Source organism: Shewanella sp. YQ_9, from assembly GCF_043103185.1.
Taxonomy (GTDB): Bacteria; Pseudomonadota; Gammaproteobacteria; order Enterobacterales; family Shewanellaceae; genus Shewanella; species Shewanella algae.
In genome coordinates this window covers 114,189-209,319 of the sequence record NZ_JBICJO010000014.1, presented here as the reverse complement: position 1 = coordinate 209,319, position 95,131 = coordinate 114,189, and the positions used below count along the sequence as shown (strand labels likewise).

Below are 95,131 nucleotides of genomic sequence, written 5' to 3'. Positions count from 1 at the left end.
CGAGTACTTATTCGCACCTTCCCTAATTTGTTGCCAGCGGCAGATGGGCCTTGCTGCCCCAGTCGGCCCAAGAGCCATCGTAGAGTATCAGGGCATCGAGGCGTACCTGATAGGCCGCCAGGATCAAAATACAGGCGGTGATCCCTGAGCCGCAACTGAAGATCAAAGGTTTGCCGCTGCGTCTGGCGTCCATGGCACCCAGATGCAGAAAAATCTGCTCCAGTGCCGGCTGAGGTTTCAGGCTGTCGCCATCCAGCACTTCGGCAAACGGCAGATTCACTGCGCCGGGAATATGGCCGCTGCGCACCCCTTCTCTGGGTTCGGGACTCTGGCCGAGAAAGCGTGAACTTGCCCTGGCATCCAGTATCATGGCCTGCTTGCCTGCCAGGGTATCCAATACCTGGGGGGCGTTACAGACCTTTTCCGCTTGATATTGCCCACAGGCGTTACCGCGCGGAAACTCAGTCGCCGGCTTGTCGGCACAGGGGCGCTTCTCTTTGAGCCATTTGGGCAGACCGCCGTCGAGAACAAACACCTGCTCAAAGCCCATAACCTTGAAACACCACCAGCCCCGGGGCGATGAGTAGATACCCTGGTTGTCATAGATGACGACAGTGCTGTCCTGGTCGATGCCTAGCCGCTGCACCAGCTCGGTAAACTGGGCCTGACTCGGCAGGGCGTGTAACTCACTGGACTGCAGATCTGTGCACTCCCGCTCCAGATCCAGCCGCCGGGCACCGGCAATAAAGCAGGGCTCATCGTAGACTATCGGCTCGCGGCCTATCACCTTGTCCATGCTGGCATCCAAAATGACCAACTTGGGATCAGAAAGATGAGCGGCCAACCACTCGCTGCTTACCAGTGCAGATTGCATCTCGACTCCTTAAGCTCGGTAACGGCACCAAGCAATGAAACTTGGCCCAAATTACTGGAGCGCTACGGATTTCTCAAGCTGTTATTGCCACAGAACCTCTATAGGCGATTATTCTCAATAGTTATTGGCATGCGGTTTGGATTGCAGCCTCGGCAGCACTTTGCAGGCTGGCATCAATAATGGCCTCAAACTGTGGCTGTTGTCCGGCGGGCAACAGCTCCCTTAGCATTTCCCGGCGCTTCTCTTCGCCGAGCAAGCGTTCGGCCAGCCAGGCACACAGATACATGGCCGACAGGCAGCCACCGGCGGTAGCTATGTTGCCTCTTATCACCAAAGGTTCATCAAGTACTTCGGCACCTGTCTTTTGCAATGCCGTTTTGGCATCCGGATGCGTGGTGGCCGCGCGGCAATCCAGTAACCCCAATCTTTGCAGGATAAAGGAACCGGCGCAGATAGAGCCGAGCAGTTGCTTGTTGGGATCCAACTCAAAAGTATTGATAAAGTCCGGGTCTTGCAGCGCCAGCGGGATCCCCTGTTTGCCGCTGATAAACAGCACGGCATCAGCCTGGTTGGCTTCGCGAATATGGCCCTGCATCTCAATCTCAAGACCCAATGCCGATTTGTGACTTTTGCTGCTGCCGAGCAGCTTGACCTGCCAATCATTCTGGATGCGGCCCACTATGTCCCACATCAAAAACAGATCGATATCGGTAAATTCATCGAAAGCCACTATGGCGATAGTGGGTTTCTTGTCCGCCGCGCCATAGCTGGCGCTCGGAGTTTGGGCGTTTGGTGAAGTATAAACAGACATACAGCCTCCTTGTCTGGTATCAGTTTGACAATTGGATTCTTCAGGAATGTTATTCAATGCCAATGCAAGCCGGGATTCAGTCTCTGAACTCTTCGTCATAGGCCAGGCCGCTGACATCGGCCAGCTCTTTACCCAGCTCCTGCATTGCGGCCTTGCCCTTACGTCTCAGCAGGGTCACTCTCTGACCATCCTTGAGCATCAAGATCAAGTCCCAGTATCTGGGCTCGCCGAAGTGGGGGCAGAGGCAAAATCCGCTGATTTCGGCCAGTGGCACCTGGAGTTGCCCTATGGGGTAGATACTGCGAATACTGTGCACCAGCACACAGGTATCTTTGTCTATCAAGATTTTATGGCGACAGAACAACGCGTGCCAGCCGAGTGTTGCCCCCATGGCCCAACCGAGCAGCAATTCAGGGTTAAGCCCGAAATACACCTGTGCCAGAGTCAGCGCCGCCAGCGGCAGGCCGATTAACCAGGTCCAGCGGCCAAACACCAACTCGGCCCTTTGTGAGGAGTACTTGTTCCAGTGCGCCATGGCTCAGCTCCCTAAGCGTGTCAGTAGCAGTCCGAGCAGGGCAAAAAGCGGCAGCGGCAGTGCCAGTTTCCACATCAGGTGTTGCTCCCAAATGGGCCGGTACTGACTGATGGATTGGCCAGTTTGAGTCGCGGCTTTCAGAGGCTTGGTTTCGGTATGGGGGGATTTTGCGGCCTGGCTCTCGGCCTCCGGCGGCGCCAAGTCGCTTGGAGCTGCGTCAAAGGGCACGGCTTTCAACTCGGGCCATGCAGTGACTTTTTCATAGACTTCAAGTTCATAAACTTCAAGTTCATTGACTGCGCGCGGGCCGGCGCAGCCGCGCAAAAAGCCTATCAATGCCAGCGCCTCGGCCATATCTGTCAGGGTGTGGCGCTGTCCGAGCAGCACCAGCTGTACCCCATTGGGCGTTTGTGCCAGTGGGGTAATATGAATAGAGAGTTGACTGTAGGGCAGGGTTTTACGGGGCTTGGCTTTTATACGCCACCAGCCAGTGTATTTTTGAATCTCAGCGCTTTTGGGGTCAAACAGCCAACGCCTTCTCACCCCCAAACAGCCAGTTGCCAGAGTTAACAACAGCAAGGCCGAGACGGCATGAAATACCTGTGATTTTCCTGTCAGCACCACAGCCATTAAACTTGAGGCCGACAGGGGAACCAGCATGATAAAGCCCCAGATTGTAGCCAGGGTTTGCTGTCTGCCAATAAAGTAGGCTCGTCCATCGGCATCCAGCTTTAAGTGCCAACGAGCGCCGCGGGGCAGAGCGCGATATTTTTTGTTTAACTCATCTTCCTTGGACATCAATCAGTTATCCTTTTGAGGTATCAAGCGCCAGATGCAAAATAGGGAAGGGCTTACCCATGGCATCGAGTGCCGAGCGGGAGATCTGTTTAAAGCCTTGATGGCGGTAGAATCCGACCGCCTGTGGGTTTTGCTCATTGACATCGACCAAGTTGGCGCCGAGGTCTTCGATGGCATGCTTGAGCAGGGCACTGCCTACGCCTTGGCCGCGAGCCCGGCTGTGAACAAACAGCATCTCTATCTTGTCGTCTGCTACGCCCAGAAAGCCGACAATGGCTTTGGCTTCATCTCGTATACATCTGAGCGTCACCGCCGGGAAGGCCTTATCGAGGATCAGCGGCTTGAAAAAGGCGATATCGGCTTCGCTGATAAAGTCGTGGGTGGCGCGCACTGAATCTTCCCAGACTTGCAGCAGCTCAGCAAAGTCGGCACTGGATGGGGTTTCAATGTTCATATCTTGTGGTTTTCCAATCCTGGGTCGGGTTGTGGTGCTCTTTGAGAGCCAGGCCGAGCAGGATGCGCTCATCTTTCCCCGGCGAGTTGCATGGTTTATATCCATGGGCTTAATTAGGCTCTGGTTAGCGCTACTCAGCCCCTGAGGTTATTGCCCGGCTTGCACCATTTGCAGAATTTTGCGGGCCTTCTCAAAGTGATCCAGTTTATGGGTCTGGATCCACCAGGTTGCGGCCTCCATGAGCAACTCGGGATCATCATTCTTGTTGGCAAAGAAGGCATAGAAGGAGACGCCAACATTTTCGCCCTTCTGGGCGATTTTTTGCTGGCAGACATGGATAACTTTTTGTCGCAGGCTGGCACGCATCTCGATTGTTCCCTCAATCTGAAAAGTCATTTTTAGGTGTTTTGCTGTTGCAACTGGGCTTGTTGCGCCTTGGTCAGTTTACTGACAACCAGGGCGTAGGATGCCTCAATCAGGTCACGGAGCATATCCTCGCTGACCTCACCATTCAAGGTTAGCGTGAACCAATGCTGCTTATTCATGTAATAGCCGGGCACTATCGCCTCAAAGCTATCGGTCAGTGCCTGCACGTCGGCTGGCTTGGCCTTGAGTGTCACCCTAGGGGGCGTTTCCTGCTCGGCCAGCAGAGCAAACATCTTACCCATGACCTTATAGACTCTGGCCTCAGGACCAAAAGGATAGTCGGCAGTGGCGTTGGGGCATTGCTGTAACAGTTTCTTGAGTTGTGTCAGTGTCATGGCGTTCTCTGTCATTTTGGGGGAGTATAATAATACCGGCTTCAGTCGACGTTTTGTTGATAACCGAACAGGACAAGCGTATCGGTCCCAAATTGGCAAGGGAGCTGACCTAGGGTTTTCAGTTCCGTGCTCAGCTCTGAAAATAAATCTGTCATCTCGTTTGCTCCCCAAGCCGATATTCTGGCTGGACGTTTTACTTTCAACTTGTCTATCTCGTTGTAGCTGACTGAACATCTGACATAAGTAAAGTGTGTCGTACCCAGCTCAGATAGAATCAGATCGGCGCGTTCGACATCCAGTGGAAAGTCTTCATCCTGCAGGCGTTTGAGCTGTAGATAGACGGGGTACTTGGCCAGAACAGTCAATACCTTGCGCCACTTGGTGTTACTCATGAGTCCGTGCATGGAACAAGTCTCTAAATTGAACAAGGCGCAAACACGCTCTCAGGAGAAAAGGCATATTGCAGCCAGGCACCCCCGTTTGATTGCCTCTTGCTCGCACAGAGCCATTAAGCGGCTGCCAAGACCTGAACCTCTATGCGCCTTCGCGACCCAAACCACCTCAATCAGCAACTGGCGATAGATGCTGCGGCCACTCACGCCACCAATGAGTTGCCCCTCGGAATCGCGTGCTATGGCGGCCAGAGGTTGGCTAGTTTCGTTTATATAGCTGTGATTATAGGTTCTGAGCTTGTCGATAAGCTCATTTTGCAGGTCATCATCAACTTGCTGTAAAAGGTCAATCTGCATACCGATTTCCTTGAGTTGTTGTTGGTTGTTTTGGATCCAGTCTTAATCAAATCAGGGGTTAAGGCTGCTGTCGTTTTATGCTCAAGGCCCAAGTTCAAGGCTAATGCTCAAGGTTGAGTGTTGCGTTATCTATCAAGGTCAGATATCCCTGCTCTTCGGTCAGTTTGATCAAAACCGACAAGGTGACTTCCCTTAACGGTTCGCTTGTATCAGCAAGGCCCGCGTCGATGGAAAAGCTGTACTCTGTGGGTGTCTCGGTATTTATCAACGCCTGCACTTGCCTGAAACTGCTTATTGCCGTTTCAGAGAGTGCCAATTGGTAATGGTGTTTCATGGGGCTGGTGCTGAACAGTCCCTCGTTTGGGGGGATAATCTCAGTCGACTCCAGTCTGAGCGGGAAGCGATAGCTGGATATTCCCTTACTGCTATCCAGCTCCAGGGTCAGGTCAGTGGTATCAAGGTCGAGTTTGCCCGGCGCATCGATAAGGATCTGCGATCTGATGACTTGCGGGTTTAATTGAACAAAATCCTGCTCATCGAAGGAGCTTAGACTGAGCATGGTGCCAAGTGGAATATTGGCACAACCGACAATAAAAAAGCTTATCCCAAAAACAGCTAACATCCTTTTTATCATTATTCTTTCCCTGTCCTTTATACAATCAAGTCTGATAGTGAATTTGGATTTGCTGATGAGCATGCTAATCGAGCCATTGCCCGGATTGTTCCAGGATCAACTCGCCATGTTGATTGGTGACGCTAAGCTCGCCAAAGACAGAAACAAAGTAATTGATTGAGCCGTTTTGAAACTCATAGCCCTGGAAGGTGCAGGGGGTAACACCATCATTGCACATAGTGTGTACTGTTCTGCCGGTTAATCTTATTTGATTCACCCGACTTTTTGGACTGGCCTATATAGGAAACATCGTCACATAACATTTCACTTTCACAGTTGATTTCTATCTCTATTTTATAACCATCCGTTTTCAGTGTTTAGGCCATAGCGGCAGTCGAGAATAGAATAATCGGGAGGCAAAACAGTCTTTTCATACTTGAGTTCCGCTTGGTGTAGTTGGTTGTCAGTCGCGGTTTGAGACTGGGCTCCTGAAGCGTATCTGAGTGCTGCGCGGCTCTATCCCAAGCCATTGCCTTAAATACAGCTTTAAAACAATAGCTACCGCACGGCCGAAAGTCCCTTTCGTCCCTGAAGCCGAGATGATTAGCTTGATACAAGGATCTCGGTTTTACATGCTTCTCTTTGCAACCGCATAGAGAATGATTCAAGGGTATCTTGTTACCCTGTGCCAACACAAGTAACAAGCGCAAAGTCATTGTAAGGCAAGCATAAAAAAGCCAGGGAATACCCTGGCTGGAGGATTAAAGAGGGCTGAGATTAGCTGGCGTCCTTCATGGCACGGGTAAAGTCGGCCAGAGTGCTCAGCAGAATATCGTGCTTACCTGACCCTTGAGTTACTTAGTTTTTGTTGGCATGTATGGGCCGTTTGGTAAGTAAGTCGATTGGTCTCTATAGAAAACTTGGTAATTAGCCATTCTCGTCAGAGGCATGTAATCGGGAGCAGCACGGTTAATCGTTGCTGTGATCATTGCGCCTATGAGGTCTGCCAATGGGTTGCCAGTAGAACTATTTTGGGGGGTATACTGCATTCGTTTAGAGGTTTTCCAAATCGAATCCCCAGTTTTGTTCTTGAATTCGTATGTGAACTCTACTTCCGTTGTGCTTGAAATAAGCAGATACGTAGTATCCCAGCGCTCAATTGTTACATACAGAACCACATCAGCGTCAAACATTTGTACGAGAGTATCCACGGGTAACTGATGTATCTCTTGTGGCTCATATAGTCCCTCATATTCAAGGATTGTCTTCACAGTATTTGACGGATAGACATAGTAACCCTTTTCTGCAAGCATTACTGGTAATGAGCTGTACACTGCAAGGGGGGCATCTACATCAACACTGTGATTCACTACAGGGAGGATGAGTATTGAACTTGGCTTGTGTTCTTCAAAACCAGTCTGACGCGGAGCCGTCGTTGTTTGACATGCAGAAAGTAGGGCAAGTAACATAACTGAAAAAGCTAATTTGATAAATTTCATTGCTCATTACCGTTTCGACGTTGAAGGTTTTGCACTATGGTCTTCATTAAGGACGCGCTTTCAGGCCATGTATTCGCTTCTTTTTCGTAAAACGATATTGCTCCTGCTATATCGCCTGATTTGAGCTTGAAAGTTCCGACTTCAGCATATAGACCTGGAGCAGGCCGTTGATTGTTGTCTTCGACTTGTTGCAGGTGACTTTCAAGCGCTATTGGGAACTCCTTTGCTGCGACGGGATCGTGATAGTATTCGTACAGGCCTTCATCATAAACACCCCAGTTATATAAAGTTGTCGATTTACAGCCAGTTAAGCCAAGCACTACCAATACACATAGGGCAAGTTTGATACTTCTCATTTGATCAGCACCTCTTTTGTCACGCCATCGGATACATAGATTTTCTGCGATGAAATAACAGTATCACCATTTAGGATCTCAATAATGTGAGTACCAGGAAGAATACGCAAAGCTTGAGTACCATTAGTGAATGGCGCGACAGGTCCATTGTCTAGTCCGTCAACTATTACACGCATTCCTTCTACATCAGAATTATCGCTTATTTTAAATACAATTTGAGGACGGTTGTCTACAGTTGAGCTGGTAGTGGTTGGCATTTGGACACAACCTACATTGAGGGATAAAACACTCAGTATCAGGGCTAATTTCAACTTCATTATTTCGCCTCCACCACATTAAGTTCTGTGTATTTAAGACCATCAATTGAACCGCTGGAAATACTGGTTATTGCGCCTTCGTTTGTTTCATTGTCGCCAAAAAGCTGTATTACTGAAACAGTAGCGACTTTCTTTCCAGGTAATGTAATATCGAAACCAGTTTGTTTGGACTTTACGACTTTTCCCTGAGTTTCGATATTAAAACTCATTCCTTGTTTTATACCTTGTGACTTACCGCCACTGATGTAAATCATCCCGTCTTCAACAGCTAGAATGTCGGTTTGCCAAGGACGGGTTTGCATTTCGGCGGTCAATTTGCTGATAGCATCGGATATCGCATTAGATATTGCCGCATCGTTAAGTGTTCCATCGTAGGAAGCCTTAGAACCAAAGCCTGCAACGGAAGCTGACTCAGAACTACTTTCCCCAGCTCCTGATAGAGAATGGTAAACCAGCCCAGTTTTGCTATCGACTAAGCGCAAGTCAACTTTAGCAAATGCGATTTGTTTTTTAGTAGATGAAAGGAATCCACTTTTTCCTTCTGTTTTACGGCCAAATTCAGTAAGGGAGCCAATTATCAAAGTATCAACACCTACTAAATTTAGCTCCTGTCCAGTAAGCTTTGCCTCATCTTTAAGGCGTTCGATATCTGGGCGCTCAAACACGAGATATTGGCCTGACTCAGTCAGTGCTTTTGATAACAGGTCGGTTACTTGCTTACCAAGCACATCGCCTTTGTCATCTCGCAAAAGGCTTTTTCCATAGATGGTTTCATTAGTAATTCGGCCAAGAGCTATTTTACGTTTCAAGATGGGATTAGTAACCACTGCCTCCATGGCTGCCTTTTGTGCTTCAATTTGAGCTTGTTGAGAATGAGGACTTTCCTGAGACTCAACCTGTGGGGATTGAGTGGCACATCCACTGAGAGCTAAGGCGAGTGCACTTACAGTGAATAAACTGCATTTCATTTTTGTATTCCTTAATCCTTGAGTTACATTTTGCAACGTAAGTTTATTTAATGTGAATATTTTTTTATGAGCCAACGTTCACATTTATGCTGGTATTTTTTTGTTTTCCCCTCATTAAAGCTCAATGATTAAGCTAAGTTGGGGGTGGCTAATATAATGCAGAGCCTATGACTTAGAGTTCTGGTTTGTGTTCAAATGCTCTAAAGGTTTAAACAAAATGTGTTTTTCATCAGTAGTGTTCACAGATGAATACTTGAAATATATCCTGTTATTTAATGGTAATGCAAATATAAACATTTGTAATTTATTTGTGTTTTGCATAAAAAAGCCAGGGAATACCCTGGCTGGAGGATTAAAGAGGGCTGAGATTAGCTGGCGTCCTTCATGGCACGGGTAAAGTCGGCCAGAGTGCTCAATAGCATATCGGGCGCATTTTGGTGTTGCTCAATGATCCTGACCACAGCAGAGCCCGAAATGGCACCGGCAGCGCCGGCGGCAATTGCGGCGCTGACCTGAGCCGGCTCGGCAATACCGAACCCCAACAGTGGAGGCGGCGCATCGAAGGCTTTGAGCTTGGCCAGTATCTCATCCACCGGCATACCTGCCTTATTGTCGGCGCCTGTTACCCCGGCGCGGGACAGCAGATAGGTGTAGCCTTCAGCGGCTTCACTCACCGCCTTGAGGGTATCATCATCGGCATTGGGTGGCGCAATAAAGATAGGCGCTATGGCATGGGCCTTGGCGGCTTCTATAAAAGGTGCGGCTTCCTCAACCGGCACGTCGGCTATCAGCACTGAATCCACCCCGGCCTCGGCGGCGCGGCGATAGAAGTTGTCGATGCCGTTGGCGTATACCAGATTGGCGTACAACAGCAGGCCGATGGGCAACTCGGGATAACGGCTACGTACCTCGGCGATAAGCTCGAAACACTTGGCTGGAGTAGTGCCGGCAGCCAGCGCCCGTAAGTTGGCGCCCTGGATCACCGGGCCATCGGCCAACGGATCGGAAAAGGGGAAGCCCAGCTCAAGGGCGTCGGCACCATGGGCAATCAGGGTGTCGATAATCTGCAGCGACAGCTCAGGGCCGGGATCGCCCAGTGTCACAAAGGGAACAAAGGCGCCGCGGCCTTCGGCCTGCAGCCGGGCAAAAGTGGTTTGATAACGTGTACTCATGCCTGTGACTCCTGTGGCTTATGTGACGGCTCAGATTTGGATGCAGATGCAGCCTGGCGCTCTGCCAGGATATCGGAAACGGTAAATATGTCTTTATCGCCGCGGCCGGAGAGGTTAACCACCAGTATGGTTTCTTCGCGGCACTCTTTGGCCAGCCTGATGGCATAGGCCAGCGCGTGGGCTGACTCCAGCGCCGGAATAATCCCTTCGCAGCGGGCCAGTAACTGGAAGGCCTCCAGCGCCTCCTCATCGGTGGCCGACTCATAGGTGGCGCGTCCGGTGGCGTTGAGGTGGGCGTGTTGCGGGCCCACAGAGGGGAAATCCAACCCGGCAGAGATGGAGTAAGATTCTTCTATCTGGCCGTTGCTGTCCTGCATCAAGGGCGCCTTCATGCCAAAAAATATGCCAGTCTTGCCGTGCCGCAGCGGCGCGCCGTGCATCGGCGTATCTATGCCTTTTCCGGCCGGCTCAACGCCTATGAGGCGCACCGAGGCTTCATCTATGAAGTCGGCAAACATACCTATGGCGTTGGAGCCGCCGCCAACACAGGCAATGACGGCGTCCGGCAGTCGGCCTTCACGCTCAAGGATCTGCGCCTTGGTTTCGGCGCCTATCATGCGCTGGAACTCCCTGACTATGGTGGGGAAGGGGTGAGGCCCGGCGGCGGTACCCAGCAGGTAGTGCGCCTTGTCATAGCTGCCGGACCAGTCGCGCATCGCCTCGTTGCAGGCATCTTTGAGAGTGGCAGAGCCTGAGGTGACAGGAATGACCTCGGCACCCATCAAACGCATGCGGAACACATTAGGGCTTTGGCGCTCCACATCTTTGGCGCCCATGTAGATTTTACACTTAAGGCCCAGCAGGGCGCAGGCCAGGGCGGTGGCCACCCCGTGTTGACCGGCGCCGGTTTCGGCGATGATCTCTTTTTTACCCATGCGCTTGGCCAGCAGCGCCTGCCCCAGCACCTGGTTGGTCTTGTGGGCGCCGCCATGCAGCAGATCTTCCCGCTTGAGGTAGATTTTCACCTTGTCATTGGGCGACAGGTTACGGGTCAGGGTCAAGGCGGTGGGGCGCCCGGCATAGTTTTTCAAAAGCTCGGTGAACTCGGCCTGAAAGGCGGGATCATTCTGGGCCTCGACAAAGGCGCTTTCCAACTGTTTCAGCGCCGGCATCAAAATCTGCGGCACATACATGCCGCCGTATTCCCCGAAATAAGGGTTGAGTTTTAACTCGCTCATACTGCTTTCCTTAGGATACTTGTTGCGCCTGTCTGACAGGCAAATACTGTTGTTCTTGTCAGGCTTTGAGTTGCTTAAACACCGCCTGCAGTGCTGCTCTGTCTTTGATGCCGGGGGCGCTTTCCACCCCAGAGTTAAAGTCCAGCCCAAAAAAGCCCTGGGTGGCAGCCAAGGCGGCGTTGTCCGGACTCAGGCCACCGGCAAGCATGGCGCGCTCGCGCTGGGCAAGCCCTTGCTGCCAATCGAAATGTTTGCCGGTACCACCAAAGCTGTCGCCGCTTTTACTGTCATAGAGATAACGGTCGGCGCCTTCCGGCAAGGCTGGCAGCTCGCCGCCGTCGACATTGACCGGAACAGCCTTCCAGATCTCGGCCTGGTGCCCATTTTGCTCAAGCAGCTGCTTGAGCTTGGCAATATCTTCGCTTGATTCACTGCCATGAAGCTGCAGCGCGCTCAGTTTCAGCTCATTGGCCAGCTCGGCCATCTGAGTCGGTGATTCATTGACAAATACCCCCACCATCGCCAGTTTACGCGGCTGCTCGGCGTTATAACGGCACAGCTCGGCGGCGTGGGCGCGGCTGACACAACGGGGGGACTTGGCGGCGAAGATCAGGCCGCCATAGACGGCACCGGATTTTGCCGCATCCAGCAGATCCTGCTCCCGGGTCAGGCCACACACCTTGTTGTTGCCATAGATAAGGCGGCGACAGGCCAGATCCAAATCGGCCTCGGCCATCAGCGAGCTGCCTACCAAAAAGCCGTCGACCAGCGGGCTGAGGCGGCGTACATCCTCACGGCTGTAGATCCCGGATTCGCTGATGATCAGTGTCCCCTCGGGGATCTTGGGAGCTAAGTATTCTGTCATCGCCAGATCTGTACTCAGATCCCTGAGGTTGCGGTTGTTGATGCCAATAATCGGCGCGCCCAGAGCCAGCGCCCGCTTGAGTTCTTCCTCGTTGGAGACTTCGGTGAGGGTGTCGAGGGCATATTGCTCGGCTTCGCTCGCCAGCAATCGATATTGTTCATCGCTGAGTACCGACAGCATCAGCAAGATGGCATCGGCGCCCTGATGGGCCGCCAACTTAACCTGATAAGGCGAAACAAAAAAGTCTTTGCACAATACCGGCTGTTTGATTCTGGCACGCACCTTGGGCAAATAGCGAAAGTCACCCTGAAAGAAGGCCTCGTCAGTCAGTACCGACACCGCGGAGGCGTAGCGGCTGTAAACATCGGCAATGGCAACCGGATCGAAGTCTTTGCGGATAAGCCCTTTGGAGGGGCTGGCCTTCTTGCATTCCAGAATAAAGCCGGCGCCTTTTGCACTGAGTGCCTGATACAGGCTGCGATCCGACGTCTTGGGCGTCAGGCTCTCTTCGGGAAAACGCAGCTTGAGGGCTTCAATATGCTGCTGCTTGGTGGCGACGATACGCTCAAGCACGTTACTCATGATATAGCTCCTGCCTTGCTGGGTTGTGGTGAGTTGGCGTCATTGTTTTCAGTCTGGGTTTGGTGGGCTTTGTCCGCCAGGGCGTTGAGTTTGGCGCAGGCGCGGCCATCATCCAGGGTGGCCAGTGCCAGTTGGGTGGCCTGCCTGAGATTGTCAGCCTTGCCGGCGAGATAGAGCATGCAGGCGGCATTGATGGCCACGGCGTGACGCTGGGCGGCGCTGCCTTTACCGGCGAACAGTGCTTGGGTAATAAGGGCGTTTTCTGCCGGGGTGCCGCCTTCCAGCTCGGCCAGCGTCGCTTGGGGCACGCCAAAGTCTGCCGGGCTGAGTCGATATTCCACTATCTCTTCACCCTTGAGTTCGGCCACCTGAGTTTCGCCGTGCAGCGCCACTTCATCCAGGCCGCTGCCGTGAACGACCATGGCGCCTTTGACGCCAAGGGCCCGCAACACCTCGGCGATGGGGCGAACCAAGCTCGGGCTGTAGACCCCAAGCAGCATATAGTCGGGGCGAGCCGGATTAATCAGCGGGCCGAGTACATTGAATAGGGTGCGGGTCTTGAGCGCCTGGCGTACAGGCACAGCGTGCCGCACTCCACCGTGATAATGGGGTGCAAACAGAAAACACAGGCCGTTGTCTGCAAGGTGTTTGGCGGCGCACTCGGGCGACATGGTCAAGTCTATGCCGAACTGTGCCAGCAGATCGGAAGAACCCGACTTACTGGATACTCCGCGGTTGCCATGTTTGGCAACATTGACCCCGGCTGCGGCGGCAACAAAGGCGGCCGTGGTAGAGATATTGATGGTGTTGTGGCCGTCACCGCCGGTGCCGACAATATCCACTACCCTTTGACATTGGTGCGGAAACGGCTTGGCGGCGGCCAGCAGGGCATCGGCGGCGCCGCTGATCTCGTCTATGGTTTCGCCCTTGAGCTTGAGCGCGATCAGCATGGCTGCCATCTGGCTTTCACTGAGCTTACCGTCGATAAGTTCGGCAAACAGGCTGGCGGCCTGGCTACGGCTCAAAGACTCGCCCCGGTACAGGCGGTCGAACAGAGGTTGCAGTTCAGTCATGGCAGGTTTCCTCGCGGCTCATGGTCAGGTATTGCAGTGTTTGCACCAGCAAGGTGCTGCCGAGGGTGGTGAGAATCGATTCGGGGTGGAACTGGAAGCCGACGGCGGCATCACAGCGATGGCTGATGGCCATAGGCATGCCTTCTGTAGTGGCAATCACCTCCAGGCAGTCGGGCATCTTGGTTGCCACCAGCGAATGATAGCGGGCCACGGGCAAGGGGGATGGCAGGTTGGCAAACAGGCCATCGCAGTTGTGCTCGACCGGGCTGGCCTTACCGTGTACCACTTGGGGGGCACGTTCAACCTTGCCGCCGTAATGTTCAACCAGGGCCTGGTGACCAAGGCAGATACCGAGAATAGGCAGTTTGCCGGCCAGCAGCGCAATAAGCTCCATCATGCAACCGGCTTCTCTGGGGGCGCCCGGGCCGGGAGACAAAATAAGCGCTGCCTGACCCGGCTCCGCCAGCATCCGCTCGGCGAGCAACTTGGCACTGACATTATTGCGGTACACCAGCACTTCAAAGCCCAGGCTGCGGAACTGATCCACGAGGTTGTAGGTGAAGGAGTCGAAGTTATCCAATAGATAGAGTTTCACAGGCCACCTCCCATCTTGATTGCACTGATCACTGCCTGCGCCTTTTGCGCGGTTTCGTCGGCCTCGGCCTGGGGATCTGAATCATAGACCACTCCGGCCCCGGCCTGGATGTGCGCCATGCCTTCGCTGACGAAGGCGGAGCGGATCACAATGCAGGTGTCCATATCGCCAAGGGCGTTGAGATAACCTACGGCGCCGCCATAACTGCCGCGGCGCTGCTGCTCGGTTTCACGAATGAGTTGGGCGGCGCGCACCTTGGGGGCGCCCACCAGAGTGCCCATGTTCATGCAGGCCTGATAGGCGTGCAGGGCGTCGAGATCTTCCCTAAGCTGCCCGGTTACTCGGCTGACCAGATGCATCACATGGGAGTATCTGTCTACCTTCAGCAGTTCGGCCACTTTACGACTGCCACTCTGGCTGATGCGGGCGATATCGTTGCGGGCCAAGTCCACCAACATGATGTGCTCCGACAGCTCTTTCTTATCGAGTCTCAGCTCCAGCTCTATGCGGCTGTCGAGATCGAAATCTATCTCGCCATCTGGGGTCTTGCCGCGTTTGCGGGTACCGGCGATGGGGTAAACCTCAACCTGATTGCCCTCGGCTTCATACTTGAGGGCGCTTTCCGGAGAGGCACCAAACAGGGTGAAGTCGGCGCTGCGCAGGTAAAACATATAGGGGCTGGGGTTGGTCAGTCTCAGTGCCCGATAGGCGCCCAGAGTATTGGGGCAGGGCAGGCTGAAACTGCGTGATGGCACAACCTGAAAGATATCACCGGCGCAGATATGCTCCTTGAGGCGGCTCACCTGGCGGCAAAAATCGGCGTCGCTGATATTGACGCTGGCCTCGGCATGTACGCCGCTCAAAGGGGCGACATCTTCCAGCAGCTGGCAGTTGGTTTCTATGGCGTCCAGTCTGGCGCCAAGCTCGGCCTGCACCTCGCTGTTGCCATTAAACTCCATCACCACGGCTTCGGCGCAGCCCTTTTGGTGATCTACCGTTATCAGGGTTTCAGCCAGATAAAACAGATAGTCGGGGCAGTGGTTGGCGCCCTGGCTTACGCTTGGCAGCGGCTCTGTGCTGGCGATAAGGTCGTACCCTAAAACGCCGCCCAGAAATCCGGTTTCAAACTGGCTCTCGTTTTCATCAACCAGACCCTGCTGCAGCAATCTCAGGCCATCGAGCGGCGAGCCTGCCTTGAGTCTGGCATCTTCATCCAGCTCGGCAGTGATCGGGCGCAGTACGACCTTGAGGCTCTGCTGTTCCAGGCTGACCTCTCCACGCGAGTTAAAGAAGTCGTGAATCGCGGGCAGCAGTCCGGCGCCGTTGTCTGTCAAAGCCTCGAAGCTCAAGGTCGACCCGTCACAGCGAATGGCCAGCGCCGCGTGGCTGAGGATAATGCTTTTCAGGTGATCCTTGCTGTCGATTTCGGCCGACTCCAGCAACATGCTATGAGGCTTGTCCCGAGTCAGTTGCTGATACAGTTTCAGGGGATCGTCGTAATAGGGCAGTGACCGCGTCTGGCGGTGTACTCTGGCGATTGGCTCGATTCTGTTCATCTGTCCTTCCTGTTGTTCCGCTGTTTAGCCTGGCTGCGGGATTTTCCTGACCGTTAAGCACAAAAAAGCCCGCAATCTCTTGCGGGCTTTTTGTTGAATTTGGCTGCGTTATTTTCAATCGTGCACAGCGCTTCACACTACCCGCGTTAAGGGAAGTGCCACCACCAGATGATGTTGAGTGAAGCGTTGAAGTGTGTCATTGAAAATTTGTCCTCTCGACGTTTGACCTATAGAAAAACCCAGCTGCCCGCCAATGTCAATTGAATATTTTTAATTTATGCAAATTTCTGCCAATTTGCCGTCGCCCAGCGGAGATAAATCGCATTTTGCCAACAAAACCAAGTACAATAGCGCTATGATAACTGAAAATACTTTGGCCGATCTTCACAGCCATACCACAGCCTCAGATGGCCAACTGACACCGTCTCAGTTGCTCGAACGCGCCCTGGAAAAGGGGGTTGAGCTGCTGGCGATTACCGATCATGACACAGTCGCCGGGCTGGATGAGGCCCATGCCTTCAATGCCGGGCAGAGCGCACCTTTGACCCTGGTAGACGGGGTTGAGATCTCTACCCGTTGGCACGCCTATGATATTCATATCGTGGCGCTGGATATCGACCGCCACGACGAAAACCTGCTTGTCTTTCTCGAGCGTCAACGTGAACTCAGGGAAGAGCGGGCTCGCGAGATAGGCGCAAGGCTTGAAAAGGCCGGTATTCCAGGGGCTTACGAAGGCGCCAGGGCGCTCGCCGGTGATGCGGCGCTGAGCCGTGGCCATTACGCCCGTTTCCTGGCCGAGCAGGGGCACGCGCCGGATAGCGCCAGCGTGTTCAAGAAGTTTCTCGGCCGCGGCAAAACGGGCTATGTGCCCAACAACTGGGGCGAGATGGCGACGGCCATTGAGGTAGTCCACAACGCAGGTGGCGTGGCCGTATTGGCCCACCCCAGTGGCTATCAACTGTCGGCCAAGTGGCTCAAACGCCTGGTGCGCGAGTTCAAGGCCGCCGGTGGCGATGCCATGGAGGTGGTGCTCGGGCAGCAAACTACAGACGACAGAAATAATTTAGGGGCGCTGGCCACTCTCAACGGCCTCTACGCCTCGGTGGGATCCGATTTCCACTTTCCCGGCCGCTGGCTGGAACTGGGCAAGAATCTGTATCGGCCCCAGGGATTGAACTGGGTCTGGCAATGCAAGCAATGGACAATAACTAAATGAGTCAATTTTTCTACGTACATGAGGTGAATCCTCAAACCCGTCTGATAAGCCAGGCGGTGAGCATTCTGAAAAGCGGCGGGGTCATAGTTTACCCCACAGATTCCGGCTATGCGCTGGGTTGTATGATTGGTGATAAAGACGCCATGAGCCGTATCGCCAGAATTCGCCAGATAGACAATGATCATAACTTTTCGCTGATGTGTCGCGACTTATCTGAGCTGTCGACCTATGCCAGAGTCGATAATCAGGCGTTTCGCATTCTGAAGAACAACACGCCGGGTTGTTACACCTTCATCTTTAAGGCCACCAAAGAGGTGCCAAGAAGACTGCAGAACGACAAGAAACGCACCATAGGCATTCGGGTACCGAACAATGTTATCGCCCTGGCGCTGTTGGAAGCTCTGGGTGAACCCTTGATGTCCACCAGTCTTATTCTGCCCGGCAACGACTTTACCGAGTCGGATCCCGAGCATATCCGCGACATTCTCGAACATCAGGTAGATGCCATTCTCCACGGTGGTTACCTGGGCGAAAAGCCCACCACAGTGATAGACATGTCTGAAGGCGAAATGGTCATAGTCCGTGAAGGCAGTGGCGATATCAGCCCATTTCTTTAACCGCTCAATAAAGGTATAATCGCGCGTTTGGTCGGCCTATGCCGCCTTAAGGATGCTGCCAGAGGAGAGAAAACGGCTTGAGTGAAGGCGTTCAACAGAGTCTGCCGCTTGCCGTAGTGCGGGGTGAGGCGCTTAGAGAGCTGCCTGCCGATCTCTTTATTCCTCCCGAGGCGCTTGAGGTATTTCTTGAGGCGTTTGAAGGGCCGCTCGACTTGCTGCTGTACCTGATCCGCAAGCAGAAAATGGATGTGGTAGACCTGCCCATCCACAGGATCACCGCCCAGTATCTTGAGTATATCGAGCTGCTGCAGGGCGCCAGGGTAGAGCTGGCGGCCGACTATCTGGTGATGGCGGCAACATTGGCGGAAATCAAGTCGCGCTTGCTGTTGCCAAGGCAGGAGCTGGAAGCCGAGGAAGAGGAAGACCCCAGAGCCGTGCTGATCCGCCAACTCAAGGCTTATGAAGCCATCAAAGAGGCGGCGGTGCGGCTGGATGAACTGCCAAGGCTCGAGCGGGATGTATTCCAGGCCAAGGCGGGCAAGGCGCCGGATATCAAGCCCTTGCTGGTGCCGCCGGATGTGTCTTTGGCCGAACTGGCCCGGGCCTTTGGCGAAGTACTCAAGCGGGTGGAAGCCGGCACTTCTCACCAGGTGCAGCGCGAGCAGCTTTCTACCCGGGAGCGGATGAGCCAAATTCTGGCCATGCTCTCCAGTGAGCATTACACCCCTTTTGAAGCCCTGTTCAAGGTGGAAGAGGGGCGCGCCGGAGTGGTGGTCAGCTTTCTGGCGTTGATGGAATTGGTAAAGGAACTGCTGGTGGAACTGATCCAGGCCGAACCTTTATCGCGAATTTATCTCAAGGCGTACTGACGGGAGCCGACTTGGCGAAGATTAACGACCTTCAGCTGAAACAACTGATCGAAGCCAGCCTGTTTGTGCTGGCCAAGCCCATGACCTTGAAGGCGCTGAGGGAAACCGTGCTGGCCGATTTCAGTGTCTCCCGCGAGCGTATTCGCGCTGCGGTGGATGAATTGACCCTGGATTATCAGGAACGCGGAGTACAACTGGTCAAGGTTGCCGGCGGTTATCGGTTTCAGACCCGCGATAGCCTCAGCCCCTTGCTGCAACCTCTGTGGCAGGAGCAGGCGCCCAAGTATTCCAGGGCAACATTGGAAACCCTGGCGGTTATCGCCTACCGTCAGCCTGTGACCCGCGGCGAAATTGAGCTGGTCAGAGGGGTGGCTGTCGGCAGCCAGATTATCAAGAATTTAACAGACAGACGCTGGATCCGCGTTGTGGGGCACAAAGAGGTGCCGGGAAGGCCTTCGTTATACGCCACCACTACAGAGTTTCTGGCTTACTTCGGTCTGGACAGCATAGCGGATCTGCCGCCTCTGTCTGACGCCGAATCATTAGAGGCGGTATTTTCGGGGATGAAAACACCGCCGGAACCCTTAGAAGAGTCAACTTGAATGAGCGAAAAATTGCAGAAAGTCTTGGCCCGTGCAGGCCATGGCTCCCGTCGTGAGATGGAGGCATGGATTGCTGCAGGTCGCGTGAGTATTGACGGAGAAATCGCCAAACTGGGTGATCGCATCGAAGCCGACGCCAAGGTACGTATCGATGGCCGTGCGGTATCGTTGAAATCTGCCGATGATGTGATCTGCCGGGTACTGGCCTACCACAAGCCGGAAGGGGAGATCTGCTCGCGCAAAGATCCCGAAGGCCGGCCCACAGTATTCGATCGTCTGCCCCGCACCCGCGACAGTCGCTGGGTTGCAGTGGGACGTTTGGATATCAACACCTCGGGTTTGTTGCTGTTCACCTCAGACGGTGAACTGGCCAACCGCCTGATGCACCCCTCCAATGAAGTGGAGCGTGAGTACGCCGTGCGTACCTTCGGTGAAGTGCCGGAAGCGGCGCTGCAGCGTTTGCGCAGCGGCGTTATGCTGGAGGATGGCCCGGCCCAGTTTGACCACATCAAGGCCGCCGGTGGCGAAGGCATCAACCAATGGTGGCACGTTACCCTGCGCGAAGGGCGCAACCGTGAAGTGCGTCGTCTGTGGGAATCCCAGGAAGTGCAGGTGAGCCGCCTTATTCGGGTGCGTTACGGCATGATAGAACTGCCCAAGAGCCTGCCCCGTGGCGGCTGGGTCGAACTGCCGCTGGAGCAGGTTAACTACCTGCGCCAATTGGCGGGCATGGATCCGGAAACCCGCTCCATGCTGGGTGCCGACAAACACAGCGTGGCCCGTAACAAGGTGCGCAGTGCCAAGGTGCGCCGCGCCGTGCGTAAACACAAAACGGCGGCGGGCAAGCCCAAGCCGACCCGGCAGCGTAGCTGATACTGCCAAGGCTTTATCGGCAGTGTGTTACAGCTTGTCGATAGCCTATCTAATCCCATCTAAAGATGTGATTCCAATGCAATGAAAGGTCGCCGCGGCGGCCTTTTTTGTTGCTGTTTTTCTAAGCTTTTTTCAACAGTTTCTCGTTGCTTTTTTGCATAGTTTTTGTCGTTGTTTTTGCCATAGCTTTTTACCAAAGTTTTTTGCCATCACTTTTTACCATAAAAAAGTCCACTTACCTTGGCGCAGTTAAGTAATGGTATAAGATAAAGGAACAGCAACTCAGGGAGCCAAGGCATGCAGCTGATCTCACACACAAAAATATGGGACCAAGGCGAACACAACGCCTTTTGCGATCTATGCCGCTGGCAGGGGGCGCTCTACTGCGTCTTTCGGGAGGGCCAGGCCCATGTGTCTGATGACGGTGCGCTGAGAGTGCTTAAATCCACCGACGATGGCCAAAGCTGGCAGGCCGAGGCGCTTATTCAAAGCGAGCTTGGCGATCTGCGTGACGGCAAACTGCTCGCCCATGCTGGCCGTTTATGGCTTTTTGGCGCAGCCTCCAAACATGGCAAGGCGCCGCTGCAGTCCTTGATGTGGCACTCGCTGGATGGCATCAACTGGTCGGCCCCCGAAAAAGTCGCCGATACCGGATACTGGCTATGGCGGGTGACCGAGGCCGAAGATGGCCTCTATGGCGTGGGTTATCGCCCAGGCGCCGATGGTGATGTCAGGCTCTATCGCAGTGAGCGCTTGCAAGCATCACAATCCGGCATGCTGCAATTTACGCCCTGGATCGCCCCCTTGCAAAATGACGGCTATGTCAACGAATCATCACTGCTGTTTCGGGGCGGCGAGCAGACTCGCTCTGCTCAAACCTCTTCAGATACAGAAGCGCTTTGCCTGCTAAGGCGCGATCCTGTGTGGGACGCACAAGAAACCGGGCTGCTCGGTAAGGCCAAGGCACCTTTCAAAACCTGGCAATGGCAGCAGCTCAGTTGCCGTATCGGTGGCCCGGTCGCCTTTGTCTATAACGACCGCCTACTGGCCGTGGTGCGCCTCTATGACAATAAGGTGCGCACCTCGCTGGTGGAAATCGATAGCGCCACAGCCAAGGTCACCGAGCTCTTAACCTTGCCATCCGGCGGAGATACCAGCTACGCCGGTATCGAGCTGGACGGTGATGAACTCAAGCTGGTGTACTACTCAAGCCATGAGGGCAAAACCGCCATCTATTTCGCCCGTATCGGGCTCAAAGGCTAAAGTACCAACCAATACCAGTCTGCTCGACACCAGCCAGCGTGACTGAATCAGGTTTAATAACAGGGAAAATCGCTTTAGATTTCAAAGTCAGTCAATTCTGTTGCAAAAATCAGCCAAATCAGGGTTTTGTGGCCTTTGTCAAAAACTTGACCTTTGGCTAATTGTTTTAACATTCAGTACTAGGTATTGTATAACCAATTCAACCGCTTAGCTTTAGCGCTTCCTTAAACTCAGCGGCTCAAAGTCGGCGGCAGTGATATTTTTTCTGTTTTCAGCGGAATTCAGGGAAGAGCAGAGTTTGGACTTGTCCGGTAGGTATGGGTCTTGCTGGGGGCGTATAGCTGCAAGATGCTGGTTGGTAATAGGTTTAGAAACGGTGCATGCGCGTTTACACTCATCCGAGGACCAAAACGTGCGTGCGCACTATACAGCTGTTAAGGGGCTTTAGCTCCAAATCGAAATAGTATCAACTAAAGAGGAAATAATGATGGAACGTTATAAAAACTTGGGTGGTAACTCGAATGTGGTTGCATACGAAATTGGAGCCGGCGAAATCACCGTTCAGTTCGGTGATGGCTCAGTCTATCTATACACGAATCAAAGTGCCGGTGTCGCTAACATCAACGAAATGCATAGACTAGCAAGAGCCGGGCAAGGCTTAAATAGCTATATCGGTAGAGTAGTCAAAAAGGGATATGCCAGGAAAATCCGGTAAATAGCCCTTAACAAAGCACAGCGGCAGTCGCTCCCATTGGCCGCTGGGACCGCCCCAGTGTGCGGCGTTACATGCCAATGGCTAAGCGTCTTTTGGGAAATTAATGTAGGGAGTTACTTTGAGTCTTGTTCAAATTCATTTTGATGGTGATATTGCGATAAACCATCAAGTCAGCATGAGAACTTTGGGTAAAACGCTTACTCATTTGCAAAATTCAATGGATAGAGCCTATTTAGAGCTCCATTATGGGCAGTTATGGAAATTTGCGAAAATGCGACAGGAGTTCTACCCAGATGTTGAGCTACTTGTACAAGAGCCAAAGGAAGGTGGTTATGTTCTTGACTTCCTGTCTTCAAATCCAGTAACAAAAGCTGTCATCAGTCGTGTTTCTAGTGCAGTGAATGGCGCGGTAGAAGCATCAAAGCAAGCTGGACTGGACAAAGCAACCAAAATAGAAGAGTCTCTAAGCAAGAGGATAGCTCAAGTTGAAGGCGGAATACTTGTCCCTAAAGATCTGCAAACAATGATAGATAATCCAGATGCTTCAGTAATAAGGCGCTATGGAGATCGTGCTATTTGTAGAGAAGTCGATCAAATACTCTCGATCATCAGGGCCGGTCATGCCGGAGATAGTACCTTTGAACTTCTTTTAAGTGGTGATAGGTCTGCGAATTTTGACTTTAATAGAGAGTCTGCTGGAAGATTCCATTCGACTGTTTCTCGCAGGGAACTGGGCGAGCCTGTACTCTATAATGCCACCATCTCATCACTAGATAGACATAATAATAATGGAAAAATATATAATTTAATTACAGAGAAAGTTGCCAATATTCACTTCTTTAGCGAAGATTTCCTTGAGATGGCAATGCCATTTTTTCAAGAGAAAAAGGAAATGGTTTTTGTTGGTTCACCATTAATAGAGTACGGCGCATTCGATCCAAATGCTGGTGACATCTATTTCATTAAGCTGGCATAGTTATGGAAGAGTTAGCAAAAGCGGTACAAAAGAAGTATGTTGAAGACATTACAAAAAAGTATCCGCTTCATCGTTTTCTTGTAATGTTTATAGTGCTAATTGCTTCACATATTTATTCTAATGCAAATGAAGTTCGGGCCCTTTCCGAGCTAAAGAATATAAAATTAAACTTTATTTTTGATTTCAATAAGGGATTGCTTGCCTCCGTTAGCTTTGAACAATTGGTTGTTTCTGTTTTAGTAACTGCAGTGGTCGGCTATTTATACTCAAAGATAAGTAGTAAGTCGTTTGAATTATTAACAAATACGTCATCTTTTGATTCTTACATCTCTAGAATTAGAGAGAAGATTGATTCTCAAAAGTCACATCGGGAAGTTTTGAATTATTTTCTTGCTAAAGATTTATCGAAAGAACTTGAAGGTTTGAGGGTGAAGTTAAAGTCGTTTCACACTCGATCTGAATTGTTTCTTATTTTAGCAATAAGTATATGTTGGGGAGGGGCCGCCAACAATTATATAGATTGGATTCTGGTTGCAGTATTTGTAGTAATGATAATTATAAATATTTGGAATGCATTCAAATTCTATATTTCGGATTTCTTGCCTTACTATATAACGGAGCAAACATTATTGGGTGCTAAGGTTGAGTTTGGTGATGAATAGACAAACGCGTGATAGAAATACAGCATAGAAATACAGGACAGCCATATCTTTTTGATGTTTCGCCCTCAAATACAGGACAGCCATATCTTTTTGATGTTTCACACAGCCTTGACTAGGCTTTGAAATACCCATCAAAGCTCAGTCGAGGTTGGTTATGACCACAGCCCGTCGCCAGTTGATAGATGCTGAAAGAAGAATACAGTGAAGAATAGAGAATACAGGACAGCCATATCTTTTTGATGTTTCGCACAGCCTTGACTAGGCTTTGAAATACCCATCAAAGCTCCGTCGAGGTTGGTTATGACCACTGCCCGTCGTCAGTTGATAGATGCTGAAAGTACGCCCTTTTACCACGTGATTAACCGTTGCGTGAGAAGGGCATTTTTGTGTGGTGAAGATGCACTGTCGGGGCGCAGTTACGAACATAGGCGTGGCTGGATAGTGGATAAAATCAGGCAGTTGTCGTCAATATTCTGCATCGACGTTTGCGCTTATGCGGTTATGAGTAATCACTACCATTTGGTGCTCAAAATCGACCTTGCTGCGCAACAATCGTTGTCGCCATTTGAAGTCATTGAACGTTGGACAGGGCTCTTTAGCGGCAATCCTGTGGCGGCAAAGTTCCTCAAGGGCGATAGTCTCTCGGAAGGTGAACAAATACTGCTGGATACGCTGATTAGCGATTGGCAGGAACGCCTTGGTAGTATCAGTTGGTTTATGCGCTGTTTAAACGAAGATATCGCCCGCAAGGCCAATCGTGAAGATGGCTGCAAGGGCGTATTCTGGGAAGGACGTTTTAAGTCGCAGGCGTTGCTCGATGAACAGGCGCTGCTGGCCTGCATGATGTATGTGGATTTAAATCCCATTCGCGCCGGTATTGCAGATTCGCTGCAAGCTTCTGATTACACATCCATTCAGGAGCGCATAGAAGAAGTTGCTGAACCTGCAACTGCCAACGCTTCAGTTAAGCCGCTGCTGCAATTTGATGGTGCAGCAACTACCGCCGAACAAATCGGCATTCCGTTTCACTTTGCCGACTATCTGGAGCTGATTGATTGGACAGGCCGGGCGGTGCGGGAAGACAAGCGTGGCTTTATTGCCTCTTCCAGACCCAAACTACTGCTTGAGCTTGGTATCAGTGACGATGCCTGGATAACTTCCGCCAAGGAGTTTCGCCATCAGTACAGTGGCATGAGTGGCCGATGGGATGCGATGTGTGCCATGAAGGCCAAATATGGCGGTAAATGGTGCCGGGGTAAGCAACAAAGCCAAGCAATACATCCCCATTAACCTTAAATCGTTGGTGATCTTATAGAAACAGGCTTAAGCCTGCCGTTGGCCTGCCTGGCAACGGCAGTTTTTGTATGAAGCACGCAGATTACTCATCTCAGAGAGTCTCATTTCCATAAAACTGTCGTTATTTATCAGATACTGCCCCCTGCAGTGTACTTCCTTGCTGCTCAGAAAGTGTTTAGGGGGTCCTGCATGTTTGGCTGCATGTTTGTTGGAAAGTGTTTAGGATGTCCTGTATATTGCTTTACTCTTCTGTGCGAAAAAGTGCTTACAATACTCCTTTTTATCAGAGCCTAACCCACGAGCAAAGACGAGCATTCTAAGTTTAGGAGTTAGTGATGAAACGTAATCACCCAATAATGAGGACGTGTGTGATTATATGTGTGGTATGTAATCTACCACCGTTGCTTTATCGGATGTATATCGAGTTATCGGATGTATATCGAGTTATCGGATGGGGTCAATAGCTTGCTTGATTATGTGTTTATTATTGGTTTGACCACAATGCTACACATTATTATCGTTGGCATTTTGAGGAAAGGTAATTAACAAAAACAAGTAATAAAAAACTGCCTTCGGTGGTTTTTATTACTTGACTTGACATGGTAAGTGCTTTATGTCAGTTCATTTATTGGAGAATGAATGAGTAAACATTGAGGTCATGTCTGTTGCTCAATTGTTGAATGCTGACTTAATTTGCGCCAGCAGAACCGAGTGAGCAAGAATTTCACCTGTGTAGAATATGGAATCACCCGAGATTTCGTATCCTCAATTATACTCAGAATCTATTTATGGGAAAAGAAGTGATAAAACAAAAACATGTGGGCTCGTTGACAGCCATACTTGGATTATGGTTACTGGTGGTAGGGCAAGTATTGGCGTTGTCTCCCGAAGAGAAAGCGGCAGCGATTATCCAAGCTTCGCCTGTAGCACAAAATATTCAGAGAAGTTTTAAGTCTGAATATGGCGCGCTATATTTTTTTGTTGAAGGACTTACAGGAGAATTCGGCCCGCTACCTTCGGAGCAGCATGAAAGACATAATGACGCTTTTACTCCTGCAATAATAGGAAGTAATGAATTTTTTGGCGGGACTGGCTCGCTGTCCCGTATCGCTGTGCTTCTTGATCAACAAGGAAAAGCTATAAATGTTGTCGTTGAGAGTAACACCAAATTACCAATTGAATTTATAAAGGCTGTTGCCAACACTCGGTATATGCTTCTGTGGGGAGTGCAATTTTTAGACGGTACACTTGATTTAAGTCAGTTTGGTAATCTAGAGAGACTTGCAATCTTAGGTGTAGGCACGACAAAACATATAGTTCTACCAGAAGCTGGAAATTTAGCTAAGTTAAGGATTGAACAAGCTAATCTGGAGAGTATTTTGAATGTTGAAAAGCAAACTCATCTTAACGTGTTAATTAGCTCCGTAGTAAATTTTAATGGATTCGATATTGTTGATGGAAGTCAGTCGCTAAAGTACTTGTCAATAGATTTATCAGGATCTGACCTTGATATCGGTTCCTTAATGAATTTGGAGCGAGCTGTGTTAACTATGCCGGAATATAAGAATATCTCCACTATTAATAAGTTGGAACATTTGCGTGAACTAAGTATACATGGAATGGATAGTCCGAAAGTTAAAGACGTGATTTTCCCTAAAAACTTAGAAAAGATTTGGATGTTTAACATAAAAAAAGGTAGTTTGCCTAAAATTAGTAATCTGCCTAAGTTAAAACGTATTGCTTTTCGTTCTGTCGAAGATAATGTACTGGAAAATGTGACTGATTTACCAAACTTAAAAGAGATATTTGGTGCAGCTAGTAATCTACCCACATTAGATGGTGTTGATAAATTACCCAGTCTTGTAAAAGTAGATTTTAGAAATAATGGGACCGTTGATATTTCGTCAGTAGCATCACTGCCTAATTTGGAAGGTTTATTTGTTCGTGAAAACGACTTGGATGATATCAGTGTGATTACTGAGATGCCCTGGCTAAAGTCAGTCGATGTTTCATTCAATCGTTTAATGACTTTGCCAAAATTGAAGCCTGGGAATGACCTTAGGAGAATTGATTTTTCTGATAATCCTATTGAAGCTATTTCTCCAGAAGTATTAGCGTCTTACTCTTCTGTACGAAAAAGTGCTTACAATACTCCTTTTTATCAGAGCCTAACCCACGAGCAAAGACGGGCATTCTAAGTTTAGGAGTTAGTGATGAAACGCAATCACCCAATAATGAGGACGTGTGTGATTATATGTGTGGTATGTAATCTACCACCGTTGCTTTATCGGATGTATATCGAGTTGTCGGATGGGGTCAATAGCTTGCTTGATTATGTGTTTATTATTGGTTTGACCACAATGCTACACATTATTATCGTTGGCCTTTTGAGGAAAGGTAATTAACAAAAATAAGTAGTAAAAAACTGCCTTCGGCGGTTTTTTACTACTTGACTTGACTTGACTTGACTTAACTTGACATGACATGGTAGGTGCTTTATCTCAGTTCATTTATTGGAGAATGAATGAGTAAACATTGAGGTCATGTCTGTTGCTCAATTGTTGAATGCTGATTTAATTTTCGCCAGCAGAACCCAGCGAGCAAGAATTTCACCTGTGTAGAATATGGAATCACCCGAGATTTCGTATCCTCAATTATACTCAGAATCTATTTATGGGAAAAGAAGTGATAAAACAAAAACATGTGGGCTCGTTGACAGCCATACTTGGATTATGGTTACTGGTGGTAGGGCAAGTATTGGCGTTGTCTCCCGAAGAGAAAGCGGCAGCGATTATCCAAGCTTCGCCCGTAGTGCAAAAGATAAAGCAAAATTTTAAACCTGAATATGGAAAACTAAGCTTCTTTGTCAATGGCCTAACAGGAGAGCTTGGGGATATTCCATCAGAGCGCCGTGAAAGGCAAAATGATCATCTGGTTCCTTCAATCGAAGGAAGAAATGAACATTTTGGAGGCTCGGGTTCGCTATCTCGCATTGCCGTGCTTTTAGACCAACATGGCAAAGCAGTAAACGTTGTATCTGAGAAAAACACAACAATACCTCCAGAGTTTTTATCAGCTATTGTGGATGCTCGTTATGTTCATTTAAGACGGTCAATGTTTATTAATGATAAAATGGATTTAAGCCAGTTTTATCAATTGGAACGACTCAGCATTTCAGCAGTAGATAATGTTAGACATATTATTCTACCTCAATCTGGTCGCCTTCATAAATTATTGATTAGTGGTGAGGAGATACACCTTGTTGGTAACTTAGAAAAACAAGTAAATCTCGATGTATTGATTAGTTATGTGGTTAACTCGAGTAGTTTTAACGGTATCAATAAAATAAAGTCGCTAAAGTTCTTATCCATAGATTTGTCATCTTTAAACATTGATGTAGGTTCTTTGAAAAATTTGGAGAAGCTTAGGTTAAAAAATCCAGGTTACAAGAATATTGCCACTGTACACAATTTAGATAAGTTGCGTGAATTGAGTATTGATGGAATGAAGGACTCAATATTTAAAGGCTTAGCCCTTCCTAAAAATTTAGAAAAGATTTCGATCTATGACGTAAAAAAAGGTAGCCTACCGAAAATTAGTAATCTGCCTAAGTTAACAGACCTTTCTTTTCTCCATATCGAAGATAATATACTGAAAAATATGGCTAACTTACCAAATCTGAAAGAATTATTTGGCTCAGACGTTGATCTACCTACATTAGATGGTATTGATGAATTACCCAGTCTTGTAAAAGTAAACTTAACGAATAATGGGACTGTTGATATTTCGTCAGTAGCATCACTGCCTAATTTAGAAGGCTTATTTGTACGTGAAAACGACTTGGATAATATCAGTGTGATTGCTGAGATGCCCTGGCTAAAAGCAGTCGATGTTTCATTCAATCGTTTAATGTCTTTGCCAAAATTGAAGCCTGGGAATAACCTTAGGAGAATTGATTTTTCTTATAACCCTATTGAAGCTATTTCTCCAGAAGTATTAGCGTCTTATTCTTCTGTGCGAAAAAGAGCTTACAATACTCCTTTTTATCAGAGCCTAACCCACGAGCAAAGACGAGCATTCTAAGTTTAGGAGTTAGTGATGAAACGCAATCACCCAATAATGAGGGCGTGTGTGATTATATGTGTGGTATGTAATCTACAGCCACTGCTTTAGTAGGGAACAGGAACAATATAACCAGGAACAATGGAGACACCCGATATAAGCCGGGTAAAGGCGTTAGTTGTCAATGTTACAGAAAGGCAGAGGTTTCCACTTGAGGAAGATCCTCTTTCAACTCCAGTGAAGGTTTCTCGGCTATTGAAGTGGGTACAAAGTCGAGTTCCCAAGCACAATGAAGATCGAATAGGGTTCGATGGGTGAGGGAGAGCATGGAGCCTTGGGAATTCAGCTAAATAGCTTCTGGCAATGGGTAGACCCTTGCCTTCATCGATGTTGGAGGTGGTTGTAACTCTGGTTTTATAGAGCATTGTCATAGCTGCAAGGGGACCAAGAAGCCCTGATATAGGTGAAGTAGCAACCCATTGTCGGTGGGAATTAAACGGTTCAAAAGGACAGGTCGTCCTGCTGGCTGCCGTGTGGCCACCTTGTTATTGCGGATGATGCGCCCGCTATCATCAATCAGTTGCGAAGAGTCCTTGATACCTAAGAAACCATTGAAACCTAGGCAAGGAGTCAACAATTTGTCGAAAACTATGGGTCTGGATTTTGTTTATTGTCTTGGTTTTGTTTTTGGGTTTTGTTACTGTCCCGGCTCATTGTTGAGCCACTAGAATCCGTGGACTACTGAAATTGCATTCGCCAGATATTTAAGGGAATAGAAATGAGCGTTTCGATGTATCGCAATATGATTTGGTTGGTCGTAGAAAGCCGCGACCTAGATGGAATAGTTGAACACCTGAAGGGGGAAGCGGATATCAAGTCCATCAGTGATTTGGGGTCTGCCGACGATCTGAAGTTTATCTGGAAAACTTCACACCTGGTTGTCGCGGATCTTGATGGGCTTATCTACCTTGGCGGTTGGGGCTTGCCGTTCCGGCAGTATGGCCGCAGGGACAGTATGGAGATGCTGGATGAATGCCTACGCAACCTTTCAGAATTCGCCGCTAGGTTAAGCCAGAAATTTGGGAAAACCTATGGCTTTGGCGACCATCAGGGCGGTATATACAATTTTTGGTTTATGGCAGAAGACGGTCAAGTAACAAGAAAATACGCCGTGTATCATGATGGGCTGCATGAATATGACCAAAGCCACATTTCGGCGGGTGAACCTACAGAGGCTGAGGTTCAAGCGGCCAAGCGTTGCCATATTAACGGTTTGTCTACAGGGGGAGGTTATCCGGATGAGGTGAGCGTTCGGGAAATTGCTACCAACTGGGTTCTTGATCCCCAGCAGTTTTCGCAACGCCTGATCAGAGCCAAGCTGATTGAGTGGAGCCTGAGAAAACCCGGGACATAAGAACGGGAAATACAGCTGAAAGGGGGCAGAGCGATTTACTTTTGCCGGTTAAGTGTCCAGAACTACTATAATTTGGTTGTCAACGCTATTGGAACATGAATGCCGGCAATGAGAGATTATTTTTTATTTCGTTCATAGTAATGATTTTAAAGAAAAACTGAAAAGACCACTTGTGTAAATTCCAAAGAGAAGGCAGATGAACCCATACAACGAGCAGTATTATATTCTTTCCCTGAACCACGATGAGGAAACCCTATACCTTAGCCCAGAAATGCGTTCTGCCATGAGACATTATGAGTTCACGAAACTAACGGCCGGTGATCCTATGTTTTTTAAAAATGGCTATCGGGATGAGGACCTTGCAAAAGGGGTTAAGCGACCAATTAAAAAAGCGCATATGGCAATTAACTACCCTATTATTGATGACGAGATCAAACGGGAGCTTGGTGAGGTAGACAATGAGTTTTTTCAGTTATACCCCGCTGTGATTGTCGACGACGAGCAAAATTATCATGAAGGCTTTTGGGTATTCAATATTTTTGAGTATATGGATGTTTTGAACCTTGAAGAGTGCTTGATTAACAACTACAAGCCAGGTGAAGACGAGTATGTAATAAAACGATACTCTCTCTGCAAGCAAAAGATGCAAACTATACCCGAAAATGAACGTTTGGTATTTATGCCTGAATACTCTGACTTTCCTCATGTCATGGTTCACGAGAAGATTGTTAAGGTTTTTAAAGAACTCAAGGTCGATACACTTAATTTTGTCAAAGTTTCCGACTGTGTAAACCTCCCCTAAAATAATTTGTCTCCGTTATATGCACTATAACCTACACCGGCCCCAGTATCAGAAGAGTGAAAGTTGAAAGACTGACTTACTTCTTGATTTTGCCGGGGCTTGTTGTTTGCTGACTCGCGATGAGCGGCATCACTCCTGCTTTGACTGGGGGCTGTTTTGCGGCTGCCTGGCACTATTCCACTCCTGCCATGCCGCCTTGGGGCCCATCATAAGCGCAATAAGCACTAGTCCACCGGGTATCAGGACGGCTTTCAGTATCGCCCCCAAGATATACGAATAGAAGCAGATAAAGGGGATGTATAAGACATAGCCTACTGCGAGTGTTAGAATCTTAACGACTGATTTCATGTGATTTACCTTGGTATAAATAAAAATGAGCGCGCTCATTATATTTATTGAGCACGCTCAATTACAAGTAAAAGGTTCACTTTTGACTGCAGATATGACCCCTAAAAAACGCCAAACCCGCGAGCGCATCTGCCAATGCGCATGGGAGCTGTTTATCGAGCAAGGTTTTGAAGCGACATCGACCCGCGATATTGCCAAAGCAGCTGGGATTGCCAATGGCACCTTGTTTAGCCACTTCAGCAATAAAGAAGAGTTGTTGAAGGCGTTGATGTTGGAGCTTATCGCCGGGGTTATCAGCGAGGCGCAGAGCAGCGATGACTTTGAGCAGCCTAAGTTGAAGATGCAGCATTATGCCAGGCATTTATACGGATTCTATTTGCAGCATGTGGAGTTCAGTAAAACCTTGCTGCAAGGCTTAATTTGGCAAGGAGCTTTCTTTGATGAACAGATCCGCCAGTTCAAAGAGCTGCTGTTTACCGGTGCGCCTCATTATGATGCAGTGAGGGCAACCATTATGATGGATTGCTATTTTATGACCTTGGTTGAAGGGTTGAATGCGCCGAATCCCGATGCAGATACCATGGTGAAGCGTCTTAGTGCCAAACTGGCGTTGTTGTGAGGTCGCATCGCCAAAAGGCGAGGAAAATAAGTTGATTAAGACCCGGCACTGGGGCGCAAAGCTTAGTGCCGGATCTAGTTATTTGAGCCTCAAGACTTAAGTTTCAAGGCTCCAGCTTCAATCCTGGAAACTTAATTCCGGGTTAGCTTTAGGGAAGGTACGAACAAGTCCCATGTGTGCTCTGCGTCGGCTTACGGGCCTGGATGCAAGGCGTGGTTCGCAGCAAATGGCCCTAGTCCTTTGCAAGAAGCCCAACACAGCAGGCAGGCCTGTAAGCCACGCCCTTCGGGGCTTTCACAGCAACCGGCTCTCAGCGTTATCCGACTTCGACAGGCCCCGGCATGCCTTCAGTCAGATGCCTTGAACGCCAATTGCTGTGCAAGCCAGAGTGCCACGAGGACTTATTCGCACCTTCCTTAGATAATCCAGCGCGCCACAAACCGCGGCGACCTGGGCGGCATTGCACTGTTCATCGCTTGCCTGCGGGCTGTCCGGGTAGACTTCTGTGGTGCAGGTGTATGGGGCATTGGTAACCGAGGCACATAGACCAAGCTGCTTGAGCGGATAACGGATAACGCCGTGGTCGACCACAGGAGAGCCGATGATATTGCCGTCTTTGTCGGCCGGAGCGATATGGGTCACTTTGGCGACCGCTTCGATAATGGCTCGTTGGAATTCAGGTTGCGGCATGGCTTCATCATCTACCACATAAAAACCGTCCGGGATCTCGCCGGGAGCTATGATTTTGCCATCGCGGGCCGCCAGCGCCGGACGAAACTCGGTTTCATCCGTGTCTGTGGTTTCATGCAGATCGATATGAGCCAGGAAAGGGGCGCCGTGGCTAGCAACCAGAGCCATCAATGCGGCAGACTCTTCTGCCGGGCTGGGTTCAAAGAAGGAACGGTTGGGATCGATAGCCAAAGGATTCCAACGGTTGATGACTTCGTATCCCCAAGGGCTGACACAGGGGACGACCAGGAGATTGAAATCTGCTTGATAACGTTCGGCTTCCTGCTCAAGAAACTGCAGCGCACCTTGAACGCCACTGGTTTCATAACCGTGGATCCCGCCAGTGACCAATACCCAGGGCTTATCTGCCTGTGGCGATTTACTCTGCAGGGCGAGCAGGGGATAACGTTCCGGGTCATAACTTAAGGCGCCGTACCGGCGGCATTCAAAAGCTGTCTTGAGGGAATCGATTTTGTCGAGCACCTGTTCACGGTAGCTGCGTTTGATGTTTTGGGTGGCGCGCCAGGCGGATTTTTCGGCATCCCCCCAGGGAGTACCTGGAGTGCCTATAGGGTATTCTTGACTCATGGATTGCCTCCTTATTTCTTTTATAAAACGTGTATGAATGGCGTATGAATAGCAAAACGCAGCCCATTGGACTGCGTTTATTCTTGAGGAAAATGTTACTGGGCGTTAAAGGCCTGACCGTTTTCCTGCAGGCTGTCGTCGCCCATCAGATATAGATAAACGGGCATTATCTGCTCTGGCGTCTTGAGATCCAGAGGGTTCTCTGCCGGATAAGCCTTGGCGCGCATGCCGGTGCGGGTTGCTCCCGGATTGATACTGTTGGCGCGCACCTGGGTGCCTTCACATTCATGAGCCAGCACCTGCATCATGCCTTCGGTAGCAAACTTGGAGAAGGCATATGGACCCCAGTAAGCGCGGCCCTTACGGCCAACACTGCTGGAAGTAAAAATAATTGAGGCGTGCTCGGCCTTGCGCATCACAGGCAACAGTGCCTTGGTCATCATGACTTCCGCCACCACATTGACCTTGAGCAGATCTTCCAGTGACTGAATATCAATATGTTCAAATGGCCCCAAAGCGCCCAACAGGCTGGCATTATGCAGCAGGCCATCGAGCTTGCCGAATTGCTGCTCTATGGTTTCGGCCATGTCGCGGTAGTTTTGTTCGCTGGCGCCCTTGAGATCCAGAGGCACAATCGCTGGAGTCGGGCCACCGGCGGCTTCAATTTCATCGTAAACGGCTTCCAGCTTCTTGACCGTTTTGCCCAGCAGGATCACTGTGGCGCCATGGGCGGCATAGGTCTTGGCTGCGGTTTTGCCAATGCCGTCGCCGGCACCGGTTACCAGAATAGTTTTGCCCTTGAGAAGATCTTTTGCTGCTTGATATTCCAACATGGGGAGTTGTTTCCTCTTCGCGCTAAAGCCCGCCAATACTCGACTCACTACAGCGGTATACATCTGTTTAAAACAAATGACTGTTCATTGTTACTTTTCGTTGCGTGCAACTGTGACAAAAATGTAGCTAACTCAATATTTTTACGTTAACTTGAGACGAGCTGAGGACTGATTTCAGCTCCTCTGGTCACAGTGTCTGGGGTATTGTGACCAATTTCTTGGGGAAAACAAAATTATTACAACAAGATTTGGGGAAAAAAGATGAAAAGACTCATTTTGGGTGTTGCAATCGCATCTGCACTTGGACTGACAGCATGTGGTGAAGACAGCTATAACGAACTTAAGGATAAGACAGAGCCGCTCATCCCTGAGTCCCATTTGGTGTTTGATCCTGCCAAAGCTGAAGTTCCCTTGCCAAACGACCTACTGCTCAACGGCACCACAGACGGTACCTTGAATATTCCCGGAGAAGCCTCCGGTGACTATACCAATCCGCAGCTGGCGCTGGGCGCGCTGGATGGCTGGTCAACCACGCAACCGATAACCATAGATATTGAACCTTCCAAAGATAACAGCGGCAATACCCTGAGCCTGCTGGCATCTTCCGTGGCCCAGCCTGGAGCGGTGAGAATGTTTGAAGCCGTCAGCGGCGGCCCGCTTTCTTCCAAAGCCGAGTGCCAGGCCAAGCCTTCGGTTTCTGCCTGTGAAGTGGGTGAAGAGCTGGTTTGGGGGGAAGACTTTATCACTCAAGCGTCCGGCAACAAGATTGTCATTGTTCCACTGAAGCCACTTAAGCCCGCTCAGTCTTATATCTATGCCACCACTAAACTCATCATGGATTCGGCCGAGCGCCCGATAGCGCCTTCCTATACCTATGGCCTGTTGAAACTGGATATCGACACAGCGCCGCTGGAAACCGCCGACCAATTGATGCTGCAAACTCTGGTAAACAGTTATGAGAAGGGCATGGCGGCGGCTCATGGCGTCGACAAGGAAAGCATTACCTATTCAGGCCTGTTTACCACCCAGTCGGTGGCCGATGTTTATGAAACCACCAAGCTACTGATGCTGCAACCTGGCTCACCCTATGCGCCCAAGTGGTTGCAAACTCCGACTCCAGCCGGCTATACAGTGGCGATGGCAGCTGGGCTTACCCCTGCTGACGGCATAGCCTATGTATTGGCGGATTTGGCCGATGTCTACACTGCGGCCATTGAAGTACCGGTTTACGGCACTTGTTCATCGGCAAGCTGTGACGGCATTAACGGCTACTGGCAGGCCCAGGGCGACAGCCCGGTATCTGTGATGCTGGCGCTGCAGGCCGGTACTCTGAGCCAGGAGAACTTTGCCGCCCAGGCGATGGCTTACAACATAGATCCCGCCGCTGCACTGGCCAATCCTTCCTTGTTGGCCGGCAAAGCGTGGAAACTGGATGATGACAGTGCGGTCGATGCCACCAAGCACCTGACCCGTTTTAATCCCATTCCGGCGATTCGCAACTACGAAACTGTGCCTGTGCTGATCTCCATGCCCAACGCCACTAAGCTGGCGGCATTTTATGCCAGCCAGGGCTTGCCTTTCACGCCACCAACCAGTGGCTGGCCTGCCACGATAGCGCTGCATGGTCTGGGTGGCGGCAAAGAGATGTCGCTGGCCTATGCCGGTAGTTATGCCGCTGCCGGTGTGGCTACAGTGGCCATAGATATGCCGCTGCACGGTGCCCGTTCATTCGATGCAAATGGTGACGGCATCTATGAAGTGTCGGCCTCAGGTGCTGCCTATGGCAATGTTGTCGGCAAGCCGGATGCCTTCCAAAACGGCAATCCGCTGGTATTTGTCAACATAGAAAGCACGCTGTCTGTACGGGATAACTTCCGTCAGGCGACCATGGATCATCTGGCGCTTAGAGCCGCGATAACAGGTATGTCGGCGCAACTGGCCGAAATGGGCGCGCCTCAGGTGTTTGACAATAACCAGATAACCGCTCAGGGGCTTAGCCTTGGCGCCATTGTCGGCACCAACTTCGCGACCTATGCCAGCACAGGTTTGAAAGACCCTGCATCCGGCACAGCCTTGCCCAACTACTATGGCATCAAGGGCGCATCTTTGGTGGCGCCTAGCGGCGGCCTGGCGGGGTCTTTCGCCGGTTCAGCCACCTTTGCACCTCTGTTGTTTGCCAATGTGACGGCTTCCGATACCTTCAAGTCCTTGGTGGACGCGGCCAATAAACAAGGATATCAGCCGGGTTCGGCCGAATATGAGGCACTGGTTCAGGAGGTATACGCCGAATTTATCCCTACCTTCGCCTTTGCGGTGCAGACCGGGATAGAGTCAGCCGATCCTATCAACCAGACTGCCATGCTCAAGGCCACGGGTTTGCCGGTTCATCTGGTGGAAATCGTCGGTGATGGCGCTGGTAACAAGGGCGATCAGGTTCTGCCTGGTACTGTCGCGGGCTTCCCGCTGTCAGGCACTGAGCCTTTGATTGCGACTCTGGGGCTTAACTGCGTCGATCAGACCAGTGCCGGTGGCGGCGCTGTGCGCTTTGCCAAGGGGCATCACAGCTCACTCATCGACCCATCCGAAGTACCGGGCGTGACCGATGGCATGGCGGCTCAGGCGACAGCAGAAATGCAGTCTCAGGTGTCTATTTTTGCCTCTTCTGCCGGTAAAGATGGTGCCAGCATTTTGGTGACCGACTCGTCCGTTCTGCAAAGCTGCGGTGGCTAAGCGGTTACTCATATGTTTTTTGTAACAAACCCGGCGAAATGCCGGGTTTTTTTATCTATGCAAGGGCTGCTAGAATAGCGCGATTTTGTGTGCTTTCTCGCGGTGAAAGGAACCCTGTAGTGGAATTTTTATACGAGTACGGATTATTTCTGGCCAAGGCGATCACTTTGGTGGTGGCAGTGGGTGCCATAGTGGTAATTGTTGTGGCATCGGCGGTAAAACAAAAGAGTGACAGGGGCGAGCTGAAACTGACGCATCTCAGCGATGAGCTTAAATCGCTCAAGCATCACCTCAAGGCAGAGCTTTTGGGCAAAAAGGCGTTCAAGGCCTATGAGAAACAGCTCAAGGCCGAGCAAAAGGCTCACGACAAGGCACTTGATGCCGGGGAAGCCAAAGATCCCAAGGTGTATGTCGTCGAGTTCAAAGGTGGCATAGAAGCGGCCGAAGTGGCGTCACTGCGGGAAGAGATCAGTGCCATTCTGGCAATCGCCGAGGAAGGTGATGAGGTAGTCGCCAGCGTTGAGAGTGGTGGCGGCATGGTTCATGGTTATGGCCTGGCGGCCAGCCAACTGGACAGGATCCGCAATGCCGGGCTGCCGCTGACCATATGTGTCGATAAGGTGGCTGCCAGTGGCGGTTATATGATGGCCTGTGTTGCCGACCGCATTATTGCCGCGCCGTTCGCTATCATAGGCTCCATAGGTGTTGTTGCCCAATTGCCGAACTTTAACAAGTTGCTGAAGAAGCATGACATTGATTATGAGCAGCATACCGCCGGTGATTTCAAGCGCACCCTGACGCTGTTCGGTGAGAACACAGATGAGGGTAGAGCCAAGTTCCAACAGGAACTGGAAGAAACCCATCAGCTGTTCAAAGACTTTGTCGGGCGTTATCGGCCGCAACTGGAGCTGGACAAGGTGGCAACCGGTGAACATTGGTATGGTCAGCAGGCCATAGAGCTGGGGCTCATAGATGAAGTCGGCACCAGTGATGATCTCTTGCTGAAGTTGGCCGCGGATCGCACTGTGATCAAGGTAAAATATCAGCTGCGCAAGAAACTGGCCGACAAGTTGGCCCACAGCGCTTCTTTGATGCTCAACGCCTGCTACAACAAGTTGGCCGAGAAGAATCGGCCAATGTAACTCCTGCTGTTTAATCCATTCGCTAATCTAACCCCGGCACGCCGGGGCTTTTTATGCCACTATTTCTTCCGGCAAAGCCGTGCCGGCGTTATCGTCACTCAAGTCGCTACCAAAACCATTCAGCCACAGGATTACCTCGGCCGAACGCATTCCTAATGTGCTTAAGACCTTGGCTGCTTCTGTCTCCGGATGAGTTTGAGAAAACGACCGCAAGCGCAGACCAATTCGAGCGGCTAATTGACGCTATTTTGCATAAAACACCGACATTAATGCTTTTAAAATTCATAAACAGAGGCATTTAGGCCTTTTTATGCAGTACGCCTTTAATTCTCTGGCTGGATACGTTAAAACAGCCTTGGGGAATTAACAAAAAGATAACAATAACTATGCAGATCAAATACCGAGCCAACATGATGGTTGGGGATCAGGCGTACCCGGCTTTTGAACTGGCCAACCTTATTCGTTTTATTCAGTCACAATTGGGAGCCGAGGCTGCCGAAGAGATATGCCGGCACATAGGCACGGGTATCAATGAACTCAAGGAGTGCCAATTGGTGCGGGTCTGGCAGCTCAGCGCCACCATAGCGTTTCTCATGCAGCGTAGTCGACGTGAGGATATCAGCCTGCTGGCTGGTCTCAATACCCAGGTAACCGACTTGGGCTTTCTGTTGCCTTTGCTTGGGGATTGCCGGGATCTCGGTGAATGCCTGGATTTTGTGCTCAACCATCCCAAGTGGGTGGGCAGTTTTGCCGATCTGTTGCTGCTGGAAGATGAGCGGGAAATCCGCCTGCGCTGGCTCAATACCGGCCGGGCCGAGTCGTTAATCTATCGCGGCGAATTTCTTCACAGCATAGGTGCGCTGCTGAGTTTGGCGCGGGAGTTAACCGGTCAAGAGGTCAGCTTTAACTGTATCTGTGTTACCGGCACCTTGATGCCGTCTGAGGGATTGGCAAAACTGACCAAACAGCTGGAGTTTCAGAGTGACTTCAATGAATGGCGCCTCGATAAATCCTACCTGGCGCTGGCTGTGGATCTGAGTCATTTTTCCGATCACAGCCAAAACTGTCAGCAGCAGAGTTCGCTGATTGAAAAGATTATTGCCGAGCTGGATGGCGACTTTCCCGCTGTGCCGCCATTGGAAACCATGGCACTCAGGTTACACATGAGCAGTCGCAGCCTGAGGCGCAAGCTGGCGGCCCTCGGCAGCAGCTATCAACGCCTGGTGGATCAGCAAAGGTGTCAAAGAGCGGTGAGCTGGATCCTTGAGGGCCGGCTATCGGTGAGTGAGATTGCCGAGCGTTTGGGATACAGCGACAGTTGTCATTTTCGCCAGAGCTTCAAGCATTGGCTCGGTTATCCACCAGGCTATTTCAGCCGCTTGGGGCAGGAAGACTAAAAAGGCCCGGGTCTTCAAACCCGGGCCTTTTGCTTATTGCGGTAAGCGTTTTTCAGTCTGCTTGGCTCCAGCTTCAGTTGGAGCAGCTGGCTGCCGGTAAACGTTTAATCCATTCGCTTATCAGCGCGACTCCTTCATCGTGGCTGAGGCTACGGCCAATTTCGGGCATTCTGTCGCCCGGCTCATTGCTCTGCATCCGGAAATGCATGATGGACTCGGCCGGATTACCCGGTACCACATCGTAGCCCAGGGTGCCGCCGCCATAGGCGACAGGCGATTTACAGGTGCCGTGGCTGAAGCCGTTGTCTTCATCATAGCTGCGCTGGTACTCCAGTTTCAGCCCGGTATTGGAGGCATTGCCTTCGGGTCTGTGGCAGTGGGCGCAGTTGATATCCAGGTAACCCTTGGCAGTTTGCATCAGCTCGCTGTCACTGAGCTGAGTCAAAGTGGCTTCATCACCATCCACATAGGCTGGTACCTTGTCGACGCTGGTAAGGGTTGGCTGGCCGCTGAGAATACCCGCGCTTTGCCAATGAAGCAGTTGGTTGGCGCTGCCATCCTGGTAGGGGTAGTCACGGTTCAGATGGCGGGCCTTGGGACCAATCGGCATAAACACCGCCTGGCTGGCGCTGTCGGCCTTGAACTGATGACACTGCTTGCACTGATTCATTGACGGGACAACGTAGTCAAAGTTCAGGGTTTGCCCCTTGTGCACCACGCTCTTGCCTTGAATGGCACCGGCCTTGGCCAAAGTGGCATCTGTTTGCTCGGCATTCCAGACATAGGGCAGGGCGGTCCAGCCCGACTCTCTGTGGATCAACAACCGGGTTTCAATCAGAGTTTCATTGTCCACGCCTCTGGTTGCGGTATCGGCAGGCAGTGCAAATGTTTTCACCAGTACTGTGCCTACCGGGAAGTCAAAGGCCTCATTGCTGCTGTAGTTGGCTTGTTTCCCTTCCGGCACAAACACATAGCGATACTTACTGGCATAGTCGGTAAACAGCGGCGTGTTGAGATCGTAAGGGATCCCGCCACTGTTTGGCATGGCCGCCGGCATAGAGGCGTCGGCAAACAGGCGGTATTGTGCCAGGCTGCTGCAATTGGCACCCGTCAGAGCATCCCAGTTCACACCAGAGCCTTGAGCGCTGCACAGCGACAGGTCGCCATCGCCTTCAAGGCCGCCTTCACCTTCTCCTATAGTACCGCCACCGCCGACCAGCACGCCACCGTCACAACCTTCGGTATCATCATCCACGCCGCAGCCGAAGATCTGTTCGCCGAAAGTGACGGTATGCACAGGTAGGCTGACCAAAGAGCATTGCAACAGTTGCTGCTGCTTGGCTTCATACATGACATCGGGAATGCTGACATCGGTATTGCTGTTGCCGTAGAGCTGGCCAATACTGACATCTCCATTGTTGCTGGCACAGACATTTTCACTGCCGTCAGGGTTGAAGGGGAGTTCACCAAAGCCGAGATAGGCGCCGGTACCATTGTTGGCGAGCAGTTCACCCAGGCCATCGTAGAGGATCCCCGGGAAGCGGCCATGGCTGTAGATGTAAGCCTTGATGATATCCTCGATAAGATAACCGTTGGGCTTGGTGGCAAAACCGCTTATCTGGTTGTCATGGATATAGATGTTGCGTGGTGTGGCGCGCCAGCCATCTTCAATGGCCTGACCCGGCTGGGCATAGCTGGCGGCAAAGGCGGAGACATCCGGCTCGGCGATAAAGAAGCTGGAGACTGTGACCGCTAGGGTATCGTGGTTGCTGATCTGGTTGTTGAACACTTCCACATCGTTGGTGGAGAGTATGATCACCCCGGTGCCGGGAGGAACAATATGCACTCCGGCCGGGTTGGCAGAGGCGTTGGCGAAGTTGTGGGTATTGTTGTCATAAACCTTGTTGTTGAATACCCGTACGCTGGAGCCGTACTTGTGGTTGCCAATGGGAAGGTCGAACACCAGAATACCACCGGTATTGCCCATGGCCTCATTGTCATAGACATCGGCAAAGCGCGAGTTTTCCACTTCGATACCGGCGACGTTTTCCTTGGCGATATTGCGCCTGACGACTATGTACTCAGACTGGCCCACATAGATACCGGCATCGGCGCTGCCGCGGACATAACTGTCTTCAATCAAAATATTCTCGCATTCCACCGGGTAAAGGCCGTAGGCGCCATTGCCTTGATCCAGCTCACCTTCCCACACTGCGGAGACATTGCGCAGTATGATGCCATTGGTGTTTTTCAGCTTGATGCCGTTGTTTTTGGCTTCATAGACCGAAAGATCCTTGATGGTGATATTGAGGGCGTTTTGCACAAAGATACCGTCACCGGCGTTGGCATTGGCAAAGTCGAGAATGGTTTCATCGCGGCCATGGCCCATGACAGTGACATTGCTGGCATAGCTGCCGTCACCGTCGACATCGCCGTCAAACAACAAGGTGGCATCTATCTCAAATCGGCCCTTTGGCAACACGATTACAGCGCCACTCTGGGCGTTGATCAGAGCTTCCTGAATTCGGGTTGTCAGATTGTCTCCGGCTTCAACTATGATGGCGCCTTCGGGGAAGGGGCTGGTTACCGGCGGTGGCGTCACGACCGGCGGTTCAGTGGTTTGAGACGTATTGTCGTCATCCGAGCAGGCAATGAGTCCCACGGTTAACCCGGCTGCCAGCAACGCCAAAGTCAGGGGGTTTTTCTTGTTGAACATAATCTCTCCTGATTATTGTTATTATTCCGTTAACAAGATCCCGATTCATTTCCCGACTGACAATGTGAAATCCGGCCAAATTAGCGCCAAATAATGCAAGTAGCGGCAAATAACAGATTGAGATGTTATCGCCATATGTAAACACTATTTTAACAACAGTTTGTTTTTCATCATTTATTCTGGATTTAGTTCGCCGGCAGTGATAAAACCTCATGCGTCAGAATCAAAAGGAGTTGGCATGAGTAAGGATGAACAAGAATACAGCCTTTCCGGTGATCCCATTTTCAGATACACGGATGGTGAAAAGGAATGGCAGTCGCCTATGGGTGAAGAGTGTATCGTCCAGATAAGCGAACATATTGAGTGCCATATTGGTGAAGTCACCTGGGTCTTTCATGAAGTTATCTCGGATACTGTGCATATTGATGTGCATTATGTGGCACCGACAGACGAGCGACCTTTCCATACTCTGGTGACTTCCGGCATGAGTGACTTGCCTATGAGTACCCCCGAAGAGGCGGATATCCCCAGGTTTATGGAGCTGATGATCACCTTGCCGGCGCATTGGCAGATAAGTCAGGAAGCCTTCAGCGATGAACAGTGGTACTGGCCTGTAAGGCAGCTTAAGTTTTTGGCGCGCTTTCCGCATAAATACGACAGCTGGCTGGGCTGGGGACACACAATACCCAATGGTGATCCTGCCGAAGCCTTTGCCGAAAATACCCGTCAAAACGGCATGATAGTTCTGCCGTCACTGCTGGTTGATGAGGGTTTCCACACCCTGGAGATTGACCAGGACAAGTGCATCAATTTTTATAGCCTGGTGCCGCTTTATGAAGAAGAGATGATGTTGAAACTGGAGCAGGGCAGCGATGCCTTGTTGGATCTGTTCGACAAATATCAGGTGAGCGATCTGGTGGATGTTGCCAGAATCAATGTGGTCACAGGGCGGAAATAACCGAGCCCAGGGGACTCACTCATAGCACACTCATAATAACAAGGTAAAAAGCCGGACTGAGCTGCATTGTGCAGGCTAGCCCGGCTTTTTTGAGTCTTAACGCTTGTAACTGATGTGCTGATGGAATCTCAACACCAGTTCACGGCGCTCCGGATCCAAACCTATGGCTTCGGCAAAGTCTTTCAAAGCCGCTTCCACCTGGTTCATGTAGCGGCCATAACCTGGCTCTGTGTAGTCCTCTTTACCGGCAACCAGCAAAAAGTGCACCGATTCTACCAGGTTGCGCCCATCCCAATGGCTGACAAACTGAGTGTCGGTTGCCGCAGGATCAAAGCCTATCATCTGGGCTTCGGCAGTACTTTCCACCTTCTCGAACTTACTGTTGCGAACCAAAGGCATCAGGCCGTTGGCCACCATGGCGATGCGGTGCAATTGCTTGCCGGCCGCCGCGCTGCGGAACTTGTCCTCAAGAAACTGGTACAGCGGGCTGAAGTCTTCGGTATGCTCTTCTTCCAGCACGCTCTGCTTCAGGCGGCGGCTCAGCGGCAGGCTGACGGTGACATAGGCCAATGAGCTGTGATCTTCCGGCAGTTTGCACTTGCGCGACTTGTAGCGCTGATAAATATCCCTGAGCTTGTAGCCATAGGTCTTTTTCTCCCCCTTGGCACGGGCGAAGAGATCGTAGGCCATGTGCTGGTGATCGCGGACTTTGACCCTTAATTCCTGCTCCGGCAGGTTGTCCAACACTCCATTCAATACGGCATTGACCCGGCTGTGGAAATTGGCGGCGTTGGCGCGAATTTCCTTACCTGTGGCCAAAAACAGCAGTCTTAACTTGCGGGCCTTGTAGTCCGGCTGGAAGAAAAGGTTCTGGGCTTCATGGTAGGCCGGGTTGTAAAAGAACAGGATCTGTTCGGCGGTTTGGAAGCAGTAGGCCTCGGTGTGAAAACGCACCACAGGCAGTTTGTCATTGGCGATCACATGAATGTTGTGCAGATCTTCCTTTTCTGCCAACTGGAATACCAACTTGCTGATCTCGCGGTAGCAGTTTTCGTAACTGGCATAGTGGCTGAGCAGCGCATCTGTCATCAGTATTTCAGCCATGATGTACTGGCTGGTACGGGTGGCCAGGGGAATATAGACTTTTTGCTGGGACATACGCTTTCCTTGTTTTATGTTATCAGGCCGGTATGGGCATACTAGCCGGGTTGCACTGCAATCTTATTGCGACAAAACAACTTTCAATCCGATCGGGTATGGACTTATCGCGCCCGCCCTAGTGTAATCTATGGTTATGATTTATTAAACATTAATAAACTTTAGCCAACCTTAAGGCAACAAACTGAATAACAAGGAGTCGTTAATCTTGATTACCGAAAGCCCCAGATTAATTTTGAGACAGTTCCGTGATGGTGATCAGCAGGCTTTATTTGCCATGAACAGTACTCCCGAAGTGCTGAGGTATATCCCCGGCGAGCCATTGAAGGATATTGAAGAGGCCGGACAGGTGCTTGAAAAGGTCATTTTGGCCGACTACCGCAAGTATGGCTATGGTCGTTGGGCAGTTGAGCATAAGGCCGATGGCAAGGTGATAGGTTTTTGCGGCCCCAAGTTCCTGCCGGAGTTCGGCAAGGTTGAGTTGGGATACCGATATCTGCCTGAATACTGGGGCCAGGGACTGGGTTATGAAGCCGCCAGCCATGCATTGCCCAAAATAAAAGCGATTTGCGCCGTGAATGAGTTGATAGCCCTGATCATGGATGGCAACCTGGGCTCGGAAGCGATAGCCCTCAAGTTGGGAATGCTGCCGCAGGAAGAAAGTGAACTGATGGGGCACAAGGTGAGGGTATTCAGCCGCAACCTTTAGTCGTTTTTAGCTATGTCGTCCTGCGGCTATTATGTCCGGCTGCAATTATGTCCGGTGATTGCCTTATCCGCCTGTTGCCGGCGCAGATGCGTCTGTGGCAGGGGCTTTGATGGCTTCGATTGCCGATTCAACCCAGGGCAGCACAAAGGCGGTGATCTTGGGCTGGGCCTTTTCGTTCGGGTGCAGCCCATCGGCCTGCATCAACTCGGGGAAGGGCGCTATCTCTGTCATAAAGAAGGGCATCAGGGTGACGTTGGGCTGTTTGGCCAGGTCACTGTAAACGGCGCTGAAGGCGTTAGCATATCTGGGGCCGTAGTTTGGCGGCACCATGACTTCGGAAAGCAGCACCTTGGCGCCGGATTGACGGGCCAGCGCAATGATTTTTGTAAGATTGTTTTTCAGCTCCGTTGGCGGAAAGCCTCTCAGACCATCATTGCCGCCAAGCTCCACCAATAGCAGCGAGGGTTTTACCGACTCCAGCAACTGAGGCAATCTTCTGAGGCCACCGGCCGTGGTTTCGCCGCTGACAGAGGCATTAACAATGTTATGCTCGGGTAAGGCTTGTCTCAGCCCTTCGACCCAACCCTGTTTCTCGGCCATGCCGTAACTGGCTCCCAGGCTGTCCCCCAGGATCAGTACATCAGCGGCCTTGACGGGCAGCGCAGAGAACAAGAATATGACTGGTATCAATGTCAGCGGACGCAAGCATAAGGAAGCAATTTTGAAGAACAGTGCCATTAAGGTTTCCCATCTCGTAAAAACTGTCACTACCCAGGAAGGTGACCTGACTATCCTGAGTGGCATCAATTTGGATGTCAAGCCGGGCCAGAGTGTGGCCATTCTTGGGCCCTCAGGCTCAGGTAAATCAACTCTGCTGGGCCTGCTGGCGGCATTGGATACCCCCTCGTCCGGTGAGATTTGGCTCGATGGCAGTGCCCTGGCCGGGCTGAATGAAGAGCAGAAGGCTGCGCTGCGTAAGCAGAAGGTCAGCTTCATTTTTCAGTCTTTTATGTTGGTTGATACCCTCAACGCCCTGGAAAATGTCATGCTGCCGGCTGAACTTGCGGGTATCAAGGATGCCAGAGAGCGAGCCAAAACCATGCTGGAGCGAGTTGGCCTCGGGCACAGGCTCAATCATTACCCGAAACAGCTTTCCGGCGGTGAGCAGCAGCGGGTGGCTATCGCCAGAGCTTTTATCAGCGAACCCAAGGTGCTGTTTGCCGATGAACCCACGGGCAACCTGGACAAACACAACGCCGACAAGGTTGCCGACATGCTGTTTGAGCTCAATCGCGAGAGTTCGACCACCTTGATTTTGGTGACCCATGATATGCAATTGGCCAGTCGCTGTGAGCGCCAGTTGGAGATGCACGAAGGGCGATTGTATGAACAGGGGCAGCAAACCCTGCCGGAAGAGGCCGGTTTGCATGAGGCCAAGACAGAGAGCCAGGTGCCGGCGGCATCGGTAACGGCAGAGGAGGGGCGCTGATGGAATGGACGCTGGCATGGCGCCTGTTTCGCCGCGAACTCAAGCAAGGGCAGTTGGTATTGATTGTGCTGGCCTTGACCCTGGCGGTGTTGTCTGTCACCGGTCTGGCCCGGGTCAGTGACAGATTGCAGCTCGCCATCAATGGCCAGGCGGCCAAGTTTATTGCCGCCGACCGAATCATTAATTCACCCGTCCCCATAGATGCAGGCATACTGCAGCAGGCCAACGCGTTGGGGCTGAAGCAGTCTCAGAGTTTGCAGTTCAACTCTATGGTTTACAGCGGTGATGCCTTTCAGTTGGTCACTGTCAGGGCAGTTGATAATGCCTATCCGCTCAAGGGCAAAATTGTCTTGCGTCAAGGAGAAACCAGTGCCTTGCCGCAGCCAGGTGAACTGTGGTTTGAAATGCGTCTTGGGGGCTTGCTGGGGTATCCCAAGAGTGTTGAGCTGGGTAACGCCCAGATGGCGCTGGCCAAGGAGATAGACAGGCTGCCCGATGCCGGTTTCAATCCATTTGCTTCTTCCCCCTTGGTGTTGATGCGCCTTGATGATGTGGCGGCAACCGGGGTCATTCAACCCGGCAGCCGGGTGACATATCTTTATCAGTTTGTCGGGGACAACCAGGCGCTGAGCCGTTTTGAGGAATACGCCAAGCCACTGCTGACCAGTAGCCAACGTTGGGTTGATGTACAATCCGGCGATTCGCCGATTGCCGGGGCGGTGCAGCGGGCGGAGCGATTCTTGCTGCTGGCGAGCTTGCTGGGGATAGCCCTTGCCTGCGCCGCCATCGGCATTGCCGCCCAGCGTTATTGCCAGCGTCACTATGATGTGGTTGCCATGTTGAAAACCTTTGGCGCCAGTGCAAGACAAATCCGTTTATTGTTTGGTCTGCACCTGCTGCTGGTGACCTTTCTTGGAGTGAGCTTGGGGATCTTCGGTGGCTTGATGCTGGATTATCTCATCAGCCGAGCCTTGCCTGCGGAAATTGCCGCCTATTCTCCGCCTATGCTCAGACCGCTTCTCTTGGGGTTGGCTACAGGGTTTATCAGCGCCTTTATGTTCAGTGCCTATCCGCTGATGCGGCTGCTGGCTATTCCGCCGCTCAGGGTGTTGCAACGCCAGCTCGAAGGAATACGTCTGGGCATGTGGTTGCATCTGCTGCTGAGTTTGGCGGCCATGGGATTACTCGGCTGGCTCTACTCGCGCTCTTTGCCTTTGACCCTGACCGTGGTGGCCAGCGTGGTGTTGCTCGGGGTGCTGCTCAGCCTGATGGGGTTTTTGTTAATCCGCCTGGGGCAGAGTGTTGGCATGCGTACGACCAACCCCTTGTCGCTGGCACTGGCGGGCCTTCGGCGCCGTGCCAGACAAAACGCTGTACAACTGGTGGGCTTTTCCAGCGCCTTGGTGTTATTGCTGACCATAATGGCGTTGCGTCAGGACTTGCTCAGCGAATGGCAGAAGCAGTTACCTGAGGATGCACCGAACTATTTCCTGGTTAACATAGCCCCGGACGAAGTAGAGCCGCTGGCGGACTTTATGGCTCAGCGCCAGATTGCTGCCACAGATATCTATCCTGTCATCCGCGGTCGGCTCAGCGCTATCAATGGTGAGGAGGTGATCACTGCCGAAGAGCAGGAACAGGGGCAGAGAGGGCGCCTTGGGATTTCAAGGGAACTGAATCTCACCTGGCGAAATACCTTGCCGCCCAACAATGAGATCCTTGAGGGCCATTTTAATCGACAAACCGATGACGTGTCAGTGGAGTCCGGGGTGGCCGAGCGCTTGGGAATTACTGTCGGAGACAGCCTGAGTTTTGTTATCGATAACCAAACGCTGACTGTCAAGGTGGCCAGTATTCGTTCTGTGCAGTGGGAAACTCTGCAACCCAACTTCTTTATGATTTTCAGTCAGGAAGCCTTAGCCCCCTTTGCTTATACCTCCATGGCCAGTTTTCATCTGGATGATGGCCAAAAGGCCGTTGTGCTTGAGCTTATCCGTAATTTCCCCACAGTCTCCATCATAGATGTGGGGGCCATGGTGGCTCAGCTCAAAGAGATAGTAGCCCAGGTATCTTTGGCGCTGACGCTGGTGTTGGTGCTGGTGGTATTGGCCAGTGCCCTGGTGATGATAGCGCAGACCGAAGCCGGCATGGCCAGTCGCCAACGAGAACTGGCGGTTCTACGCACCTTTGGTGCGCCGGGAAGCTTGCTTAAGCTTGCCACGGCGTTGGAGTTTGCACTGCTAGGTGCCGTGGCGGGCATTCTGGCGGTCACAGTGGCGGAGTTTGCGCTCTGGCTTTTGAAAACTCAGGTGTTTGAACTTAGAGTCAGCCCTCACTGGCAATGGTGGCTGTTGGCTCCCCTCAGTGGCGCCTTGTTGGTGGCACTGCTTGGCCTGTGGCGTTGTCGCAGTCTGCTGCAAAAGTCCTGTGGTGAGCTGTTAAGGCTTGAGTAATGCCAGGGGATTGGTTGTCAGGCTATTTTGTCGAACCATTTTTTGCCAGGCTTGAGTGGCGAATTACTGACCTTTTGCTGTTATTTTGAGCGCTGCTGGGGTAGTATTCCGGCTTTCTTTTGGACAGTGAAGGGATGCGCTGCAACAAGTGAGGTGAGGCAAGTTGACACTGATACTGGCAGGCGCTTTGGCTTTGGCGGGGACTCTGGGCGTCTCCGCTTACACTCTGGGACATTCAGCCTTCAAGGCGGGGATGGGGGTTAAACGTTGGGTGGCTGCCGGGTTGTTGCTGGGACCCGCTGCCATGTTGTTATTTAATGCACATAGGCAATTAGCGTACCGCAAAACCACTCGGCCCGGCGATAGCAAGCATTCCTTCTAGAATCGTCTATTGATTCCAAATCACAGCAAAAGGGAGCATAAATGCTCCCTTGTTTTTTCGCTGTTTCATCAGTTCCACCAACCTCTGGCAGGAACCACTTCCAGGTGGCACAGACCCTCCGGCAGTTTCACCCGTTTACGCTCTGGTTTGGTCAGACCCAATAACTTCTTGATTGATATGATCATATTGGAACCCCTTACGCAATGCTCTCAACAGAGTTAACGACTTTAATATGTGGCACTGCTGCGACTTGAGTCTCCAGCACCTTGATGTGTGGCACAGCAGCAATTTGAGTATCCAGCACCTTGATGTGTGGCACAGCAGCAATCTGAGTATCCAGCACCTTGATGTGCGGTACTGCGGCAACTTGAGTATTCAGCACCTTGATGTGCGGTACTGCGGCAACTTGAGTATTCAGCACCTTGATGTGTGGTACAGCGGCAATTTGAGTATTCAGCACCTTGATGTGTGGTACTGCGGCAATTTGAGAATCCAGCACCTTGATATGTGGTACAGCAGCAATTTGAGTCTCCAACACTTTGATGTGTGGCACAGCAGCAATCTGAGTATCCAGCACCTTGATGTGCGGTACTGCGGCGACCTGAGTATCTAGCACCTTGATATGTGGCACTGCAGCGACTTGGGTGTCCAGTACTTTAATGTGAGGGACGGCGGCAAAAGCCAGTGAACTGGTAACAACGGCGGCGGTAACTAGTATTGATTTAATCATTATTTTATCTCTCTCAGGGTAGTGGTAACAGTCAGCGGTTAACTTCTTGACGCTGAGAGAGATAAAGCAGGAGTTATGCCAAAGTGTTATTTCAGTTTTAAATTGGTTTTATTTTGGCTTTTTATCGGTTCATATGCGGTTTAAATTTGGTTTTTAAATTGTATTTTTCTTTCCTGTAAATGCGGGCAGATTTTGTTTCAGATACTCGGAAAACTCAGCTTCCGGTACGGCTTTGCTGTAAATAAACCCTTGTATTTCTTCACAGTTTAACGCTTTTAAAATACTGAGTTGTGATGAGTCTTCCACGCCTTCTCCCACAACGGAAAGCCCCATATTGTGGGCTATGGTGATGATGGAATCGACCATCTTTAGGTCTCTGTCAGACTTATCGATATCGTCGACAAAGGCTTTATCTATTTTCAAGCTGTGAATGGGGAATCGTTTCAGATAGGACAGAGATGAATAGCCGGTACCAAAGTCATCGAGTGCCAGACAGACTCCCATTTTAGCCAGTTGTTGCATGACTTTAATGGCTTTTTCCGGATGCTTGATAACAGTCCCTTCGGTGATTTCCAGTTCCAGATTAGCCGGTGGCAGGCGGGTCAGACGTAAAATTGACGCGATTCTTTGCTGCAGATCGGGAAGCGCGAATTGTCGCGACGACAAATTGACAGCCACACGGCCATCAAACAATCCCTGCTCACGCCACTGTTGGGCAGCAAAGCAGGCTTTTCGCATAACAAGGTCACCTATTTCAACAATCAGGCCGTTTTCCTCTGCCAGCGGAATAAAGTCATTGGGTGGGATCAATCCGTGTTGAGGATGATTCAAGCGAACCAAGGCTTCCATACCCGACACCAAACCGCTACGCAGGTTGATTTTTGGCTGGTAATAGACTTCAAACAGATCGTCTTTTAGGCCCTCTCGGATGAGATTTTCTACCTCCAACTGCCGGATTGCATTGCGGTTCAATGATTCTGAGTAGAACTGATAGCGGTTACCACCGGCAGACTTGGCATGGTACATGGCAATATCGGCCTTTCTCAGCAGCGCTTGCTCATTTTGCTCGTCTTCGGGATAAAGCACTATGCCTATGCTGACGCCGACAACCAGCTGTTCGCCTACCAGTTCAAAGGCTTGACCGAATGCGTCTATGACGCGGCTGGCTATCACTGCACTGGAACCTATATCGGGATTCTTGTCTACCAAAATGGCAAACTCATCACCACCGAGGCGATAAAGGTTGGTGTGTCCGGGTATAGATTGCTGCAGCCTTTCTGCGACCAGGATCAAAAGCTCGTCACCTATTTGGTGACCAAGAGAGTCATTGATCTTTTTGAAATTATCCAGGTCAAGGACCATCAGAGTGTGGTGATGATCTTTTTTCACCAGGTTGCCTAGGGTGACTTGCAGGTTGGAGCGGTTGGGAAGACCGGTCAGGAGATCATTATTGGTGAGTTTGCGCAGCTCTTCTTCCTGCTGTTTACGACGGGAGATATCGGAAAACACCCCAACATAATGGGTCAGGATCCCTTGCTCATCGTAAATCGCATCTATGGTGAGTTCCATCAAGAACTCTGAACCGTCGCCCTTAATGGCTTCTATATCGTTGCTCCAGCGACCGTACTGCTGCAATAACTGTTTTATTTGTTGATTGTAATTGTCAGGATAACGGCTGAACTGCAGCGTTGTGCCGAGCAACTGGTTGCGGCTGTGTTGGGTTAGTTCACAGCAGGCTTCGTTAACCTCAACATAATGGAAATCGGCATCCAGAATAAACATGCCTTCCGAGATATTCTCTATCGCCCGCTCGAACAGGCGCAGCTGCTCTTCTGCTGTCTTGAAACTGTTGATGTTTTTGATGGTTCCCGTCATACGAAGGGCATTGTCATGCTCATCCCGCTCAACAATTTTGGCCCTGTCGAGGATCCACAGCCACTCACCACTCTTGCTTTTGACTCTGTAGGTTGCTTCGAAATGATCTGTTTCACCGTAAAAATGTTTATTGAGTGCTTCTCTTACCCGCTCTCTATCTTGAGGGTGTATATTGCTCTCTTCACCATGGTGGCCGGAGCGCTGGCCGTCGCGGGGAAATTCGAGAGAACCCCAGATATTGGAGCGGTATATCTGCCCCGTTTCTATATCCCAGTCCCACATCTCATCACCGCTACCCCAGAGGGAGAGCTTTAGACGCTCCTCACTCAAGGCTATTTGACGCTGGATCTCTCTCTTGCGCAGCACGGCTTTGGTGATAGCCGTCAGTATCAGTAGTATCGCCAATACATAGAGAGTTTTGGCAAGCGTGGAAAGCCACCAAGGAGGGGTTATTTCAATTTGCAGTGTTCTGGTGATGCCTTGTTGCTGAGTCAAAGGATTAATCGCATAAACATGAAAGTTATAGGTACCAGGAGATAAGTTGGTGTAGGTTGCTGAGTTCGTTCCTTTCGATGAAATCCAGTCATCAGAAAGTCCCTCCATGCTATACATGAATTCGATATTATCTATATCGCTGCTAGGCGCACTGAATTTTAGAGTGAAAGGGTAGTCTGAATGCTTTAATACGACTTTTTCTGTATGTTGAATAGACTTATCCAGTACACCGTCACCAACACTCTCTTCTATGTTGAATATGAGTAGGGAGTCAATGGTTGGAATGATTCTTTCTTGAGAGTTTATATAATCAGATAGCTCGCTTATATCTAGTATGCTTACGCCAGAATTACCCCCAAATAGTAATTTGTTGTTAATTATAACGCCACTTTGAGAGTTGTATTCCAACTGAGCGCCATAACTCGAATTGATTACAAACTCTTGGTTGTCTTTAAACACTACAACTTCTTTTATTGATGATGCGGCAATTAATTCATCTGTTGCGACAATTGAGAATATGGATTTATTGTTGGAGTAAAATAATGAAGTGTTTTTTCCATCATATCTGAGTATGTTTTTAGGCGTGCCAAAATAAACGCTATTCTTGTTTGCTGACAAGCAGAAAACCATATCATGAGAATAAATATTATTGATACCACTACTGTCTTTTTTATACAAGCCACCTTGTGTTGCAATGTATAACTCATTGTTATGGCTGATCATATCAAAAACTGGGAATTGAGTGTCTACAGTAAAACTTTCTATCTCGGTTAGATTTTCTGCATCTAAAGATATTATCTGACCATCAACAGTGCCAATTAAAAACTGATCTTTTATTCTTTTCACAACGGATACAGGAGTAGCCATAATCTTTCTAATAGACATAGTATCTTTAGACAGTTGGAATAACCCGTCACTATTTCCAATCAAGAATCTATTATTGTCACTCAGTACTGACTTTGGACCAGTAAATTTACTATCAAAACTTTCACCTTTAACAAGGTCACTGTTTAATATTCGTATTTTATCACTTTGATCTGCAATAACGACATGATCGCTACTGTCTAGGCTTAATGACCAAGTCGGTTTGTTGGTTATGTCAAGCTTTTTTAACAGGTTTTTACTACTCTTCAAATAAACGAACCCTTCATTTATATTTGAAAGTAAGATTCCATTTTTAACTTTTTTTATATATGGACTTTTAAGAGAGTACTTTTTTGATGATACTCTTCCGATATAAGAGCTTGAATTATCTTTGTTCAGCTTAAAAATACTGTTGCCATAGGTATAGTAAAGGTGCTCACTGTCACCACCTAAAGAGTCGTATGTACCAGGAATGGAATTTACTCTATTCCCATCAATAAACTCAATGATTTCATCTTTTTTTGCTGCATACAGGGAATCAGAAATTTTCTCAATGTTTTCAATATTTAGGCTGATAGTTTTATTGTTGTGTAATAACTCACCCGAGTAAGTGAGAATATATTCACTATTTTTTATTAAGATACCGGATTTAATATTTTTTACAGATGTTGAGCTCTTGTGGATAGGGCTTTTTTCTATTTCATTGAAAATATAGGTATTTTTTGGTGTTGTGATAAAGAGTTTGTCATCACTTTCATCTATGCTTAGTACCGATTCTGAAAAGTTCACACCAATAAATCTTTCCGTTTCCGGATCGTATTTTGATAGTCCAGAATCTGTTCCAACAATGAGTGCTTGGTACTTTCTTGAATAGATTAAAGAACGGATGAATGAGCTTTTCAATCCAGAACCATCGTTGGAAAAAAACTGTTTGAAGGACCTTCCATCAAACCTGTTTAACCCATTTACTGTACCAACCCAGATGTAGCCATCCGGATCTTCAGCAATTGATGTAACAGTGCTTTGTGATAGCCCTTCGGGAACGCTGTAAACATCGGCTTTAAGTTGGATTGGGATGGCTGAGGCAGGAAGTGATGATACCAAAGTGAATAAAACAGCAAGCACCAGCGAAAAGGAGAGTGTGAGACCGTGCAGTGATTTAGGCATAAATTTAGTAAATTTTATAATGAGTGATGCCAGTACCGTTGAATGATAACTCTTTCAGAAAGTAGCCTGATTGTCAAAATTAAACCTTTCTATCACATACGTTTATCTCATTTCTGCCCCAGATATGTGGTGATAAATCGAGCTGTGCCATCCACTTAAAAGCATGCTGTGCTGTTATTGAATATAATACCTTTTGATTATAACTGCTGCAGCCCTTTGTCTTGGAACAATCTTCGATACCAATTGGAATGGAGAAAAATTCCTCGTTTGAGCAAGGGCAGTCCAGGGATTAAAGGTTAAACTGCTCAGCCTGTTGCTTGAAGGCGCGTAAATCTGTGATCAAGGAACCGGCTTGCAGACGTTCCAGATGTCTGTGTTGTTCTCCTGTGCTGAACAGCACCAGACGATCGCTGTGTTTGGTGCGCATTTTATCCATCATAAACTTGATCAGGCCGGCCCGGGTTTGGCGCTTGATTTCTGCTACCACCAGCTCACGCTGATTAAAGTGATAATCCTTATTGCCTATGCTGACCCAATAACGTTGGCCGCGGGTCTTGAGGTTGGCGTCATGTTCCATGACTTGGTTGATCAGTCCCTGCTTGGTGCTTTCCCACTGCTCATTGGTTATCTGCATCACGGCGTAGTTAAAGTCGGCGATAAACTCATCTATGGCTTCCAGTAATTGCAGTGGCCCGGCGGTCGGTGACTGTACATAGAAGATCATCCCCGGGTGGCGGTTCAGCGGCAGATAGCCTGTGCCCACCATATAACCGAGTTGTCTTTGGGTTCGCAGCTCGTGGAAGAAAGTTGACGACATGGTGTGATTCAGCAGGCTGAACAACGCCATTTTCTCAGGAGTGGCAAACACGGATTGGTAATAGACTATGATGGCGCTGTCCGGGTGAGCTATGTTCAGCTCCCTGAGTACGGTTCCTTTCCCCTGAAGGTTGACCAACTCCCTGGCCGATTCACGGCTGGGCTTGGAAACCAGCGACAGAATGTGGCTGAGTCGTTTTCCCAGAGACTGGGCTTCCTGTTCCAGCCAGTCACCATAGACCAGGCCTTCCAGATAGATTTTTTCATAGAAGGCGCTCACATGGTCATGCAGATCGTCTAGGGTGATATCTTCCAACAGCTCTGCCATCCGCAGTGGTTCATAACTGCGTTTTTGCAAGGTTACCGTCAAGCTGGTGAACAGCTGGGAGATGGGTTTGGCCTGGGCATGGTTATACCAACTGCGTAGTAACTGGCGTTTGATAAGGTTGAACCTCTCCTGGGTAAAACTGCGCTCCCGGGCTTTGTCTATCAGCAGCGCCAACAGGGTTTCCTGGTTGCCGGTAAAACCGGTTAAATGCAGGGTCAGCCCGCCCTGATGGGGGTAGATGTTGTAGCTGAGGCCGGCCACTTCCGCCTGATAGGTATGTTCGGTCAGATGATCGAGCAGCATCTCCACATACAGCCGGGTCAAGGCGGCATGTCTCGGCGTGGGGCTGGCCTGATCCGAATCGAGTGAGAGATACAGATGGCCCTTGGGGACATTGAACTCATCATCTTTCTTGTGCCAGATACGGTAACCGGCACCTTCGGCGACAATCACCGGCTCAGGATGCCGGCTGGGTTCACCTCGGGCTATGGCGTCTTCAACGATGAAAGGGTTAGGCCTTGGCAGCTCCATCCCGGTTTCAGCCTCTGCGCAGCGCCACAGTGCCAGCCTGGCGTCTTCTATGGGCTTAATTTGATAGGGGGTGTGATACCAGGCCGCTTGTTGCTCGGTATCCAGATCCTGGGCCACCAGTTGCAGGCGCATATTATCCGGGGTCATCAGGCTCATCAGTGCTCTGGCTTCAGCGACATCCAGGCCATCCATGCGATAGTCGCCATAGACGGTATCTTCAACCTGATAATGCTGCATATTGATGCTGAGATGACTGGCCAGATCCAAGGCTTTTATCTGCTCCTGGTAGCGAAATGCCAGTTTGAGCAGATTGGCCCTTTCCTGATAGCGCCAGTCTTCCAGCCCAGTATCGGCAATGAGTTTGATATAACCGAAGCAAGCAGCAACCACCTTGTCGGTTTGGTTCAAACCTCTGTCGGTCAGCTGAATGCTGATGCTGTATTCCTTGAAGTTGTAGCCGTTGATGCCGCCACCGGCGGAAAGCCCGTTGATAAGACCGGCTTCCTTGAGTTTGGAAAACAGGCTGCCGTGGCTCTCACTCCCAAGTAGGTGACTGATGAAGGTCAGTGGCTTACTGCGATAGAAGCGATCGATAGCGGGCAGGGCAAAGCTCAGGGTCAGGCGTTTTTGCTCTTTAAGCGGCACTATATGGATCTGCTTTTGCAGTTGCTCACTGGAGAACAGTGGCAGTTCGGGATAAGTTTTTTGCAGATCATGATTTTCTATTGCCGAAAAATAGCGTCTGGCATACTGCTCGAGCTCATCGATTGCCATGGGAGCCACCAGACACAGGGTCATCAGATTGGCGCTGTAATGGCTCTTGTAGAAGGCAAGCAGTTCTTCCCTGAGCTGTTGCTCGTCTCCGCCCAGGGTTTGCAGGTTACCGACGGAAAACTTGCTGAAAGGGTGCGCCGGGTTGACCGTCTCTTTCAATACTTGATAGATACGGCGGATATCATCTTTCTGCTTGAGACTGAACTCAGATTCTATGGCGTGTCTTTCTCTGTCCACCAACTCCTGATTGAACAAAGGTGCAATAAAGAACTGGCTGAATCTGTCCAGTGCCTCGGCAAATACCAGGGGATCTATGGCAAAGAAGAAGTTGGTGTGCTCTGTGCCCGTCCAGGCATTATTGCTGCCGCCATGTTGGTTGATAAAGCTGTGATAACCTCCTGCCTCGGGAAATTTGGCTGTACCCAGGAACAACATGTGTTCGAGAAAATGTGCCATCCCGGGGCGGGATTGAGGATCATCGAAGTGGCCGACATTGACCGCCATGGATGCGGCGGCCTGGGCAGAATGCATATCTTGCACCAGCAACACCCGCAGGCCGTTGGTCAGAGTCAGATGACGATAGCTGCGGTGGTCATTGGGGCTGGAAATGACAGACTGGCAAGTGCTCAAGGGATAACTCCCGTATAGACAGATTGTTATATATTGATAGCCTTATGCTTTTTTGGCAAATATCTCTTGGATTTTTCGACTAAAGATTGAGAGCTGTGCGGTTTGTTGCCGCGCTATAAACGGCTACAATTGACATAGAACCATAAGAACTTTTTCTGTAGTGAGTGATGTATGCAGCTTTTTCTAATGCGCCATGGTGAGGCCAGTTTCGAAGCACCCTCGGATCGGGAGCGAATGCTGACTGATGCCGGACGCCTCCATACGACACAGATGAGCAACTGGCTGAATGATTCAGTCTCTGCCTTTGATCTGGTGTTGGTAAGCCCCTACCTCAGAGCGCAGCAGACCTGGCAAGAACTGGGAAAGCACTTTCCTGAACCGCGTAAATGGATGGTATTGGATGAATTGGTACCATCTGCTGACCCTGAAATGGCTGCCAGCCTGGTGAAGGCATACGCGGAACAGTTCAAGGCTGACAAGGTGTTGGTGATAGCCCACATGCCACTATTGGGTTATATGGTCAGTGAATTGGTGGCCGGCATTGAGCCGCCGTTATTTGCGACCTCGTCAGTGGCACTTATTGATGTACATGGTCAGCAGGCAAGCGTGATGTGGCAGCAAGGGCCGCACAATATCGCCTAGTGCTTTCCCCAGGTTTAAAGCCGCCTTTAGTGCTGCAACTAACCTGAAATCATGCGCCTTATGTGATTAAAAGATGAATCTTAAAGCGCCAGCTAAACAAGGAACCCGGCCATGGCCGGGTTCCTTGCATTTATCGCGCTAAGTCTTTAAAAGGGGGCAGCTCTACTGTGGCTAGCGTCTGTGGGGATGTTCACCGATATCTATCAGTACCAACAGCGCCGCATCGCCGCCCCATTCTTTGGGAGCTTGGTGAAAGGCTTTGACCTTGGGGTGCTGCGCCAGCCACATGGGTAACTGCTGTTTGAGAATGCCGGTGCCGTAGCCGTGCATGACACTACAGCAAGGGCTGTGTTCACGGATACAGGCCTGGATCAAGGCTGCCAGTTCCAGCTTGGCTTCGGTTTGGCGGTAACCATGCAGATCCAAAAGAAAGTCAGGCACATAATCGCCTCTACGCAGACGTTTGACTTCCATGGCGTCCACATCGTTCCGACACCAACGCATAGGGCCGTTAACTGGCAATAATGGCTGGTAAACGTCTGAAAAATAACTGTCCGCCTGGATCTGAACTTCTTTTTCAGCCAGTTGCTTCTTGGTTTTGCTCGGCGGGCGGAAATGGCGTTTATCCTGGTCGAGCGGGGTGATCCCGGATACCAGTGCCTGAAATTCCGCCAGGCCTTCTTTGTCGTTTTCTTCGTTCATTAGGCTATTTTATTGAATCCTGTTTCTTCTGAACAGACTTCAGTTACAATGGGGGCGGAATAAGAATAAAGCCGGAGTCGGATTTTGGATAAGATCTTTGTGGATGAAGCCGTCACTGAATTGCGGACGGTAGGCGACATGTTGCGCTGGGCCGTCAGCCGTTTCAATGACGCCAATGTTTATTATGGTCATGGTACAGATAACGCGTGGGACGAAGCGGTTTCTCTGGTATTTCACGCCCTGCATCTGCCCGATGACATTGGTCAGCAGGTGATCCACGCCAATCTCACCAGCAGCGAAAAACACAAGATAGTTGAGCTTATCATCCGCCGGGTACGCGAGCGCTTGCCCGTGCCTTATCTGACCAACACCGCCCGTTTTGCCGGGCTGGACTTCTATGTGGACGAAAGGGTGCTGGTACCGCGTTCACCCATTGCTGAGATGATCCAAAACGGATTCGGTCCCTGGCTCTACAACAAGCCGGTAAGACGGATCCTCGATCTCTGCACCGGCAGCGGTTGCATCGCTATCGCCTGTGCCTATCAGTTTGAAGAGGCTGAGGTCGATGCGCTGGATATCAGCGAGGATGCACTGGAAGTGGCGCAGATAAACGTTGAGTCGCTCGGCGTGATGGACAGGGTGTTTCCCATGCAGTCCAATCTTTTCAGCGCAGTGCCACGAGCGCCGCAGTACGATCTGATTGTATCCAACCCCCCTTATGTCGATGCCGAAGATATTGCCGATATGCCGGATGAGTATCGCCATGAGCCGGAAATTGGTTTGGCGTCCGGTCGAGACGGCCTGGATATCACCAAACGCATTCTGGCCAATGCCGCCGATTACCTCACAGATGACGGTATTCTGGTGGTTGAAGTGGGTAACTCCATGGTGCACCTGATTGAGCAGTTCCCCGATGTACCTTTCACCTGGGTCAGCTTTGAAAATGGTGGTGATGGGGTGTTTGTGCTGACAAAAGATCAGCTAGTTGAAAATCAATCACTGTTCGCCATCTTTAAAGACAGTGAATAATAAAGCGGCCCATTAGCCAATGGGCCAGTAAAGGCGAGGTTCGGATGGCCGAACCTCAGCGCTCGGTCATTTTATCTCCAGGGGGAAATTAAGCGGATGTCGGGAAACAGCATAGGTCAGAACTTTGTCGTCACCACTTTTGGTGAAAGCCATGGGCTTGCACTCGGCTGCATTATCGATGGCTGCCCGCCAGGGCTTGAGCTGACCGAAGCCGATATGCAGCAGGATCTCGACCGTCGCCGTCCGGGTACTTCCCGCTATACCACAGCCAGGCGCGAGCCGGATCAGGTGCGTATTCTCTCCGGCGTGTTTGAGGGCAAGACCACAGGCACCTCCATCGGCCTGTTGATTGAAAATACCGATCAGCGCAGCCAGGACTACTCCAATATCAAAGATCTGTTCCGTCCCGGACATGCCGACTATACCTATCAGCAAAAATATGGCCTGCGCGATTATCGCGGCGGTGGCCGCTCCTCGGCGCGGGAAACTGCCATGCGGGTGGCGGCAGGGGCCGTGGCGAAGAAATACCTCAAGGCGGTACACGGCATTGAGATCCAGGGTTATCTCTCCCAGCTTGGGCCTATTTGCGCCGACACTCTGGATATGGCACAGGTGGAACTGAACCCCTTTTTCTTCCCCGATGCCTCCAAGCTGGAAGCGCTGGATGACTATATGCGCGAGCTGAAAAAATCCGGTGATTCCATCGGTGCCAAGGTCAGTGTGGTGGCCACCAATGTGCCGGTCGGCCTTGGCGAGCCGGTATTTGACCGTCTCGATGCCGATATTGCCCATGCGCTGATGGGAATTAATGCGGTCAAGGGCGTTGAAATCGGCGATGGCTTTGCCGTCGTCAACCAAAAGGGCTCAGAGCACAGAGATCTGATGTCGCCTGCCGGGTTTGACAGCAACCATGCCGGCGGTGTGCTCGGGGGTATCTCTTCCGGGCAACCCATAGTGGCGCATATGGCGCTGAAACCCACTTCCAGTATCAGCGTGCCAGGCAAGAGCATGACAGTGCAGGGCACTGAGGCTGAAGTGGTGACCAAGGGGCGGCACGACCCCTGTGTCGGGATCCGCGCCGTGCCCATTGCCGAAGCCATGTTGGCGATAGTCTTGATGGATCACTTGCTGCGTCATCGGGCCCAAAACCAGGATGTCAGCAGCTTTACACCTGTACTTGGAATGCGATAAATGCACGGACTGTTTCCCGCAGGGGGACAGCTCGCCTGGCTTTCTGCCTGCTATTTCTTCTTCTTTGGCATACTCGGTGTCATGGTGCCCTATCTGGGGGTATTTTTTGACAACCGCGGTTTCGACGCCGCCGAAATAGGCTTTCTGCTGGCCATACTCATGGCAACCCGCATAGTCGCGCCCAATGTCTGGGCGCTGGTGGCGGATCGCACCGGCATGCGCTCTGAGCTTATCAAGCTCGGCGCCTTTGCCGCCGCCTTGACCTATCTGAGTTTCTTTTATCATGGTGGCTTTCTCTATCTGGCGCTGAGTCTGGCCCTCTATACCTTCTTCTGGAATGCGATTCTGGCGCAGCTTGAGGTAATCACCCTGGAAACCCTGGGGGCTGAAGCCAACAAGTATGGCCTCATTCGCAGTTTCGGCAGTGTCGGCTATATCGTGCTGGTGGTGGGCACAGGCTGGGCCATCAAGGAATTTGGCCCCGAAGTGCTGCTTTATGTGGGGCTGAGTCTGTTTCTTGGGTTACTGGGCAGTGCCTTACCCTTGCCTTCGAATCGGGCTTCGGCGGGGGCCGGGCAGGATAAGCCGGCACTCAAACTCGGGCGGCCGCTGCTGTGGTTTTTACTGTCTGCCATGTTGCTTCAAGCCAGCGCAGGGCCTTTCTACGGCTTTTTCGTGCTTTATCTCAAACAGGTGGGTTACACAGAGGCCAGCGCCGGTATTTTTGTGGCTCTCGGGGCAATGGCGGAAATCTTCATGTTTATGATAGCGCCCAGGTTACTCGGTCGCTATGGGGTCAAGACGCTGCTGCTGGTGAGTATAGGCATGACGGCGCTGCGTTGGCTGCTGGTGGCTTTTGGCGCCGAAAGCATGTTGCTTTTGGGGCTCAGCCAACTGCTGCATGCCTTTACCTTCGGTTTGACCCATGCGGCATCCATCCAGTTTGTTCACCGTAATTTTGATATCAGTCACCGCAGCAAGGGCCAGGCACTTTACGCCAGTTTGAGCTTTGGCGTCGGCGGCGCTTTGGGCACCTGGATCTGCGGCCTGATTTGGGGCGATGGCAGCGGCGCCTTCTGGTGTTGGGTATTTGCCGCCGCGTGCGCCTTGCTGTCCATGTTGGCCGTGCTGGCTATTCCGGGTAGCGACTCCAGGCGTCAATCACAGAGTGACCCCATTGACGCCTGATGATTTCTTACAAGAGCAGAGCATCATTTGCCGGAGAGAGTTATGAGTAAAATGTTTCGACTGGGCCTTATCATTAATCCGCTGGCCGGGCTTGGGGGTAGTGTCGCCCTCAAGGGCAGCGACGGTGTGGCAAAAGAGGCGCTGAGCCTTGGCGCCACCCCCAAGGCCGGGCTGCGAATGGAGCAGGCCTTGGCTGTGATAACGCCTTTTGCCGAGCGCCTGCAAATTTATACCGCCTCGGGTAACATGGGCGCCGACCTGGCGCAAAAGCTGGGTTTTCGCACAAAGGTGTGTTACCAGGCGGCAATGGATACCAGTCGCAGTGATACCCAGGCTGCCGCTAAGGCCTTGATGGCGCAGGACCTGGACTTGCTGCTGTTTGCCGGCGGCGATGGCACGGCAAGGGATATCTATGGCGTTGTCGGTGAGCACTTCCCTGTACTCGGTGTACCGGCCGGGGTCAAAATTCATTCGGGTGTTTACGGCATTACTCCCCATGCATCCGGGCTGGTATTGAAGCAACTGCTGGAAGGCGCCCTGGTGAGTCTGATGAGCGCCGATGTGATGGACATAGACGAAGAGGCCTTCCGCCAAGGCACTGTCAGGGCGCGGCGTTATGGTGAAATGACAGTGCCTGCCGAGCCGCGATATATCCAGGCGGTGAAGATGGGCGGCCGCGAGGTGGATGAACTGGTGCTGGCGGATATTGCCGCCGAGGTGGTCGGCGATATGGAAGATGAGCTCTATATCATGGGCTCCGGCAGTACAGTGGCGGCCGTGATGGAGGAGCTGGGGCTCGATAACACCCTGCTCGGGGTGGATCTGGTGCAGAACAAGACCCTGCTGGCCTCGGATCTTAATGCGGCGCAGTTATTGAGTGCCACTGAAAATCAAAAGGTTAAGTTGGTCATTACCCTGATAGGCGGCCAAGGGCACATTCTTGGCCGTGGCAATCAGCAGTTGTCGCCCGAGCTTATCAGGCGCATTGGCAAGGAAAATATCATCATTCTTGCCACCAAAAGCAAACTAAAAGCACTTGAAGGCAGGCCGCTTATCGTGGATAGTGGCGACCAGAAATTGGATAGCGAACTTAGTGGCTATTATCGAATTGTGACAGGTTACCGGGATTACGTGATTTATCAGGTGGCCAACCCAGACTTAGCGGAGTAGAGCATGTTAGAGAAGTACGAACAGGCATTGGAGCAGTGGATTGGCGAGATAGTGGCCGGCGGTGACGATGATGCCCTGTTTGCCAGTGGTTACCTGCAGGGGCATTTTGCCGTGGTGCTGGCCGAGCTGGAAAACGAGTCAGAGCAAGGGCCGGATGCCTTGAATGAGCGGATGCAGCAATGCCTGAAACTGGCAGCCAAAGAGCTTGAAGATGCCGATTACCGTCTGGTGGATAACGCCTGGTCAGAACTGAAACAGCGGATCGCCGCCTGAGTCTGGTTTGAGCAAGAAAAAGCCCCGTTCGGGGCTTTTTTTGTGTCTGACTTTTTGTGTCTGAAATGATAGCGAATGCAGAGAGTTTACAGCGCCTTGCCTCTGATGAGCTTGCGCATCCACATCCGGTTGGGGTTGAGGCGCTGCAGCAGTGTACTTCCCACAGGCAAAGGCTGATGGCAAAGCTCTGATGCCAGAATTTCCGCCGCCAACGGGCCGGTACTGAGGCCGCGGGAGCCCAAACCACCAAGAACATATAGACCCGGATGCACAGGCGCCTGCGTCTGTTGCCAGTAGCGGGCACTCTCGGGAGTGTGCTGATGTTGCTGATAGCCCTGCATTAGTGCCCCGACATCCGGCGCTTGTCCCAACATGGGGAAGTGATCCCGGGTGACCATACGCACGCCCACTCTGGCACCTTGCCCCATCACCAGCCCCTGGTGCCAGTCGGCATCCGGATAACTCATGGCGATTTTTTGCAGGTTTTCTCTCTGCTCGGCTGCGCTGTAGGCCAGCTGCTCGGGATCTTTAACATAACTGGCTCCCAGGCAATGAATACCCTCCCAGGCCGGGGTGAGATAGCCCTTGGCGCAGAGTACAGTCTTAAGCGCTCCCAAACCGCCTTGGGTTGCCACTTCGCTGACCTGGCCGCGAAAGGGGGAGGCGGGCAGGGCCGAGGTTTGTGGCAGTGCCGTCAGCGAAGCGCCGCTTGCCAGCACCAATTTCTTGAATGGTCCAAAGCGGCGACCATCGGCGGCACTCAGCCACCAGTGGCTACCTTCTCTTGAAATATCGCTGATATGGGTTCGGGGTTGAAAGTCACAGTAAGTCGAGTCAACGGCATATTGGATCGCGGCGCGGCACAGGGCTCTGGGGCAGACCCAGCCCCCCAGAGGGTAAAAAAGACCATCTTCTTTTATATCCAATCCCGCAAGCTCTGTCGCCTCAGTGCTGTCGACACGGCGCAGAATATCCGAGTGCCAGTTTTGGCCCTCGGCAATCTTATTCAGACGGGCGCGACTTCGCTTATCAAAACCTGTATGCAACACACCGCAAAAGTCATGGGCGATATCGAAACCGGCGGCAGCCAGCGCGGTTATCCGCCGCCGACTAAAGAGAAAACCTTGTTGGAACAGGGTGTTGAGCTCGGATGTTTCCGGAGTCAACAGCGGGTAGAGCGCGCCCTGACGGTTGCCGCTGGCACTTTCACCCGCGTTTTCCTCGCTGCAAAATACCTGGCTGGCTTGTTTACGCTCGGCCAGCGACAACGCCAACTGACTGCCGGCCACACCGGCGCCGATAATGGCAACACTGTCATCGGCTGCAAGCGCCGGCTCCCGATAGAGTGGCCAGGGCGCCAGCCGGGCACTGCTTTGGTGCCGCAAGGCAAGGCGCTCAGCCTTGGCGATAGGCTCGAGCTCAGTTTGGTGAGTCAAAAGCAGCGATGCCGGGCTGCTAAAATCCGCAGCATTGAGGCCGCTATTGACCATTAAGGGCGCAAATCTTTCTTTTCTTTCCGGTAAGCACAGCAGGGCGGCGCTGTCTTTGGCCAGGCGAGCCATCTGCCAGGCCGCTGCCTGAGAGGGCAAGGACTCGGCAAGCCACAGCCAGTTGTCTATCCAACCTTGATGCCTTAAACCTGGCAGCTCTTTGAGCAGCGCTGCGTCGAATTCAAGATAGAGATCCAGTCTCAGCCTGCCGCCATCGAGCACAAAGCGCTGGCAGCCAGGGAGCGCCATGGGTTTGCCTGCCTGCAGCTCGGCGAGCAAACTCATTACTGCAGTCGTTTGACTCTCGGCGGATGTCGTATTTTCAGCCTTCTGCCATAATTGCAGTTTGTTTTTCAGAAGCTCGAGCGACTCGGCCTGAGAGTTTTTATCGGCGGCGAACAGCAAAAGTTGTAACACAAGCTTGGGATAATCCTGCCTTAGTTGGCTCCAGAGCTGTATCAGCGGCAACAGGGTTTCGCCGCCTACCGCCGCCAGACATATTTGCCGTCCAAGGGGCTTGTCATCGAGCCGGGTTTGTTGGTAGGGCGCAAGAGTTGTCGCCGGGGCTTGTGTTGTTTCTGCAGATGTGGGATTTTGGCTGCAAGTTTGCGTATTTTCACTGCCGGATGGCCGAAGTTGTTCCTGTTTCACGGGCAATCTTTTACTCTGGAGGCCTTGTTCGGCATTATTTTACCCAAGTTTATGGAAAGCTGACCACTTAAATGCTGTAAAACGGCTAACATGGCGTCAGCAAAAGTAGGTACTGAATTGTACGGAATGGATAGTAAAACATGAAAAGAGTCGTGATCACCGGAATTGGCGTTGTTTCAAGTATCGGTAATAACAAACAAGAAGTGACTGAATCTCTCAAGGCTGGCCGCAGTGGTATCACCCACTCGGATCAGTTTGAGGAGATGCAGCTGCGCAGTCATGTCTGGGGCGACATCAAACTCAATCCCGCAGAGCTTATTGATCGCAAGGCGTTGCGTTTTATGGGTGATGCCGCAGCCTACGCCTATTTGGCTATGCAGCAAGCTATTGAAGACAGCAGTCTGACCGAAGAGCAGTATTCAGATCCTCGTGTGGGTCTTATCGTGGGTACCGGCGGCGCTTCGTCTTCCAACCAGGTTCAGGCGGCAGACACCTTGCGTGCCAAAGGCGTCAAGCGCGTAGGTCCTTATATTGTGCCGCGGATTATGTCTTCTACTGCCAGTGCCTGTCTGGCGACGCCCTTCAAAATTAAAGGGATGAACTATTCCATCAGCTCGGCCTGTGCCACCAGTGCGCACTGTATCGGTCACGCGGTGGAACTTATCCAGATGGGTAAACAGGATATGGTCTTTGCCGGCGGCGCCGAAGAGATCGACTGGACCCTGACCATGGGTTTTGATGCTATGGGCGCCTTGTCGACCAAGTATAACGACACACCGGAAAAAGCTTCCCGCACCTATGATGCCGACCGTGATGGCTTTGTTATCTCAGGTGGCGGCGGCATAGTGATTGTCGAAGAGCTGGAGCACGCGCTGGCCCGTGGCGCCAAGATTTATGCCGAAGTCATCGGCTACGGCGCTTCATCAGACGGTTATGACATGGTTGCCCCAAGCGGTGAAGGTGCGGTGCGCTGCATGAAGATGGCGCTGGAGTCAGTAGATACACCTATCGATTATGTTAACACTCACGGTACTTCTACCCCTGTCGGTGATGTGCGTGAACTGGAAGCCTTGCGTGAAGTTTTCGACGGCCAGATACCGGCGATTGCCTCAACCAAGTCGCTGACAGGCCATGCCCTGGGCGCAGCCGGTGTTCATGAGGCTATATACAGCCTGTTGATGCTTGAAGGAGGGTTTATCGCGCCTTCCATCAATATCGACAATCTGGACGCGGCCGCAGAAGGTATGCCAATTGTGCGTGAATACCGCGACGCCGAGCTCAACACTGTTATGAGCAATAGCTTCGGTTTCGGCGGCACCAACGCCACACTGGTGATGCGCAAGTACAAGTAAGCGCCTTGATTCAGTGAAACAAGAAGGAAGCCGAATGGCTTCCTTCTTTGCTTATGAGCTGACACAGAACTTGTTAGTAGCTTCCTTAAATGTGCGCCGGACTCAGACAAGTCTGCAGGCCGCTGATAGAATAGCGGCTTAATCCACAACAGAGCAGGAAAGTCGATGAAGTTGGTGGTTGATGAAAATATGCCCTATGTGCAGCCCTTGTTTGCCGAGCTGGGGGAGATAGTGGCTGTTGATGGTCGTCATCTGGATGCGGCAACGGTAGCCGATGCCGATGTCTTGCTGGTGCGTTCGGTCACCAAGGTCAATGAGGCGCTGCTGGCAGGCGCACATAAACTTAAGTTTGTCGGCAGTGCCACCATAGGGACAGATCATGTGGACAAGGATTATCTGGCGTCCCGTAATATCCCCTTTTCCAATGCCCCAGGTTGCAATGCCACCGCAGTTGGCGAGTATGCTTTTATCGCCATGTTGGAGTTGGCCAACAGGTTTGATACTCAGCTCAAGGGTAAAACCGTTGGCATAGTTGGCGCCGGCAATACCGGCTCGGCGCTGGCGCGCTGCCTTGAAGCCTACGGAATCAAAACCTTGCTCTGTGACCCCTTACTGGCCAAGGCTGGAGACAGCCGCCGTTTTGTCAGCCTGGATGAACTGATTGCCGGCGCCGATATTGTTAGTCTGCACGTACCTCTGACCAGGGATGGCGAACATCCTACTTGGTATCTGTTTGACGAGCAGCGACTGGAGACATTGAAACCCGGCTGCTGGTTGCTTAACTGCTGCCGCGGTGAAGTGATAGACAATCGCGCGCTGATCCGGGTCAAGGCCAAACGGCCTGACCTCAAGTTGGTACTGGATGTTTGGCAAGGGGAGCCCAACCCCATGATGGAACTGGTGCCTCTGGTGGAGTTTGCTACCCCGCATATTGCCGGTTACAGCCTGGAAGGCAAGGCCCGGGGCACTTTCATGTTATATCAGGCCTTGATGGCGATACTCAATCGCCCGGCGGACAAGTCGCTTGCCACTCTATTGCCCGAGCGCTGGAATTCCCGGCTCGATATCAGCAGTATGCCCGATGAAAAGGCATTATTGTCTCTATGCCGATTTATTTATGATCTACGTGATGACGATGAAAAATTCCGGAAAATGCTGAAAAACCCCGCAGGTTTTGATGACATGAGAAAAAATCACCGCCATAGGCGAGAATTCAGTGCTTTGACTCTTTCAAACGCCGGGGGTTCTGGGGTAGATTGGTTGTCTCATTTAGGTTTTTCAGGAGTCGGTCTGTAAATGTCGCAGGAATTTAACGTTGTCGTATTGGGTGCCTCAGGGGCTGTGGGTCAAACCATGATAGAAATCCTCGAGGAGCGTAACTTCCCGGTGGCGAATCTGTTTCCACTGGCCAGCAGTCGCAGCGCCGGTGAAACTGTGAGTTTTCACGGTAAACAGGTAGAGATCCTCGATGTGGAGAGCTTCGACTGGACTCAGGCGCAGATAGGCTTCTTCTCTGCCGGTGGCGATGTTTCGGCCAAGTGGGCGCCGATAGCGGCCGATGCCGGTTGTGTGGTGATAGATAACACCTCCCACTACCGTTACGACCTGGATATTCCATTGGTTATTCCAGAGGTCAATCCACAGGCGATTGCCGACTTCCGTAACCGTAATATTATCGCCAATCCCAACTGCTCAACCATTCAGATGTTGGTGGCGCTCAAGCCTATCTATGATGCCTTTGGGATCAGCCGTATCAATGTGGCCACGTATCAGTCGGTTTCCGGTACAGGCAAAAAGGCGATTGAAGAGTTGGCGGGTCAATCTGCCAAGCTGCTGCAGGGCTTGCCTTCAGAGCCCAAGGTTTATGATAAGCAGATAGCTTTCAACGTGTTGCCGCATATAGATAAGTTTATGGAAAATGGCTACACCAAAGAAGAGATGAAGATGGTTTGGGAAACCCAGAAGATCCTCGGCGACAGCGAGGTTTTGGTGAACCCTACCGCGGTACGGGTACCTGTGTTCTATGGCCATTCGGAAGCGATTCATATCGAGACGCTGCAGCCGGTTGATGCCGCGGAAGTCAAGGCGGTATTGCGGGATGCCGAAGGCGTGGTGCTGTTTGAAGATGATGATGATTATCCGACAGCTGTCACCGAAGGTGCCGGTAGTGACCCTGTGTATGTCGGCCGGGTGCGCAAGGATATTTCCCACGATCTGGGTATAGATCTTTGGGTGGTCTCTGACAATATCCGCAAGGGCGCTGCGCTCAACAGTGTACAGATAGGCGAAATCCTAATCCGCGATTATCTCTAGAACTCTTTGTTTCTGTTGAAAAAGCCTGCAAGCAGCAGGCTTTTTTTGTTTTGCAAATGTGAACAGTAGCAGGGCGGACATTTCTGGTTTATAGTAATCTCAATAAATACAAATGCCTAAAGCCAGTCGTCAGTTGGCGAAACCAGCGCTTGAAAGGGAAGAATGGATGAACTTTCGCACTTCATATCTTGTTGGCCTGATGGCCGCTTTTTTTGCCCTGAACCAAGGTACTCTCATTGAACCCGCCCATGCAGAAGGCCTGAAAATTACCGGCCCTGATGGTCAGGTGCGCCAACAGGTACGCCAGTATGGTCCGACTACGCCATCAGACACCTTTTGGAGCATTGCCCAGAAAGTCAGACCGGATTCCAGTGTCAGCATCTATCAGGTCATGGCCGCTATATTTGAGGCCAACCCGCACGCCTTCACCTCCAATAATTACAACAGCCTGGAACGGGGCATGATACTGCTGATCCCTTCTAAAGAGGTGATGCAGGCTATTCCCCAGAGTATGGCCAGAGCCCGTGCCGAGCAGGACGACAAGAGCTGGTCTTCCGGTAAGCCGCTAAAAGCAGATGATGGCAAAATTGAAACTGCCAAAGCCCCCGAGCGTGAAAGCCAAGCCGCAAAAGAGCCAACGTCGGCCACCCAAACTCCAACGGCGGCGCAGCCATCCAAGGTAGCTACAAGTGCCAAGGAAAACAGCGCGCAGCCGAAAGTCAGTGAGCCATCGACTGAGCCAACTCAAGTGGCTGCAGACAAATCGCCAGCCACCACAACCGAAAACGCAGCCACGGAAGCAACTCCGGAAACGGCCGACGACAACAGCATTGAAGCGCTGCAGAGCCGCAATCTGAGCCTGACCGATGAACTGGGACGCGCGCAGGACATGCTCACAGTGGCTAATACCGATAACCAAGGGCTGCAAGCGCAAATCGATGAACTGAATCAGCGTCTGTCTGTGTTGGAAGAATCGCTGCAGGCCAGCAAAAAGCAGGAGCAGCAACTCAAAGCCGAAAATGCTGAACTCAAGCAGCAACTTCAAGCTGCCAGCACTACGGCTAATGAGCCGGACGACCTCTGGCGCAGCCTGATGGACAACCCGTTGTTACTGGCCCTGGCCGCGGCCATACCCGCGGTACTGCTGTTGTTATTGCTATGGAGCATGCTGCGCCGCAGACGTAAACAGAGTGATGCCCAAGCACCACAGACCGAAGCGGCTCCAATGGCTGCCGCGGCTGTCGCCGGCGCGGCCACAGCCGAGATGGCCAATGCCGACGATGAATTGGCGGTGCATCTGGATGATGATCCGGACGATTCCATTGATTCACTGCTGGATGTCGACAGCTCAGCGCTGCAGCCTGAGCCGGAAGTTGAGAGTGACAACGAGCAGATGGACATGGCGCAGGAGATGTTCATCGACTCGGGAGAGGGGGATGACGCCCAAGAGGCCGAAGATGAAGGCCAGTCCCTCGATGATCTCTGGGCCGAAGCCATGGGCGAGCAGGAGTCGGGTGAGCAGGAAGAACCCGCTGAAGAAGACTTGGACTCACTGCTGGCCGGATTGGACGATACCGATAAACAGGAAACCATTCCTGAAGAGTTGCAGGCCGAAAGTGTTCCAGCATCAGAGCCTGAGCTCAGTGAAACCTTACCCGAAGATGTGACGGCTGCTTTCGACCAGAGCTTTGAAGCCGAGCTTGAACAGAATCTCAATCTCGAACCCGAAGAGCAGAGTTCCGAGCCTGAATTGGATACAGAGCTGCAGAGTTTGGATCTGGAGAGCCAGCCCGATGACAGCGCTGTAGTCATTGATGAGGATGAAGATCTCAGTGCCGCCATCGCTGCCGAATTGGCCGAAGATGAGCAGGCTGAAGAAACTCTGGATGAGACACAGGAAGCCGATCTCGATGCGCTGCTGGCCGGGTTTGACGTCAAAGAAGACACAGAACCTCAAATTGAAGACGGTACTCAAGTTGAAGACGATAGTAAGACTGAAGCTGAGGAAGATCTCAGCGCTGCCATTGCTGCCGAGCTGGATGAGGATGACTCAGCTGATACTGAGCTGGGCGAAGAAGCTGACATTGATGCCTTGTTGGCTGGATTCGACTCGCCGGCAGAAGAGAGCACTGAAACGGAAGACTTAAGTGACGCAATCGCCGCAGAGCTTGAAGATGACAATGTTGCCATAGACTCCAGCGATACAGAGGCAGACATAGATGCCTTGCTGGCAGGCTTCGATGACTTGGGCGATGCTGTCGAGACTCAGGAAGCTGAAGCAGAGCCGGTTCAAGCTGAGGAAGAGAGTGAAGATCTGGACGCCTTGTTGGCAGGGCTTGCGGATGACGTAATTGCGATAGATAACGCTGATGAGGCGATAGCTGAGACTGGCGAGGAAGATAGCTCAGAGGTTGAGTCTGATGATGCCACTGAGCGCAGCGATGCCGAATTGGATGCCATGCTGGCAGGCTTGTCGCAGGCTGAGGACTTGGATGAGCCTAAGAAGTCCGATGAAACCGATACTTTAGCCGATGAGAGCAGGGATACCGACAGCGCGCCACAAAGCGCTCAACGCAGCGACAAGGATTCCGGCTTCTTCGACGATCTCAAGGCCGGCAGCAAGAGCCATGATCCCCATATTCTTGAGTGGGAGCCCTCCGCACCCAAAGAGCCTTTGGTTGAGGAAGAGCCCTCAGCGCCAAAAGAGCCTTCAGCGCAAGAAAAGCATTCTGCTGAGCAAGAGCCTTCAGCCATAGAAGAGCTCTTGGCTCAAGAGGAACTCTCTAACCAGGAACAGGCTGCTGATGTTGAAGACAGCCTAACAGATACCGAGCAGGCTCTGGATATTGATCTGGCCCAGAATACTGATGACAGTGACAAGAGCCTGAGCGACGATGACCTGTTGGCCGCTTTTTCTGAAAACGTTGCCAAGGAAGCCGAGGCGGATGAGGAATTCAGTCTCGAACTGGATGATGATGACTCGCTGGATCTCGAAGACCATAAACTGACAGTGGATGAAGCACTGGCGGCTCTCGATGCCAAAGAAAAAGGCAAGGTGGCTTCCAGCATGGTGCCTGAGCACGATCTCAGCGCCTTCCAGAAAGAAAACGGTTTTATCGATATTGAGCGCCTGCTCAGTGAAGCCGATGAAGGCAACAGTGATACCGACCCCTACAAGGAGCTGGATGTGGATATGGGGGAGCTCGACTCCCTCGTTGGCGCCGCCGCTATGGTCGATGTTGATGATGAGGAAAACTCTGTCAATGCCAAGCTGGACTTGGCGCGGGCCTATATCGAAATCGATGACAAAGACAGCGCCAAGGCATTGCTTAAAGAGGTGGAGCTGGACGGCAACGCCCGCCAGCAAGAGGAAGCTGCAGCCCTGATAAAAACCTTGGGCTAGAGCTCAATCAATACTCAAACGGCGCCTGGAGCGCCGTTTTTTATGCAGTCCGTTTATTGTCCGGGCTTTTTCTTGGAGGCGAATGCCCGCTCTGTGGTAGAATTCGCCGCCTTGAGATCAGGGGAGAAACAGATGCGTATCGCGTTGGGTATCGAATATGACGGCAGCGGCTATTATGGTTGGCAGCGCCAGGCCGAAGTGGATTCAGTTCAGGGGCAGTTGGAGCGGGCCTTATCCCTGGTTGCCAATGAGCCGATAGCACTGCAATGCGCCGGTCGCACCGATGCCGGGGTACACGCCACCGGGCAAGTGGTGCATTTTGATACTTCTGCCGTGCGTAAAGAAGGCGCCTGGACCCTGGGCGTCAATGCCAATCTGCCGGACAATATCGCGGTGCGCTGGGCCAAAGAGGTAGACGACAGTTTTCATGCCCGCTTTTCGGCAACCGCTCGCCGCTACCGCTATATCATCTACAACCACAATTTCCGTCCCGGCATTTTGCGTGGTGGCGTCAGCCATTATCACGGCGACCTAGACGAGCAGAAGATGCATCAGGCGGCCCAGTATCTGCTGGGCGAGCGCGACTTCACCAGTTTCAGGGCGATCCAATGCCAGTCGCGCACCCCGTTTCGCAATGTGCACAGGGTCAGTGTGACCCGCCAGGGCATGTATGTGATAGTGGATATCGAAGCCAATGCCTTTTTGCATCACATGGTGCGCAATATTGTCGGCTCGCTGCTGGAAGTGGGGCTTGGCAATCAGCCGCTGGATTGGCTGGGACAGTTGCTGGAGCTCAAAGACAGAACCAAGGCTGCCCCAACGGCCAAACCCAATGGCCTCTATCTGGTGCATGTCAGCTATCCTGAGCAATATCAACTGCCCAAGTTGGCCATGGGCCCACTGTTTATGCCAGACTGAAACCGTTAGCATGCTGTTGCCGCTACGCTTTTGCTTGCGGCAACATCAAGATTTAAGGGAAGAATCAAATGTTGCAATCATCCGCTCATCCGCATCAGCTACCGGGAGCCAACGCTCCTTTGTCTGTTTGGCTGGACTACCTGCTGGCCATTCATCCGACCGAAATCGATATGGGGCTCGAGCGGGTCACCCAAGTTGCGGCTAGGCTCGGGGTGCTGTCACTGGGCAGCACCAAGGTGATCACAGTTGCCGGTACCAATGGCAAGGGCAGCACCTGCCGTATGCTGGAGCAGATCATGCGCGCGGCGGGTTATCGGGTCGGGGTTTACAGCTCGCCCCATATCATCAATTACAATGAGCGGGTGCGAATAGACGACGTCGATGCACCGGACAGCGACTTTATCTCGGCCTTTGAAACCATAGAGGCGGCCAGGGGCGACACCTCGCTGACCTTCTTTGAATATGCCACCCTGGCCGGATTACTGCTGTTCAAGCAGGCCAAGCTGGATCTGGTTATTCTGGAAGTGGGGCTCGGAGGCAGGCTGGATGCCACCAATATCATAGATGCCGATGTCAGTGTGGTAACCGCCATAGATCTTGATCATCAGGCGTATCTTGGTGACACCCGGGAGTTGGTTGGCCGTGAGAAAGCCGGCATCTTCCGTAAGAACCGCCCGGCGATAGTGGGCGATGCCGAGATGCCTGCCAGCGTAGTTGAGGTTGCCAATGAAAAGGGCGCCTTACTCAAGGCGGTAGGGCAGGCATTTTCCTACAAGCAAACCCGCACAGGCTGGGATTTTTGCGGTGAGCACTGGCAGTTTGCAGACTTACCCAAGCCGCAATTACCTCTGCCCAATGCCGCCACTAGCTTGGCGGCGCTGGAACAACTCTGGCCTGAACTTTCCGAAGCGGCGATTCGCTCAGGGCTCGCCAGCGCCAGGCTCAGCGGCAGAATGGAGCATATCAGTGAGGCGCCGCTGATTATTTTGGATGTGGCGCACAATCCCCACGCGGCCCGCTATCTGGCGCAAAGGCTGGATGAACTGCAGGCCAAGGGGCGAGTCTATGGCGTTTGCGGTATGCTCAAGGATAAGGATATCGAAGGCGTGATGCAGGCGCTGGCGCCTAGCATAGACAGCTGGTTGTTGGTGACGCTGCATAATGAGCGTGGTGCCGATGCCGGCCGTTTGCGAAAAGCCCTGCCGGATGGCTGTGACGCCCGGGAATTTGAACAGATGCCGGATTGCTGGCAATACCTCAAACCCAAACTCGGCGCCGAAGATGTGGTAATTGTCTTTGGCTCCTTTTACACTGTTTCGGGCTTTAAAGCGCTTATCTAATTGACTGGAAGGAAGATATTTTGTCGACTCAGTTTCATAACCGTCTGGTAGGTACCGTAGTTTTGGTCGCCTTGGGGGTGATCTTTTTACCTGACATTCTCGATGGCAAGAAAGAGCGCCAGCAAGAGCAGTTCACTGAAATTCCGCTGCGGCCGGATACCGAATCGCAATTGGCGGAGCCGGGAGAGTTTGAAACCCTGGATGTCGCCGAGACTCTGGACTTGGCACAGGAAACAGACGAGCCTCAGGTTGAAGTCGAACCCGCTCCCGAGGTGAAAGCTACCGAAAACAGTGTTTCCAACACCGCCCAATCCAAGCCACAGGAGGTCAAAAAGACTCCTGAACCCAAGGCCAAACCCAGTGATGCAGCCTGGACTTTACAGCTCGGCGCCTTCAGTAACGCGGCCAATGTCAAAGCCCTGGTAGCCAAATTGCGCAAGGCCGGATTCAGCGCCTATACCTTGCCGGACAAGCCTGTGGACGGAAAGTTGACCCGGGTGTTTGTCGGTCCGGATGTCTCCAGTGATCGCATCAAACAGCAACAGAAGAAGGTTGAAGAGTTGACCAAACTCAAGGGTAAAGTGGTTCGCTATAACCCACAGGAAAGATGACAGTTTGCCCCGAGTCGGCAAGCAATTATTTACGCCCCGGGGGTGAGAATGCTTGCCTTCTCTGGTAGAATCCCGCCGACTTAAATCTTCACCGGATACTTCTACCCATGGTTTGGATAGATTACGCCATCATCATAGTTATCGGATTATCGACCCTTATCAGTCTGATCCGTGGTTTTGCCAAAGAAGCCATGTCGCTGGTGGTTTGGTTCGCCGCCTTTTTCATCGCCAGCCAGTTTTATCAGGACCTTGCCGTTCATATCACTCAAATCAATGATGAGGTGCTGCGAAACGGGGTCGCCATCGCCATCTTGTTTATTGTCACCCTGATAGTGGGGGCCTTGGTGAACTATTTGATAGGCCAGTTGGTCTCCAAGACAGGACTCTCGGGAACGGACAGAATTCTTGGCCTGTGTTTCGGTGCGCTGCGCGGCGCATTGATAGTCAGTGCCATACTCTTTTTTATGGATGCCTTTACCGGCGCGCCCAAAACCGATTGGTGGCAGGGTTCGCAACTGGTGCCCGAATTCGGGGTGGTTATCCAGTGGTTTTTTGACTACCTGGAAAATACCTCAAGCTTTGTACCCAAAATATAAAAAATACAATTATCAGAACATCTTACAATGAGGAAGCTTACCCATGTGTGGTATCGTCGGAATCGTTGGCCGCTCGGCGGTCAATCAGACCATCTATGATGCACTGACAGTGCTTCAACACCGTGGCCAGGATGCTGCAGGCATAGTGACTATCGATCAGAATGCCTTTCGCCTGCGTAAGGCCAATGGTCTGGTCAAGGACGTATTTGAACCCAAGCATATGCAGCGGCTGCAGGGCAACGCCGGCTTAGGCCATGTGCGTTATCCCACGGCTGGCAGCTCCAGTGCCTCTGAAGCCCAACCGTTTTATGTGAACTCTCCTTTCGGGATCTCTCTGGCGCACAACGGCAACCTGACCAATACAGTGCAACTGGCCGAAGGGCTGCGCAACAAGCGCCGCCATGTGAACACCACTTCCGACTCTGAAGTGCTGCTCAACCTGTTGGCCGATGAGCTGGACAAAACCGACAGCCTGACCTTGAGCCCGGATGAAGTGTTCGATGCGGTTTCCCGGGTGCACGCCGACACCCGCGGTGCCTACGCCGTGGTGGCCATGATTATCGGTCAGGGCCTGGTGGCATTTCGCGATCCTTTCGGTATTCGCCCTCTGGTGCTCGGCAAGCACGAGACTGCCTCTGGTACCGAGTATATGGTGGCCTCAGAGAGCGTGGCACTGGATGCCGTTGGTTTCGAAGTGATGCGCGATGTGGCTCCCGGCGAAGCCGTGTATATCACCACGGAAGGTGAGCTGTTTACCCGTCAGTGTGCCGAAGCGCCAAGCTATGCCCCCTGTATCTTCGAATTCGTTTACTTTGCCCGTCCGGACTCCACCATAGACAAGGTGTCAGTCTATGCCAGCCGGGTCAACATGGGCGCCAAGCTGGGTGAGAAGATCCGCAAGGAATGGTATGACCATGATATCGATGTGGTGATCCCTATTCCGGAAACCTCCTGTGATATCGCCCTGGAAATTGCCCGTGGCATGGATCTGCCTTACCGTCAGGGATTCGTGAAGAACCGCTATATCGGCCGTACCTTTATCATGCCGGGGCAGCAGGAGCGCAAGAAGTCGGTCAGACGCAAGCTCAATGCCATCAACGCCGAGTTCAAGGACAAGAATGTGCTGCTGGTGGACGACTCCATAGTGCGTGGTACCACTTCAGAGCAGATCATCGAGATGGCTCGTGAAGCCGGCGCCAAGAAGGTGTATTTCGCCTCGGCCGCGCCCGAGATCCGCTTCCCCAACGTCTACGGCATAGACATGCCAACCTCCAATGAGCTGATTGCCCATGGCCGTGATGCCGATGAAATCGCCCGTCTCATTGGCGCAGATGGCATCATCTTCCAGGACCTGAGCGATCTGGTGGAAGCGGTGCGAATGGAAAATCCGGATATCAAGCGTTTCGAAACCTCAGTGTTTGACGGCCACTACATCACCAAGGATGTGGATCAGGCCTATCTGGATCATCTTACCCAGCTGCGTAACGACGATGCCAAGGCCAACCGCAACAAGGATATAGGTACCAACCTGGAGCTGCATAACGTCTGCCATCCTTGATAAGTCCTCTCTGATAAAGCCAACCCTTGAGGTTGGCTTTTTTCTGTGCCAGTCAGTATGCTGAGCCTCGACTGTTGATGGTGCAGGGAGAGAAGCACAATGGATAAGTACCGGGAAACCGTGGCCACCTTTGACAAAATGGCGCTTCCCTATCGGGATAAGTTTGCCGGCAACGATTGTTATGACTCGGCCCATAACCGATTTGCCTCCTTGCTGAAGCAGTATCAGGCCAGTGCCGGACGGCGCCTGCGGTTACTGGATATCGGTTGTGGCCCAGGGCATGTCAGCGGCATGTTGGCAAAAAGGGTGCCTGAGCTCGAGATAGTGGGTATAGATGCGGCGCCGGCTATGGTGGCACTTGCCAGTGAATTGTTACCCGAGGGACGTTTTTATCGGCTGGATAGCCGCGAGCTTGGTTGTCTTTCGTCGCTGCTTGAAGCTGATGCCGTGCAGGCTATCGCAACCTTAGATGTGCCTGAAAGTGCAGCTACGCCCCTAAGCCTTGGGGTTTCTGATGGCTCTAATACCCTTGATGACTTTAATGCCCTTAATGGCTTAGACACGCTAGAGGGTTTTGATGCAATAGTTCTGCTCTTCGTCACGCCTTATCTTGAACGTCAGGATGTGATTGCCTTACTGCAAGACTGCCGTGCGCTACTGAATGACGGCGGGCTCCTGTATCTGGCCTCCATGGAGGATGACTATCAAGAGTCCGGCTATCAAAGCTCCAGCGCAGGAGACAGGGTATTTATCCACTATTATCCCGAAGTGTTTTTCGTCAGTGAGTTGGCCGCGGCCGGGTTTGAGCTCATCGACAGCCTGCGTAAACCCTATCTGGAGCAGGGCGAGGTCAAGGCCACAGATCTGTTTCTCTACGCCAAAGCCGTGTAAAAACAAAGGCGCTTCAGAGGCTGATAGCGCCTGAGCTTTTCAGGTAAAACGCTTATTTTGCCCGCTACTTTTTGTTCACTGCTTTTTATCACGACTGTTGGCTCGTGAATTTGTCTCACGATTTTTTCTCGTGGCCTTTTCGCGTAACTTTGTCTCGTGATTTTTTTCTCAGTTAGCGAGCCGTTTTGCGAATAAACTCCAGCAGGCGGTTATTGGCGGGCATGGCATGGTCCTGACAAAGCTCAAGTCCCTGGGCTGCAGCCAGCATCAGGATCCACTCTTGATCGCGAATGCCGCTTTGCGGATCGCGCTGCCTTAACATGGCATCGAACACCCGGTTGGAGTCGCTGCTGTAATCGCCTCGGTAGTTGAAGGGGCCATAGAGGCAGAAACGGCCGCCGCTTTGCAATACTTTGCCTATGCCGGTAAACATCGCCTCCACCATGGGCTGGCTCATGATATGCGCAGTATTGGCGCTATAGATGGCATCCGGCGCCGGCTCAGTTGCCGCCTGCGGCCAGGGTGAACATACCTCCAGAGTGATCACCTCGGCCAGGTTACTCGCCGGGAGTTTGGCATGCCAAGCGCGGATCCCATCCAGATACTGGGGCTGATCGCTGCATTGCCACACCAGATGCGGCAACTGCGGGGCAAAGTAGACAGAGTGCTGACCTGTTCCACTGCCTATCTCCAATACCCTGCGGCAGCCTGAAAATGCCTGTTTGAGTATTTTGAGTATCGGCTCGCGGTTGTTTTCACAGGCTTGGGAGAAGGGCGCGGGTATCGAAGACATAAAAGATTTCCTGCAATCTTGCCGTCGTGACGGCTGAGTGAGTCTGGTGTTTTATCGTACTGACTTTATAACATCGCCAGAGGTTTAAATCATGGCAAGACTAATCTTGCGAAGAACATAAAAAAGCGCCCCTGAGGGCGCTTGGGTCGTTTTCAGTCTCAATCGACAGTCTTATTGGGCAGGCTTGAGATCTATGCGGTAGACGGCAAAGCCCAGCTCATCGGTACTCAGCTTGGTCATAGTCCTTTGCTGGTTGGCCTGGATGAAGTTGGCGGCCTTGTCACTGTCCTGGGTCGCAAAGCGGATATCCAGGGCAACAGCCGTATCTATACTCTTGAAGTCCCAGTTATAGTCGGCCGTGGGGTTGACCATGGCGTCATACTTGTCGGTTTCAGGATTGTACTTGGACTGCTCTGTGATGTAAGCCGCCAGAGCTTCACGGTTGGTGTCCGGCAGTTCCAGTACCACGTGCTCGCTGCCGGTGCCGGCAAACTTTCCGCCAAAGGCGCGGTAGTTGTTGGAGGCGACGATAAATTCCTTGGCCGCCAGGTTTTCACCTGTATAGACAGTGCCTTCGCTGTCGGTGAAGGCCAGATCCACAATTCGTGAGGCATCGGCATTGACCAGAGCACAATCCCGGTCGTATTTGCTCGGCTGTGTCACGTCTATCTTGTAGGACACGCCATCGATAACATCAAAGTTATAGGTGGGGTGGTTATAGTTCACTAGCTCCTGCGGCTCAGTGCTGGCAGGATCTATCTGGTTGAACTGGTTGGCTGAACACTCGAGCCAGTCTTTCAGCTCGGCGCCGTTGACCTTAACCGCTACCATAGTGTTGGGGTAGAGGTAGAGATCGGCGGCGTTCTTGAAGGTCAGCGGCCCCTTATCCACCATTACATACTGATCGGCATCACTGGTGGTGCTGTGGCGACCACCGGCCTTGAACGGCGCGGCTGCAGAGAGCACCGGCAATGACTTGAGCGCTTCCGGCAGTTTGGCCTTGACGTTGGCTATCTGGGCGTCGGAGACAATCTGCACAGTCGGGTCGTCCTGCACCAGCGTCAGGAAGCTGAACATGTCGGCGGCAGCTACCCCGATTGGCTGCTCGACAAAGGCGATGGTGCCCTGGTGTTCCAGCTCAACCGCATCGTGAATGTCCTTATCGGCTTCCACCAGAGGTGTCTTGTTGGCACCGTCATAGATAGGGCGGGCCTCAGTGCGGGCCGAGAGTACAGTCCATTTGCCGTCTTTACGTTGCAGTTTGAAGTCGACCAGGCCCATGTTGTCGCCCCAGCGACCCGGCATCACGGCGGGGACACCGTTAAGCAGGCCTTTTTCCACATCTGTGTTGGGCAAGTCGGCATAGCGGGCATCGGGGAAGATGGAGTGGCTGTGGCCAAACATGATGGCATCAATGCCGTCGACATAGGTGAGAGCATAGGTGGCATTTTCGGCAGCAGGATCGCCTGGGTTTTCGGTGGAGCCAATGCCTGAGTGCGGAATGGCGATAATGATATCGGCGCCTTCAGCCTTCATTTGCGGCACAAATTTCTTGGCGCTCTCCACTATGCTCTCGGCGCGTACCTTGCCGGTGAGGTTCTGCTTGTCCCACAGCATAATTTGCGGAGGCACAAATCCTATATAGCCAATCTTGAGCTTGTGACTGTTGCCGTCAGTGTCCTTAACCTCGGTTTCCTTGATGAGGTAAGGGGTAAACAGGTTGTCACCTTTCTTGAGTCCCTTCCAGCAATCATCGGCATCACAATAGACGTTGGCGTTGACATAGGGGAACTGGGCGCCGGCGAGGGATTTCTCCAGGAAATCCAGGCCGTAGTTGAATTCGTGGTTGCCTATGTTACCCACGGCATAATCGAGCAGGTTCATCGCCTTGTAGGCGGGGTGCACTTCGCCATCGGTGATACCGACCTTGGCCATATAGTCGCCCATGGGGCTGCCCTGCAACAGATCGCCGTTATCGACCAATACTGTGTTGGTGACTTCTTTGCGGGCGGCATGGATCAGGCTGGCGGTACGGGCCAGACCTATAGTAGGGTCTTCCTTGCCGCTGTAATAGTTGTAATCCATGATGTTGGTGTGCAGATCTGTGGTTTCCAAAACCCGCAGATCCACGCTCACCGTTGGCTCATCCTTGTTGTCACTGCCACAGGCACTGAGACCCATTGCGGCGGCAACCGCCAGTGTTACTAATGTTTTAGTTTGCATTGTTTACTACTCTTGGTTTTTATTATCGACCCCGGGAGATTATCCCGTCCATCATCCGGTTAACTCACTGTTAATCATGTGATTAATCTGGTTAACCAAGGCGCAGTATACCCAAAGGCGGCGACACTTATGTGACATCGGCCGTTAAAAACGGGTGACAATTTGTGACAAGTGGCAAATAAATGTCCGCTGACTGTCCCGGTTGTTCAAAACTTGTTCCAGTGACCGCAAGAGGCCCGACTTTGGCGCTGGATTTCTGCTCAGTCATGTCGGCCCCTCGGGGGAGGGCAGAATTTCTTACAGTTAAGTCATTGTCCAAATAGCGGAAGAGTTGTTAAGGTAATGGCGGGAATCAACAGGGCTGTTGCCCCGCCGAGACAGGTGTCCCGGGTATTCAATCATAACTAAGCAATAGCCTGCCGTTAATGGAGTCAAGATGCGTAAGACATTAATCGCCACCGCCATAGGCGCTGCACTGGTGCTGAGTGCCTGTGCCGAACAGCAAACCAATGAAACCGTCAGCAATGCCCCGGCCAAAGAAGCGAGCCAAAGTATGCCAGAGGCAAAAAGTACCGAACAAACAGCAAGCAATGTGCTGCTCAGCCCAAGTCCGCTGCAGTATCATGCCCCGCAGTTCGACAAGATAAAAATCGCAGACTATCTGCCGGCCTTTGAAGCCGGGATCAAGGAACACAACCAGCAAATTGCCGGCATAATCAACAACAGCGAAGCCGCTTCGTTTGATAACACCATAGTGGCGATGGAAAAGACCGGCGCCATTCTCAATCGTACTTCCAGGGTCTTCTTCAATCTGGCCGGGTTGATCTCCAACGATGAGTTTCAGGCCATTCAAGGGGAAATCGTTCCCAAGCTTACCGAACACAGCGACAATATTTTCCTCAATCCCAAGTTGTTTGCCCGGGTTGAAGCTGTCTACAACCACAAAGATAGCCTGAGCGCGCAAGATCAGCGCCTGGTGGACTTCTATTACAATCAGTTCGTCCGTGCCGGCGCCAAATTGAGCGAAGCCGACAAGACCCAAATGCGTGAGCTCAACGGTGAGCTGGCCACATTGTCGACCGAGTTTTCGCAAAACATTCTCAAGTCGTTCAAGGATGATGTGATCCTGGTGACCGATAAGGCGCAGCTCAAAGGCTTGAGTGAGGATGAGATAGGCGCCCTGGCCAACGCCGCCAAGGAAGCGGGTAAAGAGGGTTACCTGATAAGCCTGGTGAATACCACCCGCCAGCCACTGCTGTCGAGCCTGGAAGACAGAGGCCTGAGAGAGAAAATTTGGCAGACTTCGGCCAATCGCGCCATGGCCAGCAATGGTCCTATCGTACTCAAGCAGGCACAGTTGCGCGCCGAAAAGGCCAAACTGCTGGGTTATGAAACCTGGGCTGACTATGTACTGGCCGATCAGATGGCCGGTAATCCGGATGCGGTATTTGCCATTTTGGATGACCTGGCACCCAAGGCCGTTACCAAGGCTAAGGCTGAAGGCAAGGATATCCAGGCGCAAATCAAGGCTTCCGGTGCCGACTTTGAGCTGCAGCCATGGGACTGGGCCTTCTATGCCGAGCAGGTTCGCAAGGCCAAATACGATCTGGATGAGAGCCAGATCAAGCCCTACTTCGAATTCAATACCGTGCTGAATGACGGCATGTTCTACGCCATGCAGAAGTTCTACGGCATCACAATGAAAGAGCGCAAGGATCTGCCGGTATGGCAGGAAGATGTCCGCGCCTGGGAAGTATTCAACGAAGACGGCAGCTCCATCGGGCTCTTTTATCTGGACCCTTACGCCAGAGTAGGCAAGAACGGCGGCGCCTGGATGGATGAGTACGTGACCCAAAGCTTCCTTTTGGATAACAAGCCTGTGGTGTACAACGCGCTCAATATTCCCAAGCCGGCCGAAGGTCAGCCTACGCTGATGACCTTTGATGAAGTGACGACCATGTTCCATGAGTTTGGCCACGGCATTCACGGTTTGTTCTCGCAGGTGAAATACCCAAGCCTTGCTGGTACCGCTACTCCAAGGGACTTTGTTGAGTTCCCATCCCAGGCCAACGAGGATTGGGCCACAGATCCGGACGTTTTGGCTCACTATGCCAAACATTACAAAACCGGCGAGCCAATTCCGCAAGCCTTGCTGGAAAAAGTGCGAGCAGCGGCTACCTTCAACCAGGGCTATGACACGGTAGAGTATCTGGCCGCAGCGCTGCTTGATATGGAGTGGCACTCCCTCAAGGCCGGTGAACAAGTGGCGGACGTTAAATCCTTCGAAGCCAAGGCCCGTGCCAAACATGGCCTGGATTACGCGCCTGTGTTGCCACGTTACCAGTCGACTTATTTCAGCCATGTATTCGGTGGCGGTTACTCGGCCGGATATTATGCTTACCTGTGGACCGAAGTGTTCGCTGCCGACGCCTTTGCCCATACCATGGCTGAAGGTGGCCTCAAACGAGCCAATGGTGACAAGTATCGTCAGGCAATTCTCTCCAAGGGGAACAGTGAGGATCTGATGCAGGACTACATCCAGTTCCGCGGCCAGAAACCCACAGTGGATGCGCTGCTCAAGCGCCGAGGCTTGGTAGACTGAAACCCTTGATAACACCCGCCAAATGGCGGGTGTTTTTTATACCTCAGATAAGATGATAAAAGCTATGGAAGCTATTCGTTATCCCATCAAGGGCAGTTGCCAGTGCGGCGCTGTCAGTTATCGCTTGTTGGCGCCACCGCAGATGGTGGTGGCCTGCCACTGCAAGGAATGCCAGAAGCTGTCCACCAGTGCCTTCAGCATCACGGCGATTGTCAGAGCCGAAGATATAGAATTCATTGGCGAACTGAGCCATTGGCAGCGTGGTTCGGCCAGCGGCAATATCAGCGCCGCCAAGTTTTGTGGTCGCTGCGGCAATCGTATCTATCACTACAACCCGGCTGAGCCGCAGAGTATCAAGCTCAAGCCCAGTAACCTGGAAGATACCCGTATCATTCAGCCGAGTGCCCATGCCTGGGTCAGTGAAAAGCAGGACTGGTTTGTTATCCCGCCCGGAGTCAAGCAATACAACGGTCAGCCTTGAGAAAGCCCAGCCCTGATAAAGAACTAAAAAAGCCGTTCACTGAGTGAACGGCTTTTTGATTGCGCTGCTGGACATTGCTAATCCGGCAAGCGTTTATTCCGCGAGCAGGCCGCGACTGCGCAGCAGTGGCTCAATGGCGGCTTCCTGACCACGGAACGCCTTGTAAAGCGCCATAGGATCTTCACTGCCACCGCGCTCAAGGATGTTACTGCGGAACGCCTTGGCGGTAGCCGGGTCAAAAATACCGTTTTCCTTGAAGGCCTCAAAGGCATCGGCGCCGAGAATATCAGACCAGATATAGGAGTAATAACCGGCCGAATATCCTCCGGAGAAGATGTGGCTGAAGTAGGTGGAGCGATAGCGCGGCGCTATCTCAGGGATCAGCCCCATCTTGCTCAGCGATTGCTGCTCGAAGGCGGCCGCATCCTGAGGTTCGGTGACGCTGCTGCTGTGCCAGTCCAGATCCAGCTTGGTGGCTGCCATGTATTCCACCGTGGCGAAACCCTGGTTGAACTTGCTGGCGGCGCGGATCTTGTCTACCAAACTCTGGGGGATCACCTCACCAGTTTGATAGTGCTTGGCAAAATGCGCCAGCACATCCGGTTGAGTCATCCAGTTTTCCATCACCTGTGACGGGAACTCCACATAGTCGCGGGGCACGGAAGTGCCGGACTGTGAACGATACTCCACCTTGGACAGCAAGGCGTGCAGCGCATGGCCGAATTCATGGAACAGGGTACCTGCTTCATCGAAAGTCAGCAGCGTCGGTTCATCGCCACTGGGGCGAGGGTAATTGAGTACGTTGACTATGATGGGCTGCTCGTTGACGCCATCGACCACCGCCTGGCGGCGATAGGCATTGGACCAGGCGCCTCCGCGTTTGCTGTCACGTACATAGTAATCGCCAAAGAAGATACCGATAACGCTGCCGTCTTTGTCTTTCACCTCGAAGGTGCGTACATCCGGGTGATACTTGGGCAGATCGTCACGCTCGGTGACACTGATGCCATAGAGGCGGTTGGCGGTGTAGAACACGCCCTTGAGGGTGTTTTCCAGCGAGAAGTATGGCTTGGTCTGCTGTTCGTTGAAGCTGTACTTGGCGACACGTATCTTGTCGGCATAGTACCACCAGTCCCAGGCGGCCAGTTTGAAGTCTTTGCCTTCGCTGTCGATAAGCTTTTGCATCTCGGCCTTTTCGGCTTCGGCCTGGGCCAGGGCGGCGGGCCAAATTTTATCCAGCAGGGCGTAGACATTTTCCGGAGTCTTGGCGGTACGCTCTTCCAGCACATAGTGGGCGTGGCTCGGATAGCCCAGAAGCTGGGCTCGTTTGGCTCTAAGAGCCGCCAGCTCTGCCAGCACCTTCTTGTTGTCGTGGGCGTTGTCGTTGTTACCGCGCTCGATATAACCCTTGTAGAGTTTTTCTCTCAGCTCACGATTATCGGCATAGGTCAAAAACGGGGTGACGGAGGGGCGTTGGGTGGTAAATACCCACTTGCCGGGATGGCCGCGCTTGATGGCCGCCTGGGCGGCAACGTCAATCACATCCTGCGGCAGACCGGCCAGATCGGCCTGTTTGTCTATCACAAGTTCAAAGTCGTTGGTTTCTGCCAGCACATTATCGCCGAACTCCAAGCTCAACTTGCCAATCGCTTCATTGAGCTTTCTAAGCTCCGCCTTGCCGGCGTCATCCAGGTTGGCACCGCCGCGGCTGAAGCGTTTGTAGGTGTCTTCGAGCAGTTTCTGCTGCGCCGGGTTCAGTACCAGCTGATCTTTTTGCTGATAGACAGCCTTGACCCGCTGAAACAGGGCGTTGTTCAGGTAAATATCATCGCGGCTGGAAGATAACAGCGGGGATACTTCCTTGGAGATCTTCTGCAGCTCGGCGGAGGTGTCGGCGCTGGTGAGGTTATAAAACACCCCTGACACCTTGGTCAGCAAGGCGCCACTGCGCTCCATGGCTTCTATGGTGTTGGCAAAGTCAGCGGCGGCCGGATTATCTATGATGGCTTGAATCTCTGCCTTGCGCTCGGCAATCCCTTGTTTGAAGGCCGGCAGGTAATGCTCGGACTTGATGCGATCAAAGGCGGGGATTTCAAGGTAAGTATTCCAGGGCTGGAAGAAAGGGTTGTCCCGGGTTTGTTCGGCCTTGGCAGCGGCTGGGTTTGTGCCTGTACCATTCTGGAGAGCAGGCGCTTGGGTTTGGGCAGATGTGTCGCTCTGGGATACAGGCTGGTTGTCGCAGGCGCTCAGTGTCAGCGCCAATCCCAGGGCCAGAGCCACTGGAGAGAGGGTCATTCCCTTCATTGTTATTCCTCTATGCTGGTGTTTATCTCCCGTATGGCGCGGCGGGCCGCGCCGAAGCCGTCCTTAGTAACATGCCGTATTGAAAAAGGCCAATTTTGTCCTGTTTAGTTTGTAACAAAATTTAGCGAATGCAGTATCGAAACTGTATCTGTGGCACACTCTCAGGCCTTTGATAATAAAAGATAACAAAAGCCACCCTGCCATGATGATTAGAACACTTTCCCGTTTATCCCTGTCCCTGTGCTTGTTCGCTCCTTTTGTAAGCGCAGAGAGCGGCCTTACGGCTCAGCCCTCGAGCCAGGTTTCAAGCCAGACTTCAAGCGTAAGTGCTGCCCAAGGTACAGAGTCTGCAACGAGTAAAGTCTCGCCACTGTCGAAAACCTTGGCCCAGTACAGCCTTGACCGCTACGGCAGCGAGATGGAACAGAGCCTCGCCGAGTTGGTGCACTTTAATACCGAGGCTATCCCAGGGTTGACGCCCGACACCAATCCGGAATTCATTGGCTTCAAGCAGGCGCTCAAGGCCCAAGCGGAGCAGTTGGGGCTGGATTATGCCGATCACGGTTATGTGCTCTTGATAGGTCTTGGCGAAGACAGGGGCGGCGGCGCTAACAAGCTTGGCATTATTACCCACGGGGATGTGCAGCCGGCCAATTCAACGCTTTGGCACCAGAGTCCCTATCAACTGGATACTCAATCGCAACCGGGCAAGTTGATAGGCCGCGGCACCGAAGATGACAAGGGGCCGATAGTCACCGCCATGTACGCCATGAAGGCGCTCAAGGACAAGTCGGTAAAACTGAATCGCCGCATTGAGCTCATGGTATATCTGGCCGAGGAGTCGGACTGGGAGCCGCTGAAAGTGTTTCTCAAGGACTATCAGGCGGGGGATATGAATATCACCATAGACGCCGAATATCCTGTAGTCACCGCCGAGAAGGGCTGGAGCCAGATAAAACTCACGATACCTGAACCCAAAGTCAAGGCGCCTAATTTCGATAAACCGCAACTGCAGCATTTCAGCGGTGGCTCCTTTGCCAGTCAGATCCCCCAGCAGGCCTTGGCCCTGATCCGCGGAGCCGACAGCGCCATGGTCAGCCGTTTGCAACGCGCCGCAGAGTCCCAGCAGGGGATGCGCTATGATTTTACCCTGGATTTCGACAGCCTGGAGATCGCCGCCAACGGTAAATCGGCCCATTCCTCAACCCCTGAAGATGGTGTCAATGCCGTGACTCATCTGGCTGCGCTGTTGGAGTCTGAGACATTCGCACCGAGCCAGTCGGCATTAACCCTGGTATTTATCAATGAAATGATAGGCTTGGACCTCTATGCCGAGCGCTTTGGCGAGCTGGGCTATAGCGATGATTTTATGGGGCCTATGTCGCTGGCGCCGACTGTCGTGGAGTGGGGACAGGGGGGTACCAGCATTACGCTTAACCTCAGGCGCCCCATAGGCAAGAGCCCGGAAACCTTGGATAAACAGCTGTCCGCGGCGCTGGCCGGTTGGCAGCAATCCCACGGCGTGACTCTGGTCGATGTCAGCAGCTATTGGGGCGAGCCCAAGGTGATGGATAAGGCGCCGCATCTGCAAACCCTGCTCAATGTGTTTGCCGAGTTTACCGGTATTGCCGACCCTAAACCTGTTGCTATTGGCGGCTCCACCAACAGTAAACTGTTTCCCAATGCCCTCAGTTTTGGTCCGGCCATGCCGGGTGTCGAGTATACAGGCCACAGTGAACACGAGTTTATCACCCGCGAGCAGTTGCAGCTGAACCTTAAGATGTACACCGCTGCCATGGTGGAGTTGGCGGTAAACCCGGGGTCATAAGTCTAGGGAAGGTGCGAATAAGTCCCATGTGTGCTCTGCGTCGGCTTACAGGCCTGGATGCAAGGCGTGGTTCGCAGCAAATAAGAAGCACAACACAACAGGCAGGCCTGTAAGCCACGCCCTTCGGGGCTTTCACAGCAACTGGCTCTCTGCGTTATCCGACTTCGACAGGCCCCGGCATGCCTTCAGTCAGATGCCTTGAACGCCAATTGCTGTGTAAGCCAGAGTGCCACGAGGACTTATTCGCACCTTCCCTAAAGGGATGAAGACTCGGTCTTTTGATGTTGATCTTAAGTCTCATGTGTGGGCTACTGAAAAATGTATTTGAAGTTAAGGCAGGTATGATTTTTGTGAACTCATCACAATTGTGAAAATATTGTTATCGATACGATGCGCATGAGTTACGCTTAAAGGACGATTCCTCTAATTGTCAAGAGAGCATGAATGAAAACGCAATCCATGATGAGCCTTGTTTTTGGTGCTATATGTGCGAGCGCCTTGTTAACCTTCATCTTCACTATGAATGAATCGGCTAAAATTGTTCAGTTAGGTGATGCGGCGAATATTCGATATAAGTCTTATCAGGTGGCTGATGAACTGAGACAAAGTTCAGACGATCTTACACGGCTTGCCCGTACCTATGCTATTACCGGCGAAGAGAAATACGAGAAGATGTATCAGGATATTCTTGATATTCGCAATGGAGAGAAACCTCGGCCGCAGCACTACCACCAAATATATTGGGATTTAGTATTGAATTATGGTGACAAACCCAAAGCGGATGGCGAACGTGCTGCAATTAAAGACACGATGAAGTCTTTGGGCTTTAGTGCAAAGGAGTTCGACTTCCTGGATCAGGCCCAAGCGAATTCTGATGCCTTAGTGGCGTTGGAAGTTAAGGCAATGAATGCGGTTAAAGGCATATTTTTGGATCCGACCAGTGGCAAATATAGTGTTCGGGGAGAACCAGATCTGGCGCTGGCAAGAGAACTGCTTCACAGTCCTGCTTACCATAGGGAAAAAGCCAAAATTATGGCACCAATTGACCAGTTTTTTTCGGCTCTGGATCAGCGTACTGGTGCAGACTTTATCCAGCGAATGGAGGATCTCAGAAGCGCTCTTTTCTGGTCGCAGCTACTGCTGGCTATAGTGATCTTAGTCAGTATTGTTGGTTTCGTGATGGTTAAATATAAAATTGCCAATCCAATTGTACTCGTATACGAACAATTGATGGACATTCAGAAAACGAAAGACCTAAGTAAACGGATTCAGGTTACAGCCAGTGGTGAAATTGCCCAAATAAGGGAGCAGATTAACGCTTTTATAAGTTCATTGGCAACCTCCTTGGCTGTAACAGACAGCGTTTCTAAAGAGGTTGCAAAGTTGTCGGAGGAAGCCAAGTCAGCAGTAAATGAGTCAAGAGCCAGCTCTCAAAAAGTGGCCTCTGAGTTGGATTCAAGTGCTAGTGCTATGGAAGAGATGACGACGACATTGATGCATGTCAGCGAAAATACCCAAGAGGCTGAAGCTAGAGCCGCGGAGAATGAATCCAATGTATCCTTAGGTCAGAGGACTGTACGACAGGCACAGTCTGCAATGAGCGTGTTAGCACAGGAGTTTGCAAAAACAAAAGTAGCTATGCAACATTTGGTCACTGAAAGTGATCAGGTAAGCAATGTCCTGGAAGTTATCAAGGCTATTGCTGAGCAAACCAATTTACTGGCTTTGAATGCAGCAATCGAAGCGGCTCGCGCTGGAGAGCAGGGGCGAGGTTTTGCGGTTGTTGCCGATGAAGTACGTTCGTTGGCACAGCGTACTCAGGACTCTACAAAAGAGATTGACGACATAGTCGCTAGTTTACAACAACGGACAACCGAAGTTGGCGGTTCTGTGACTCAAGCTGCTGAATTGATGAATAAGGCCGATGAAGAGTTTGGCGGGATTATTTCAGTTTTTGAGAACATTCTTGTGAGCACTGAGGCTATTCATAATATCAATACGCAGGTGGCCTCTTCTACAGAGGAGCAGTCTCTGGTATCACGTGATTTAGCAAGCAGCATGACAGTGATTAGAGATAATTCCCGTAATACGGCAGATGTGATAGAAAGACTGCTCAATACTGCAGAATATCTGGAGAATAAGGCGGCAGAGCTCAGAATGCACGCTAAAGAATATAGCTATTAGCTGAATTGGAGATAGTATCGGGTCTTTTCAAAGCGTAAATCTCCTACTCGATAATGGTTACACCAGAGCGTAATTGTAAGTTGATAGTGCCAATGGGAGAGTCATCAGTAAATCATATCTGAATGAGTAAAGCTAAATATCTGGTTTATCAGCGCATTGCGGCACAGTTTCCAATTCACTATCCCAAGCGGCGCGCGTCTGACAAAAAATGTGCGCCTGGGGAGTCAGACCCGGCTCATCGTCCAGGCTGCCTGCGGGTATTTGCAGCAGGTGGCCACCTTCGACCGTTTTGGGCAGCGCCGAGCCGCAAACGGCGCAAAAGTGGCGGCTGTGGCGGGTACCTGGCAGGGTAAACGCAGTAATGGCGTCCTGGCCACTGAGCCAGGTTAACTCGGCGCTGTCTGAAAACAGATTGGCACTGTGGGCCGAACCTGAATCCTTGCGGCAACGACTGCAGTGACACAAAAAGAACTGCTGCAGCTCAGCGCTGATTTCAAAACGAACCTTGCCGCAAAGGCAACTGCCTCGATAGTGCTTCATGTTCCCTCCTTGGTGTTGATAGGTTATTCCCTTTCGAGCCCGTCCCAAAATCTTGGCAGCCCCTCCTGGCTCCCTGGCTCAAGGAATAAGCAAACGAGGTTATTCTAATGGGATGGGCCGGGAAACAGCAAATCCTGTTGGCACCATAACCAGCGCGATTTTGCACCCAAAGAAGCGGCTTTGGCCTTCGGGAAATCTTCTTGTAATCTGTGACTTGCTTGGGTATGGTCGCCATAACTATCAATGAGATACAGTACAAGCTCCTGTGGTATTCAAGGATGTTTCAGGGACGAAAAGGATTGTCGGTTCCGCGGTAGCTATCGCCGATTGAACTCAAGGTTTGGCGCGCTCTCTTGTTTACTCATTACCGGATGTTGATTCTCTAGCACATCAAACTCGTGCGCCTGGGTTATGGTGATGATTTGAGCTTATCGCTTATCCATATTTGCCGGGTTTGCAGCCCTATATCAATGACAATGATTGGCAGATTTGAATGGATTAAGGGTTTTTGACAGTTTTATCAGTTCAGGAATAAAAATGGATAATTATTTTGTGTATTTCGGTGTTGCCATGGCCACCATTCTCTTGCCTGGACCGGCGGTGATGCTGACAGTCAATAACTCGATTCAACGCGGCTTGCTCAAGACCTTTGCCGGTATCTTTGGGGTCGCACTGGCTATTTTGTTTGTTGCCTTGATCTCGGCCACCAGTTTGGGGGTTGTGTTGGCCAGTTCAATACTGGCCTTTACTGTAATTAAGTTTATTGGCGCCGCTTATCTTATCTATCTTGGCCTGAAAATGTTCCGAGCCAAGGGTGGTGGCACCAGCAGCGCTCATTTACAGCAAGGCAGCGCTCGCAAGTGTTTCGCCGAAGGATTTTTAGTCTCCATCTCCAACCCCAAGGCGATCGTGTTTTTTATGTCGATATTCCCGCAGTTTATCGACCTGCAGCGGGAATACGCTCCTCAGTTTGCCTTACTCGCCGCAACCTTTAGTGGCTTGGTGATCCTTATTCACACTCTGTATGCCCTGTTTGCTTCCATTGCCAAGACCAAGCTGGCTTCCGGCAAGGGAAGCTCAGTGCTGAATAAGCTAAGCGGCGGCGTCTTTGTCTGCTTCGGCATTGGCCTCGCCGCATCAAGCCGCTAGTGTCGCAGGGTTTATGGCATGAGCTTTTAAATAGGATGATCTCAAGCGGGTTGTTGGTATCTTCAACAAGCTTGCAGAATAAAAGGGATTTATGAAGAAAATCATAGTGGTATCAATTGCGCTGTTGCTGTCAGGCTGCGCAACTCAAGTCGATAAGTTTTCCTATCTGAAGCAATGGAATGACAGCTGGCAAGCATGTGATCGTCAGGGCAAGACATCGACACTCACATTCCCCGCCAGCCCTTGGTTCAACGCTCTGGCACGTGAAGACAAGATAGCAGTGTTGATTTACCTGAATGAGTTAAAAGACTATCAGTGTACTGAGGATGAAGCACTGAGACTCAAAGCGGTACTCGCCGATGCCGATATCACCACACTCAACGACTTGCTCAAAGGTTTTATCTATTTTGAGGCGCCGGACAAAGAGGCGATACAACACCTGGATCAGAGTCAGGTTGAGGCGCTGGCAAAGGCTATCGACGGGCCTTTTAACCCGCTGAAAGTGGCTGAAGATTTAGGCATGCTACAGCCCTGAGTGTTCAGGCATCACAGGCGTGGCATTTAGATATAAGAGGCAAAACCACCAAGAGCCAAGCTACAACAGGGAGGTTTTATGGCGCTTATTTATGAGGTTCAGGTTCGGGGAGCGGCCAAGGTGCTGGTACATGAAGTCAGCTCCCGCGCGGCCGCCGATCTATTGGTTTATCGAGTCGACAGCCGCGGCGCTACACACAATCAGGATAGTCTCTGGTGTCAGGTGGCGAGCCGCTCAATGGCTACGTCACTCATTCATTGGGTCAGCCATCGTGGCGCGGCCGATCTGCTGGTGTATTTTGTCAGCAGCCGCGGAGCCAGTGGTTGGCAAACTCAGCACCCGCTCAAAGGCCGTTTGTAACCCGGCTGCTTTTAAATCCAGGTAAAGAGGACGCCGGAAAGGTGAAAGGATGGATATTGGAAAACAGCTTTGGCTGCTCTGTGCGTTTTCATGAACCCGAGCTGGACACCAGTGGCTGGCTTAAACACTATTGCGTGACCATCTCGGGAGAAGGCATGCAGGCAAGTGTGAGGGTGGATAATCTTCCCTACGGACGGAACCCGGCGGATTTCTTTGAGGAGCTTGCCCGGCAGTGGCAGGGTTGGCAAGGCGAGCAAAGCTGGGCTGCCATAGAAGGTGAGTACAGTCTTGTGGCAACGACAGATGCCTGTGGCCATCTGCTATTGACCGTCAGCCTTTTAGCCAAAGGTGGTTTTCCTGCCTGGAGCGCCGAGGTGAGCCTGGCGATAGAAGCCGGGCAGTTGCAGGCATTGGCTATGAACGGCAAAGATTTCTTTTATCCCGCGCCGGCCGGCCTTTGAATGCCCTTTAAAGACGTTTTACTGACAAGGATTTCCATGAGATTCGTATTTTTGCTTTGTGCCTTGCTGTCGTTGACTGTATTGGCCGAAGAGCAGCGTTTTACACTTGCGGCCGGGCTTATCGATGAAGCTGTGACAGTTCAGGTTGCTTTGCCCGAGAGTTATCGACATTCAGACAGTTTTCATTACCCCTTGCTGTTGGTACTTGATGGTTCGACTCAGTTTCATCATGTGGCATCCAGCGTCGGCTTTCTGAGCACATACGCCATAGTACCGGAAATGATAGTGGTGGGCATAAGCACCCGCGACAGACTCAAGTACTTTACTCCCACAGAGCCGGAAGATTTCGCCGCAAGGGCGGGAAAGGCCGATGTTTATAACCGTTTTATCGCAGAGGAACTGCTGCCTACATTGAGTGAACGTTACCGTCTGGCGCCTTACCGGATGATATTTGGCCACTCTTTGGCCGGGCTTTACAGCAGTTATCAGGTGCTCGGTCCGGCATCGTCCTTCAATGCCGCGATAGCCATTAGTCCCAGCCTCTGGTGGGACGATGGTGCCTTGATTACAGATTACGACAAATACCAGACTCGCGAGCGCAAAGCGCCCATGCGCTGGTTTCTCAGTATGGCGAGTGAGCCAGGCGAGATGGCGCAGGCCTTTGATGCCATGCTGCAAAAACTGGAAACCAAGAAGCCGTCAAAGCTAC

Annotated in this window: 83 protein-coding genes and 1 other annotated feature (1 of these 84 running past the window's edge); of the genes, 48 read left to right on the top strand and 35 right to left on the bottom strand. The window is 51.6% G+C overall.

Annotation, left to right across the window (positions count from 1 at the left end; translation table 11 throughout):
* Positions 1 to 22: 22 nt before the first annotated feature.
* From ACF8D4_RS04515 to ACF8D4_RS04415, 21 genes are all read right to left on the bottom strand, one after another.
* Complete coding sequence (locus ACF8D4_RS04515) at positions 23 to 874, bottom strand: sulfurtransferase (RefSeq protein ID WP_208251169.1); 852 nt, start codon at positions 872 to 874, stop codon at positions 23 to 25.
* Between the two features lie 121 nt (positions 875 to 995).
* Positions 996 to 1,685 (bottom strand): DJ-1/PfpI family protein, encoded by a 690-nt coding sequence (locus tag ACF8D4_RS04510; RefSeq protein ID WP_081737132.1) that lies wholly within the window; start codon positions 1,683 to 1,685, stop codon positions 996 to 998.
* 76 nt (positions 1,686 to 1,761) lie between these two features.
* On the bottom strand, positions 1,762 to 2,220 hold the full coding sequence (locus ACF8D4_RS04505; RefSeq protein WP_301561381.1) for a hypothetical protein: 459 nt from the start codon (positions 2,218 to 2,220) through the stop codon (positions 1,762 to 1,764).
* A 3-nt stretch (positions 2,221 to 2,223) separates the two neighbouring features.
* Positions 2,224 to 3,018: a hypothetical protein gene (locus ACF8D4_RS04500; RefSeq protein ID WP_144166347.1), complete on the bottom strand. Its 795-nt coding sequence runs from the start codon at positions 3,016 to 3,018 to the stop codon at positions 2,224 to 2,226.
* A 7-nt stretch (positions 3,019 to 3,025) separates the two neighbouring features.
* Positions 3,026 to 3,472: a GNAT family N-acetyltransferase gene (locus ACF8D4_RS04495; RefSeq protein ID WP_025010677.1), complete on the bottom strand. Its 447-nt coding sequence runs from the start codon at positions 3,470 to 3,472 to the stop codon at positions 3,026 to 3,028.
* A 147-nt stretch (positions 3,473 to 3,619) separates the two neighbouring features.
* On the bottom strand, positions 3,620 to 3,838 hold the full coding sequence (locus ACF8D4_RS04490; protein WP_028780256.1) for a DUF6500 family protein: 219 nt from the start codon (positions 3,836 to 3,838) through the stop codon (positions 3,620 to 3,622).
* A gap of 32 nt (positions 3,839 to 3,870) precedes the next feature.
* Positions 3,871 to 4,233 carry an MmcQ/YjbR family DNA-binding protein gene (locus ACF8D4_RS04485; RefSeq protein ID WP_208160824.1) on the bottom strand — a complete coding sequence of 121 codons (363 nt, stop codon included), beginning with the start codon at positions 4,231 to 4,233 and terminating at the stop codon, positions 3,871 to 3,873.
* A gap of 41 nt (positions 4,234 to 4,274) precedes the next feature.
* Positions 4,275 to 4,637 (bottom strand): hypothetical protein, encoded by a 363-nt coding sequence (locus tag ACF8D4_RS04480; RefSeq protein WP_144166346.1) that lies wholly within the window; start codon positions 4,635 to 4,637, stop codon positions 4,275 to 4,277.
* A gap of 39 nt (positions 4,638 to 4,676) precedes the next feature.
* Positions 4,677 to 4,982, bottom strand: coding sequence for a GNAT family N-acetyltransferase (locus tag ACF8D4_RS04475; protein ID WP_392468440.1), 306 nt, complete (start codon positions 4,980 to 4,982; stop codon positions 4,677 to 4,679).
* 100 nt (positions 4,983 to 5,082) lie between these two features.
* Positions 5,083 to 5,604 (bottom strand): hypothetical protein, encoded by a 522-nt coding sequence (locus tag ACF8D4_RS04470; RefSeq protein WP_144132126.1) that lies wholly within the window; start codon positions 5,602 to 5,604, stop codon positions 5,083 to 5,085.
* 76 nt (positions 5,605 to 5,680) lie between these two features.
* Positions 5,681 to 5,833 carry a hypothetical protein gene (locus tag ACF8D4_RS04465; protein ID WP_206191456.1) on the bottom strand — a complete coding sequence of 51 codons (153 nt, stop codon included), beginning with the start codon at positions 5,831 to 5,833 and terminating at the stop codon, positions 5,681 to 5,683.
* A 616-nt stretch (positions 5,834 to 6,449) separates the two neighbouring features.
* Positions 6,450 to 7,094 (bottom strand): GNA1162 family protein, encoded by a 645-nt coding sequence (locus tag ACF8D4_RS04460; protein WP_096141276.1) that lies wholly within the window; start codon positions 7,092 to 7,094, stop codon positions 6,450 to 6,452.
* Positions 7,091 to 7,450 carry a DUF4810 domain-containing protein gene (locus tag ACF8D4_RS04455; protein ID WP_096141275.1) on the bottom strand — a complete coding sequence of 120 codons (360 nt, stop codon included), beginning with the start codon at positions 7,448 to 7,450 and terminating at the stop codon, positions 7,091 to 7,093. Before ACF8D4_RS04455 ends, ACF8D4_RS04460 begins: the two co-directional genes overlap by 4 nt.
* Positions 7,447 to 7,767 (bottom strand): hypothetical protein, encoded by a 321-nt coding sequence (locus ACF8D4_RS04450; protein WP_096141274.1) that lies wholly within the window; start codon positions 7,765 to 7,767, stop codon positions 7,447 to 7,449. The genes ACF8D4_RS04455 and ACF8D4_RS04450 overlap by 4 nt, the downstream gene beginning before the upstream one ends.
* The gene (locus tag ACF8D4_RS04445; protein ID WP_101059167.1) at positions 7,767 to 8,735 is read right to left on the bottom strand and encodes a CsgG/HfaB family protein; all 969 of its coding nucleotides are present in this window, start codon (positions 8,733 to 8,735) and stop codon (positions 7,767 to 7,769) included. Before ACF8D4_RS04445 ends, ACF8D4_RS04450 begins: the two co-directional genes overlap by 1 nt.
* Before the next feature lie 368 nt (positions 8,736 to 9,103).
* Positions 9,104 to 9,907, bottom strand: a complete 804-nt coding sequence (gene trpA, locus ACF8D4_RS04440) for a tryptophan synthase subunit alpha (RefSeq protein WP_144132124.1) — start codon at positions 9,905 to 9,907, stop codon at positions 9,104 to 9,106.
* Positions 9,904 to 11,145 (bottom strand): tryptophan synthase subunit beta, encoded by a 1,242-nt coding sequence (trpB, locus tag ACF8D4_RS04435; protein ID WP_144132122.1) that lies wholly within the window; start codon positions 11,143 to 11,145, stop codon positions 9,904 to 9,906. The genes trpA and trpB overlap by 4 nt, the downstream gene beginning before the upstream one ends.
* Before the next feature lie 58 nt (positions 11,146 to 11,203).
* Positions 11,204 to 12,592: a bifunctional indole-3-glycerol-phosphate synthase TrpC/phosphoribosylanthranilate isomerase TrpF gene (trpCF, locus tag ACF8D4_RS04430; protein WP_144160498.1), complete on the bottom strand. Its 1,389-nt coding sequence runs from the start codon at positions 12,590 to 12,592 to the stop codon at positions 11,204 to 11,206.
* Positions 12,589 to 13,665: an anthranilate phosphoribosyltransferase gene (gene trpD, locus ACF8D4_RS04425; protein ID WP_345860054.1), complete on the bottom strand. Its 1,077-nt coding sequence runs from the start codon at positions 13,663 to 13,665 to the stop codon at positions 12,589 to 12,591. The genes trpCF and trpD overlap by 4 nt, the downstream gene beginning before the upstream one ends.
* Complete coding sequence (locus ACF8D4_RS04420) at positions 13,658 to 14,260, bottom strand: aminodeoxychorismate/anthranilate synthase component II (RefSeq protein WP_107111323.1); 603 nt, start codon at positions 14,258 to 14,260, stop codon at positions 13,658 to 13,660. Before ACF8D4_RS04420 ends, trpD begins: the two co-directional genes overlap by 8 nt.
* Entirely contained in the window at positions 14,257 to 15,816 is a 1,560-nt protein-coding gene (locus tag ACF8D4_RS04415; protein WP_028780248.1) for an anthranilate synthase component 1, read from the bottom strand. Before ACF8D4_RS04415 ends, ACF8D4_RS04420 begins: the two co-directional genes overlap by 4 nt.
* 59 nt (positions 15,817 to 15,875) lie before the next feature.
* Positions 15,876 to 15,989 (bottom strand) — a sequence feature (Trp leader region).
* Positions 15,990 to 16,171: 182 nt separating this feature from the next.
* On the opposite strand from ACF8D4_RS04415, the gene ACF8D4_RS04410 reads away from it, so the two are divergent.
* From ACF8D4_RS04410 to ACF8D4_RS04340, 15 genes are all read left to right on the top strand, one after another.
* Positions 16,172 to 17,032 carry a PHP domain-containing protein gene (locus ACF8D4_RS04410; RefSeq protein ID WP_144225707.1) on the top strand — a complete coding sequence of 287 codons (861 nt, stop codon included), beginning with the start codon at positions 16,172 to 16,174 and terminating at the stop codon, positions 17,030 to 17,032.
* Positions 17,029 to 17,649, top strand: coding sequence for an L-threonylcarbamoyladenylate synthase (locus ACF8D4_RS04405; protein ID WP_144132112.1), 621 nt, complete (start codon positions 17,029 to 17,031; stop codon positions 17,647 to 17,649). Before ACF8D4_RS04410 ends, ACF8D4_RS04405 begins: the two co-directional genes overlap by 4 nt.
* Positions 17,650 to 17,726: 77 nt before the next feature.
* Positions 17,727 to 18,518, top strand: coding sequence for a ScpA family protein (locus ACF8D4_RS04400; RefSeq protein ID WP_345860056.1), 792 nt, complete (start codon positions 17,727 to 17,729; stop codon positions 18,516 to 18,518).
* 11 nt (positions 18,519 to 18,529) lie between these two features.
* Positions 18,530 to 19,120 carry an SMC-Scp complex subunit ScpB gene (scpB, locus tag ACF8D4_RS04395; protein WP_025010666.1) on the top strand — a complete coding sequence of 197 codons (591 nt, stop codon included), beginning with the start codon at positions 18,530 to 18,532 and terminating at the stop codon, positions 19,118 to 19,120.
* The gene (gene rluB / locus ACF8D4_RS04390) at positions 19,121 to 19,993 is read left to right on the top strand and encodes a 23S rRNA pseudouridine(2605) synthase RluB (protein WP_025010665.1); all 873 of its coding nucleotides are present in this window, start codon (positions 19,121 to 19,123) and stop codon (positions 19,991 to 19,993) included. It begins immediately after the preceding gene.
* Positions 19,994 to 20,290: 297 nt separating this feature from the next.
* A complete protein-coding gene (locus ACF8D4_RS04385; RefSeq protein WP_144225706.1) occupies positions 20,291 to 21,256 on the top strand; it encodes a sialidase family protein in 966 nt (321 codons plus the stop codon).
* 484 nt (positions 21,257 to 21,740) lie between these two features.
* The gene (locus ACF8D4_RS04380; protein WP_222104317.1) at positions 21,741 to 21,971 is read left to right on the top strand and encodes a hypothetical protein; all 231 of its coding nucleotides are present in this window, start codon (positions 21,741 to 21,743) and stop codon (positions 21,969 to 21,971) included.
* A 118-nt stretch (positions 21,972 to 22,089) separates the two neighbouring features.
* Positions 22,090 to 22,947, top strand: a complete 858-nt coding sequence (locus ACF8D4_RS04375) for a hypothetical protein (RefSeq protein ID WP_144225705.1) — start codon at positions 22,090 to 22,092, stop codon at positions 22,945 to 22,947.
* A gap of 2 nt (positions 22,948 to 22,949) precedes the next feature.
* Positions 22,950 to 23,609, top strand: coding sequence for a hypothetical protein (locus ACF8D4_RS04370; RefSeq protein ID WP_144225704.1), 660 nt, complete (start codon positions 22,950 to 22,952; stop codon positions 23,607 to 23,609).
* Between the two features lie 300 nt (positions 23,610 to 23,909).
* The gene (locus ACF8D4_RS04365) at positions 23,910 to 24,899 is read left to right on the top strand and encodes a transposase (RefSeq protein WP_392468431.1); all 990 of its coding nucleotides are present in this window, start codon (positions 23,910 to 23,912) and stop codon (positions 24,897 to 24,899) included.
* A 794-nt stretch (positions 24,900 to 25,693) separates the two neighbouring features.
* Positions 25,694 to 27,103 carry a hypothetical protein gene (locus ACF8D4_RS04360; RefSeq protein WP_345880009.1) on the top strand — a complete coding sequence of 470 codons (1,410 nt, stop codon included), beginning with the start codon at positions 25,694 to 25,696 and terminating at the stop codon, positions 27,101 to 27,103.
* Between the two features lie 475 nt (positions 27,104 to 27,578).
* On the top strand, positions 27,579 to 28,988 hold the full coding sequence (locus ACF8D4_RS04355) for a leucine-rich repeat domain-containing protein (protein ID WP_345860061.1): 1,410 nt from the start codon (positions 27,579 to 27,581) through the stop codon (positions 28,986 to 28,988).
* Between the two features lie 757 nt (positions 28,989 to 29,745).
* Positions 29,746 to 30,381: a hypothetical protein gene (locus tag ACF8D4_RS04350; RefSeq protein WP_028781312.1), complete on the top strand. Its 636-nt coding sequence runs from the start codon at positions 29,746 to 29,748 to the stop codon at positions 30,379 to 30,381.
* A gap of 196 nt (positions 30,382 to 30,577) precedes the next feature.
* Positions 30,578 to 31,183 carry a hypothetical protein gene (locus ACF8D4_RS04345; RefSeq protein ID WP_345860063.1) on the top strand — a complete coding sequence of 202 codons (606 nt, stop codon included), beginning with the start codon at positions 30,578 to 30,580 and terminating at the stop codon, positions 31,181 to 31,183.
* A 430-nt stretch (positions 31,184 to 31,613) separates the two neighbouring features.
* On the top strand, positions 31,614 to 32,150 hold the full coding sequence (locus ACF8D4_RS04340) for a TetR/AcrR family transcriptional regulator (RefSeq protein WP_244908425.1): 537 nt from the start codon (positions 31,614 to 31,616) through the stop codon (positions 32,148 to 32,150).
* Between the two features lie 351 nt (positions 32,151 to 32,501).
* Here ACF8D4_RS04340 and ACF8D4_RS04335 read toward each other — a convergent pair whose 3' ends face one another.
* Complete coding sequence (locus ACF8D4_RS04335; RefSeq protein WP_144168478.1) at positions 32,502 to 33,467, bottom strand: M14 family metallocarboxypeptidase; 966 nt, start codon at positions 33,465 to 33,467, stop codon at positions 32,502 to 32,504.
* Positions 33,468 to 33,562: 95 nt separating this feature from the next.
* Positions 33,563 to 34,300 carry a YciK family oxidoreductase gene (locus tag ACF8D4_RS04330; RefSeq protein WP_039033424.1) on the bottom strand — a complete coding sequence of 246 codons (738 nt, stop codon included), beginning with the start codon at positions 34,298 to 34,300 and terminating at the stop codon, positions 33,563 to 33,565.
* Positions 34,301 to 34,561: 261 nt separating this feature from the next.
* On the opposite strand from ACF8D4_RS04330, the gene ACF8D4_RS04325 reads away from it, so the two are divergent.
* The 3 genes from ACF8D4_RS04325 to ACF8D4_RS04315 all read left to right on the top strand — a co-directional run bounded on the left by ACF8D4_RS04325 (position 34,562) and on the right by ACF8D4_RS04315 (position 39,569).
* Positions 34,562 to 37,030 carry a VolA/Pla-1 family phospholipase gene (locus ACF8D4_RS04325; protein WP_144128572.1) on the top strand — a complete coding sequence of 823 codons (2,469 nt, stop codon included), beginning with the start codon at positions 34,562 to 34,564 and terminating at the stop codon, positions 37,028 to 37,030.
* 119 nt (positions 37,031 to 37,149) lie between these two features.
* Positions 37,150 to 38,172 carry a protease SohB gene (gene sohB / locus ACF8D4_RS04320; RefSeq protein WP_045283372.1) on the top strand — a complete coding sequence of 341 codons (1,023 nt, stop codon included), beginning with the start codon at positions 37,150 to 37,152 and terminating at the stop codon, positions 38,170 to 38,172.
* A gap of 386 nt (positions 38,173 to 38,558) precedes the next feature.
* A complete protein-coding gene (locus ACF8D4_RS04315; protein WP_234518400.1) occupies positions 38,559 to 39,569 on the top strand; it encodes an AraC family transcriptional regulator in 1,011 nt (336 codons plus the stop codon).
* A gap of 73 nt (positions 39,570 to 39,642) precedes the next feature.
* On the opposite strand, the gene ACF8D4_RS04310 is transcribed toward ACF8D4_RS04315, so the two are convergent.
* A complete protein-coding gene (locus ACF8D4_RS04310) occupies positions 39,643 to 42,285 on the bottom strand; it encodes an SO2930 family diheme c-type cytochrome (protein WP_335900855.1) in 2,643 nt (880 codons plus the stop codon).
* 238 nt (positions 42,286 to 42,523) lie between these two features.
* Between ACF8D4_RS04310 and ACF8D4_RS04305 the strand changes: the two genes are divergently transcribed.
* Positions 42,524 to 43,243 (top strand): suppressor of fused domain protein, encoded by a 720-nt coding sequence (locus ACF8D4_RS04305; protein ID WP_335900856.1) that lies wholly within the window; start codon positions 42,524 to 42,526, stop codon positions 43,241 to 43,243.
* 96 nt (positions 43,244 to 43,339) lie between these two features.
* Here ACF8D4_RS04305 and ACF8D4_RS04300 read toward each other — a convergent pair whose 3' ends face one another.
* On the bottom strand, positions 43,340 to 44,401 hold the full coding sequence (locus ACF8D4_RS04300) for a DUF3083 family protein (protein WP_025010450.1): 1,062 nt from the start codon (positions 44,399 to 44,401) through the stop codon (positions 43,340 to 43,342).
* A 208-nt stretch (positions 44,402 to 44,609) separates the two neighbouring features.
* On the opposite strand from ACF8D4_RS04300, the gene ACF8D4_RS04295 reads away from it, so the two are divergent.
* Positions 44,610 to 45,110, top strand: coding sequence for a GNAT family N-acetyltransferase (locus tag ACF8D4_RS04295; protein ID WP_392468421.1), 501 nt, complete (start codon positions 44,610 to 44,612; stop codon positions 45,108 to 45,110).
* 63 nt (positions 45,111 to 45,173) lie between these two features.
* Here the strand turns inward: ACF8D4_RS04295 and ACF8D4_RS04290 are convergent, their stop codons facing one another.
* The gene (locus ACF8D4_RS04290) at positions 45,174 to 45,848 is read right to left on the bottom strand and encodes an arylesterase (protein WP_335900857.1); all 675 of its coding nucleotides are present in this window, start codon (positions 45,846 to 45,848) and stop codon (positions 45,174 to 45,176) included.
* Between ACF8D4_RS04290 and ACF8D4_RS04285 the strand changes: the two genes are divergently transcribed.
* The 3 genes from ACF8D4_RS04285 to ACF8D4_RS04275 all read left to right on the top strand — a co-directional run bounded on the left by ACF8D4_RS04285 (position 45,787) and on the right by ACF8D4_RS04275 (position 49,434).
* Entirely contained in the window at positions 45,787 to 46,599 is an 813-nt protein-coding gene (locus ACF8D4_RS04285; protein WP_107004646.1) for an ABC transporter ATP-binding protein, read from the top strand. The genes ACF8D4_RS04290 and ACF8D4_RS04285 overlap by 62 nt on opposite strands.
* Positions 46,599 to 49,052, top strand: coding sequence for an ABC transporter permease (locus tag ACF8D4_RS04280; protein ID WP_144191574.1), 2,454 nt, complete (start codon positions 46,599 to 46,601; stop codon positions 49,050 to 49,052). The genes ACF8D4_RS04285 and ACF8D4_RS04280 overlap by 1 nt, the downstream gene beginning before the upstream one ends.
* 163 nt (positions 49,053 to 49,215) lie before the next feature.
* The gene (locus ACF8D4_RS04275; RefSeq protein WP_231473623.1) at positions 49,216 to 49,434 is read left to right on the top strand and encodes a hypothetical protein; all 219 of its coding nucleotides are present in this window, start codon (positions 49,216 to 49,218) and stop codon (positions 49,432 to 49,434) included.
* 196 nt (positions 49,435 to 49,630) lie between these two features.
* Here the strand turns inward: ACF8D4_RS04275 and ACF8D4_RS04270 are convergent, their stop codons facing one another.
* The 3 genes from ACF8D4_RS04270 to ACF8D4_RS04260 form a co-directional block, all read right to left on the bottom strand.
* Complete coding sequence (locus ACF8D4_RS04270; RefSeq protein ID WP_144191575.1) at positions 49,631 to 50,164, bottom strand: hypothetical protein; 534 nt, start codon at positions 50,162 to 50,164, stop codon at positions 49,631 to 49,633.
* 153 nt (positions 50,165 to 50,317) lie between these two features.
* Positions 50,318 to 54,565, bottom strand: coding sequence for an EAL domain-containing protein (locus ACF8D4_RS04265; RefSeq protein WP_144191576.1), 4,248 nt, complete (start codon positions 54,563 to 54,565; stop codon positions 50,318 to 50,320).
* 289 nt (positions 54,566 to 54,854) lie between these two features.
* Entirely contained in the window at positions 54,855 to 57,644 is a 2,790-nt protein-coding gene (locus ACF8D4_RS04260; RefSeq protein WP_144159345.1) for an insulinase family protein, read from the bottom strand.
* Positions 57,645 to 57,815: 171 nt separating this feature from the next.
* Between ACF8D4_RS04260 and sixA the strand changes: the two genes are divergently transcribed.
* Entirely contained in the window at positions 57,816 to 58,286 is a 471-nt protein-coding gene (gene sixA / locus ACF8D4_RS04255; RefSeq protein WP_025010454.1) for a phosphohistidine phosphatase SixA, read from the top strand.
* 171 nt (positions 58,287 to 58,457) lie between these two features.
* On the opposite strand, the gene smrB is transcribed toward sixA, so the two are convergent.
* Positions 58,458 to 58,988 (bottom strand): endonuclease SmrB, encoded by a 531-nt coding sequence (gene smrB, locus ACF8D4_RS04250; RefSeq protein WP_107004651.1) that lies wholly within the window; start codon positions 58,986 to 58,988, stop codon positions 58,458 to 58,460.
* 84 nt (positions 58,989 to 59,072) lie between these two features.
* Between smrB and prmB the strand changes: the two genes are divergently transcribed.
* The 5 genes from prmB to ACF8D4_RS04225 all read left to right on the top strand — a co-directional run bounded on the left by prmB (position 59,073) and on the right by ACF8D4_RS04225 (position 63,839).
* A complete protein-coding gene (gene prmB, locus ACF8D4_RS04245) occupies positions 59,073 to 60,017 on the top strand; it encodes a 50S ribosomal protein L3 N(5)-glutamine methyltransferase (protein WP_208183422.1) in 945 nt (314 codons plus the stop codon).
* A gap of 96 nt (positions 60,018 to 60,113) precedes the next feature.
* Positions 60,114 to 61,208 (top strand): chorismate synthase, encoded by a 1,095-nt coding sequence (aroC, locus tag ACF8D4_RS04240; protein WP_044734287.1) that lies wholly within the window; start codon positions 60,114 to 60,116, stop codon positions 61,206 to 61,208.
* Positions 61,209 to 62,396 carry an MFS transporter gene (locus tag ACF8D4_RS04235; RefSeq protein ID WP_392468415.1) on the top strand — a complete coding sequence of 396 codons (1,188 nt, stop codon included), beginning with the start codon at positions 61,209 to 61,211 and terminating at the stop codon, positions 62,394 to 62,396.
* 42 nt (positions 62,397 to 62,438) lie between these two features.
* On the top strand, positions 62,439 to 63,566 hold the full coding sequence (locus ACF8D4_RS04230) for an ATP-NAD kinase family protein (protein ID WP_392468412.1): 1,128 nt from the start codon (positions 62,439 to 62,441) through the stop codon (positions 63,564 to 63,566).
* A 3-nt stretch (positions 63,567 to 63,569) separates the two neighbouring features.
* Positions 63,570 to 63,839, top strand: a complete 270-nt coding sequence (locus tag ACF8D4_RS04225; RefSeq protein ID WP_025010460.1) for a YfcL family protein — start codon at positions 63,570 to 63,572, stop codon at positions 63,837 to 63,839.
* Between the two features lie 86 nt (positions 63,840 to 63,925).
* Here the strand turns inward: ACF8D4_RS04225 and mnmC are convergent, their stop codons facing one another.
* On the bottom strand, positions 63,926 to 65,980 hold the full coding sequence (gene mnmC, locus ACF8D4_RS04220) for an FAD-dependent 5-carboxymethylaminomethyl-2-thiouridine(34) oxidoreductase MnmC (RefSeq protein WP_392468409.1): 2,055 nt from the start codon (positions 65,978 to 65,980) through the stop codon (positions 63,926 to 63,928).
* A gap of 140 nt (positions 65,981 to 66,120) precedes the next feature.
* Between mnmC and fabB the strand changes: the two genes are divergently transcribed.
* The 10 genes from fabB (at position 66,121) to ACF8D4_RS04170 (ending at position 78,962) form a co-directional block, all read left to right on the top strand.
* Positions 66,121 to 67,332: a beta-ketoacyl-ACP synthase I gene (fabB, locus tag ACF8D4_RS04215; protein WP_123116167.1), complete on the top strand. Its 1,212-nt coding sequence runs from the start codon at positions 66,121 to 66,123 to the stop codon at positions 67,330 to 67,332.
* 165 nt (positions 67,333 to 67,497) lie between these two features.
* Entirely contained in the window at positions 67,498 to 68,628 is a 1,131-nt protein-coding gene (locus ACF8D4_RS04210; protein WP_392468406.1) for a 4-phosphoerythronate dehydrogenase, read from the top strand.
* The gene (locus tag ACF8D4_RS04205) at positions 68,629 to 69,645 is read left to right on the top strand and encodes an aspartate-semialdehyde dehydrogenase (protein WP_025010462.1); all 1,017 of its coding nucleotides are present in this window, start codon (positions 68,629 to 68,631) and stop codon (positions 69,643 to 69,645) included.
* A gap of 166 nt (positions 69,646 to 69,811) precedes the next feature.
* A complete protein-coding gene (locus ACF8D4_RS04200) occupies positions 69,812 to 73,048 on the top strand; it encodes a FimV/HubP family polar landmark protein (RefSeq protein ID WP_392468403.1) in 3,237 nt (1,078 codons plus the stop codon).
* Between the two features lie 132 nt (positions 73,049 to 73,180).
* A complete protein-coding gene (truA, locus tag ACF8D4_RS04195) occupies positions 73,181 to 73,966 on the top strand; it encodes a tRNA pseudouridine(38-40) synthase TruA (protein WP_144191580.1) in 786 nt (261 codons plus the stop codon).
* 68 nt (positions 73,967 to 74,034) lie between these two features.
* Entirely contained in the window at positions 74,035 to 75,306 is a 1,272-nt protein-coding gene (folC, locus tag ACF8D4_RS04190) for a bifunctional tetrahydrofolate synthase/dihydrofolate synthase (RefSeq protein WP_144191581.1), read from the top strand.
* Between the two features lie 20 nt (positions 75,307 to 75,326).
* Complete coding sequence (locus tag ACF8D4_RS04185) at positions 75,327 to 75,917, top strand: SPOR domain-containing protein (protein ID WP_044734295.1); 591 nt, start codon at positions 75,327 to 75,329, stop codon at positions 75,915 to 75,917.
* A gap of 107 nt (positions 75,918 to 76,024) precedes the next feature.
* A complete protein-coding gene (locus ACF8D4_RS04180) occupies positions 76,025 to 76,513 on the top strand; it encodes a CvpA family protein (RefSeq protein WP_025889046.1) in 489 nt (162 codons plus the stop codon).
* 43 nt (positions 76,514 to 76,556) lie between these two features.
* Entirely contained in the window at positions 76,557 to 78,071 is a 1,515-nt protein-coding gene (gene purF / locus ACF8D4_RS04175) for an amidophosphoribosyltransferase (RefSeq protein WP_025889048.1), read from the top strand.
* A gap of 99 nt (positions 78,072 to 78,170) precedes the next feature.
* The gene (locus ACF8D4_RS04170; protein ID WP_107004659.1) at positions 78,171 to 78,962 is read left to right on the top strand and encodes a trans-aconitate 2-methyltransferase; all 792 of its coding nucleotides are present in this window, start codon (positions 78,171 to 78,173) and stop codon (positions 78,960 to 78,962) included.
* A 172-nt stretch (positions 78,963 to 79,134) separates the two neighbouring features.
* Here ACF8D4_RS04170 and ACF8D4_RS04165 read toward each other — a convergent pair whose 3' ends face one another.
* Positions 79,135 to 79,755 (bottom strand): DUF938 domain-containing protein, encoded by a 621-nt coding sequence (locus ACF8D4_RS04165; RefSeq protein WP_045283381.1) that lies wholly within the window; start codon positions 79,753 to 79,755, stop codon positions 79,135 to 79,137.
* 171 nt (positions 79,756 to 79,926) lie between these two features.
* On the bottom strand, positions 79,927 to 81,978 hold the full coding sequence (locus ACF8D4_RS04160) for a bifunctional 2',3'-cyclic-nucleotide 2'-phosphodiesterase/3'-nucleotidase (protein ID WP_107004661.1): 2,052 nt from the start codon (positions 81,976 to 81,978) through the stop codon (positions 79,927 to 79,929).
* Between the two features lie 436 nt (positions 81,979 to 82,414).
* On the opposite strand from ACF8D4_RS04160, the gene ACF8D4_RS04155 reads away from it, so the two are divergent.
* Both ACF8D4_RS04155 and ACF8D4_RS04150 read left to right on the top strand, forming a co-directional pair.
* The gene (locus ACF8D4_RS04155; RefSeq protein WP_025889053.1) at positions 82,415 to 84,580 is read left to right on the top strand and encodes a M3 family metallopeptidase; all 2,166 of its coding nucleotides are present in this window, start codon (positions 82,415 to 82,417) and stop codon (positions 84,578 to 84,580) included.
* A gap of 64 nt (positions 84,581 to 84,644) precedes the next feature.
* A complete protein-coding gene (locus tag ACF8D4_RS04150) occupies positions 84,645 to 85,061 on the top strand; it encodes a GFA family protein (RefSeq protein ID WP_186298176.1) in 417 nt (138 codons plus the stop codon).
* A 93-nt stretch (positions 85,062 to 85,154) separates the two neighbouring features.
* Here the strand turns inward: ACF8D4_RS04150 and ACF8D4_RS04145 are convergent, their stop codons facing one another.
* Entirely contained in the window at positions 85,155 to 87,365 is a 2,211-nt protein-coding gene (locus tag ACF8D4_RS04145) for a M3 family metallopeptidase (protein ID WP_144191582.1), read from the bottom strand.
* A gap of 202 nt (positions 87,366 to 87,567) precedes the next feature.
* On the opposite strand from ACF8D4_RS04145, the gene ACF8D4_RS04140 reads away from it, so the two are divergent.
* Both ACF8D4_RS04140 and ACF8D4_RS04135 read left to right on the top strand, forming a co-directional pair.
* The gene (locus ACF8D4_RS04140) at positions 87,568 to 89,193 is read left to right on the top strand and encodes a dipeptidase (protein WP_391564066.1); all 1,626 of its coding nucleotides are present in this window, start codon (positions 87,568 to 87,570) and stop codon (positions 89,191 to 89,193) included.
* Between the two features lie 444 nt (positions 89,194 to 89,637).
* The gene (locus ACF8D4_RS04135; RefSeq protein ID WP_096141235.1) at positions 89,638 to 91,377 is read left to right on the top strand and encodes a methyl-accepting chemotaxis protein; all 1,740 of its coding nucleotides are present in this window, start codon (positions 89,638 to 89,640) and stop codon (positions 91,375 to 91,377) included.
* A 132-nt stretch (positions 91,378 to 91,509) separates the two neighbouring features.
* On the opposite strand, the gene ACF8D4_RS04130 is transcribed toward ACF8D4_RS04135, so the two are convergent.
* Positions 91,510 to 91,917, bottom strand: coding sequence for a GFA family protein (locus ACF8D4_RS04130; RefSeq protein WP_107004663.1), 408 nt, complete (start codon positions 91,915 to 91,917; stop codon positions 91,510 to 91,512).
* Between the two features lie 537 nt (positions 91,918 to 92,454).
* Here ACF8D4_RS04130 and ACF8D4_RS04125 point away from each other — a divergent pair.
* The 5 genes from ACF8D4_RS04125 to ACF8D4_RS04105 form a co-directional block, all read left to right on the top strand.
* The gene (locus ACF8D4_RS04125) at positions 92,455 to 93,066 is read left to right on the top strand and encodes a LysE family translocator (RefSeq protein ID WP_028781056.1); all 612 of its coding nucleotides are present in this window, start codon (positions 92,455 to 92,457) and stop codon (positions 93,064 to 93,066) included.
* A 91-nt stretch (positions 93,067 to 93,157) separates the two neighbouring features.
* Positions 93,158 to 93,601 carry a hypothetical protein gene (locus tag ACF8D4_RS04120; RefSeq protein ID WP_025010473.1) on the top strand — a complete coding sequence of 148 codons (444 nt, stop codon included), beginning with the start codon at positions 93,158 to 93,160 and terminating at the stop codon, positions 93,599 to 93,601.
* A 78-nt stretch (positions 93,602 to 93,679) separates the two neighbouring features.
* Positions 93,680 to 93,961: a DUF6150 family protein gene (locus ACF8D4_RS04115; RefSeq protein WP_025010474.1), complete on the top strand. Its 282-nt coding sequence runs from the start codon at positions 93,680 to 93,682 to the stop codon at positions 93,959 to 93,961.
* Positions 93,962 to 94,002: 41 nt separating this feature from the next.
* Positions 94,003 to 94,422: a DUF6228 family protein gene (locus ACF8D4_RS04110; protein ID WP_141250883.1), complete on the top strand. Its 420-nt coding sequence runs from the start codon at positions 94,003 to 94,005 to the stop codon at positions 94,420 to 94,422.
* 36 nt (positions 94,423 to 94,458) lie between these two features.
* Positions 94,459 to 95,131: the 5' portion of an alpha/beta hydrolase gene (locus tag ACF8D4_RS04105; protein ID WP_071238399.1), read on the top strand. 461 nt of this gene lie beyond the right edge of the window; 673 of the gene's 1,134 nt are visible here — the first part of the coding sequence; it begins with the start codon at positions 94,459 to 94,461; its stop codon lies off the right edge, out of view.

Excerpts from the sequence above, each read along its gene's own strand:
- ACF8D4_RS04135 (WP_096141235.1), top strand. The coding sequence starts at position 89,638 with ATGAAAACGCAATCCATGATGAGCCTTGTTTTTGGTGCTATATGTGCG.
- ACF8D4_RS04160 (WP_107004661.1), bottom strand. The coding sequence starts at position 81,978 with ATGCAAACTAAAACATTAGTAACACTGGCGGTTGCCGCCGCAATGGGT.
- trpA (WP_144132124.1), bottom strand. The coding sequence starts at position 9,907 with ATGAGTACACGTTATCAAACCACTTTTGCCCGGCTGCAGGCCGAAGGC.
- ACF8D4_RS04235 (WP_392468415.1), top strand. The coding sequence starts at position 61,209 with ATGCACGGACTGTTTCCCGCAGGGGGACAGCTCGCCTGGCTTTCTGCC.
- smrB (WP_107004651.1), bottom strand. The coding sequence starts at position 58,988 with ATGAACGAAGAAAACGACAAAGAAGGCCTGGCGGAATTTCAGGCACTG.
- ACF8D4_RS04465 (WP_206191456.1), bottom strand. The coding sequence starts at position 5,833 with ATGTGCAATGATGGTGTTACCCCCTGCACCTTCCAGGGCTATGAGTTT.
- ACF8D4_RS04150 (WP_186298176.1), top strand. The coding sequence starts at position 84,645 with ATGGAAGCTATTCGTTATCCCATCAAGGGCAGTTGCCAGTGCGGCGCT.
- ACF8D4_RS04345 (WP_345860063.1), top strand. The coding sequence starts at position 30,578 with ATGAACCCATACAACGAGCAGTATTATATTCTTTCCCTGAACCACGAT.
- ACF8D4_RS04270 (WP_144191575.1), bottom strand. The coding sequence starts at position 50,164 with ATGATTAAATCAATACTAGTTACCGCCGCCGTTGTTACCAGTTCACTG.
- sixA (WP_025010454.1), top strand. The coding sequence starts at position 57,816 with ATGCAGCTTTTTCTAATGCGCCATGGTGAGGCCAGTTTCGAAGCACCC.
- ACF8D4_RS04210 (WP_392468406.1), top strand. The coding sequence starts at position 67,498 with ATGAAGTTGGTGGTTGATGAAAATATGCCCTATGTGCAGCCCTTGTTT.
- ACF8D4_RS04510 (WP_081737132.1), bottom strand. The coding sequence starts at position 1,685 with ATGTCTGTTTATACTTCACCAAACGCCCAAACTCCGAGCGCCAGCTAT.
- ACF8D4_RS04470 (WP_144132126.1), bottom strand. The coding sequence starts at position 5,604 with ATGTTAGCTGTTTTTGGGATAAGCTTTTTTATTGTCGGTTGTGCCAAT.
- ACF8D4_RS04285 (WP_107004646.1), top strand. The coding sequence starts at position 45,787 with ATGACTGGTATCAATGTCAGCGGACGCAAGCATAAGGAAGCAATTTTG.
- ACF8D4_RS04505 (WP_301561381.1), bottom strand. The coding sequence starts at position 2,220 with ATGGCGCACTGGAACAAGTACTCCTCACAAAGGGCCGAGTTGGTGTTT.
- ACF8D4_RS04115 (WP_025010474.1), top strand. The coding sequence starts at position 93,680 with ATGGCGCTTATTTATGAGGTTCAGGTTCGGGGAGCGGCCAAGGTGCTG.
- ACF8D4_RS04475 (WP_392468440.1), bottom strand. The coding sequence starts at position 4,982 with ATGCAGATTGACCTTTTACAGCAAGTTGATGATGACCTGCAAAATGAG.
- ACF8D4_RS04355 (WP_345860061.1), top strand. The coding sequence starts at position 27,579 with ATGGGAAAAGAAGTGATAAAACAAAAACATGTGGGCTCGTTGACAGCC.
- ACF8D4_RS04500 (WP_144166347.1), bottom strand. The coding sequence starts at position 3,018 with ATGTCCAAGGAAGATGAGTTAAACAAAAAATATCGCGCTCTGCCCCGC.
- ACF8D4_RS04370 (WP_144225704.1), top strand. The coding sequence starts at position 22,950 with ATGGAAGAGTTAGCAAAAGCGGTACAAAAGAAGTATGTTGAAGACATT.
- ACF8D4_RS04125 (WP_028781056.1), top strand. The coding sequence starts at position 92,455 with ATGGATAATTATTTTGTGTATTTCGGTGTTGCCATGGCCACCATTCTC.
- fabB (WP_123116167.1), top strand. The coding sequence starts at position 66,121 with ATGAAAAGAGTCGTGATCACCGGAATTGGCGTTGTTTCAAGTATCGGT.
- ACF8D4_RS04305 (WP_335900856.1), top strand. The coding sequence starts at position 42,524 with ATGAGTAAGGATGAACAAGAATACAGCCTTTCCGGTGATCCCATTTTC.
- ACF8D4_RS04315 (WP_234518400.1), top strand. The coding sequence starts at position 38,559 with ATGCAGATCAAATACCGAGCCAACATGATGGTTGGGGATCAGGCGTAC.
- ACF8D4_RS04155 (WP_025889053.1), top strand. The coding sequence starts at position 82,415 with ATGCGTAAGACATTAATCGCCACCGCCATAGGCGCTGCACTGGTGCTG.
- ACF8D4_RS04380 (WP_222104317.1), top strand. The coding sequence starts at position 21,741 with ATGATGGAACGTTATAAAAACTTGGGTGGTAACTCGAATGTGGTTGCA.
- aroC (WP_044734287.1), top strand. The coding sequence starts at position 60,114 with ATGTCGGGAAACAGCATAGGTCAGAACTTTGTCGTCACCACTTTTGGT.
- ACF8D4_RS04455 (WP_096141275.1), bottom strand. The coding sequence starts at position 7,450 with ATGAGAAGTATCAAACTTGCCCTATGTGTATTGGTAGTGCTTGGCTTA.
- ACF8D4_RS04180 (WP_025889046.1), top strand. The coding sequence starts at position 76,025 with ATGGTTTGGATAGATTACGCCATCATCATAGTTATCGGATTATCGACC.
- ACF8D4_RS04480 (WP_144166346.1), bottom strand. The coding sequence starts at position 4,637 with ATGCACGGACTCATGAGTAACACCAAGTGGCGCAAGGTATTGACTGTT.
- ACF8D4_RS04170 (WP_107004659.1), top strand. The coding sequence starts at position 78,171 with ATGGATAAGTACCGGGAAACCGTGGCCACCTTTGACAAAATGGCGCTT.
- ACF8D4_RS04165 (WP_045283381.1), bottom strand. The coding sequence starts at position 79,755 with ATGTCTTCGATACCCGCGCCCTTCTCCCAAGCCTGTGAAAACAACCGC.
- ACF8D4_RS04205 (WP_025010462.1), top strand. The coding sequence starts at position 68,629 with ATGTCGCAGGAATTTAACGTTGTCGTATTGGGTGCCTCAGGGGCTGTG.
- ACF8D4_RS04120 (WP_025010473.1), top strand. The coding sequence starts at position 93,158 with ATGAAGAAAATCATAGTGGTATCAATTGCGCTGTTGCTGTCAGGCTGC.
- ACF8D4_RS04490 (WP_028780256.1), bottom strand. The coding sequence starts at position 3,838 with ATGCGTGCCAGCCTGCGACAAAAAGTTATCCATGTCTGCCAGCAAAAA.
- ACF8D4_RS04450 (WP_096141274.1), bottom strand. The coding sequence starts at position 7,767 with ATGAAGTTGAAATTAGCCCTGATACTGAGTGTTTTATCCCTCAATGTA.
- ACF8D4_RS04145 (WP_144191582.1), bottom strand. The coding sequence starts at position 87,365 with ATGAAGGGAATGACCCTCTCTCCAGTGGCTCTGGCCCTGGGATTGGCG.
- ACF8D4_RS04230 (WP_392468412.1), top strand. The coding sequence starts at position 62,439 with ATGAGTAAAATGTTTCGACTGGGCCTTATCATTAATCCGCTGGCCGGG.
- ACF8D4_RS04265 (WP_144191576.1), bottom strand. The coding sequence starts at position 54,565 with ATGCCTAAATCACTGCACGGTCTCACACTCTCCTTTTCGCTGGTGCTT.
- purF (WP_025889048.1), top strand. The coding sequence starts at position 76,557 with ATGTGTGGTATCGTCGGAATCGTTGGCCGCTCGGCGGTCAATCAGACC.
- trpB (WP_144132122.1), bottom strand. The coding sequence starts at position 11,145 with ATGAGCGAGTTAAAACTCAACCCTTATTTCGGGGAATACGGCGGCATG.
- rluB (WP_025010665.1), top strand. The coding sequence starts at position 19,121 with ATGAGCGAAAAATTGCAGAAAGTCTTGGCCCGTGCAGGCCATGGCTCC.
- ACF8D4_RS04445 (WP_101059167.1), bottom strand. The coding sequence starts at position 8,735 with ATGAAATGCAGTTTATTCACTGTAAGTGCACTCGCCTTAGCTCTCAGT.
- ACF8D4_RS04200 (WP_392468403.1), top strand. The coding sequence starts at position 69,812 with ATGAACTTTCGCACTTCATATCTTGTTGGCCTGATGGCCGCTTTTTTT.
- ACF8D4_RS04330 (WP_039033424.1), bottom strand. The coding sequence starts at position 34,300 with ATGTTGGAATATCAAGCAGCAAAAGATCTTCTCAAGGGCAAAACTATT.
- ACF8D4_RS04415 (WP_028780248.1), bottom strand. The coding sequence starts at position 15,816 with ATGAACAGAATCGAGCCAATCGCCAGAGTACACCGCCAGACGCGGTCA.
- ACF8D4_RS04515 (WP_208251169.1), bottom strand. The coding sequence starts at position 874 with ATGCAATCTGCACTGGTAAGCAGCGAGTGGTTGGCCGCTCATCTTTCT.
- ACF8D4_RS04310 (WP_335900855.1), bottom strand. The coding sequence starts at position 42,285 with ATGTTCAACAAGAAAAACCCCCTGACTTTGGCGTTGCTGGCAGCCGGG.
- ACF8D4_RS04300 (WP_025010450.1), bottom strand. The coding sequence starts at position 44,401 with ATGTCCCAGCAAAAAGTCTATATTCCCCTGGCCACCCGTACCAGCCAG.
- ACF8D4_RS04350 (WP_028781312.1), top strand. The coding sequence starts at position 29,746 with ATGAGCGTTTCGATGTATCGCAATATGATTTGGTTGGTCGTAGAAAGC.
- folC (WP_144191581.1), top strand. The coding sequence starts at position 74,035 with ATGTTGCAATCATCCGCTCATCCGCATCAGCTACCGGGAGCCAACGCT.
- ACF8D4_RS04360 (WP_345880009.1), top strand. The coding sequence starts at position 25,694 with ATGGGAAAAGAAGTGATAAAACAAAAACATGTGGGCTCGTTGACAGCC.
- ACF8D4_RS04280 (WP_144191574.1), top strand. The coding sequence starts at position 46,599 with ATGGAATGGACGCTGGCATGGCGCCTGTTTCGCCGCGAACTCAAGCAA.
- ACF8D4_RS04335 (WP_144168478.1), bottom strand. The coding sequence starts at position 33,467 with ATGAGTCAAGAATACCCTATAGGCACTCCAGGTACTCCCTGGGGGGAT.
- ACF8D4_RS04385 (WP_144225706.1), top strand. The coding sequence starts at position 20,291 with ATGCAGCTGATCTCACACACAAAAATATGGGACCAAGGCGAACACAAC.
- trpCF (WP_144160498.1), bottom strand. The coding sequence starts at position 12,592 with ATGAGTAACGTGCTTGAGCGTATCGTCGCCACCAAGCAGCAGCATATT.
- ACF8D4_RS04140 (WP_391564066.1), top strand. The coding sequence starts at position 87,568 with ATGATGATTAGAACACTTTCCCGTTTATCCCTGTCCCTGTGCTTGTTC.
- ACF8D4_RS04495 (WP_025010677.1), bottom strand. The coding sequence starts at position 3,472 with ATGAACATTGAAACCCCATCCAGTGCCGACTTTGCTGAGCTGCTGCAA.
- ACF8D4_RS04365 (WP_392468431.1), top strand. The coding sequence starts at position 23,910 with ATGACCACTGCCCGTCGTCAGTTGATAGATGCTGAAAGTACGCCCTTT.
- ACF8D4_RS04460 (WP_096141276.1), bottom strand. The coding sequence starts at position 7,094 with ATGAAATTTATCAAATTAGCTTTTTCAGTTATGTTACTTGCCCTACTT.
- truA (WP_144191580.1), top strand. The coding sequence starts at position 73,181 with ATGCGTATCGCGTTGGGTATCGAATATGACGGCAGCGGCTATTATGGT.
- ACF8D4_RS04410 (WP_144225707.1), top strand. The coding sequence starts at position 16,172 with ATGATAACTGAAAATACTTTGGCCGATCTTCACAGCCATACCACAGCC.
- ACF8D4_RS04405 (WP_144132112.1), top strand. The coding sequence starts at position 17,029 with ATGAGTCAATTTTTCTACGTACATGAGGTGAATCCTCAAACCCGTCTG.
- ACF8D4_RS04130 (WP_107004663.1), bottom strand. The coding sequence starts at position 91,917 with ATGAAGCACTATCGAGGCAGTTGCCTTTGCGGCAAGGTTCGTTTTGAA.
- ACF8D4_RS04225 (WP_025010460.1), top strand. The coding sequence starts at position 63,570 with ATGTTAGAGAAGTACGAACAGGCATTGGAGCAGTGGATTGGCGAGATA.
- ACF8D4_RS04290 (WP_335900857.1), bottom strand. The coding sequence starts at position 45,848 with ATGGCACTGTTCTTCAAAATTGCTTCCTTATGCTTGCGTCCGCTGACA.
- ACF8D4_RS04325 (WP_144128572.1), top strand. The coding sequence starts at position 34,562 with ATGAAAAGACTCATTTTGGGTGTTGCAATCGCATCTGCACTTGGACTG.
- trpD (WP_345860054.1), bottom strand. The coding sequence starts at position 13,665 with ATGACTGAACTGCAACCTCTGTTCGACCGCCTGTACCGGGGCGAGTCT.
- ACF8D4_RS04485 (WP_208160824.1), bottom strand. The coding sequence starts at position 4,233 with ATGACACTGACACAACTCAAGAAACTGTTACAGCAATGCCCCAACGCC.